The sequence below is a fragment of the Streptomyces sp. CY-1 genome (genome assembly GCF_047218265.1).
GTDB classification, from domain to species: domain Bacteria; phylum Actinomycetota; class Actinomycetes; order Streptomycetales; family Streptomycetaceae; genus Streptomyces; species Streptomyces niphimycinicus.
The window spans coordinates 2801247-2915707 of record NZ_CP178393.1 but is presented as its reverse complement, the minus strand read 5'-3'; the positions used below and the strand labels follow the sequence as shown (position 1 = coordinate 2915707).

Genomic DNA, 114461 nt, shown 5'->3' with positions numbered 1-114461 from the left:
GTGGGACCTGGTGTCGGGCGAGGTCGACGCCGTCTCCGACCTGCCCGCCGACCGGGGATGGGCCCCGGAGCTGACGGCCACCGGCAGGGCGGGCGGATTCCTCCACGACGCGGACCGTTTCGACGCGACGCTGTTCGGGATCTCGCCGCGTGAGGCGGCAGCCATGGATCCCCAGCAGCGGCTGGCGCTGGAGATGAGCTGGGAGGCGGTCGAACGGGCCGAGATCGCCCCGTCGTCCCTGCACGGCAGCCGCACCGGCGTGTTCATGGGCGCGATGGCCCAGGACTACGGTCCGCGGCTCAAGGACGGCTCCGGCGCCGCGGAGGGATATCTGCTCACCGGCACCTCGCCGAGCGTGCTGTCCGGCCGGATCGCCTACGCCCTGGGGCTGCGCGGACCCGCGCTGACCGTCGACACGGCGTGCTCGTCGTCACTGGTGGCGATGCACCTGGCGGCGCAGGCGCTGCGCACTGGCGAGTGCACCCTGGCGCTGGCCGGTGGTGTCACCGTCATGTCGGAGCCCGGCATCTTCGTGGAGTTCGCCCGGCAGGGCGGTCTGTCGCCCGACGGCCGCTGCAAGGCGTACGCGGAGGCGGCGGACGGCACCGGCTGGTCCGAGGGCGTGGGCGTCCTGGTGCTGGAACGGCTCTCCGACGCGACCCGCGCCGGCCACCGGGTGCTGGCCGTACTGCGCGGCTCCGCGGTCAACTCCGACGGTGCGTCGAACGGCCTGACCGCGCCCAGCGGAATCGCGCAGCGGCAGGTGATCGGCCAGGCCCTGGCCGGTGCCGGACTGACCCCGTCGGACGTGGACGCGGTGGAGGGGCACGGCACCGGCACCCGGCTGGGCGACCCGATCGAGGCCCAGGCGCTGCTCGCCGCCTACGGACAGGACCGGGACCCGGACCGCCCGCTGCTGCTGGGGTCGCTCAAGTCCAACATCGGGCATACGCAGGCCGCCGCCGGTGTCGCGGGCGTCATCAAGATGATCCTGGCGATACGGCACGGCGTACTGCCGCCCACCTTGCATGTGGACGCGCCGTCGTCGCAGGTGGACTGGTCGGCCGGGGCGGTGGAGCTGCTCACCGGGCCCACCCCGTGGCCACCGGCCGAGCGGCCCCGCCGCGCGGGCGTGTCATCGTTCGGGATCAGCGGCACCAACGCGCATGTGATCATCGAGCAGCCACCGCGGGACCGTACCGAGGAGACCGCCGAGCGGCCCTCGGGCGCGCCGCGGTCGCAGGCCGGGCCACGGTCGCAGGCCGGGCCGGACGTGGTGCCGTGGCCGGTGTCGGCTCGTAGCGAGGCGGCGCTGGAGGCGCAACTGGACCGGCTGGCCGCGTTCGTGGCCGACACCGGCGCGGCGGCGGCCGACATCGGCTACTCGCTGGCGACGACCCGCTCCGAGCTGGAGCATCGAGCGGTCCTCCTGGCCGCCACGGACCGTACGGCAGACGGCGACGCGCGGCCCGACGCTCGGCCCGTGAAGGTGGCCGGGGGCATGGCGGGCGACCCCGGCCCGCTGGCGCTGCTCTTCGCCGGTCAGGGCGCCCAGCGGCTGGGCATGGGACGCGAACTGCACGGCCGGTTCCCGGTGTTCGCGGCGGCGTGGGACGAGATCTGCGCGCTGCTGGACGGCGAGCTGGAACGGCCGCTGCGCGAGGCGGTGTTCGGCGACGACGCCGAGCTGCTGAACCGCACCGAGTACGCCCAGCCCGCGCTGTTCGCCCTGGAAGTGGCCCTCTACCGGCTGGTGGAGTCATGGGGGACGGCGCCGGATCTGCTGCTCGGGCATTCGGTCGGCGAGATCGCGGCGGCCCATGTGGCCGGAGTGCTGTCCCTGCCCGACGCGTGCACCCTCGTCGTCGCCCGCGGACGGCTGATGCAGGCGCTGCCCGAGGGCGGCGCCATGATCGCGCTGCGGGCCACCGAGGACGAGGTGGCGGCGCTGTTCACCGGCGCCGAGGACCGCGTGGGACTCGCCGCGGTCAACGGCCCCGAGGCGGTGGTGGTGTCCGGGGCGGCCGACGCGGTCGATGCCATCGCGGACCGGTTCGCGGCCGACGGCCGCAAGGCCACCCGGCTGCGGGTCAGCCACGCCTTCCACTCCCCGCTGATGACACCGATGCTGGACGACTTCCGCGCGGTTGTGGAGGGCCTGGCCTTCGGCGAGCCCCGCATCCCGATCGTCTCGACCGTCACCGGCGAGCGGATCGCCGCGGAGCGGATCCGTACCCCCGACTACTGGGTGCGGCACGTCAGGATGACGGTGCGGTTCGCCGACGCGGTCGGCGCCGCGGCGCGGGCCGGTGCGCACACCTTCCTCGAACTGGGCCCGGACGCCACGCTGTCGGTGCTGGCGCAGGACGCCCTGCCCGACGAGGTGGGTGTGGAGGCCGTACCGCTGCTGGGCAAGGACCGCGGCGAGGAGTCCACCGCGCTTGCGGCGGCGGCCCGGCTGTATGTGCGGGGCGTACCGGTCCGGTGGGCCGAACTGTTCACCGGGACCGGCGCGCGCCGGGTCGCGCTGCCCACCTACGCGTTCCAGCGGGAGCGGTACTGGACCGCGCCCGTCGGCAACGCCTCGGCGGGCGCGGTCCCGGCCGGGCTCGGCGGCGTGGACCATCCGCTGCTCGGTGCGGTCGTGGAGCTGCCCGAGACCGGTGGTCTGCTGTGCACCGGCCTGCTGTCGATGGCGGCGCGGCCGTGGCTGGCCGACCATGTGGTGGCCGGGCGCGTGACCTTCCCCGGCGCCGGATTCATCGAGCTGGCGGTGCGCGCGGGCGACGAGGTCGGCTGTGGTCTCGTCGAGGAACTCACCCTGGACGCGCCGCTGGTGCTGCCCGGGCAGGACGACGACGGCGTACGGATCCAGGTCGCGCTCGGCGGCCCCGGCGACGGCGGCCGACGCACCCTCGCCATCTACGCGCGGCCCGCCGACACGCCGGACGCGCCCTGGACGCGGCACGCCACCGGCACGCTCGCGCCGGGCACGCCTGGTGCCGGTGCCGGTGCCGGGTCGGCGTGGCCGCCCGCCGACGCCGTACCCGTCGACCTCGATGACTTCTACGAGCGGCGGCGCGAGGCCGGGCTCGCCCACGGGCCGTCGTTCCGGGCCGTGCGGGCGGTCTGGCGGGCCGGGGACGAGGTGCTGGCCGAGGTCGTCCTCCCCGAGCACCTCGCCGACGAGGCCGATGCCTTCCGCCTCCATCCCGCGCTGCTGGACGCCGCGCTGCACATCGCGTCGTCGGCAGGGCCGGACGGCGGGCAGTCGGTGCCCGCTCGCTCCGAGGTGTCGACCTGGTCCGGGGTGTCCCTGCACGCCGTGGGCGCGTCGGTGCTACGGGTGCGGCTGCGCGCCACGGGCGAGCACACGGTCACGCTCAGCGCGGTGGACACCGAGGGCCATCCGGTGGTGTCGGCGCGCACGCTGACGCTGCGTACGCCGGACGTCCACACCTCTGGGTCCATGGCCGCGCGGCCACTGCTGCGCCTGGACTGGCTGCCCGCCCCGGTGCCGGACACCGGTGGGCACGGCGACCCCGTGAGCGCCGGGGAGGCGCTGCTGGTCCCGGTCGCCACGCCGGACGGCGTGCCGGTGCCGGAGGCGGTCCGTATGGTCACCGCGTCCGTGCTCGACACGCTGCGGCACCACCTGAACGACGAAACAGGCGAAACAGGCGACGCAGGCGACGCGGACGACACGGACGCGACCGGCGGGAGTCGGCCCGCCCGGGTGGTGTTCGTGACCCGTGGCGCGGTGGCCACCACCCCCGACACGGCCCCTGACGTGGTGGCGGCCGCGGTGTGGGGGCTGGTGCGGTCGGCCCGGCAGGAGAGCCCCGACCGGTTCGTCCTGCTCGATCTGGACCCCGCGGAGACCGGGGATCCGGTGTCGGCCGCCGCCGGGACCCTGCGTGCCGCGCTGGACTGCGATGAGCCCGAACTGGCCGTGCGCGACGGGGAGTTGCTGATCCCTCGGCTGGCTTCCATCGGCGCCCCGGACCCGTCCGCGCCGGGCACCGTATGGGGCGATGACGGCACCGTGCTGATCACCGGCGGGCTCGGTGGTCTCGGCGCGCTGATGGCCCGGCACCTGGTCACCGCGCACGGGGTGCGCCATCTGGTGCTGGCCGGTCGTCGCGGTGCCGACACCGAGGGCGCGGACGCGCTCGTGGCCGAGCTGACCGGGCAGGGTGCGCGGGTGACCGCCGCCGCCTGCGATGTCTCCGACCGCGCCGCCGTGGCCGCCCTGCTGGCGGCGATCCCGGCCGAGCACCCGCTGACCGGTGTGGTGCACGCCGCCGGTGTGCTCGACGACGGGCTGCTCGGGGCGCTGACCCCGGACCGGCTGGACACGGTGTTCCGCCCGAAACTGGACGGCGCCTGGCATCTGCATGAGCTGACGCGTGACCACGGTCCGACCGCCTTCGTGGTGTTCTCCTCGGTGTTCGGCGTCCTCGGCAACGCGGGGCAGGCCGCCTACACCGCCGCCAACGCGTTCCTGGACGCGCTGGCGCTGCGGCGGAGCGCGGAGGGGCTCGCGGGCCTGTCCATCGGCTGGGGGCTCTGGCCGCGGAGCGGCGGTATGTCCGCCGGGCTGAGCGCCGCGCAGCTTCGCAGGATCGCCGCGGCCGGGCTGCCGACGCTCACCGTCGAAGAGGGACTGGCCTGCTTCGATGCCGCGGATGCGGCGGGCGAGGCGTCCGTCGTCGCCACCCGCGTCGACCGGGCCGCCCTGCGGGCGCGTGGCACCGTGCCCGCCGTCCTGCGCGGCCTGGTCCCGGTCGGCGCCGTCCGCCGGGCCGCCGCCACCGGTGGCGGCTCCGGTCCGACGGCCGGTCCGCTGACCGGGCTGACGGCCGACCGGGCCCGGGACACCCTGCTCCAGCTCGTCCGTGAGCAGGTGGGTGCGGTGCTCGGGCTCGCGGGTCCGGCGGCGGCCGGGGGCGGGCGGACGTTCAAGGACATGGGCTTCGACTCCCTGACCGCCGGTCAGTTGCGCAACAGCCTGCGCAAGCGGACCGGCCTGAGCCTGCCCTCGACCCTGATCTACGACCACCCGACACCGGAGGCCCTGGCCGGTCATCTGTGGGCCGAGCTGGGCGGCGGGGCCGACGAGCGGCGGGGGAGCGCCGCACCGGCCGCGATCACGGCGGGCGGTCCCGCAACTGGGGCGGGCGATCAGGAGCCGATCGCGATCATCGGAATGAGCTGCCGTTTTCCCGGCGGGGTGCGCTCGCCCGAGCAACTGTGGGAGTTGCTGACCGAGGGCACGGACGCCATCTCCCCGCTGCCCGCCGACCGTGGCTGGGACACGGGCGCGTACCACCCCGACCCGGAGCGGACGGGCACCACCTACTCGGCGGCGGGTGGCTTTGTCGACGGAGTGGGCGAGTTCGACGCGGCGTTCTTCGGCATCTCCCCGCGTGAGGCGGTCTCGATGGACCCGCAGCAGCGGATGCTGCTGGAGCTGACCTGGGAGGCGTTCGAACGCGCCGGGATCGACCCCGCGTCCCTGCGGTCCAGCATGACCGGCACCTTCGTCTCGGCGACCGCCCAGAGTTACGGCACGGGGGTGTCGGCGGACTCCGACGGCTACCAGCTCACCGGCACGCTCCCCAGCGTGCTCTCGGGCCGTCTGGCCTATCTGTTCGACCTCCACGGGCCGACCGTGACGGTGGACACCGCCTGTTCGGCGTCCCTGGTCGCGCTGCATATGGCGTGCCAGTCGCTGCGCTCGGGGGAGAGCACCCTGGCCCTGGCGGGCGGTGCCACCGTGCTGACCGGCCCGGACCTGCTGGTCTCGCTGAGCAGGCACCGGGTGATGGCGCCCGATGGGCGGAGCAAGGCGTTCGCCGAATCGGCGGACGGCATGGGCATCGCGGAAGGCGCCGGTCTCCTGGTGCTGGAGCGGCTCTCGGACGCGGTCCGCAACGGCCACCAGGTGCTGGCGGTCGTCCGCGGGTCGGCGGTGAACTCCGATGGCGCCTCCAACGGGCTCACCGCGCCGAGCGGGCCCGCGCAGCAGCGGGTCATCCGGCAGGCCCTGGCCAACAGCGGTCTCGCCCCGTCCGACGTCGACGTGGTCGAGGCACACGGCACCGGCACCGCACTGGGCGATCCGATCGAAGCACACGCCCTGCTGGCCACCTACGGCCAGGACCGGGGCGACGGCCCGCCGCTGCTGGTCGGCTCGGTCAAGTCCAACATCGGGCACACGCAGGTGGCCGCCGGTGTCGCGGGTGTCATCAAGATGGTGATGGCGCTGCGCCACGGCCGACTGCCGAAGACACTGCACGCCGCCGAGCCGTCCTCCCGTATCGCCTGGGACTCGGGCGCGGTCGAGCTGCTGACCGAGGCGGCACCGTGGCCCGAGCTCGGCCGTCCGCGGCGGGCCGCGGTCTCCGCGTTCGGCATGAGCGGGACCAACGCCCACGCCGTACTGGAGCAGGCCCCGGCGCCCACCGACCCGGTCCCGGACCCGGTGACCTCCTCGGTCCCGGATCCGGTGTGGGACGGGTCGGTGGCGTGGCCGCTGGCGGGCAAGTCGGCCGCGGCGCTGCGCGCCCAGGCCGCGAAACTGCTCGCACATCTGGACGCCCACCCGGGGGCGCGCCCGGTGGACATCGGGCATTCCCTGGCCACGACCCGTGCCGCCTTCGAGCATCGGGCGGTGCTGGTCGGCCAGGACCCCGTGGCGCTGCGCGGCAGCCTGGCGGCCCTGGCCGAGGGCACCCCGGATCCCGCGGCGGTGCGCGGCACGGCGTCCGAGCGCGGCCCGGTGGTCTTCGTCTTCCCCGGACAGGACGCGGCATGGGCCCAGATGGCGGCCGAACTGCTCGATGTCTCGCCCGTCTTCGCCGCGCGCGTCGCGGACTGCGAGGCGGCCCTGGCCCCGTATCTGGACTGGTCGCCCACCGATGTGCTCCGCGGTGAGCCCGGCGCGCCGCCGATCGAGCGGCGCCCCGATGTGCTCCAGCCCGTGCTGTGGACGGTCATGGTCTCGCTCGCCGCGCTGTGGCGCTCGTTCGGCGTCGAGCCCGCCGCCGTCGTCGGCCACTCCCAGGGCGAGGTGGCCGCCGCCTGCGTCAGCGGCGGCCTGTCGCTGGACGACGGCGCCCGCGTGGTGGCGCTGCGCAGCCGGCTCGTCCATGAGCGGTTGTCCGGACGCGGCGCGATGATGTCGGCGATGGCATCGCCGGAGCGGATACAGGAGTTGCTGGGCGAGGTGTCCGGCGCGGTGTCCATCGCGGCGGTCAACGGACCGAAGACGGTGACGCTCTCCGGCGATCCGGCCGCCCTCGACCAGGTCGAGCGCGGTCTGTCCGCCGCCAGGATCATGCGCTGGCGGCTGGCCGGGGTGGACTTCGCCGCACACTCGGCGCATATCGACGAGATCGAGGCCGAGTTGCTGGAGCTGCTGGCTCCGGTGCGGCCCCGGCCGTCGGAGGTGCCGTTCTACTCCACGGTGACCGGGGGCCGCCTCGACACCGAGAAGCTGGACGCCCGGTACTGGTGCCGGAACCTGCGGCAGACCGTGTCCTACGCCGAGACGATGACCGGTCTCCTGCGCGAGGGCTACGGCGTCATGATCGAGGTCGGCCCGCATCCGGTGCTCGCCGTCGGCACCAGCGAACTCATCGAGACCGCGGGCAGCCCGGCGGTCACCCTGGGCACCCTGCGCCGGGACGACGGCGGCTGGGACCGGGTCCTGCGCTCGCTCGGCGAGGCGCACGCCCACGGCGTGCCCGTCGACTGGACCAGGGCGCTCCCCGGCGGCCGTACGGTGGACCTGCCCACCTACGCCTTCCAGCACGAGTCGTACTGGATCGCCCCCCGCCCGCCCCCCCCCCCCCCCGCCACCTCGCCGGCCGGCACACCGCCGCGGTGGCCGACGAGCCGCTGTGGACCGCCGTGGACCAGGGGGACAGCGCCGCCGTCGCCACGCTGATCGGCCTCGAACCCGAGAGCAAGGGCGCGCTCGACTCGGTGCTCCCCGCGCTGTCGGCGTGGCGCAGGCGGCAGGACGAGCACACGCTGGCCGGCCGGCGGCGCTACCGGACGGTCTGGACACCCCTGCGCGTCCCCACCGGCCCCGCACCGACCGGAACCTGGCTGGTCCTCACCACCGGCTCCATCGACGACACGGATGTGATGGCCGCGCTGACCGCACACGGCGCCCAGGCGCGCCGTGTGGTCCTCGACGGGACCCTTACCGGCCCGGAGGCGATGGCCGCACAGCTCGCCGACGTCGGCCTCGACCGGGTGGCCGGAGTGGTGTCGCTGCTCGCGGCGGCCGAGGACACGGAGAGCGGCGAACCCGCGCTGCCCGCCGGTCTGGCCCTCAGCGTGTCGCTGGTCCAGGCGCTGATGGCGGCCGGGGCCGAGGTGCCGCTGTGGACGGTGACCCGCGGCGCGGTGTCCACCGGCCCGGCCGACCCGGTCCGTAATCCGCGGCAGGCGATGGTCCTCGGACTCGCCAGGACCGCGGCCCTGGAGGCACCGTCGCTGCGAGGCGGCCTGGCCGACCTCCCGGAGCGCCTCGACCCCGAAGCGGCAGGGCGGTTCGCCGCGCTGCTCGCGGCGGACCCGGGGGAGGACCAGGCGGCGGTGCGCCCCTCGGGCGTCCTCGTCCGGCGACTGGTGCGGGCACCGGCACGAGCCGACTCGCCCGGCACCTGGGCGCCCCGCGGCACGACCCTGGTCACCGGCGGCACCGGCGCCCTGGGCAGCCGGGTCGCCCGATGGCTGGCCCAGCAGGGCGCCGAGCATCTGGTGCTGATGAACCGGCGTGGCCTCAAGGCACCGGGCGCGGCCGAACTGGTGGCGGAGCTGACCGCCCGGGGGACGACCGCCGAGGTGGTGGGGTGCGAGCTGACCGACAGGGAGGCCGTGGCCGACGTACTCGACCGGCTCTCGGCGGACGGCCATCCGGTGCGCGCGGTGGTGCACACGGCGGGGACGAGCCCGCTGGGCCCGCTCTCCACGGCGAGCCCCGACCACTTCGCCGACGCGCTGCACACAAAGGTGGCGGGCGCCGCGCACCTCGACCAACTGCTCGACGACACCGGCCTGGACGCCTTCGTGCTGTTCTCCTCGATCTCCGGCGTCTGGGGCATCGGCCGGCACGCGGCACAGGCGGCGGCCAACGCGTATCCGGAAGCGCTGGCATCCCAGCGCCGCGCCCGGGGCGCCCCCGCGACGGCGATCGCCTTCAGCCCCTGGGAGGAGGCGCGCGGGCCGATGAGCGAGCACGACCGCGAGCAACTCCTGCGCAGCGGAATGTCCTTCCTCGACGGCGACCTGGCCCTGGCCGGGCTCGCCCAGGCGCTGCATGAACAGGAGACCGCGCTGACGGTCGCCGACATCGACTGGGACCGCCATCTCCCCGTCATCACCGAGGCCGCCCCCCGCCCGTTCTTCAGCGAGCTGCCGGAGGCGGCGGAGCTCACCGAGCCCGAACCCACCGGCGGACACGGCGACTTCACGGCACGGCTGCGGAGCCTGCCGCCCGCGGAAGCGCGGCGGCTCCTCCTCGACCTGGTGCGCAGCGAGGCCGCGGTGGCCCTCGGCCACTCATCCGGCGAGGCCATCGAGGAACACGCCGCCTTCCGCGACCACGGCATGGACTCGCTCGCCGCCATCGACCTGCGCAACCGGCTCGCCGCCGCGCTGGGCACGACACTGCCCAGCACCGTCGTCCTCACCCATCCCACCCCCGCCGACCTGGCCGGTCATCTCCTCGACCACCTCGCCACGCCGCCGGCCGAGGACCACGGCACCGGCGCCGCCCCGACGACCGACCTGGTCGCCCGCCTCCACCGCGACGCCGTGCGGACGGGCCGCAGGAACGAGGCCGAAACCCTGCTGCTCGACCTCGCCGCCCTCCGGCCCAGGAGCACCGGGCCCATGCCGTCCACCCTGGACCGGCTCACCACCGGCACCTCGGGCACGCGTCTGGTGTGCGTGGCCCCCATCGTGCCCCTGACCGGACCCGACACCTACTTCGCCCTGGCCGGGGCGCTCCCCGACACCTGGGACGTCTCCTGCCTGACGCCCCCCGGCTTCGGCACCGACGAGCCACTGCCCGCCACCCGCGAAGCCCTCGTCGAAGGGCTGGCCCAAGCGGTGACCGCGAGCACCACCGACCCGGTGATTCTCCTGGGCACCTCATCCGGCGGCATCCTCGCTCATGAGACCGCCCGCCATCTCGCGGATCAGGGGGTGCCCGTACGGGCCGTCGTCCTCCTGGACACCTACATCCTGGAATCTCCCGCCGCCCTCGCCCTCCAACCCCACCTGTGGCACGGCCTGTACGAGCGCGAGCACCACACCGACGGCTTCACCGCCACCGACCTGTCCGCCTACGCCTGGATGGAACGGCTCATCCACACCTGGACCCCCGCACCCACGCCCTTCCCGACCCTGCTGCTGCGCGCCTCGGACCCGCTCCCCGCGGCACCCGGGGCAGACCCGGTGCCGCCCGACTGGCAGACGGACCTTCCCCACATCACCACCACCCGCACCACTCCGGGCAATCACTTCACCCTCGTCAACCAGCACGCCCCCACTGCCGCGGGCCACATCACCGACTGGCTCACCGAACTGGGGTGAACAGCCCCTCCGGGCGGGGACGGGGCCGGCCCCCGTCCCCGCCCGTGGTGCGTACGCACCAGGACAGGCGCGTGGCTGGTCCGGGAGCACCAGGCGAAGACGGCGGCGGGAGACGATGCCCGGCGGGGCGCCGGAAGGAAGGGTTGGAATGCGCGCGAATCCCGCGCATTCCCCTTGCCTGACGGTGTCTGGAGTGATCTACAGGTGGCGACATTTCTTTACCGGATCGGACGGTGGGCCTTCCGGCGGCGCCGGCTCGTAGGCGGTCTGTGGCTGGGCGCCCTGGTGCTGGCGCTGGCCGCCGCCGCGATGGCACCGGAAGGGGAGGAAGAGGACCTCTCCATGCCCGGCACCGAATCACAGCAGGCGTTCGACCTGCTGGACGAGCGCTTCCCGGAGAGCAACTCCCAGGGCGCCGAGGCCCGTTTGGTCTTCCAGGCCCCGGACGGCCAGCGGGTGACGGCCAGGGAGAACAAGGCGGCCGTCCAGGACACGCTCGGCTCGCTGGACGGGGGCGACCAGGTCGCGTCGGCCACCGACCCCTTTGAGAGCGGCGAGGTCAGCGAGGACGGCACCATCGCCTACTCCACGATCACCTACACCGAGGGCGCCGTCGACCTGACCGAGTCGACGAAGACCGCCCTCGAGGACGCCGCGGACCAGGCCCGGGACGCCGGGCTGACCGTCGAGGTCGGCGGCTCGGCCCTGGACTCGGAAGAGGAACCGGGCGGTACGACGGAGCTCATCGGCGTGGCGGTGGCGGCCGTGGTGCTGGTCCTCGCCCTCGGGTCACTGGTCGCGGCCGGACTCTCGCTGCTGACCGCCCTCTTGGGCGTGGCCATCGCCTTCGGGCTGGTCTCCGCGCTGGCCGTGCCGCTGGGGCTGACGTCCACCGTCGCCATCCTGGCGCTGATGCTGGGCCTGGCGGTCGGCATCGACTACGCACTCTTCATCACCTCCCGCTTCCGCGACGAATGCGCCCAGGGCAGCGAGCCGGAGGAGGCCGCCGGCCGGGCGGTGGGCACGGCCGGATCCGCCGTCGTCTTCGCCGGGGCGACCGTCTTCATCGCCCTGGTCGGGCTGGGGGTCGTCGGAATCCCCGAACTCACCAAGATGGGCATGGGCGGCGCGGGCGCCGTGGCCCTCGCCGTACTCGTCGCACTGACCCTGGTCCCCGCGCTGTTCGGCCTCTTCGGCCGCCGGATCCTGCCCCGCGCCCTGCGCAAGGCCGAGGGAGCGCCCCGAAGGGGCGCGGGGAACTGCGCGACCGGCCACGACGAACCCGCAGACGGCCGACGACCCATCGCGGCAAAGCCGGAGAAGCGCATAGGCACTCGCTGGGCGCGATTCGTGCTGCGCCGACCGATGGCCGTGCTGATGGTCGCCGGACTCGGGCTCGGCGCCGTCGCCCTGCCGGCCCTGAGCCTCGAACTCGGGCTGCCCGGAGACGAGTCCAAGTCGGTGGAGACCACCCAGCGCCGCGCCTACGACCTGCTGTCGGAAGGCTTCGGCCCCGGCTTCAACGGCCCGTTGACCGTGGTCGTGGACACCTCGAAGTCCGCGGACACCCGGGCCGTCACCAACCAGGTCGTCAAGACCGTACGGGGACTGGACGGGGTCGCCTCGGTCGGTGATCCGGTGCTCAGCCGGACCAAGGACACCGCCGTCCTCACCGCCGTCCCCAAGACCGCGCCGAACAGCGGCGAGACCAAGGACCTGGTGCACGCGATCCGGGGCGCGGTCTCCGGCGTCGAGGCGGACACGGGCGCCACCATTCTGGTGACCGGCACCACCGCGATGAACATCGACATCTCCGAAGCCATGTCCGACGCCCTCATCCCCTATCTGACCGTGGTCATCGGGCTGGCGGTGCTTCTGCTGCTGGTGGTCTTCCGCTCGGTCCTGGTCCCGGTCAAGGCCGCGCTCGGCTTCCTGCTGTCGGTGGGTGCCGCCTTCGGTGTCCTCGTCGCCGTCTTCCAGTGGGGCTGGGCGGCGGACCTGCTCGGCATCGAGCAGACCGGACCGGTCATGTCGCTGATGCCGATCCTCATCATCGGCATCGTGTTCGGCCTCGCCATGGACTACGAGGTCTTCCTCCTCACCCGGATGCGGGAGGCCCATGTCCATGGCGCGTCCCCCGGCGAGGCGATCGTGGCCGGTTTCCGGCACAGCGGACGGGTGGTGGCCGCGGCGGCGATCATCATGATCAGCGTGTTCGCCGGATTCGTCGGGATGAGCAGCCCGACCATCCAGACGATGGGCGTCGGCCTGGCCGCCGCCGTCCTCTTCGACGCCTTCGTGGTCCGGATGGCGATCGTGCCCGCGGTCCTGGCACTGCTCGGCCACCGGGCCTGGTGGCTGCCCCGTATCCTCGACCGTGTGCTGCCGAATGTGGATATCGAGGGTGAGGCACTGACCAGGCATGTCCCGGCGTCCGCGACCGTGCCGGACACCGCGGTTCCGCCGCTCCCCGTCGGCCGGTACCGGGGCTGAGCCGGCCATGACGAACACAGGTGGCGGTGGCCCGCGATCACGCGGCACGTGGTGGCGGGAGGGAGCGATCACCGCGGCGGCGTTCGCGCTCTGTCTGCTCGGCGGCGCTCTGAAGGAAGACGGCAGCACGCTGTCACTGCCGCCCGCCGCCGCCTACCTCATCGCCGTGGTGTCCTGTGCCGTACTGCCGGTGCGGCACCGGGCGCCCCTGGCCGCCATGGCGGTCACCACCGCGGGCGGTGTGCTGGTGCCGTTCTCGGGCCTGCTGCTGAGCCCGCTCATCGTGGCCCCCGCCGTGATCACCGCCTACTCGCTCACCGCGCGCACCGAACGGCACGCGACGAGCGCGGTGTCGCTCACCTCCCTGGCGCTGCTGGTCGCCTCCGCCCCCCTGTTCGGGGCCCTCTCGTGGAAGGACGCGAGCAGGGTGGCGGCGGTGGCGGCGTTCCCGCTGGTGGCCGCCGTACTCGGGCACGCGGTGCACAACCGGCGGGCCTATCTGGCGGCCGTGGAGGAGCGGGCCCAGCGGGCCGAGAAGAGCCGGGAGAGCGAGGCGCGCCGGAGAGTGGCCGAGGAACGGGTGCGCATCGCCCGGGAACTGCACGACCTGGTGGCCCATCAGATCACCCTGGCCAACGCGCAGGCATCGGTCGCCGCCCACCTCTTCGACACCCGCCCGGAGCAGACCCGTAAGAGCCTTACGGAGCTCGTCGAGACCACCGGCCACGCACTCGACGAACTGCGGGCCACGGTCGGCCTGTTGCGCCAGTCCGGGGACGCGCCCACGCCCGGCGATCCGGCACCCGGGCTGTCCCGGCTTCCCACCCTCCTCGAGTCCTTCCGCCGCGCGGGTCTGGAGGTGTCGGTGCACCAGGAGGGCACGGCCAGGCCGCTGTCGCCGGGAGTGGACCTCACCGCGTACCGCATCGTCCAGGAGGCGTTGACCAACGTGACCAAGCACGCCGGTAGCGGCAGCGCCCGGGTGGGCCTCGCCTGGAACCGCGATCGTGTGACCATCACCGTCGCCGACGACGGAAGGGACGCCCGTACGGGGCCGAACGCGGCCACGGGACGGAGTGCGCCCGCGATGCCGGAGCGTCCGCCCGGTTACGGTCTGATCGGGATGCGGGAGCGCGCCACCGCGGTCGGGGGACACCTCTTCGCGGGCAAGCGCCCGGAGGGCGGGTTCCTCGTCTCCACCGAGCTGCCCCTCCCGCCCGCCAAGGACCCGGCGCGGACCACGGACGGAGCGACCACCATCGAGGGACGGATGGCCGACGCGGCGACAGACGACGGACGGACAGACGACGGACGGACAGACGACGGACGGACGGGCGACGTGCGGACGGGCGACGTGCGGACGGGCGACGTACGGACGGGCTACGGAGAGGCGGGGGATGCGCCGTGACGCTCCGAGTGCTGCTCGCCGACGATCAGGCCCTGCTGCGCGGGGCCTTCCGGCTGCTTCTCGACTCCGCCGACGACATCACCGTGGTCGGCGAGGCCGCCGACGGCAGGGAGGCGGTGAGACTCACCCGGCAACTGCGCCCGGACGTGGTGCTCATGGACATCCGCATGCCCGAGGTGGACGGTCTCGCCGCCACCACGGAGATCTGCGCGGACCCGGAACTGCGCGCCAGCCGCATCCTCATCCTCACCACGTACGAGACCGACGAGTACGTCGCGCAGGCGCTGCGCGCCGGGGCCGGCGGCTTCATCGGCAAGGGCATCGGGGCCGAGGACCTGCTGGCCGCCGTGCGGACGATCGCCGACGGCGACACGCTGCTGTCCCCCGCCGCGACCCGCTCCCTGGTCGCCCGCTTCCTGGCCACACCGGCCGACGCCCCGCCGCGCCACGCCGAACGGCTCGCCGTGCTCACCCCGCGCGAACGCGAGATGGTGGCGCTGGTCGCCACCGGCCTGTCCAACCAGGAGATCGCCGAGCAGATGTTCCTCAGCCCCTTCACCGTCCGCGCCCATGTGCAGCGCGCCATGACGAAGCTGGAGGCCCGTGACCGGGCCCAACTCGTCGTCATCGCCTACCGGACGGGTCTGGCCCACGCCGCCCCCGACGGCGACGGGGCCGACCCCCTGTCGTAGTCCGAGGTCACGGCATCGTGGCGAACGCGGGCAGCGTGAGGGCCGAATGGGCCGGTCGTGGCGGCGCGGAAGGCAGGGTGGCGAGGCCACGCAGCCTGGTGTTGCGCTGCTCCAGCGCCTGCGCGGTGGTGGGGAAGAGCGTGGCCCCGCCCTTGTCGACCAGTGCCTGATTCATGGCGACGAAGTCGTGAACGTCGCGTTCGTAGGCGGCGAACGCCACGGTGTGATCCCGGTGCGTGGCCAGGGCGTTTGCCAGCATATAGGCACCGACCAGCGCGAGGCTCGACCCTTGTCCGGTGAGGAACGAGGGTGCGTACGCGGCGTCGCCGACGAGCGCGATGCGGCCGCTGGACCAGTGGGGCATGCGGATCTGACCGGCCGTGTCGAAGAACAGGTCATCCGCGTCGCGCAGGGCGTCGACCATACGAGGGACCTCCCATCCGGCGCCCGCGAAGGCCGCGGCGACCAGGTCCCGCTGGGCGTCGGGGTTCCGGAGGGCATCGAGCGGCGGTTCCGGCCGGTGAAAGGTGAGGAAGGCGTGCACCTCGTCGTCGTCCCCGACGGCGTAGAGGGCCGCGGCCTTCCCCGGGGTGTTCCACATCATGACCTCGCGGGAGAGCCCGAAGGTGTTCGGCATGGTGAAGATGGCGAAGCAGTAGCCGAGGTAGCGGTGGAACTGTTCCTCGGGGCCGAACAGGGCCTCCCGGGTGGCCGAGTGCATCCCGTCGGCGCCGATCACCAGGTCGAACGTGCGCCGTTGCCCACTGCGGAACGTGACGTCGACCCCTTGTCCGGATTCGTCGAGGGTGTCGATGGAGTCGCCGAACAGGAATTCCACATCGTCGCGGACTTTTCCGTACAGGCTCGCCGCCAGATCCCCACGACGCACTTCCAGGTCCTGCCCCTCGACACCGCCGGCAACGGCGCTCGGGTTGAGCGAGGCCACTTCGCCGCCATCGGCGTCGAGGAAGGTGCAGCGGCGCGAGTCGATATGCGCGTCCCGCAGCCGCGGCAGTATCCCCATCCGCCGGACCACCTCGATCGCGGTACCGCGGATGTCGATCGGGTAGCCACCGGCGCGCAGTGCGCCTGCCTTCTCCGCGACGGTGACCGCGCATCCTGACCGGTGCAGCCAGTACGCCAGCGCGGGCCCGGCGATACTGGCCCCGGAGATCAGAACGGTGCGCTTCGCGGTGGTACGTACGTCCATCGACGGACCGGTGGATGTCATGCCTGGACTCCATTCTGCGTGTTAGGGATCTGCGCGTTACGGATCTGCGTGCTGCGGATCTTCGTGATGGGGACAATGAGCAGTGCCAACGCGGCGACGAGACCGGCGGTGACGAAACCCGTGACGAAGGCCGATTCGGTCGGCAGGCCCGTCTTCGAGTCGGCCCCGGAGTCGAGGATCGCGCCGCCGACCTGGGAGCCCAGGGCGACGCCGATCACGCGTGTCACCACGAGCAGGCTGGTGGCGATGCCGGTGTCCCCGGTGTCGACGGCGGCGGCGGCGCGGGTGAGCAACGCCGTACTGGCGACGCCCGCGGCGATCGCGGCCAGCGCCTTCGCGACGACGAGCTGCCATTCCGCGGTGTGCAGCGACGCCAGGGCGATCGCCGTGGCCGTCGTGACGACGGCACCCCCGACGAGCACGGCACGCAGACCGAAACGCCGCGCCACGACCCCGCCGACCGAATCGCTCACCGCCCCGGCGATGGCGCCGGGCAGCAGGAGCAGTCCGATGTCGGTGGTGCTGAGCCCGAAGCCGTATCCGTCGGCCGGTATCGCGAACATCTGCGGCAGCAGAAAGGCCACCATCCCGAAGCTGGTGGTGACGACCAAGGTGAGCACGGACGAATGCCACATCGCGGGCTTGGCCAGCATGCGCAGATCGACCATCGGCGAGGCCGCCCGGCGCTCGACGGCGACCCACGCGGTCGCGAGGGCGGCCACGAGAAGGATGAGGGCAACGACCGCGAGGGGCGGCAGACCATCGCCCATCACCCTGACGAGCCCGATCATGAACACGAGCAACGTGCCGCTCAGCAGCGCCACGCCCGGCCAGTCGATCCTGTCGTCCGACGCGATCGGCGGATCATGCGGCATCAGCCGCATCAGGACCAACGTCGTGGCGATGATCGCGATCGTCGGCAGCGCGAACATCCAATGCCAGGACAGCTTTTCCGAGAGCGGCCCGGCGATCAGCGTTCCCACCATGCCGCCGCCCGTGAACAGGGCCATGACCACCCCGATCGCCACCTGTGACTCGCGTGCGGGGAGGTTTTTGCGCACCAGGATGAAGGAGAGGGGCAGCGCGCCCACCATGACGCCCTGCAAAATCTGACCGAGCAACAACACCGGCAGGTCCGGGGCGAGGCTCGCCAGCAGACCACCGGCCGAGACCACGGCCATCAGCCAGACCAGCACCCGCTTTCCGCCGAAGCGGTCGCCGAGTTTGCCCGCGACGGGTGTGATGACCGCGCCGGTGATGAGCAGGGTGTTGCCGATCAACGCCCCTTCGGAAGGGCTGACCCCCAGCTCACGTTGCAACTGCGGGAGCGCGGGCTCCACCACTGACTGGAGAGTGCCGAGGGCGAGCGCCAAGATGCCGAGGGCACCGATCGACAGCCTCCCGATGCGGACCGGGGAAGCTACAGCTAGGGACATGGACGTCCTTCCAGACACCGTCGGACAGGGGGGAACGCGCGGGATTCACGCGCATTCCAACCCTTCCTTCCGGCGCCCGTCCGGGCATCGTCTCCCGCCGCCGTCTTCCCCTGGTGCGCCCGGACCAGCCACTCACCCGTCCTGGTGCCTACGCACCACGGACCGACGCGGGTTGTCGCGCTCGGCCGCGGCCCCTTAGGGGCGGGTCGCGCGGATCAACCACCCGGTGGTGAGCAGGCACACCGTGGAGATGGCACAGAGGATCAGCGGTACGGCGCGGACGCCCGCGAGTTCGATCGCCATGCCGAGCGCGGGCGGTGCGGCGACCCCGCCGACCATCGAGGCCGCCATGACCAGTGCCCCGGCCCGGTGGGCGCGCGGCGCCGTCCGGAGCAGCCAGGGCAGCCCGGTGGGGAAGATCGGCGCGATGAACAGCCCGGCACCCGCGTACGCGTACGGGGCCGCGGCCGGGATCCCGGCCAGCAGCAGACACCCGGTCATCCCCGCGCAGCTCACCACGATGATCGCCGGAGCGGACCAGCGCAGGGCGAGCGGGGCGACCAGGAAGCGGCCGACCGTCATCATCAGCCAGAAGGCGGAGGTCGCGGAGGCTGCGGCGGTCGCTCCGTAACCGATGGTCTCCAAATGGGTCGGCTCCCAGCCGCCGACGCCGGACTCGATGGCGACGTGGAGGACGTACAGGACGACGAAAGCGCCCAGCACGGTGGCCAGGCCGCGGGCGCGGACCCGCCCGCGCGCGCCCGTGTCGTCGCCCGCGGCCCCTCCCGCCTCCGCGCCCCCTCCCGCCCCGGCCTCGCCGCCGCGCGCCGGGGCCTCGTCGCGCACCCCGGCCAGACACAGCACCAGCGGCAGCGTGAGCGCGGCGAAGCCGAGGAAGACGGCGGGGTAGTGCGCGGCCCCGACCAGGCCGATGAGGGCCGGGCCGAGGACGGCGCCGATGCCGAAGTGGGCGTTGAGGATGTTGAGCATGGCGGCGCCGCGGCGCCCGAAGCCGACGGCGAACAACTGGTTCAGCCCGTAGTCGATCCCGCCGAAGCCCAGCCCCGCCAGGAGCGCCAGACCCAAGGCGAGCGGCCAGGCGGGCGCGAGCGCGAACCCGGCCGCGCCACCCGCCATCAGCAGGTAGGACCAGCCCAGCAGCCGTCGGTTGCCGATCCGGCCGAAGAGCCGGTCGAAGACGAGCACCCCCGCGACACCGCCGATGAAATGCGCGCTCAGGCCGAGCCCGGCGGCCGAGGGCGAAAGCCCGTAGGTGTCGCGCAGGGCGGGGATCGACGGCCCGTAGAGCGCCTGCAAGGCGCCGATGAGAACGAAGCCGACGCAGGAGGCGGCCACGGCGGCGCGGCTGAACAGGGGTGTGGGGGAGGGGAGTCGAGGAGGGCGGTGCGGAGGAGGAGGGGTGCTCGACGGGGTGCTCGATGGCTTTTCCACGGCGTCCACGAAGGGGAGTGTTACCGCTAACATCGTGGCCGTCAAGGGAGTTTGGCCACCGTCGACCACTGCGCTCGGCGCCTCGGCGCCTCGACGGCGAATCGCGCTTCGAACAAAATCCCGTGCGCTTCGGGCCGGACCTTGCCAGGCTGAGCGGATGGACCGTCAACGCAGATCCCAGCTCGCGCACGCCGACCACCCGATCGCCGCCCCGCTCGCCGATGAGTCGGTGGCCCGACTGCTCGACCGGGCGGTGGCGGACGAGGCCGACCGCGCCCTCGACCTCGGCTGTGGAGGCGGCGCCTGGCTGCGGCGGCTCCTGGTCCGCTATCCGTGGATGCGGGCCGAGGGGGTGGACATCCACACCGCGGCCCTGGAGCAGGCACGCGAGGGCGCGGAGGAAGCCGGGGTCGCGGACCGGCTGGTCCTCCATGACATGGACGCATCGGTCTTCGCCTCGGCACACCGCTTCGACCTGGTGCTGAGCGTCGGCGCCGCACACGCCTTCGGCGGGCTGCTGCCCACCCTCGCCGCGGCGCGTGAACTCCTCGCCCCGGACGGCCATGTCCTCATCGGCGACGGCTTCTGGGAGCGCGAACCCGACGCCGCCGCCCTCTCCGCCCTGGGCGCCACCTGGGACGACTACGCCGACCTCGGCACCACCGTGGACCGCGTCACCGCCGACGGCTGGACACCCGTCTACGGCCACGTCAGCACGGCGGGGGAGTGGGACGACTACGAGTGGTCATGGACCGGCTCACTGTCCCGCTGGGCCCTGGACCACCGCGACGAACCCGACGCCCTGGACACCCACAAGGTCGCCGCCGAACACCGCTCCCAGTGGCTGAACGGCTACCGCGGCACCTTCGGCTTCGTCACCCTCGTACTGCGGCAGAGCCCCTGAGCACCACGCTGGGCGTTGTCGGTGGTGGATGGGACCATCGCGGCATGTGCGCCGACAGCTCGACCACCGCCTACTGGGACGCCGCCGCCGCGGACTTCGATGACGAGCCGGATCATGGGCTGCGGGATCCGGCCGTGCGGGAGGCGTGGGCCGCGCGGTTGCGGGGGTGGCTGCCCGCGCGGGCCGGGGATGTGCTCGATCTCGGATGTGGCACGGGGAGCCTCGCGCTGCTCGCGGCCGAGCGGGGGCACCGGGTGACGGGGGTCGATCGCTCGCCGCGGATGGTCGAGCTGGCGCGGGCGAAGCTGGGCGGGACGGGGGCCACCGTGCTGGTCGGGGACGCGGCGGAGCCGCCCGTGGGGGAGGGGAGCTTCGATGTCGTCCTGGTCCGGCATCTGCTGTGGATGCTGCCGGACCGGCAGGCGGTGCTGCGCCGCCTGGTCCGGCTGCTGCGGCCGGGTGGGCGGCTGGTGCTGATCGAGGGGCGGTGGGGCGAGTCCGACCCCGTCGGGCTGCCCGCCGCCGAGCTGTCCGCGCTGGTCGGGCCGCTGACGGAGCGGCTGTCGGTCGAGCAGCTCGCGCCGGACGCGGCGCTGTGGGGGCGGGCCGTGCACGACGAGCGGTATGCCCTGGTGGCCGACCTGGCACCGGCCCGGCGCCATACCGAGATCGTGGACGTCCATCTGATCCTGCGCCGCGGGGATGAGGTCCTGCTGGCCCGCCGTGCCAACACCGGCTATGCGGATGGGCTGCTGCACGCCCCGTCCGGGCATGTCGAGGACGGCGAGGACGTCCGCACCGCGATGCTCCGCGAGACGGCCGAGGAGATCGGCCTCACCCTGGGCCCGGACGAGGTGCGGGCGGTCCTCGTGCTCCAGCACAAGGCGCCCACCGGGGCGGCCCGTACGGGGTGGTTCTTCGAGGCGGAGCTGGAGGAGGGCGGGCAGGAGCCCGTCAATCGGGAGCCGGAGAAGTGCTCCGGGCTCGGCTGGTTCCCGCTGGCCGCGCTGCCGGACGACATGGTGGCGTACTGCCGAGCGGGCCTCGAGGCGTATCGCGCGGGCCACCGCTTCGCCGTCCACTGGCACGAGCCGGACGACCCGATCGCGTATGCCCCGCAGGGTCCCGGCCGGCTGACCCCGCTCTGACGATCAGAGGTTACGGGACGCTGTCCCGTTTAGTTAGACTCGGCGGCGAAGGGAAGGGTGCGGTGAACGACAACGATCGAGACGCGGGGCGCGCGGCCCGGCCCAAGCGGGCCGACGCGCGGCGCAATGAGCAGGCCCTGCTCGAAGCGGCCGCCGCGGTCTTCGTCACCTCGGGCGTGGAAGCGCCGATACGCGATATCGCGGCCAAGGCCGGGGTCGGCACGGCCACGATCTACCGTCACTTCCCGACGCGGGCGGATCTGATCGTCGCCGTCTACCGCCACCAGGTCGAGGCCCTCGCCGAGGCCGGTCCGGCCCTGCGGGCGACCAGCGAGACTCCGCACGCCGCCCTGGGGCACTGGATCGATCTCTTTGTCGACTTCCTGGTCACCAAGCACGGGCTCGCGGCCGTGCTCCAGTCCGACGAGCCCTGCTTCGACCCCCTGCACTCCTACTTCCTCGACCGGCTCCTGCCCGTATGCACCCAGCTCCTGGACGCCGCGGTCGCCGCGGGCGAGATCCGCACCGGCCAGGACGCCTATGAGCTGATGCGCGGCGTCGGCAGCCTCTGCGCGGGGGCCGGCGCCGACCCCCGCTACAACACACGCCATCTGGTCGAGCTGCTCATCGCGGGACTGCGCCGACCGCACTGACCACCGGCCACCGGCCACCGGCCATCGGCCATCGGCCATCGGCCACCGGCCACCGGCCACCGGCCATCGGCCGGACAGCGCCCGCCCTGGCACACAATGGGGGCCACAAACCACCCCGCCCACGCCCCAGGAGCCCCAACGTGGCCTTGCAGATCACCGTCGACCAGGACGCGGCGACCGCCCCCTTCGCGCAGATCCGCACACAGATCGCCGAGCTGGCCCGCTCCGGCGCGCTTCCCGTGGGCTACAAACTGCCGACCGTACGCGGCTTCGCCGAGGAGCTGGGGCTGGCGGCGAACACCGTCGCCAAGGCGTACCGGGCCCTGGAGGCGGACGGTGTGATCGAGACCCGTGGCCGCCACGGCACCTTCATCGCGGCGGCGGGCGACGCGGCCCGGCGCCAGGCCGCCGAGGCCGCCCAGACCTATGTCCAGCGGGCACGCCGCCTGGGTCTGGACCGCGCCGCCGCGCTCGCCGCCGTCGAGGACGCCCTGCGAGCCGCCTACGGAGACCCCACTGGAAGCTCTGCCGCCGGCCCCGCCTGACATGCTGTCCCCCATGACCAGCCGCAAAGCCCTCGTCCGACGCCCCAGCCCCCGCCTCGCCGAGGGGCTTGTCACCCATATCGACCGCACACCGGTCGACGCCGCGCTGGCGCTGCGGCAGTGGGAGGTCTATGTCGTGGCGCTGCGTGCGCACGGCTGGGAGACGGTGGAGCTGCCGCCGCTGGACGACTGCCCGGACGGGGTGTTCGTCGAGGACACCATGGTCGTCCACCGGAACGTCGCGGTGATCGCCCGCCCCGGAGCCGAGTCCCGCAGGCCCGAGACGGTGACGACGGAGGAGGCCGTGACCGGGCTCGGCTGCTCGCTGAACCGGATCCGTGAGCCGGGCACGCTGGAGGGCGGCGATGTCCTGAAGATCGGCGACACCGTCTACGTGGGACGCGGCGGACGCACCAACGGCGAGGGCATCCGCCAGTTGCGCGCCGCGCTGGAGCCGCTGGGCGCACGGGTGGTGGCCGTACCGGTCAGCAAGGTGCTCCACCTCAAGTCGGCCGTCACCGCGCTGCCGGACGGCACCGTCATCGGCTATCCGCCACTGGTCGACGACCCCGACGCGTTCGACCGCTTCCTCCCCGTCCCCGAGGAGTCCGGCGCCCATGTGGTGCTGCTCGGCGGCGGCAAGCTGCTGATGGCGGAGAGCGCGCCGCGCAGCGCCGAGCTGTTCGCCGAGCTCGGCTATGAGCCGGTGCCGGTGGACATCGGCGAGTTCGAGAAGATGGAGGGCTGTGTGACCTGCCTTTCGGTGCGGCTGCGGGAGCTTTACGCCTGACCTGAGAACCGGGACCCGGGGGCCCGACTCTCAGGCCCCGGGCCCCGGTTCACAGATACAGCCCCGCGTCCGCGTCCCCCGGCTGCGACGGCACGGCGGGCGGCCGGGTGCCGCGCCGCAGCGCGTACAGCTCCGCGAGCGTCGCCCCGTCCCGTCCGATCACACCGTCCCGGTCGTCCACCTCCCCGCCGAGCCAGCCGACCGCCTCCGACCGGGTCAGCTTGCCGACCTCGATCCGGGCCAGACACCGGCCGGGGCGGACCACCGCCGGATGCAGCCGCTCCAGGTCCTCGTTGGTGGTCACCCCGACCAGCACATTGCGCCCCTGGCCGAGCAGACCGTCCGTCAGGTTCAGCAGCCGGGACAGCGCCTGGCCCGCGGTGTGCTTGGCCTCGCCGCGGATCAGCTCGTCGCAGTCCTCCAGGAGCAGCAGCCGCCAGCGGCCCTTGGCCGTGCCGTCGTCCTCGCCGATGGCGATGTCCATCAGATAGCCGACGTCGGTGAAGAGCCGCTCCGGGTCCAGGACGCAGTCCACCTGGCACCACTCCCGCCAGGACCGGGCCAGGGTGCGCAGCGCCGAGGTCTTGCCGGTGCCGGGCGGGCCGTGCAGCAGCAGGAGGCGGCCGGCGATGTCGTCCGGGGTGACCTTCATCAGCCCGTCCATGGCCTCCGCGACCGGCGCCGTGTAGTTGCCGCGGATCTCCTCCCAGGTCCCGGCCGAGATCTGCCGCGAGGTGCGATGCGGTCCGCGGCGCGGCGAGACGTACCAGAAGCCCATCGACACGTTCTCCGGCTGGGGTTCCGGCTCGTCCTCCGCGCCGTCGACGGCCTGGTGGAGCACCTTCTCGGCCAGGGCGTCGTCCACGGCGGTCACGGTCACATCGGCCCCCCGGTTCCACCGGGAGATCAGCAGGGTCCAGCCGTCGCCCTCGGCGAGCGTCGCGCTGCGGTCGTCGTCGCAGGCCGCGCGCAGCACGGTCGCGGACGGCGGCAGCAGCGTCACACCCGACCGCACCCGGTCGACGGAGTGACTGCGGGCGTACGGCTGCTCGCCGGTCGCGAAGCGCCCCAGGAAGAGCGCGTCGACGACATCGGACGGCGAATCGCTGTCGTCGACGTTGAGCCGGATGGGAAGGGACTCTTCGGCGGGTGTCGTAGGCAGGGTCTGCCTCCTGAGAACGGGGGGGCCGGTGCGTCGGTCAGCGCACCCGGCCCCATGATCCAGGACCGGGGGCGAGGGCGCACCAAGGTTTGTGGCCGTTTACCGAGCTGTTCCACGGAACCCCACTGGAATGGGGGCGTTCATGGATACTCTTACCCGTTGTGGGGCGTCAGGGAAGGGAACGGGGCGGGTTGGCCAGGTTATGGCAAATGAGGCGCCGGCGGACCGGCGCGCTGCTCGGCGCCGGTACGGTCACGCTGGCGCTGCTGGCGGCCACCTGCTCCGGCGGGCCCGGCACGGGCGAGGGGCGGAACGGATCGCAGTCGGCGCGCGGGAAGACCGGCGCCAGGGGCCTGGGCTGGGGATTCACCCATACCCAGTACAGCGCCGACCAGGGCACGGACAGCGGCCGTAAGGCCGCGAGCGCCCTGCTGTCCGGCCATCCGATGCCGCAGAACCAGCACATCATGGGATGGGGCGCGGGCAACCCCGAGCCGTCCCCGGGCCACTACGACTTCGCGGACCTCGACCGCCGCATCGCCCTGATGCGCCGGACCGGCACCGCGCCCGTGCTCACCCTGTGCTGCGCGCCCGACTGGATGAAGGGCGGCGAGCCGGGACGTACGGACTGGTCGCAGAAGGCCCTGGAGACCGCGCCCACCCCCGAGCACTACGAGGACTTCGCCGCGCTCTGGCCTCGCGGCCCGCGTGCACGGCGCATCCCAAAAGGATCAGGACAGCCGGACGCGGCACGCCCCCTACCGCGTTTCCCGTCCCGAGAACCATCGCGACGCTATGAAGCCCCTCCCCTGGAGCCGCCTGTGATGATGGTCCCGAAACAGGTGGATGTGCGACGGTATTGACGTCGCAAACTGTGTGGCAAGCCGCTTGCGGCTACACCCCCCTTGGTAATTTTGTTCGTCAGCCTTGTGGGTTCCTTTTCCGAAGGCTGCCCATGCCTTTGAGCACCCGGTCGGCCGGCCCGAAGAGCTCCGGCCGGGAAACCACGGTATTGCGCAGTGCGCGCACCGGGGCGCGCCGTGCCCGGTGACCGAGCGCCACCGGATGGCGGCGGGTCACCCACCCCTCCGACACGCTGAGGTCGCGTGTTTTCAGGGAATCCTTGTATTCCTTCTCGCCGCGCCCGAGATCGAGATAGTCCACACCCTGCGCGGCGGCCCCTTCCGCCATGCGCAGATGCAGCACAAGTCCGGGCGAGTATTTGGCATATGCCGGGTCGTAGGCCGGGAACCAGCAGGCGAGCACCCGCTCCGAGCACAGCCCGAAATGCGCGGCGACCGGCCGCCCGCCCGCGTACAACACCGACAGCAGCCCCCGGCAGGAGGCGCCGCGAGTGTGGAAGAGCTGCTCCGCCAGCCGGATGATCCACGGCCGGGCGAACCGGTCGCTGCGCCCGGTCCTGCGGTACTGCGCGGACTTCCAGCCGATCAGGGTGCGCAGCACGGCCGGATCGCGCTCGTCGTGCACATAGCGCACCTCGCCCACGTCCCGGCCGAGCTTGCGCCCCTTGGCCAGGGTGGTGCGGGTGAACCTCGGCGAACGGTCGCGCAGCCGGGCCAGATATGCCTCATAGCCCCGCTCCACATCGATCACGGGGGAGGGGAAGGAGCCACGGGCCCCCACCGCGAACGGCTTCTGCCCCTCCACCAGATGGTCGAACTCCCAGACGGCCAGGGAGCATGCGCGCAGCAGTTCCCGGGCGTCCCACTGGAACCCGGGCCGGTGCACCAGGCCCTGGGCGTCCGAAAGGCCGAGACCGATCGCCCGCCCCACCCCGAGCCGGGTCCGCTGAAAGGGGAAGAAGGCCACCGGCTCGCCCTCCTCGCGGACCACCGCGATCCGCACCCCGCGTCTACAGCGGCCGACGGCCAGCGTGAACTCCGGTGACAGAAAGGGGTTCGCCAGCTCCGGCGCGCCCAGCAGATGCGCCTGTGACTGCATGGCCGTCCACACCGCCCGGTCGGCCGCCGTCAGCTCCCCCGGGCGGTACACACCGATCTCCACGAATCTATTCCTGACTCTGGGTCATACGTCGTCGCCGCGTGAGGCGGGTGACCAGCGCCGGGACCAGGATCAGCAGACTCAAGCCCCCGACCGCCGCCACCCCGCCGCGCGCCGACCACAGCCGCAGCGCGAGCATCGCCTGCGCCACCAGCAGATCCAGCGCGAGCGCGCCCGCCACCGCCAGCACCGGGCGGAGCAGCGCGTCCAGCCCGCGCAGTGCGCTGCCGATGGCCAGCGCGGGCGCGGCGAGCAGGAAGAACAGCGTGAACGGCGCCCGCAGCGGTGAGTGGATGTCGGTCAGCGCGAGTGCCGCCCCGATGCCCGCGATGCCGACCGCGGCCCCCGCGATCACCGGCAGCCAGTCCCCACCCGCCGGTCTCTTGTCAGTGATGGTATGCATTGGCGTTCTTTGCCCCCCGAAGCGCCGGATGCCGGGCTTCAATGTCGCGCAGCCGACGGATGCCGTCAAGACGGAGAAAGTGTGCGAACGGTCCACCTTCGGGCGCGGGGTTGAGTGCCCATCAGCGCTGGTCGCGCCCTATGCGCCGGTCGTGCGCCGGAGGAGTGGGGGCGGGGCGTGGTGACTCATCCGGATCCCATCCGACCTATGGACGTCATTCCGTCCGACCTATGGACGTATCGGCCGGGTACCGAAAGATTTTTGCCAACTACCCGCATAGATCGGCCGTTTGCGCGGGATGACATATCCATGTCACACCGCTGAAACGATCCCTGGCGGCGTGGCTGACGGTTTCGAACGCGATTGCCCTTTACCGGGTCATCGCGCCTCATATCGGCACAGCAGTGATCCTGCTAGGGAGATCGAATGAAACTGTCCAGACTCACGGCGACGATGGGTGCGTTCGTCGTCGGTGCCGTCCTCGCCCTCACCGGGGCCGGCGCAGCCCATGCCACCGAGAACAGCGCGGGCCCCGCCTATGTGGCGCTGGGCGACTCCTACTCATCCGGCCTCGGCTCGGGCAGCTACGACAGCGCCAGCGGCAACTGTAAGCGCAGCAGCAAGGCGTACCCCGCGCTCTGGGCCGCCGCGCACGCCCCCTCGAGCTTCAACTTCACCGCCTGCTCCGGCGCCAAGACCGGCGATGTGCTGAACAATCAGCTCGGCCCGCTGGGCTCCGGCACCGGTCTCGTCTCCATCTCCATCGGCGGCAACGACGCCGGCTTCGCCGACATCATGACCACCTGCGTGCTCCAGTCCGAGTCCACCTGCGTCAACGCGGTCAACAGCGCCAAGACGTTCGTCCAGAACACCCTGCCCGGCAAGCTGGACCAGGTCTACAACGCCATCAGCGCCAAGGCCCCCTCGGCGCATGTCGTCGTTCTCGGCTACCCGCGGTTCTACAAGCTGGGCGGCTCCTGCATCGTGGGCCTCACCGAGACCGAGCGCGCCGCGATCAACAGCGGTGCCGATCTGCTCAACTCCGTCACCGCCAAGCGCGCCGCCGACCACGGCTTCAGCTTCGGCGACGTCACCACGACCTTCGCCGGACATGAGATCTGCTCCGGCAACGCCTGGCTGAACAGCGTCACCTTCCCCATCGACGAGTCCTACCACCCCACCCCCGCCGGCCAGTCCGGTGGCTACCTCCCGGTCTTCAGCTCGGCCGCCTGACCGTCCCCGCCACCACACGCAGAAGAGGAGGCCCCGGCCGTCGGGGCCTCCTCGCGGGCCGTGGTCACCGGGCGACCCGGGCCGGGTCCACCTCAACCGAGCGTGGTCGCCGCTCCCCTCAGCACCAGTCCACACCCCAGCGCGAGTACGACGGCGGCGGTTCCGACCGGCGAGGCGCGGCGCACCGCCCCCAGCAGCCGGTCGATCCGGCCCCCCGACGCCTTACGGGCCGCCAGCCGCTCCGTGGCCCGCACGCCCAGCCGCACCGCGGCGAACCCGGCCAGCGTGAGCGTCAGCGCCAGCCCGAGCCCGTACGCCACCACCAGGACGAAGCCGAACCACGCCTGGCCCAGCGCGGCCGCGCCGACGAGCACGATGACGGCGGAGGGGCTGGGCACCATGCCCCCGGCGAAGCCGAGCAGCAGCGTGCCGCGCAGAGTGGGCCGCACCTCATGGGTGTGGGTGTGACCGTCGCCGTGGTCGTGCGTGTGCGTATGCGCGTGACCGTGTTCATGGCTGTGGTCGTGTTCATGGCTGTGGTCGTGGGCGTGGTCGTGTGCATGGCCGTGCGCGTGGTCATGGCCGTGATCGTGGCCGTGGTGATGGGCGCGCGCCTGCCGGTGGCGGCGCAGTGCCTTGCGGAGCAGCCCCGCCCCGGCCACCGCCACCAGCACGCCGCTCGCGATGCCCAGCCATGAGATCACCGACGGGGCAGCAGCCGACCCCGCCGTGACCAGCAGCCCCAGCGCGAACACCCCCAAGGTGTGCGTGACCGTCACCGACGCGCCGAGCGCCAGCACATCGCGCAGCGCGCTGCGCCCGCCCGCCGCGGCCGCCGCCGCCATCATCGTCTTGCCGTGGCCGGGGGCCAGGGCGTGCATCGCGCCCAGCAGTACGGCGCTGGCGAAGGCCGTAAGGGCGAAGCCGAGGGTGATGTCATGGCGCGCCACCATGGAGGTGAGCGCCTGCGTCCAGCGGTCCACACCGCGCGGCAGCACCGACGAGCCGATCGCGTCGTCCCGGACGGACTCCGCCGTGGCGGCGAGCGCGGGCCCGCCCGCTGTGACGCGCAGCGCGGCCGACCGCTGATCGGGCGGCGAGGAGAGCTGCCCCGCCGGATAGCGGGTCAGCCGGTGGGAGGCGGAGGTCTTGGGGACGTCGGCGTCGGTGAGCGTCATACGGTCGCCCTGCGCGGTCACCTCCCGCCAGCCGGGGCCCGTACCGATGTCCTGTGGGCGGTATGCGACGGCCGCCCGTTCGCCGTGCCCCAGCGTGGCCGTCAGCCCGCACTCCACCCGCAGGGTCGGCAGCCCGGCCTGGCCGGGGCGCTGGCGGGCCCGGGCGCGCCCGTCACGTACGGGCACCCGGCGCCCGTCCACGGTCAGCCGCGCCCCCTCCGCCGCGCTCGCGCACCGCCGGGCCGCCCATGCGTCCAACTCCCGCCCGGACAGCGTGTCGTCGCCGTCACGGTCGATCTCCGGCTTCGCCTGCGCCGAGGGGATCTCGGCGAGGTCCTCGACATGGTCGATCCGCAGCGTCCCGGGGGTGACCACCAGCCCGTCGTAGCGGTTGACGGTGAAGTTGCCGAGCGGATGCGCCTCGGCGCTCCCGGTGGGGAGCACCACCAGCGCGACGGCCGCCATCAGCACACCGGCGGCCGTCAGCCGCCAACGGGTGCGCCGCTTCGGGGGCGTGCTCCGGGTTTCGCCCGCGAGGATTCGGGAGCGGTAGGCGGCTCGGGACGGGGCGGAGTGCGCAATGGTCATCGGGCACCCCCCAGGGCCTTCAGCGCGGCCTTCGCCGCCCGCGCGCCGGTCGGGGAGAAGCCCGGGTTGAGGTCGAGCGCGGCCTTCAGATGGCGGCGTGCCGACGTGTCGTCGCCGAGGGACTTCTCGATGACGCCCCGGTGGTAGAGGAACGCCGCGTTGCGGTAGCCGGGCCCGGCGGCGCGCTCGGCGTACTCCAGGGCCTTGTCGTCCTCGCCGTCGCGGTGCAGGGCCCAGGCCAGCGCGTCCGCCGTGTGCACGGTCCGCCGCCGGGCCCACTCGGCGCGGGCCGCCTTCAGCGCCTCCTTCACCTCGCCGTGGTCGGCCGCCACCAGCGCGCTGTCCAGGTCGGTCGCCACACCGTTGGCCCGTGCGAGCGTGATCCAGGTGCCGACCACCGAGTACTGCCGCCGAGCCAGGGAGCGGTCGCCCCGCGCCTCGTACGCCTCGCCCAGCGCCGCCAGCTCCGCGGGCAGCGGATAACGCCGTACGACCGCCTCCAGATCGCGGATCCCCGCCTTCTGACGGCCGTCCGCGACCGAGGTGCGGCCGCGGCCCTCCAGTGCCGGGAGATAGCCGGGCACGGCGCGCAGCGCGGTGGCGTACGCGCGCCGCGCGGTGGCGTACTCGCCCTGGTTCCAGGCGAGTTGGCCCAGCGCCGTCGAGACGTAGGCGATATCGCTTGGCGAGGTCGCGGAGTCCTGTGCGCGCAGCAGCACCCGGCGCGCCCCGGCCGGGTCGCCGCGCAGTTCGAGGACGTAGCCGAGGCGGGTGAAGACGGGGATGCCGGGGCGCAGCGAGTCGGCCTTCCTGGCGGCCTTGTACGCGTCCTGGTAGCGGCCCAGCTCGACGAGGGCGTCCACCCGGACGGCCAGCGCCCCCTGGCTGTAGGAGTTCACCTTCAGGGCCTGGTCGGCGTCGCGCAGCGCGCCCCGGAAGTCATGGCGGGCGGCGGCGAGCGAGGCGCGCCCGGCGAGCGCCACGTCGTTGTCGCGCGGCTGGAGGGACAGGGACCGGGCGAACGCCTTCTCGGCCTGCGGATAGCGGGTGGGGTCGCCGCTGGTCCTGGCCTGCTCGACATAGGCCGCGCCGAGACCGGCCCAGCTTTCCGCGTCCTTCGGCTCGCCGCGCAGATGGGTCTGCATGGCGCCGATCTGCCGGGCCAGGCCGTCGCCGCTGAGCTGCTCGTACCGCGCGGCGGCCGGGCGCACCCCGCGGGCGGCGTCCTGGCCGCCGCCGGGCCCGCCCGGCCCGGCCGAGGCGCCGATCACGACCGAGGTGGCGGTCAGCCCGGCCGCGAGCGCGAACACCACGGCCGCGGTCCTGGCCGTATGGGGAAGGAATGGCCGAAGAGCCATGGTGAAAGCTGCCTTTCGCATGAGCACCAACGCGCGATGGGACGGAAGGGGTGGGGCGCCGGGCGCGGCCGCCGCGCGGGTGTCGGCGGGGCCGCGCCCGGTGATACGGGCCCGAGGGCGCCCGTGGTTCAGTGCCGGCGCAGGCGGGGAGCCCGCCGGCGCGACCGCATCCAGAGGAATCCGAGGCCCAGCAGCAGCACGGCCCCGCCACCGGCCGCCGCGGACCCGGCCAGCACCATGTTGTCGTCGGAGGAGGAACCGATGCCCGAACCGCCGTTCAGCAGCGACTGCCCGGCGCTCTTCTGGACGGCCTTGGCGTCCGAACCGGAGCTGGGCAGCGCCAGGTACGGGAAGGAGCCGCCGAACTTCTGGTCGTTCGCGTCCACCGCGTCGCCCAGGTCGTTCTTCTTGCCGAGCAGCTCGCCCTCCATGGCCTGGAGCGCGATGTCCAGGACGTCGTCGGAGAGCCTGCGGCCGTTGGGGAAGCCCGCGTTGTCACCGTCCAGGACGCCCAGCCGCTTGGGGCTGCCCGTGGGCGGGATGGAGGTGTTGAGCCGTAGCTCCTCGGCGGGGCGGACGTTCGGCGGCTGGTTGAGCTTGGGCACCCCGGTGAGGAACGCCTGCACCAGGTCGTCGCGCGGGGTGTCCGGGGCCTTGATCTTGTAGATCTGCTCGACCAGCTTGGGGAGTTCGGGTTCCTGGACGAACTTCAGGAACTGCCCGTCGTCCCACGGCGCGGAGGCGTTGAACTTGTCCTTGTCCTTGCGCGGGATGACCACCTCGTTGACCAGCGGGCTGCCGAGCCGGGAGACCTGCGTCCAGTCGCCGTCGGCGGTCTGGCGGTGGGTGGTGGCCCATACGCCGATCACCGGCTGGTCCTTGGACTCGGTCAGCGCCGACGTCGGGACCTGGAGGGACATCGACTGGACGTTGTAGCCCTTGAGGGTGTCGTTGCCGACCTCGGACATATCGCCGCCGTACAGCAGGTCGAAGACGCGCAGATCGAGGAAGAACGGGTCGTCGGCCTGGCCCGCGAAGGCGGTCGAGCCCCCGCTGTAGCCGATCTTCCGCACCGCCTGGTCGCGGAGCTTCTGGTAGTCGGGCATGGACGCCTTGCCGACGTTCGACGGGGCGACCGGCAGGTCGCTGCCGAGCTTGGCGCGGGCGACGGCCTTCTGATGCTTCAGCTTGATGACTTCGAGGTCGTATGTCTGGGTGAAGTTGAGGGTCGCGTCCTCGAGCGAGTTGACCGGGCCGGTGTTGTAGAGGAACGTGTCGCCGTTCTTGAGGTGGTCCTTGAAGGTCCACCGGAACAGCAGATCGCCCTGGCCGTCGCCGTTGTTGTCGACATGCAGGTCGTAGCGGGCGTCATGGGCGAACTTGTAGAAGTTGGGGCCGCCCGCCGGGTCCTGGAACGGCAGCACATTGACGACCATGGTGGTCGTGTCCGGCTTGTCCGGGCTGACGAACGCGTAGACGTCCGTGGCGTCGTACTGCGGCTGACCGGAGATCAGCGGTGCCTCGCGGTGGCTCGAAGCCTGCGCCGTCCCGGGCTGAAGTACGGCCACACCGGCGGCCGTGAGCCCGCCGGCGGCCAGTGCGCAGCTAACCAGCGCGGCCAAGCTCTTGGTGATTGCGGTCATCCTGTAGGTCCTTCGCACGCTTGTCGGAGCAGTCCTTCAAGCGGCTATTCGGGCCCGGCGAACGGATGGATTGGTCGGCCCGGGAATTTGTTTGCGGGTGATAGGTATCGTCAACACCCTTGACTCGGTGGTGAATCCGGAACATGGGATGCGTGGGTGACGGCTCGGGGAGGTAGGGTTACTCTGCCCGGGGCGGGTGCCCTCGTACGGGTGGGGAGTGTCATGGAGCAGATAACGGTACGGAGCAGGCCACGAGTGCCTGCGATCAATTGCGGAAGCGGTGCGTCCAGCGCGCGGCTCGAGCGCCACCTCGCGGTGATGGGCGGCCCTGCCGTCCCCCAGCGGGAGGCGGAGGGCGCGACGGTGCTGATGCAGGAGCTGACCGCGCGCGATCACACGCGTGCGAAGAACAACCGGGGTGCGCGGGTGTCGCTGTTCGCGCCGCTGCGCCGGTTGCGCCGCACGTTGTTCGGCAACCACGGCTGACCCGGCCGGCCCGTAGGCGTCTTCGTTCGTCATCCCGGGCAGGCACGGGGTCAACCGGTTCGCTCCAGCCGGTGAGTCCGTGCTGTGATCCACCCCACGCCGATGTTGCCGTGGGATGCCGACGAGAGGCCAGGCCGGCCGTACGGCCATGGACAGTGGAAGGCGCGTCCGGAGACGGGCGCGCCTTCCGTATGTGCGGACTCAGAGGACTCAGCGGGCTCAGAGGAGGGCGAACTGGCCCTCCGGGCCCTCCTCATGGTGGTCCAGTACGGACGCCGGGCGCCGGGCCGCGCCGGGCACCGGCAGTACCCCCGCCTCCCGCAGCTCCACCGCGTCGATCAGCGCGCCGTCGGCCAGCCGGTCGGCGAGGGCCCGTAGCTCCGGGCGCAGCTCGGCGAGCAGCGCCAGCACGGTGATCAGCTCCAGCAGTTCCGAAGTCCACGCGGGCGGCCAGCCCGCCGGGCCGATCGCCTCCAGCGTGCCCGGCTCCCGCGCGGCGGTGCGCTGCTCGAACCATGTCTCCAGCACCCGCACCCCGCCCGCCTGGAACTCCCATGCCGCCCGTGGCACCGGCGAGATACGGCCCTCGCCCAGCAGCAGGGCCTCGTCGTCCGGGTCGTAGTCCAGGGAGTCCGGCAGCCCGCTCGACGGAAGCGCGGCACGAACGTAGGGGCGCTGGCCACCTGGCATGCGCGGGCGTTCACCACTGTGCGCCCCGCGCGTATGGAGCCACAGCGCACGGCGGCCCAGCTCCACGCCCGACTCCCACGCCTCGGGGTCGGCGGTCAGAGGTACGGCGCATGGGGCGCCGCGCGCCGTGGCCGCCGTCCACGCCAGGAAGTCCTCGGCGGTCACCGGGCGGCCGAGCCGCGTGGTGAGGTGGTCCAGCAGCCCCGGAGCGAGATTGGGCTCCTGGCCGCCGGGGCGGCGGTAGAGCGGACGGATACGGCCGGGGCGGCCCGCGGGGGAGTGGCCGTCCGGCAGCAGCGCGGAGAAGCCGAGCACCGGGTCCGGGTCCGGTCCGGCGGCCTCGATGACATGGATCTGGCGGTCGTCCGCCACTCGCCACAGCTCGGGGCGGGCGGCGTCGAGCAGGCGGTGATCCGGTATCAGCCAGAGCTGGTCGAAGGGGCCGTGTGCGATCCGCACCGGTTCGGGGCACGGGCCGTCCTCGCGGGCCAGGCGGGCGGTGGAGGTGGGCTGGCCGGGCAACTGGGGTACGGAGCTGTGCAGCGTGCGGGCGCGGGTCGGCCGGAACAGGGCGGCCCGTCCGGCCTCGTCCGCTGCCCCCGTCAGCCGTTCCCACCGGGCTTGGAGCGAGGTGGCGTCCGGTGCCATGGCCCATGCCCGCCCGAGCCGTAGCGGTCCTACGGCCCAGGGCATCAGATCCCGTAGCAGCGGTGCGTCACGTTCTCCCACGGTCGGCATGCTATCGATCCGGCCGAGTGGGGGGTGTCCGGCGGTTTTTTCCCCTCCCCGCCCCTTCCCGCAACCGGGCCCGGCCCCGGACCCCGCAGGGGCTCCGCCCCCGGACCCCGCTCCTCAATCGCCGGAGGGGCTGGTTTGCGCGGCAGGGGCTCTGCCCCCGGACCCCGCTCCTCAATCGCCGGGGGGGCTGGTTTGCGCGGCAGGGGCTCTGCCCCCGGACCCCGCCTGCGGCTCCGCCCCTGGACCCCGCTCCTCAAACGCCGGAGGGGCTGGTCTGCGTTCGCCGGAGGGGCTGGAGGGCCGGACGAGGTGGGGCGGCGCCGGGGGCGAGAGCTGAGCAGGTCAGAGGAAGTCCGCTACGGTTCGGGCAGCGTCCCGAAGTGGCGCGGGGCTGTGTCGATGTGCGGCTCGGCCGCGTGGGACCCGCCACGACGGTGCCGCAGTCGGCCGACGACGCATCGCGACACTTCCTCCAGCGGAGCGCTTAGTCGGCCTCGACCGTGACCGAGAAGGAGAAGCGGTCGCCCCGGTAGTGGATGCGGGCCACGTCGACCACGCGGCCGCTCTCGTCGTAGGTCACGCCCGTGTAGTGCAGGATCGGGCTGAGCAGTGGGACATGCAGCAGGCGGGAGGTTTCGGGGTCGGCCAGGCGGGCCTCCACCGTGTCCGTGATGCGGCTGATCCGTACCCCCACCGCGTCCCGCAGCACCTTCGTCATCGGCCACCGGGCGAGGTCCGCGAGGTCGATGCGGTCGGCCAGCTCGGGGTGGACCAGGTTCTCCGCCCAGTTGGTAGGCTCGCCGCTGTGGCCGTCGCGGCGCAGCCGCCGGTAGGCGGTCGTCTCGTCCAGGCCGGGGAAGTACTCCGCCAGCTCCGCCGGCACCGGCGCCGGGCCGTGCTCCAGGACCGTCGTCCGCTCACCCGACTGCTGGGCCACGATCGCGTCCACCGACCCCAGCAGCCGCACCGGCGCGGCGCGCCGCGCGCTCGGCTCGATGAAGGTGCCGCGGCGGCGGTGGCGACTGATGAGCCCCTCGGTCTCCAGCTCCTTGAGCGCCTGCCGCATGGTGAGCACGCTGACCCCGTAGTGCTCGGCGAGCCGGTCCTCGGTCGGCAGCCGGAGCGGATCGTGCGGGGCCCGCCCGAGTATCGAGGCCCGCAGCGACTGCGAGACCTGGTACCAGAGCGGCAGCTTGCGGTTGAGGGCGAGGGAGTCGGGGGCGAAGGTGGTCACGCGGTCTCCGGTCACGAGTCACGGCAGCGGCCGCACGGGCACCGTCCAACGGCGTCGACGGCGTTGGACGGCGTCAACGGCGTCAACGGCGGCGGTCAGGGGCGGAAATGGCGTTCCAGACCCTGCCATACGTCGTCATAGCGCCCCTGGAGATGGTCCGCCTCCAGCGCCTGCCGGGTGGCCGTGACCGGCCAGCGGGTCTCGAACATGAAGGCCAGCCCGTCGTCCAGCCGGTGCGGCGTCAGCTCGGCCGCGCTCGCCCGTTCGAAGGTCTCATGGTCCGGGCCGTGCGCGGACATCATGTTGTGCAGCGAGCCACCGCCCGGTACGAAGCCCCCCGAGCCGCCGGTCTTCGCGTCGTATGCGCCCTCGATCAGCCCCATGTACTCGCTCATCACATTGCGGTGGAAGTAGGGCGGCCGGAAGGTGTCCTCCCCGACCAGCCAGCGCGGGGCGAAGACCACGAAGTCCACGCCCGCGAGCCCGGGGGTGTCGGAGGGTGAGGTGAGCACCGTGAAGATGGACGGGTCCGGGTGGTCGTAGCTGATGGTGCCGAGCACATTGAACCGGCGCAGGTCGTACACGTACGGCACATGGTTGCCGTGCCAGGCGACCACATCCAGCGGCGAGTGGTCGTAACGGGCGGCCCACAGATTGCCGCAGAACTTGTTGACCACCTCCACCGGGCGCTCCACGTCCTCGTACGCCGCGACCGGGGCGAGGAAGTCGCGGGGGTTCGCCAGCCCGTTGGCGCCGATCGGGCCGAGGTCGGGCAGGGTGAAGGGGCGGCCGTAGTTCTCGCACACATAGCCGCGCACGGACGGCTCCAGCGGCTCCACCCGGAACCGCACCCCGCGCGGGATCAGCGCGACATGCCCCGGCTCGGCGCGCAGCAGGCCGAACTCGGTGCGCAGCAGCAGCCCGCCCCGCTCGGGGAGGATCAGCAGCTCGCCGTCCGCGTCGCTGAACACCCGGTCGGTCATGGGCGCGTTGGCGGCGTAGAGGTGGATGGCCATTCCCGCGCGCTGGGTGGCGTCGCCGTTGCCGCCCAGCGTCCACAGCCCGCTGAGGAAGTCGGTGCCCTCCGGCGGCTCCGGCAGCGGATCCCAGCGCAGCCGGTTGGGGTCGGGCACGGCCTCGGTGAACGGCGCGCCGCGCAGCGCGCCGCCCGCGATCCGGGTGAACGGCGGATGCGCGGCGGACGGCCGGATGCGGTACAGCCAGGAGCGCCGGTTGGTGGCGCGCGGCTCGGTGAACGCGGTGCCGCTGAGCTGCTCCGCGTAGAGCCCGAGTGGTGCTCGCTGGGGGGAGTTGTGGCCGATGGGCAGTGCGCCGGGCACGGCCTCGCTGCTGTGTTCGTTGCCGAAGCCGGAGGCGTACTCCAGCCCTTCGGCGGCCTTCCGCGCCTGCTCGATCCGCTGCTCGATGCCCGTGCCATCACCCATCGCGCGCTCCCGCCGCTCCGCCGCACCGCCGGATTCCTCTGTCATACGATAGGAATCGAAACCCGGGTGAGTCAATGATCGGGCAGGATGGGGGCGTGCCCATACCGCCCCTCCGCCGCCAGCCGGTCCAACGGCGCAGCGCCGAGCGCCTCGGCCGAATCCTCGACGCCTGTGCCGAGCTGCTCGACGAGATCAGCTACGAAGAGCTGAGCACCCGGGCCGTCGCCGAGCGCGCCAATGTCCCCATCGGCTCGGTCTACCGCTTCTTCTCCAACAAGCGGGCGATGGCCGAGGCGCTGGCCCACCGCAATCTGGACGAGTACGCGGCGCGGATCACCCGGCGGCTGTCCGCCTCGGATTCCGGGCCGGACGGGGGGCCGGGCTCCGGTCCGGACGCGGGCGGCGGCTGGCGGGAGGCGATGGACGTCGTCGTCGACGAGTATCTGGCGATGAAGCGAGGGGCCCCCGGGTTCGCGCTCATCGAGTTCGGGAATCCGGTCCCGGCCACCGCGCGGCCGCAGCAGCCCAACCATCTGGTCGCCGACCGGCTGCGGATGCTGCTCGCCGACCGGCTGGCGAGCGGTGGCCCCGGCGGCCCCGGCGGGACCGGTGACAACGGCGGGGACGAGGCGGCCGAGGAGCGGCTGCGGGTGGCCTTCCTGATCGCGGTCGAGACGGCGGACGCGCTGCTGCGGCTGGCGTTCCGGGTGGATCCGGAGGGCGATCCGGCGATCGTGGCGGAGACGAAGGAGCTGCTGCGCGCCTATCTGGCCCGGGTCCTGGACTGACCCGGCGCTTCACAGGGACCTCCCGCCCATCGGCACTTCTCGCCATCGGTACTTCCCGCCCACAGGGACCCGTCTATCGGCACTTCCCGTCAACACCTCCCCGACATGCCTACCAGTCGGTATGGTGACCGGGTCCGGCGCGTCATCGCGGCCTCGCCGCCGTCCCTGGGAGAGACCGATGAGCACTGCCTTGCGTATCTGCCCGCTCTGCGAGGCCACCTGCGGGCTGACCCTCACCATCGACGAGGGGAGGGTGACCGGGGCGCGCGGCGATCGCGAGGACGTCTTCAGCCGCGGCTTCATCTGCCCCAAGGGAGCCGCGATCGGCGAGCTCGACGCCGACCCCGACCGGCTGCGGCGCCCCCTCGTACGCCGCGCCGGGCGCCTCGAGGAGGCCAGTTGGGACGAGGCGTTCGCCGCCGTGCGGGAGGGGCTGGCCCCGCTGCTGGGCGAGCACGGACCGCAGTCCGTGGGGGTGGTGCTGGGCAACCCCAATGTGCACACCGTGGCCGGAGGGCTCTATCCGCAACTGCTGCTCGGCGCGCTGCGCACCCGTAACGTCTTCAGCGCCAGCACCCTCGACCAGATGCCCAAGCATGTCTCCAGCGGGCTGCTGTACGGCGACGCCAACGCCATTCCGGTGCCCGATCTGGACCGTACGGACCATCTGCTGATGCTCGGCGCCAACCCGCTGGACTCGAACGGCAGTCTGTGCACCGCCCCCGACTTCCCCGGGCGGCTGCGGGCGCTGCGGCGGCGCGGCGGACGGCTGGTGGTGGTCGACCCCCGGCGCACCCGGACCGCCAAGCTGGCCGACCGCCATGTGGCGATCCGGCCCGGCACCGACGCCCTGCTGCTCTTCGCCATGGTGCAGGTGCTGTTCGCCGAGGATCTGGTGGCCCCGGGCCCGCTCGCCGAGCACCTCAGCGGGCTGGCGGAGGTGCGGCGGCTGGCCCAGGACTTCCCGCCGGAGGCGGTGGCCGAGGCGTGCGAGGTGCCCGCCGAGGAGATCCGCACCCTCGCCCGTGAGCTGGCCGCCGCGCCCAAGGGCGTGGTGTACGGGCGGATCGGCTCCACCACCGTCGAGTTCGGCACCCTCACGAGCTGGCTGGTCGATGTGGTCAACGCGCTCATCGGGCAGCTCGACCGGCCCGGCGGCATGATGTTCCCGCTCGCCGCCACGGGCCGGCGGGAGCGCCCGGCGCGGCCCGGGAAGGGTTTCGCGCTCGGCCGCTGGCACAGCAGGGTCAGCGGATATCCCGAGGCCAAGGGTGAACTGCCGACCGTCGCGCTCGCCGAGGAGATCGAGACTCCGGGCGAGGGGCGGATACGGGCGGTGCTGGCGCTCGCGGCCAACCCCGTGCTCTCCGCACCGGACGGCGACCGCCTCGACCGGGCGCTGGCCGGGCTCGACTTCATGGTCAGCGTCGATCCGTATCTCAACGAGACCTCGCGCCACGCCCATGTGGTGCTGCCCCCGCCCCCGCCCAGCCGCAGCCCCCACTTCGACTACGCCTTCAACAGCCTGGCCGTGCGCAACCAGGTCCGCTACACCCGCCCGGTGATCCCGCTGGAGGCGGACCGGCTGAGCGAGAGCACCATCCTGGCGCGGCTGGTGCTGTGTGCGAGCGGGCATGCCGGTGCCGATCCGGCGGCGGTGGACGCGATGGCGATCGAGGGCACCCTCGGCAAGGAGGTCGCCGACCCGGCGTCCCCGGTGTACGGACGCGAGCCCGCCGAGCTGGCCGCGCGGCTGACCGGGGTGGACGGCCCCGAGCGGCGGCTGGACATGATGCTGCGGCTGGGCCCGTACGGCGACGGGTTCGGCGCCGACCCCGACGGGCTGAGCCTTGAGAAGCTGCTCGCCCGTCCGCACGGCATCGACCTCGGCCCGCTGCGCCCGCGCGTCCCCGGGCTGCTCAAGACCCGCAGCGGCACGGTCGAGCTGTGCCCGGAGCCGCTGGCCGCCGATGTGGAGCGGCTGCGCCGGTCGCTGGCCGACCGGCCCTCGGGGCTGCTGCTGGTCGGCCGCCGCCATCTGCGTTCCAACAACAGTTGGATGCACAACGTCCCGGCCCTGATGGGCGGCACCAACCGCTGCACGCTCCAGATGCACCCCGAGGACGCCGTCCGGCTGGGCCTGGCCGACGGCGGCCTGGCCCGGGTCAAGGGCGACGGCGGGGAGCTGGAGGTGCCGGTCGAGGTGACGGACACGGTACGGGCCGGAGTGGTGAGCCTGCCGCACGGCTGGGGCCACGGCCGTACCGGCGTCCGGCTGTCGGTGGCCGGGGCCAGCCCGGGGGTCAATGTCAACCAGCTCTTCGACGGCTCACGGCTGGATCCGCTCTCGGGTACGGCGGTGCTCAATGGCCACCCGGTGCACGTTTCGCCATCGCTACAGCACTGACCTGGGGTTTTGCGCTTATTGCTCACGCGTCAAGACCTTGTTAACGGAAAGTTGCCGCACCTAACGTCGCCTCGACCGCCAATTCTGGGGGAGTTCAAAGGCGAACGTGAGGTAGCCAAACCATGCTGACCATCCTCGGCTTCGTCATGATCGCGACATTCCTTGTCCTGATCATGATGAAGAAGATGTCCCCGATGGGCGCCCTGGTGCTCATCCCCGCGCTGTTCTGTGTGCTTGTCGGGAAGGGGGCGCACCTCGGGGACTATGTCCTCAAGGGCGTCGGCGATCTGGCACCCACGGCCGCCATGCTGATGTTCGCCATCATCTACTTCGGGGTGATGATCGACGTCGGCCTCTTCGACCCGATCGTCCGGATCATCCTGCGGTTCTGCAAGGCCGACCCGATGCGGGTGGTGGTCGGCACCGCGGTCCTCGCGGCGATCGTCTCGCTCGACGGCGACGGCTCCACCACCTTCATGATCACCGTGTCGGCGATGGTGCCGCTCTACCGGCGGCTGAAGATGAGCCTGGTGGTGATGACCGGTGTCGCGGCCATGGCCAACGGCGTGATGAACACGCTGCCCTGGGGCGGCCCCACCGCCCGCGCCGCCGCCGCGCTCAAGGTCGACGCCAGCGACATCTTCGTGCCGATGATCCCGGCCCTCGCGGCCGGTCTGCTCTTCGTGATAGCCCTCTCCTACGGCCTCGGTCTGCGGGAGCGCAAGCGGCTCGGCGTGCTGACGCTGGACGAGGTCACCGCGGGCGACCCCGAGCAGGTGCTGGTCGGCGCGGGCTCCGGCGGCAAGGGGGCCAAGGGCGGCAAGGGCGGCAGGGCCGCGCTGACCGGCGGCGGCGCGGGCTCCGGCACCGACGCGAAGGCCCCGTCCCCGAGCGGCTCCGGCAGCTCGGGCGCCTCCGGCGCGGACGACGACGAGTTCAAGGGCCTCGACCCCAACCGCGCCACCCTGCGCCCCAAGCTCTACTGGTTCAACGCGGCCCTGACCATCGCTCTCCTCGCCCTGATGGTGACGGAGACCATGCCGATCCCGGTCCTCTTCCTGCTCGCCGCGGCCATCGCGCTCACCGTCAACTTCCCGCATATGAACGACCAGAAGGCCCGCGTCGCCGCACACGCCGAGAACGTCGTCAACGTCTCCGGAATGGTCTTCGCCGCGGCCGTCTTCACCGGCGTCCTCACCGGCACCGGCATGGTCGAGCACATGGCCCGCTGGCTGGTCGACGGAGTCCCCGAGGCCATGGGCCCGCAGATGGGCATCGTCACCGGTGTGCTGTCCATCCCGCTCACCTACTTCATGTCCAACGACGGCTTCTACTTCGGCATCGTGCCGATCCTCGCCGAGGCCGGGGCCGCGCACGGGGTCTCCACGCTGGAGATCGCCCGCGCCTCGCTGGTCGGACAGGCCCTGCACATGTCCAGCCCGCTGGTCCCCGCGGTCTATGTGCTCGTCGGCATGGCCAAGGTCGAATTCGGCGACCACACCCGGTTCACCGTGAAATGGGCGGTGCTCACCTCCCTGGTGGTGCTGGCCGCCGGTGTTCTCTTCGGCATCATCTGATCCGTGAAGAGTTCAGAGCCCGGTAGGGGCTGGTTGCTGCGCCTGGTCATCGCCTTCTCGTTCACCCAGGGGGCGGTGAGCATGGCGCGGCCCGCCGTCTCCTACCGGGCCCTCGCGCTCGGTGCCGACGCCCGCGCGGTCGGTGTGATCGCCGGTATCTACGCCCTGCTGCCGCTGTTCGCCGCCGTACCGCTGGGGCGGCGCACCGACCACGGCCGGTGCGCCCCGCTGCTGCCCATCGGGGTCGCCCTCATCGCCACCGGCTGCGCGTTCAGCGGCACGGCCGGATCGCTGCCCGCGATGGCCGCGTGGAGCGGGGTGATGGGGCTCGGCCATCTGTCGTTCGTCATCGGCGCCCAGTCCATCGTGGCCCGCCAGAGCGCCCCCGACGAACAGGACCGCAACTTCGGCCACTTCACCATCGGCGCCTCGCTCGGCCAGCTCATCGGGCCCATCGCGGCCGGTCTGGTGGTCTCCGAACAGGACGGGGCGATGGCCCGCACCAGCGCCGTCGCGCTGTTCGTCTCGGCCGCCCTCGCGGCGTTCTCCTGCACCTCGCTGTGGCGCATCGAGCGCCGCCCGGACCGTACGGCGGCCGCACCCGCCAAGGAGGCCCCGGTCCGGAAGGTCTCCGTACGGTCCATCCTGACCACCCGCGGGGTCGCCTCGGGCATGTTCATCAGCCTCGCCGTGCTCTCCGCCACCGACATCCTCACCGCCTATCTGCCGGTCGTCGGCGAACAGCGCGGTATCTCGCCCGCGGTCGTCGGGGTGCTGCTCAGCCTGCGCGCCGCCGCCACCGTGGCCTGCCGGCTCGCCATGACCCCGATGATCCGGCTGATGGGCCGCACCGTGCTGATGGCCGTGAGCTGTCTGGGCGCCGCGCTGCTGTGCGCGGGCATCGCCCTGCCGGTGCCCGCCTGGGCGCTCGGGCTGCTGCTGGCCGGGCTCGGCTTCTGCCTCGGCGTCGGACAGCCGCTGTCGATGACCACCGTCGTCCAGGCCGCCCCGGAGGGCGCGCGCAGCACGGCCCTCGCGCTGCGGCTGACCGGCAACCGGCTCGGCCAGGTCGCCGCGCCCGCCTCCGCCGGTGTGCTCGCGGGGCTCGCGGGCACGGCCGCCCCCTTCGTCATGCTGGGCGGGCTGCTCCTGATATCGGCGGGCATAGCCGTCCGGCCGCTGCGCGGGCGCCCGGCCGCGGATCCCGGCGAGACCCGGCCCGCGCCCAGGAAGCGGCGCACGGAAGGGACTTCGGCCTCGCGGGGAGCGGGGCACCCACCCCGGTGAGACGGCGGTGAGCCGCCTCAGGGGCGCTCGCCGTCGACCATGCCCAGCCACCGCTCACAGGCGTCCCCGAACGGCTCGGCGCGCCCGCCGACCGCGTCCATCAGCCACCGGCTCGCCGCCTCGGCCTCCGCTATGACGTCCGCCGGATAGCCGTACCGCACCTGGTGCTCGGCGAACTCGTCCTCGTCGTCCAGCAGGGTCCTGCCGTCCCGCTTGCGGATGACATCGAGGTCCAGGTCCACCATCGTGACCTCGTGGGAGGAGACCCACCGCGGCGGCGTGGCGATATCGCAGTAGATCTCGGTGTCCCGGGGCGGGGCGTTGAAGGTCGCGGTCCACCACGCCTCGCGCGGGAAGAGGATCACATGCGCGCATTCGAGCGGCACCATCGGGCCGTATCCCTTGCGCGTGACCGTCCCGCCGGGCAGCCCCAGCCAGATGCCGTGGTCGTCCTCGCCCAGCCTGCGCATCCGCAGGTTCCAGTGCAAAGTGCCGTCGTACTTGGTGTAGTTCACGGATACGAGATCGGCCATGACCCGATCCTAAGGGGTGTCGGGAGGGGTGTGTCCCAAGCGGTGGCGGGAGGGGTGTGTCCCAAGCGGTGGCGGGAGGGGTGTGTCCCAAGCGGTGGCGGGAGGGGCGTGGCGGCCTGGCTGACAGACTGGCCCCATGACAGAGCTGGACGGGGAACCGGCGGGAATCCGCGAGCTGACCGCGCTGGCCATGATCAACTACGGCCACTTCACCACCATGCGGGTGGCGGACGGCCGGGTGCGGGGGCTGTCCCTCCATCTGGACCGGCTGGTACGGGACAGCGGGGTGCTCTTCGGCACCGCACCGGACCGGGACCGGATCCGCGAACTGGCCCGGCGCGCCGTCGCGGAGGCCACCGGGCCGCTCACCGTCCGGGTCACGGTGTACGACCCCGACCTCGGGCTGGAGCGGCCCGGGGCCGAGGCCCGGCCGCGGATCCTGGTCACCACCCGCCCGGCCGCCGCCCCCTCCCCGCGACCGCTGAGCGTGCGCACCGCGCCGCACCGCCGCGATCTGCCGGAGGTCAAACACGTCGGGCTGTTCGGGTTGTTGCGGCTGCGCCGTCTCGCCCAGCTCGACGGCTATGACGATGTGCTGCTGACGGACGAGCGGGGCGCGGTCTCCGAGGGCGCGACCTGGAACGTGGGGTTCTTCGACGGCCATCGCCTGCTGTGGCCGGAGGCCGGGTGCCTGCCCGGCGTCACCCGGGAGCTGCTCCGCCGCGGCCACGCCGGACCGCAGCACACCGAGCCGGTCCATCGTGACCGGTTCGGCGGGCTGGAGGCGGCCTTCGCCCTCAACGCGGGGGTGGGGGTGCGGGCGATCCGGTCGATCGACGGGGTGGAGTTCGACCCCGGCCATCCGGTCCTGGAGGTGCTGCGCGAGGAGTACGCGGCGACGGACGCCGAACCGCTGTGAGGCCCACGGCATGAGCGGATCCGCCGCCGTGGTCGGCGCCCGGTCGGTGCCGGCAGCCGCCGATGCCACCGGCGCGAAGATCCGCCGGACGGGCCTAAGCGCTTGCTCACTCTCCGTGTAGGGTGTCCGCCATGGACGCGGAGCCGAAGAACAGCGGGGGCGGGATCGAGCCCTGGGGCGACATCACCCCCGACGCCGCCCGGCGGCTGGTGAGCGCCGCCGTGCACGCCTTCGCGGAGCGCGGCTACCACGCCACCACCACCCGGGACATCGCCGGCCGCGCCGGAATGAGCCCGGCCGCTCTCTACATCCACTACAAGACCAAGGAAGAGCTGCTCTACCAGATCAGCAAGGTCGGCCATGAGCGGGCCCTGGAGATCGTGGAGCGGGCCCGGGACAGCGTGGGCACCCCCGCCGAGCGGCTGGCTCGCGCCGTCCGCGCCTTCGTCCGCTGGCACGCCGAGCACCATATGACCGCGCGGGTGGTGCAGTACGAGCTGGGCGCGCTCGCCGAGGAGCACCACGCCGAGGTCATCGCCGTCCGCAAGGCCACGGACGGGGCGGTGCGCTCGATCATCGAGGACGGGGTGAAGGCGGGCGCCTTCGACGTCCCGGATGTCCGCGGCGCCACGGTCGCGGTGCTGTCCCTGTGCATCGACGTCGCCCGCTGGTTCAACGCCGCCGGGCGCAGCACCCCCGACGAGGTCGGCGACCTCTACGCGGGGCTGGTGCTGCGCATGGTGGGGGCCGACGGCCCTCGTCAGGCGTCGTAGCCGTCAGGCGTAGTAGCGCACGACGCACTCCGCCACGCACACCGGCTTGGTCCCGCCCTCCCGCTCGAGGGTGACCGCCAGCGTCATCTGGAGCCCGTCCTTGACCTCGGCCACCTCCACGATCCGGCCGGTGGCGCGCAGCCGGGAGCCGACCGGGACGGGGGAGGGGAAGCGGACCTTGTTCACGCCGTAGTTGATGCCCATCCGCACGCCCTCGACCCGCAGCAGTTGCGGGGTGAACGACGGCAGCAGGGACAGCGTCAGATAGCCGTGCGCGATCGTGGTGCCGAACGGACCGGCCGCGGCCTTCTCCGGGTCCACATGGATCCACTGGTGGTCGCCGGTCGCGTCGGCGAACAGATCGATGCGCTTCTGGTCGATCTCCAGCCAGTCACTGGGGCCGAGTTCCTCGCCGACCGCGGACCGCAGTTCATCGGGCGAGGTGAAGATCCTGGGCTCTGCCATGCGTGCCTCCCGGGCAACCACTCACTAAGCGACTGCTCAGCATGGTCGGCTGACCGGGATCCTGTCAACGCGCGCCGCGCCCCCGTACGCGGGCTCCGCGCCGACGCGGCCACCGGCGGACGTGAGCGTTCGCCGGTTGCTCGTCAGGGGGTTTTCGCGCGCTCGCCGGCCACCCGGTGCGGTGACCGCGGCGAGCGCGCTCCCGGCCAGGGGCGGCCGGGCGTCATACGGTGGCGCGTCATACGGTGGCGTAGCGGCCCAGCCGGACCGTGCCCCGGGACGCCGCCAGGGCCTCGGTGGTCAGCAGCGGCAGCGGCACCACGATGCCGCAGTCCGCGCAGACCGGCCCGGCCGATGGATAGCGGTCCAGGTCCTCGCGCCAGACCAGGCCCCGTTGTGCGCATACGGGGCAGGCCGACCCCGGTCCCGACTCCATCGCCGCGATCAGCCGTCGCAGTACGTCCGCGAGGCGGTCGCCGGGATGGGTCGAGGGGCTCTCGCAGGGAATGATGTCGCATCCGCCCCAGGTGTTCAGATGCCAGTCGTCGACGGTGCTCGGCTGCCGGATGCCGAGGAGTTTCTCCTGCCTGCGCCGGGCGGCGAAGTCCGCCTCGTACGCGAGCCACAGCGTGCGGGCCTCCTCGAGCTCTTCCAGTGCGGTGAGCAGTCGTAGGGGATCCGGCCTGCGGTCCTCCGGGGGGATCCCGGAGCTGGTGCACAGATGGTGCCAGGTCGCTCGGTGCCCGTACGGCGCGAACCGTTCAAGACATTTGCGCAGCGATGTGCGCCGAGCAGTGATGTGTCTGCGTGGATTGCGAACTTCTCGTGCCAGTGCTCTGAAACCGGCCACTTCATACCACCTCCGCGAGTGCGGACCCGACTCGTTGTCGAATGGACGTAACGCAGTGCGATCCGGATCCATCGAATTCCCCGGACTTTCTCCGGCAGTCCTCATTGGGCCTCTCGCGTCACGAAGTTGACGTCCGCTCATCTTCCGGGCTGGTAATACCGCCGGTAACCTCCCTCGCGACGGCAATCGGGAGGAGCGCACATGCGACGACGAACCCCCAGGCCCACCAGGACCCGCAAGTTCACCAGTACCGTGCTCGCCGCGGCCGCCGCGCTGGGTCTCGGCATCGCCCTCGCGGCTCCGGCGCCACAGCCGGCCAGAGCCGAGCCGGCCGCGGCGGCCACCGACTACTGCCGGGGCCAGTGCTCCGACATCCTCCCGCCGGGCGCGACCGGCAACGCCACCCTCGCCGACATCCTCGCCAACCGGGTGCTGGGCACCCACCCGGAGCACAGCGCCGACCAGCTCGGCCCGTACGGCGACCTGGCGAGCGGCTACCCCACCCTCACCGACGACAAGCTGACGAACTTCTTCAACGACTCCTCCTTCGGAGTCCCCGCCGACCAGGTCGCCTCCGTGACCAAGCCGCGCGACGACGTCACGATCACCCGGGACAAGAAGACCGGCGTCCCGCACATCCAGGGCACCACCCGCGAGGGCACCGAGTTCGGCGCCGGATACGCCGCCGCCCAGGACCGGCTGTGGCTGATGGACCTCTTCCGCCACGTGGGCCGCGGCGAGCTGACCTCCTTCGCCGGCGGCGCACCCGCCAACCAGGGCCTGGAACAGGACTTCTTCCGCCAGGCGCCGTACACCGAGGACGACTACCAGGCGCAGGTCGACTACATCCTCGCCCACGGCGGAGAGCGCGGCCGCCAGGCGCTGGCCGACGCCCAGGCGTATATCGACGGCATCAACGCCTACGCCAAGAAGGCCAAGGACGGCCGCTACTTCCCCGGTGAGTACGTGCTCACCGGCCATATCGACGCGATCACCAACGCCGGTGAGATCCAGCCCTTCAAGCTCACCGACCTGATCGCCCTCGCCTCCGTGGTCGGCGCGCTCTTCGGCAACGGCGGGGGCGGTGAGGTCGAGGGCGCGCTCTCGCTGCTCGCCGCCCAGCAGAAGTACGGCCTGACCGAGGGCGCGAAGGTGTGGGAGTCCTTCCGCGAGCGCAACGACCCGGAGGCGGCGCTGACCGTACGCGACGGCAGCTTCCCGTACGCCGGAAAGCCCGCCACGCCCAAGGGCGGCGCACTGCCCGACGCCGGGTCGGTCACCCCCGAACAGCTCGTCTACGACCGCGAGGGCGGCGCCACCAAGTCGGGCGCCACGGCCCACACCAAGGTCAAGGCCCCGAAGGCGTCGCTGGAGCCCCTGCGCGGCATCTACGACGACGGGGTGCTGCCCCGCGATCTGTTCAGCCGCAAGAAGGGCATGTCCAACGCGCTCGTGGTCTCCGGCAAGTACACCGCGAGCGGCCACCCGGTGGCCGTCTTCGGCCCGCAGACCGGCTACTTCGCCCCGCAACTGCTGATGCTCCAGGAGATCCAGGGTCCGGGGATCAGCGCCCGCGGCGCCTCCTTCGCGGGGGTCGGGATGTACATCCAGCTCGGCCGGGGCCAGGACTACGCCTGGAGCGCCACCACCTCCGGCCAGGACATCACCGACACCTACGCGGTCGAGCTGTGCTCCCCGGACGGCTCCACCCCGCCCAAGGACTCCACGTACTACCGCTACCACGGCGACTGCGTGCCGATGGACAAACTGGAGCGGCGCAACGCCTGGAAACCCACCCTCGCCGACTCCACCGCCGCCGGCTCGTACCGGATGCAGGTCTACCGCACCAAGTACGGATTGGTGACCCATCGCGCGACCGTGGACGGCAAACCGGTGGCCTACACCATGCTGCGCTCCACCTACCGCCATGAGGCCGACTCCATCATCGGCTTCCAGATGCTCAACGACCCGGGCTATGTGAAGGACGCCAAGTCCTTCCAGAGCGCGGCGCAGAACGTCAACTACACCTTCAACTGGTTCTACGCCGACTCCCGGCAGACCGGCTACTACAACAGCGGGCTCAACCCGGTGCGCGCCGCGGACGTCGACCCCTCGCTGCCGGTCAAGGGCGAAGCCGCCTACGAGTGGCGGGACTTCGACCCCAAGGACAACACCGCCGCCGCCACTCCGCCCGCCGAACACCCCCAGTCCATCGATCAGGACTACTACATAAGCTGGAACAACAAGCTGGCCAAGGACTACAGCGTGGCGGGCTTCGGCAATGGCTCGGTGCACCGCGGCAACCTCCTCGACGACCGGGTGCGCGCCCTGGTCCGCAAGGGCGGTGTCACCCGCTCCGCGCTCACCCGGGCGATGGCCGAGGCGGCCGTCACCGATCTGCGCGGCGAGGACGTACTGCCGAAGCTGCTGAAGGTGCTGCGCTCGGCGCCCATCGACGACCCCCAGTTGGCCACGGCCGCACAGCAGTTGGACTCCTGGCAGTCGGCGGGCTCACAGCGCCATGAGACCAGCGCGGGCTCGCACACCTACGGGCACGCCGACGCGGTACGGATCATGGACGCCTGGTGGCCGCTGCTGGTCGAGGCCGAGTTCAAATCCGGACTGGGCGACGGCCTCTACGACGCGCTGCGCGCCAATCTGGCGGTCGACGAGGCGCCCTCGGCCGGACACGGCCCCACCGGCTCGCACGCCGGGTCCTCGTTCCAGTACGGCTGGTGGTCCTATGTCGACAAGGATCTGCGCACGGTCCTCGGCGAGGACGTCAAGGGGCCGCTGGCCCGGCCGTACTGCGGCGGCGGACAGCTCAGCGCCTGCCGTGACGCGCTGCTGACCAGCCTGAAGACGGCCGTGGGCAAGACCGCCGCCCAGGTCTACCCGGGAGACGACAACTGCTCCGCGGGCGACCAGTGGTGCGCCGACGCCATCATCCACCGGGTGGTCGGCGGACTGACCCACGACAAGATCAGTTGGCAGAACCGGCCCACCTTCCAGCAGGTCGTGGAGTTCCCGGCCCACCGCTGAGACCACCGGGGCGGGGCCTCGTACCCGGCGAGGCCCCGCCCCCCCCGCTACACGTCCCCGATGCGGCCCGCGCGCAGCACCACCCGGGCCAGCTCCGGATGGCAGATGTCGCTGTGCGCCCCGACCGGCGGCACACCGTGCCGTACGACCTCCGAGACATCGACGCTCACCCAGCCCTCCGCCGGGAACGGGCCCTCCAGCGCCTCGGCCAGGCCCAGGCGCGGGCACCCCTCCACCGCCTGGAAGCCGTCGTACCCGATGGCTCCCCAGCGGGTGTCGCCCGGCAGCGGCGAGGCATCGTCCCCCAAGGCCCGCGACGCCTCCGGGTACAGCAGCCCGAGCGCGGTGTCATGGTGCGAATGGCAGGACACCACGGGCCCGCGGACCCGGTGGGCGGCGGAGCGCAGGGCGCCGCCGCGGTGGGCGGCGTGCGGCAGTTGCCCGGCGAACGCGTAGTGCGAGAACGCCCCCTGGAGCAGGGTCACCGACGCCACCGTGACGCCCTCCGGCAGCCCGGTCAGCGCGTACGACACCAGCCGGCCGCCGAAGCTGTGGCCCACCGGATGGAGCCGCGGGGCGGGCCGGACGGCCGCGAGGGCGCCCAGCACCGGGCCGAGGCCCTCTCGCCCGACCGCCGCGGCCCGCCGCTTCATCACGTAGTACGTCCCCTGGCGGAGCAGTTCGTGCGCCCCGTCCCAGAGGCCGCCGGGCCCGCTGTCGGGAAAGGCGCGGTCCTGTGCGTCGGCCTTCGCGCGCGCCTCGGTGAGCGCGGCCGCGAACCGCTCGCAGACCTCCGTCACGTCCTGCCCGAACATCGCCGGTGCGCCGTCTTCGTCCCCGTCGGCGTCCGCCGCGTCCCCGGCCGCGCCGGACTCCCCGTGGATCCGGACCAGCCCGCGCACCAGCACCCCGAACTCGTCGAGCGCCGCGAGCCGTTCGGGCCGCTCGGTCAGCAGCTCGGCCAGGCGCGCCACGATCTGCCGCCGCCCGGGGAAGACCACATCCAGCGCCCGGTGGGTCTCCGCGTCGAGCCCCGGGCGCGGTGCGTGCGCGTCGGGGCCCGGTGGCGCGCCGGGCGCCGGCTCCGTGGGTAAGCCCGCGAGCGACTCGTCCCCGAACCGCATCGACGGCCACACCACCCCCACATAACCGAGCCGCGCCGGGCCCGCCTCGCCGAGCAGCTCGGGAAAGGGCGCGAAGAAGCGGTCATTGAGCCGTGTGGCCATCGTCCGGGTGTTGTTCCAGCCGTGCGCGAACACCACCAGATCCGTGAGGTCGCACTGGGCGGCCTGTTCCAGCAGCCGGTCCCGCTGCCGGAGGTCGACGTCCCCGTAGGCGTCGAATCTCAGCTCCCAGTACGGTCGTACGCTCATCCCCGTCATCGCCGCTCCCCCTTGGATGGCCCGATGTGCGTGCATCGTCCCAACTGCCCCGTCCGCTGGCCATACGTCACGCATACGGTAGCCGTCGGACAATCGGCCAGCCGTTCGACTTACCCGGAATGACGCGGGCGGAACCTGGAATGACGGACTCCGCGGCCATCGGGAGATAGGGAATTCCCGAATATCCATCGGGAGAATATCCCCGCTGTTCTCGGGATCAGTTGACCCGGAAGGCGCTGCACTATGCTGCGAACGGAAACGTCATTGGGGTGCCGAATACTCTTCGAGCGGAAGGCCGGAATGCCCTTAAAGGATCGATGGCAGTACCCGACGGCGCTGCTGGACACCACGATGGACCAGCTCAGAACGTTGCTCGCGGTCCATGAGGCGGGCACCGCACTGGGCGCCGCCCGGCTGCTCGGGCGGGAGCAGTCCAGTGTGCAGAAACAACTGGACACCTTGAACCGGAACTTCGGCGCACTGTGCGGAGAGCCGCTGGTGGTCAAACGGGGACGCAGCCGGAATGTGCTCTTCACCGCCACCGGGGAGTCCCTCGCCGGACTCGCGCGCGGCACCCTGGAGGACTGGCTGGAGGGGCTGCACGACAGCCGCCGCCGGCTCGGCAGCCGGCTCTGTGTCGGCTCCACCCGTTACACCCTCGGCTTTCTGCTGAATGCCGTGGAGTTGGTCACCGGGGAATTCGACCGCCGGGGTGTCGAGCTCAAGGTCGAGCATGTGCGCACCCGGGATCTGCTGGAGCGGCTCGACGCCAAACAGCTCGACCTGGTATGCGGCAGCGTCCTCACCACGGCGGGCCACGACAGCCGGCTCGACGGCTTCGAGGTGATGGAGTGGCGGCGCAGCGGGCTGTCCCTGGTCACCAATCTCGACGCCGAGGAGCTGCCCGGGCCCTCGGTCCCGGTGAGCGAGCTGCCCCGGCTGCCGCTCGCCGTCTCGGCCGACGGCCTCATACCCGGCTTTCTGCGCGGCTGGTTCGGCGCCCGCTACCGCCAGGAGCTGCATATCGCGGCCGAGATCGACACCGTGCAGTACGGACTGGAGCTGCTCTCCTCGGGAGTGCTGAGCGGCTGTGTGCTGGTCACCGAGGGCATCGGCGACGCGGTGGCCGACGGGCGGATCCGCGCCGGTGCCGGGCTGCGCACCCTGGAGCTGACCGACGGTGTGGGGCCGGAGCTGGAAGTGCTGATCGGGGTGTTCGTACGGGCCGGGGAGCGCACCGCGCAGGACGCCGGTCATCCGCTCAATGTGCTGTGGGACGCGCTCGCCGGGGAGAACGCCCGCTGGCGCGGGGTGATGCGCAAGAAGCGCCCCGGCCGGTAACCCGCCGGCCGTGCGCCGGGAGGCTGGTGTGCCTCTTCCGTTTACACATACCGACTGGTTAGTCTGCGCTGCGGGCAGGAGCCGATCCGAGTCGATCCGAGGAGCTGCGAATCGTGGGTACCGTGCGTGGGGCGCGTGTTGTGGTCACCGGAGCGGGGGGTGGCATCGGCGCCGCGCTCGCCCGGCGCTTCGCCGCCGAGGGCGCCCAGGTCGTGGTCAACGACCTCGACGCGGCCAAGGCCGCCGCCGTCGCCGAGGAGATCGGCGCGACCGCGGTGCCCGGCGACGCCTCCGGCATCGTGCCCGCGGCCCGTGAAGCGCTCGGCGGCGCCATCGACATCTTCTGCGCCAACGCGGGCGTCGGCCACGACGGCGGCCCCGAGGCCGACGATGAGCTGTGGCAGCAGTCCTTCGACGTCAATGTGATGGCCCATGTGCGGGCCGCCCGGGAGCTGCTGCCCGAGTGGCTGGAGCGCGGCAGCGGCCGCTTCGTCGCCACCGTCTCCGCCGCCGGGATACTCACCATGATCGGCTCGGCGCCGTACGCCGTCTCCAAGCACGCCGCGCTCGCCTTCGCCGAATGGCTCTCGGGCACCTACCGCCACCGCGGCATCGCCGTCCACGCGGTGTGCCCGCAGGGGGTGCGCACCGACATGCTGACCGCCACCGGGGCCGCCGGAGACCTGGTGCTGGCGCCCACCGCGATCGAGCCCGAGCAGGTCGCCGACGCCGTCCTCGCGGGCATCGAGGAGGAGCGCTTCCTGATCCTTCCGCACCCCGAGGTGGCCCGCCACTACGCGGCCCGCGCCGGCGACACCGACCGCTGGCTGGGCGGCATCAACAAGCTTCAGCGCAAGCTCGAGGCTCTCGAGGCGGCATCCGGGACCTCGGGCTGACCCGAGGGCCCGCCGCTCCCGTACTCTCCGCACCACCACCCTCACCCCCGTCCAGACAGGGCCGCATCCATGACCACGTACCAGGACCAGCCATGGCTCGCCCAGCTCACCGAGGCGCAGCGCCGGACGATCACCCCACGGCCGAGCCCGCTGCACGCGTTCCGGGACGCCGTGCGCACCGCCCCCGGCCATCCGGCGCTCGTCTACTTCGACGGACGGCTGACCTACCGCGAGGTCGACGAGCTCTCCGACGGCATAGCCGGCCATCTCGCCGAGCGTGGCTTCGGGCCCGGCGACCGGATGGCGATCATGCTCCAGAACACCCCGCACTTCGTGGTCGCGCTGCTGGGGGCGTGGAAGGCGGGCGGTACGGTCGTCCCGGTCAACCCCATGTACAAGGGCGCCGAACTCGCGCACATCCTGGGCGACGCCGAGGTGAGCGCCCTGGTCTGCTCCCGCCACGCCTGGGAGGACTACATACGCGAGACGGCCACCGCGTCCCCGGTGCGCATCGCGTTCACCGCCGACGCCCGTGAGCTCCAGACCCGCGACGACGCGCGGGTGCTGCGCGAGGAGCCGCTCCCGGTCCCCGAGGACACCGAGGACCTCCTCACGGCCGCCCGCGCCGGAGCCCGCCCGCCGTCCGTCCCCGCACCGCGCGCCGAGGACATCGCGCTGATCAGCTACACCTCCGGGACCAGCGGCACCCCCAAGGGGGCCACCAACACCCACGGCAACATCTCCTACAACGCCGACCGGCAGCACCTCCTCCATGAGCTGCCCGAAGGCTCGACGCTCTTCGCGCTGGCCCCGCTGTTCCACATCACCGGCATGGTCTGCCAGCTCTGCGCGTGCATGTCCGGAGCGGGCACCCTGGCCCTGGCCTACCGCTTCGAGACCGGTGTCGTCCTCGACGCCTTCGCCGAGCACCGCCCCGCCTACACCGTGGGCCCCTCCACCGCCTTCATGGCGCTGATGGCCCACCCCCAGGCCACCCGCGACCACTTCTCGTCCTTCCGGATCATCTCCTCCGGCGGCGCCCCGCTGCCGCCCGCGCTGGTCGAGCGGTTCCAGTCGGCCCTCGGCCCGTATCTGCACAACGGCTACGGGCTCACCGAATGCACCGCGCCCTGCGCCAGCGTCCCGCCCGGCGTCCGCGCACCCGTCGACCCGGTCTCCGGCACCCTCGCCGTCGGCGTCCCCGGCGCCGACACGCTCGTGCGCATCGTGGACGACGCGGGACGGGACGTGCCGTTCGGCGAGCAGGGCGAGATCGTCGTCCGCGGCCCGATGGTGGTGCCCGGCTACTGGCGGCGCCCGGAGGCCACCGCGGCCGCCCTCCCCGACGGGGAACTGCGCACCGGCGACATCGGCTTCATGGACGAGGGCGGCTGGCTGTACGTGGTCGACCGCAAGAAGGACATGATCAACGCCTCGGGGTTCAAGGTGTGGCCGCGCGAGGTCGAGGACGTGCTCTACACTCACCCCGCCGTGCGGGAGGCGGCGGTCGTCGGCAAACCCGACGCGTACCGCGGCGAGACGGTCAAGGCGTATGTGAGCCTCCGACCGGAGGCCGAGGCCACACCGGACGAGCTGTCCGCGTACTGTGCGGAGCGGCTCGCCGCGTACAAGTACCCGCGCGAGGTGGAGATCCTGCCCGAGTTGCCCAAGACGACGAGTGGCAAGATCCTCCGGCGGGAACTGCGAGGATGAAAGAGAAGAGGAAGAGAACGGGTGGCGACGATGGCCAAAACGACGGACGGTGACGGACAGCCGGTGCCACAGCGGCTGCTGGCGGCTGCCACCCGCCTGTTCGCGGAGCGGGGATACGACCGGACGTCCGTACAGGAGATCGTCGAAGCGGCGGGCGTCACCAAGGGCGCTCTCTACCACTACTTCGGCTCCAAGGACGATCTGCTCCATGAGATCTACGGACGGGTGCTCCGGCTCCAGCAGGAGCGCCTGGACGCCTTCGCGGACGCCGACGCACCGGTGGAGCAGCGGCTGCGGGACGCGGCGGCCGATGTCGTGGTGACCACCATCGAGAACCTCGACGACGCCACGATCTTCTTCCGGTCGATGCACCAACTCAGCCCGGAGAAGCACAAGCAGGTGCGCGCCGAGCGGCGCCGCTACCACGAGCGGTTCCGCGCGCTGATCGAGGAGGGGCAGCGGACCGGGGTGTTCAGCTCCCGGACCCCGGCCGATCTGGTGGTGGACTACCACTTCGGCTCCGTCCACCACCTGGGCACCTGGTACCGGCCCGGCGGCCCACTGGGCCCCCAGGAGGTCGCCGACCACCTGGCCGACCTGCTGCTGCGCGCGCTGCGGCCATAGATGTCCTCAATCGCCGGACGGGCTGGATTTTCCAGCCCGTCCGGCGATTGAGGACCGGGGTCCGGGGCGGAGCCCCGGTTGAGGGAAGGGGCGGGGTGGGGAACAAACCCCGCCCCGCCCCCACCCGCACCGCCTCAGCTACCCGCACCGCCTCAGCTACACGTACCGCTTCAGCTACACGTACCGCTTCAACTCACGCCGCGCCAACGACCGTTGATGCACCTCATCCGGCCCGTCGGCCAACCGCAGCGTGCGGGCCGCCGCCCACAGCTCGGCCAGCGGGAAGTCCTGGCTCACCCCGCCCGCGCCATGCAACTGCACCGCCCGGTCCAAGATCTCCACCACCGTGCGCGGTGTCGCGATCTTGATGGCCTGGATCTCGGTGTGCGCCTCGCGGTTGCCCACCGTGTCCATCAGCCAGGCCGTCTTCAGCACCAGCAGCCGCAACTGCTCGACCGCCACCCGCGCGTCCGCGATCCACTCATGGACCTGACCCTGCTGGGCGAGCGCCTTGCCGAAGGCCGTACGGTCCACCGCCCGTCGGCACATCAGCTCGATACCGCGCTCGGCCATGCCGATCAGCCGCATGCAGTGGTGGATCCGGCCGGGGCCGAGCCGGGCCTGGGCGATGGCGAAACCGCCGCCCTCCTCGCCGATGAGGTTGCTCACCGGCACCCGCGCCCGGTCGAAGACCACCTCGGCGTGGCCGCCGTGGTAGTGGTCCTCGTAGCCGTACACCCGCATCGCCCGCCGCACCTCGACGCCCGGGGTGTCGCGCGGCACCAGCACCATCGACTGCTGACGGCGCACATCGGCGCCCTCCGGGTCGGTCTTGCCCATCACGATGAAGATCTTGCAGTCGGGGTTCATCGCCCCGGAGATGTACCACTTGCGCCCGGTGATGACGTAGTCGTCGCCATCGCGCTCGATCCGGGTCTCGATATTGGTCGCGTCGGACGAGGCGACCTCCGGCTCGGTCATCGCGAAGGCCGACCGGATCTCCCCCGCGAGCAGCGGCTCCAGCCACTGCTTGCGCTGCCGCTCGTCGCCGAACTGGGCGAGCACCTCCATGTTGCCGGTGTCGGGGGCGGCGCAGTTCAGGGCCGTGGGGGCAAGCTGGGGGCTGTGGCCGGTGATCTCCGCGAGCGGGGCGTACTGGAGATTGGTCAGCCCCGCGCCGTACTCCTCGTCGGGCAGGAAGAGGTTCCACAGCCCCTGCCGGCGGGCCTCGGCCTTGAGCTCCCCGACGACCGCCGGGGTCAGCCACGGCGAGTCCAGCGCCGCGCGCTGCTCCTCCGCGACCGCCTCCGCCGGATGGACATGCTCGTCCATGAAGGCGAGCAGCTTGGCGCGCAGCTCTTCGGTCCGGGCGTCGAATGCGAAGTCCATGACGGGATCAGCTCTCCTGGAGGGTGGTGAGACCGTGGTCGATGAAGGCGGGGACGATGTCGCCGATGCGGTCGAAGCCCGCGCCGACGGTCTGGCCGAGGGTGTACCGGTAGTGGATGCCCTCGAGGATCACCGCGAGCTTGAAGTAGGCGAAGGCGGTGTACCAGGACACGCTGCTCACATCGCGCCCCGAACCCTCGGCATAGCGCTGGATCAGCTCGTCCGTGGTGGGGTGGCCGGGGGCGCCCTGGGTGGAGGAGATGGGGGAGTCGGCGAGATTCGGATGACCGCTGTACATCACGATCAGCCCGAGGTCGGTCAGCGGATCGCCGAGCGTGGACATCTCCCAGTCGAGGATCGCCGTGATCCGGTCGTCGGCGTCCACCAGGACGTTGTCGAGGCGGTAGTCGCCGTGGACGACGGAGGGCGTGGCAGAGGCCGGCAGCGCCTTGGCGAGCCGGGTGTGCAGCTCGTCGATCCCGGACAGCTCACGGCTGCGCGAGGCCGCGAGCTGCTTGCCCCAGCGGCGCAACTGCCGCTCCAGGAACCCCTCCGGGCGCCCGAAGTCGCCGAGCCCGACCTCGGCCGGGTCCACGGAGTGCAGTGCCACGAGCGTGTCGACGAGGGAGAGGACGACCTCCCGGGTGCGCTCCGGGCCGATACCGGCGAGCTGCTCGGCGGTGCGGTACGGGGTGCCCTCGACGAACTCCATGACGTAGAAGGGCGATCCGACCACCGACTCGTCCTCGCACAGCAGCACCGGCTCCGGCACCGGCACGGCCGTCGGGTGCAGGGCGCTGATCACCCGGTGTTCCCGCGCCATGTCATGGGCGGTGGCGAGCACATGGCCCAGCGGCGGCCGGCGGACCACGAAGCGGGAGGTGCCGTCGGTGACGGTGTAGGTGAGATTCGAACGGCCGCCTTCGATCAGCTCGGCGCTCAGCGGCCCGCGCACCAGCCCCGCGCGCTCGCGGTCGAGGTGGGCGCGGAGCCGATCGAGGTCGAGCCCTGGGGGATTGCCTGCGTTCATCGAACCTCTTCCTCGGTTTCCTCGGTCCTTCTTGGTACTGCTCACACAGCGCGCTCGGTCGGGGGAGCGGGCGAACCGTTCCGCATCATGATGCCGACCAGTCGGTATGTAGTCCAGTGGGTGTCCGTTGCCGGGTGCACGGGTTCCGGCCCCGGGGCGGGCCGGGGACTACCGCCCCCGCCCCCGCCCGGCCCGTTCCCCAGCCCGCTCCTGGGCCCGCTCCTGGGCCTCGACCACCGCGTCCCCGTACGCCACCGACCAGGCACCGAGCGCCTCGACCGGCCCCAGCAGGGTCTCGCCGAGCGGGGTCAGCGCGTACTCGACCCGGGGCGGCGCCTCCGCGTACCGGCGCCGCTCCACCAGCCCGTCGTCCTCCAGACGGCGCAGGGTGTCGTTGAGCACCTTCGGGCTGATGCCGCCGATCGCCTCGCGCAGTTCGCCGGGGCGGCGCGGCCCCTCCCGCAGCCCGAAGATCACCACGGCGGTCCAGGTGCGGGCCAGCAGCTCGAAGCCCAGCCGCGCCCGGCAGTCGGCGATGAATTCCTCCGGTGCGAGGGGCCGCGTTGTCGTCGCCGGTTCACTCACTGATGCCCTCCTGACCTGCTGACCTGCCGTCCGCTGTCCTAGCGCATCCGTCGCACACCGCGCGGTGTGCGACGGACTTCCTAGTGTCCTTCCCCATCGGCGGGCGAGAACGAGGAGGAGGCCGCGATGCGGATCGGAGTCCTGGGCACGGGCACGATGGCGGACGCGCTGGGGACCCAGTGGGCGCGGGCGGGGCACGAGCTGTTGATCGGCGGCCGCTCGCGGCCGAAGGCGGCGGCGCTGGCCGCGCGGATCGGCCACGGCGCGCGGGCGGGGAGTCCGCGCGAGGCCGCCGGATTCGGGGATGTGACGCTGCTGGCGGTGGCCTACGAGGGTGTCGAGGCGGCCCTGGAGGCGGCGGGCGCGGCCGAGGGCACGCTGAGCGGCCGGGCGCTGATCGACTGCACCAACGCGATCGTCCCCGGGCGCTTCACCCTCGCCACCGACGGCGGGCCGGGCATGGCCGAGCGGATCGCCGCGCGGGCCGTCGGGGCGCGGGTCGTGAAGGCGTTCTGCCACTGCTCGGACGCGGTGTGGCGGATGACCCCGCCGGTCTTCGCCGACGGGCCGCTGGCGGTCCCGCTGTGCGGGGACGACGAGGAGGCCCTGGCGGCCGTACGCACGCTGGTCCGCGATATGGGCTGCCTACCGCTGGACGCCGGGGGCCTGGAGCGGGCCCGCCTCCTGGAGGCCACCGTCGCGTTTCTGCTCGGCTTCTGGTTCGGCGGGGTGGAGCCACGGGCCGCGCTGCCGCCGCTGGCGGCACAGACCCCGGCGCAGAGCCCGGCGTAGCGGCCGGGGGCCGGGGGCCGCGGTGGTGCGGATTTGCGCCGGCGGTGGGGGAGCAGGAGCGTCGAAGGGGAGGAACGGGGAAAAGGAGGAAGCGAGAGTCGCGAGAAGCCGCGAGGAGCCGCAAGGAGCTGCGGGAACCGCCGGAACGCGAGAGCCGCGAGGAGCGCCACCATGAAGGCCATCACCTACCGCCGCTACGGCGGCCCCGAGATCCTGGAGTACGGGGAGCGGCCGGAGCCGAAGGTCGGCCCCGACTCCGTCCTGATCAGGGTCAGGGCCGCCAGCGTGAACCCCGTCGACTGGAAGGCGCAGGCCGGCAACCTCGAACCGTTCCTGGACGCGGTCTTCCCGGTGATCCCCGGCTGGGACGTCTCCGGGGTCGTGGAGCGGCCCGGCCCCGCGGTGACGGAGTTCCGGCCCGGCGACGAGGTGATCGGATACGTACGGGAGGACTTCCTCTCCCGGGGCACCTGCGCCGAGTACGTGGCGGCGCCCATCCGTACCCTCGCCCGCAAACCGCGGAACCTCTCCTTCACCCAGGCCGCGGGCATCCCGCTGGCGGGCCTGACGGCCTACCAGTCGCTGGTGCGGGCGCTGAGGGTCGGTGAGGGCGACACGGTCCTGGTCCACGCGGCGGCGGGCGGGGTCGGCTCGATGGCGGTCCAGTTGGCCCGGCATATGGGCGCCCGGGTGATCGGCACCGCGGGCGAGCGCAACCACGAGTATCTGCGCGCGCTCGGCGCGGAGCCGACCACATATGGGGAGGGCCTCGCCGAGCGGGTCCGCGCCCTCGCCCCGAACGGGGTGGACGCCGTGCTCGACCCGGTCGGCGGCGACGCGCTCGCCGTCTCCGCCGAACTCCTCGCCCCCGAAGGCCGCCTGGCCTCCATCGCCGACCCCGCCGTCCTCGGCCTCGGTGGCCGCTACGTCTTCGTCCGCCCCGACCCCGACGACCTCCAGGACCTCACCGACCTCGCCGAGCGCGGCGCCCTCGGCGTCGAGGTCGCCGCGGTCTTCCCCCTCCAGAAGACGGCGGACGCCCAGCGTCTGAGCATGGAGGGCCACGCCAGGGGCAAGATCGCCATCGCGGTGGACTGACCGAGCCGGGGACACAGGGCCCGTCGGCCGGGCGCGGGGCGGGCGCCTGCGGCGGGCGGAGCCACCACCCCGCCCCTTCCCGAAACAAGAGGCCGTGCTTCTCGTACCCCGCGGGGGTCGCGCCGGCCCGGGGCGGAGCCCGGCGGGGGCAAGGGGCGCGTGCCCTGGGGCCCGAGTGGCGTGCGGGGCGCGGCTCTACGGGGTCCGGGGCGGAGCCTCGGAGGGGGCCAAGGGCCGGAGCCCCTTGTTTCGGGAAGGGGCGGGGCGGGGAACTTCGCCGCCGGAGTCGCCCCAAACCCCGCACCCGGCCTCTTGCCCTGGCCACCTGCGACCCATCCCCGCGGCCGAGGGGCGAGGGCGAGGGCCGGCCCTCAGGTGGCCTCAGCGCAGCATGGCCGCTCCCAGGACGGCCAGGGCGAGGGTGCAGGCCACCGCGGCCACGGCCGCCCGCGGGGACAGGGCGGGCGGACGTGGCATGCGCATGGCCCGGATACGGCGGTGGGCCAGCGCCAGGAAGGCCAGCCAGGCCACCACCACCAGGGCCAGGACCACGAGCGAGGCCGGGTCGGTCCCGCTGTGCAGGGTCTGCCGGCCCGCGAGCGAGGCGGCCACCGCGCACGCCAGCGTCGTACGCCGCCAGGCCAGCCGCGTCCGCTCCGGCTGGAGCCCGGGGTCCCGGTCCAGCGTTCGTGGTCCGTGCGTCCCTTTCCCCTCCGGCATCGCCTCACACCTCCCGGGTCAACCGCCCCACCCGAAGGCGGCCACGATCACCATCAGCAGTGCGACCACGCCGACCGCGAGCCCCAGCACCACCGGGAAGCGGGACATCGGCAGGTCCTCGCCCCGCCGCATGGCCCGTTCGCAGCGCACCCAGTGGCTGATGGCCCGCAGGGCGCACAGCGCGCCGCCCGCCAGCAGGATGAGCGCCAGTGCGAGCCGCAGTGGCCGGGCCGTCTCCGGGAGGAACTGGTCGACCGCGAATCCGCCGCCCACCAGCGCCATCGCGGTGCGCAGCCAGGCGAGAAAGGTTCGTTCGTTGGCGAGTGAGAAGCGGTAGTCGGGGGTGCCGCCCTCGTCCCGCAGCCGCTCGGGCGCGAACCACAGCCGTACGTCCGCCACCGCCGAGGCGAGACCGCCGCCACGCGGCTCGGCAGGCCGCGCGGGTTCCGAAGGCCGCGGCGGCTCCGAAGGCCCGGGCCCGGAGGATTCGGTCACGCTTCGACCCTCTCACGGCGCCACTCCATCAGCCGCCGGTACGCCTCCCGCCCGTCCGGCACCCACTCCCACTCGGGCAGCCGCCGGGTCAGCTCCTCCTCGGTGAGAAAGGCGTGCCAGGCGACCTCCTCGGTCTGCGGATCGACCGGCAGTTCGCAGCGCACCTCGTAGACCCGGCTCCACCAGGTGTGCTCGGGCGTCTCGTAGAGGAACGAGAACAGCGGTACGGGCGCGGGCAGCCCCCGCACCCCCAGCTCCTCCTCCGCCTCGCGCAGCGCCGCCTCGTCGTAGCCCTCGCCGGCGCCGACGACCCCGCCGACGAACATGTCGTAGAGCGAGGGGAAGACCAGCTTCTCGGCGGTGCGGCGATGGACGAAGACGCGGTCCTGGGCGTCCCGGGCCAGGATGAAGACGCAGCGGTGCCGGAGCCGGTGGGCCATGGCGTCACCGCGTCGGGCCTGGCCCATCACGCGGTCCCGCTCGTCCACGATGTCGAGTAGTTCGTTGGCGGAAAGCGGTTCCTGATCAGGCATACCGCCATACAAGCAGATCGCGGGCGCGGTCAGCGCCGGTGGCCACCGCCGTACCCGCCGCCGTAGCCGCCCCCATGGCCGCCGCCATAGCCGTTTCCGCCGCCATAGCCGCCGCCGTACCCGCCCCCGTAGCCGTTCTCGTAACCGCCGCCGCCCTGCCCCTGGCCCGGCGTGTACGGCCCGGAGCCGCCGTTCCCGTCGCGCTGCCGCTCCTGCTGCCGCTCGGCCCAGCGGTCGAACGCCTCCACCGCGTCCTGCCAGTCGTCGTACTCTCCCGGCCCCCGGTCCGACCAGCCCGGCCAGGACGGCGTGGAGCGGTCCTTGCCGGACGACGGGGTCCGGGGCTTGTCCGGTATGGAGTCGGCCGCCGGGGCCTGGGCCACGGGCTGGGCGGCCGGCGGCTGCGGCTTGGGCTTCTCGGCGCGCGCACCGCGCAGCGGGGTGTCGCCCACCGCCGCCTCGGCGTACGGGACGGTGTGGCTCTCCGGCTCGTCCGGAACGGCCGTCGAGGTGTCGTGTCCGGGGGCGGCCGTCGCCTCACGGGAGTCCTTGCCCATGAGCATGAAGAGGGCGGTGGCGGCGCCGGTGGCCGACAGCAGAATCGCCCCGGCGGCGGCCTTACGGCGGTTGTCCACGGGGCGGCGGCGGGCGTGCCGGGCCCCGATCACCTCGCCGCGGAGCACCTGTGCCTCGTCCGCGGGTGGTCCGGATTGGAGGGGCTGCGGGCCGGGGGTGACGAGCGTCGGGTTCACCACGCGACGTTCCACCTCGGGCGTCGGCCCTGAATGCTCAACGGAGCGGTCAGCCATGGTCGATGATGATGCACGGTTGGCCTAACCGTGTCCAATCTCGGTGAACGATTGTGACCTTTTGTTCTACGTCCAGGTTTCGCGGGGGGAGTTGGCGGTCGGGAAGCGGCCGGAAACCGCTCCCACACCCCGGGTTGACGGCGTACTGGGCGGTAGGCAGGATCGCGGTCATGACGCCGTCGGCGGGCGTCGGCGGGCTCACGAGAACGGACACCACACCATGGCGTACGACGCGGACGTGATCGTGGTCGGCGCGGGGCTCGCGGGCCTCGCCGCCACCGCCGAACTGGCCGACGCCGGCCGTAAGGTGATCCTGCTCGACCAGGAGCCCGAGCAGTCGCTCGGCGGCCAGGCCCACTGGTCCTTCGGCGGTCTCTTCCTCGTCGACTCGCCCGAGCAGCGCCGCCTGCGCATCCGCGACAGCCATGAACTCGCCTGGCAGGACTGGCTGGGCACGGCCGGGTTCGACCGCGAGGAGGACCACTGGCCGCGCCGCTGGGCCGAGGCGTACGTGGACTTCGCGGCGGGCGAGAAGCGGTCCTGGCTGCACGCCCAGGGGCTGCGGCTGTTCCCGCTCGTCGGCTGGGCCGAGCGCGGCGGCTACGACGCCACCGGGCACGGCAACTCCGTGCCCCGCTTCCACATCACCTGGGGCACCGGCCCCGGCATCGTCGCCCCCTTCGAGCGGCGGGTGCGGGCGGCGGCCGCCCGCGGCCTGGTCGAGCTGCGCTTCCGGCACCGGGTGACGGGGCTGTCCCGCAGCACGGGCACGGTCGACACCGTCACCGGCGACATCCTGGAGCCCAGCGACGCCGAGCGCGGCGCTCCCAGCGGCCGCGAGGTCGCCGGGGCCTTCGAACTGCGCGCCCAAGCCGTGATCATCACCTCCGGCGGGATCGGCGGCAACCACGAGCTGGTGCGCGCCAACTGGCCCGAGCGGCTGGGCTCCCCGCCCGAGCGGATGATCTCCGGGGTCCCGGCCCATGTGGACGGCCAGATGCTCGGCATCGCCGAGGCGACCGGCGGCCGCATCATCAACCGCGACCGGATGTGGCACTACACCGAGGGCATCGAGAACTGGAACCCGATCTGGCCCCGGCACGGCATCCGCATCCTGCCCGGCCCGTCCTCCCTGTGGTTCGACGCGCGCGGCAAGCGGTTGCCGGTGCCGCTGTTCCCCGGCTTCGACACCCTCGGCACGCTCGAGCACATCATGCGGACCGGCTACGACTACACCTGGTTCGTGCTCACCCGGAAGATCATCGAGAAGGAGTTCGCGCTCTCCGGCTCCGAGCAGAACCCGGACCTCACCGGCAAGAGCGTCCGCGGTGTGATCGGCCGCGGCCGGGCCGGCGCCCCGGGCCCGGTCCAGGCGTTCATGGACCACGGCGCGGACTTCATCGTGGAGCGGTCGCTGACGGCGCTGGTCCGGCGGATGAACGAGCTCACCAAGGAGCCGCTCATCGACGAGGAGGAGCTGCGGCGGGAGATCGTCGCCCGCGACCGCGAGATCGCCAACCCCTACACCAAGGACCTCCAGGTCACCGCCCTGCGCGGCACCCGCAAGTATGTGGCCGACCGGCTGATCCGCACCGCCGCCCCGCACCGCATCCTCGACCCCAAGGCGGGTCCGCTGATCGCCGTGCGCCTGAACATCCTGACCCGTAAGACGCTCGGCGGCCTGGAGACGGACCTCTCCTCCCGCGTCCTGACCGAGGGCGGCGAACCGCTGCCCGGCGTCTACGCGGCCGGGGAGGCGGCGGGCTTCGGCGGCGGGGGAGTGCACGGCTACCGCTCCCTGGAGGGCACCTTCCTGGGCGGCTGCCTCTTCTCGGGCCGTACGGCGGGGCGGGCGGCGGCCAAGGCGGTGGGGTAGCCCCGGGGCGCGGCTGACGGGCTCGGCTCCCGGAGTCTTACCGAAGTCTGACGAATCCCGGGCGGATCTGGCGCACCACCCCCGCCCGGTGCTCTTATCGACCCATGGACCCCAACACCGGTGCCGGATCGGACGGCCACGGCGCCCCCGTCGGCCGGCGCCTCGTCCTCGGCATGCTCGGCCTCGGCGCGGGCGCGATGGCCGCGGCCCCCTGGCTCCAGGGCCGCCTGGAGGCCGCCCTGGGCGCGGTGGCCGACAAGGACCCGACGGGGTTCACCGGACTCCTCCCCAACGGCGGGGGATTCCGCTACTACTCCGTCACCTCCTCCGTGCCCCACAAGGACGCGGGCAACTACCGCCTCACGGTCGACGGGCTCGTCGACAAGCCCGCCGAGTACCGCCTCGCCGATCTGCGCGCCCTCCCGCAGACCCGCCTCGTCCGCGATGTCCAGTGCGTCACCGGCTGGCGGGTGCCCGAGACCCCGTTCGAGGGGGTGCGGCTGTCGACGCTGCTCGACGCCGCCGGGGTGGGGCCGCGGGCCAAGGCCGTCCGCTTCACCTGCTTCGACGGCGCGTACAGCGAGAGCCTGACCCTCGATCAGGCGCGGCGCGCGGACGTCCTGGTGGCGCTGAAGCTGCGGGACAAGCCGCTGGGACACTCCCACGGCGGGCCGGTGCGGCTGTATGTGGCGCCCATGTACTTCTACAAGTCGGCGAAATGGCTCTCCGGTATCACCGTCACCGATGAGGTGCGGCCCGGCTATTGGGAGGACCGGGGCTATGACGTCGACGCCTGGGTCGGCAGATCGAACGGACGCGACGATGACCCCACCGCCTGAGCCGACTCCGCCCGCCGAGCGGACGATGACCGCGTCTTCGCGAGCCGGGAACCGGGACCGGGACGGGGGCGGGTCGCGGGTGCGCCGGTTCAGCCTCGCCGAGCGCTGGATCCACCGCACCACCGCCCTCCTGCTGGGCGTGTGCGTGGTCAGCGCGGGCTGTCTCTATCTGCCCGAGCTGGCCGAACTCGTCGGCCGCCGCGCCCTCGTCGTCACCGTCCATGAGTGGAGCGGCATCCTGACACCGGTCCCGGCCCTGCTCGGGCTCGCCTCCCGGGCCTTCCGCGCCGATCTCACCCGGCTCAACCGCTTCGGCCCGCACGACCGCCGCTGGCTGCGCGCGGCGCTGCGCCGCGACCACCGGCGACAGGAGCGCCCGGCGGGGAAGTTCAACGCCGGGCAGAAGCTGTACGCGGGGTATATCGCGGGCGCGGTGCTGGTGATGGCGGGCACCGGGCTGCTGATGTGGTTCACCGGTCTGGCCCCGCTGGTGTGGCGCACCAGCGCCACCTTCGTCCACGACTGGCTGGCGCTGGCCATCGGCATCGTCCTGATCGGCCATATCGGCAAGGCGTTCGCCGATCCGGAGGCCCGGCGCGGGATGCGCACGGGCCGGGTCGAGCGGGCGTGGGCGGCCCGTGAGCATCCGCTGTGGCGTACGGACGAGGACGCGGGGCACGACATCGGGGAGCACGAGCGCCAGGTACCGCTGGACCAATAGCCACACGTCGCATCCGCTGAACCAGTGGCCACGAGCGCCACGTCCGCTGAACCCATGACACCCGGTGCCATGATGCGTCGCATGCGCGAGAAAGGTGCAACAAAGACCGTTATGCGGCTTGCGGTGCATGCCGCCCTGTGCGCCGTGGCGATGCTTCCGCTGAGCGGCTGCCGCATGTTCGACGCCCCGCTGCGGCGGGGCGGGCTCTGGGTGAACCCGGACAGCCCGGCCGCCCGGCAGGTCCGGGAGCGGCAGGACGAGGGGAAGAACCGCGACGCCGCGCTCATCCGGCAGATCGCTCAGCAGCCGGTCGCGGAGTGGCTCGGCCCCGCGCCGCCCCGTGAACGGGTCCGCTTCATCACCGAATCCGCGGCGCGGACCGGGTCCACCCCGGTCCTGGTCGCCTATCACATCCCGTACCGCGACTGCGGACGGTACTCGGCGGGCGGAGCGCGGAGCGCCCATGCGTACCGGCGCTGGATCGAGCAGATCACCGTGGGCATCGGCGACCGCAAGGCGATCGTCGTGCTGGAACCCGACGCGGTGGCCCAGCTCGTCGACGGCTGCGTACCGGCCAGGCTGCGCACCGCCCGGCTGGCGATGCTCCGCGACGCGGTCGCCATGTTCGCCGCGCTGCCCCATGTGCGGGTGTACGTGGACGCGGGGAACCCGGGCTGGATCAAGAACCCCCACCGGCTGGTGCGGTCACTGCGCGAGGGCGGTATCGAGCAGGCGGACGGCTTCGCGCTGAACGTCTCCAACTTCCAGCCGACCCGGCGCGCCAAGGCGTACGGCCACCGGCTCTCCGCCGCCCTGGACGGCACCCACTTCGTCATCGACACCAGCCGCAACGGCAAGGGCCCGCTGCGGCAGCGCGGCGCGGCCCGGCACGGTATCCGGGCCCGGGACTCCTGGTGCAACCCGCCGGGGCGGGCGCTGGGCGAGCGGCCCAGCACCACCACCGGAGACCGCCTCGTGGACGCCTATCTGTGGATCAAACGGCCCGGAGAGTCGGACGGAACCTGCAACGGCGGGCCTCCGGCGGGCCACTGGTGGACCAAGTACGCGCTCGACCTCGCCCGCAACGCCCCCCGCCGCCACTGAGCGCTCCGCTGGAGCTGCCCCGACCTGCCGCCGTCAATCGACTGCGGCGCCGTTGTGGCCGGTCGCGCCCACGCGGCGGAGTCGCATATCGACACAGCCCCGTGCCCCTTCGGGGCGCTTGTCCTTCGGGACCGCACAGGGGCTGGCCGCGTCGCGCGCCGTCGGCACCGTTCCGCGCGCCGGGCGCTTCCGGCCGCGGCGCAACAGCCCCGCCGACCAGATCGCCACCGGCGCCAGACACAGCGCGAGGGCGAGCACCGCCCAGGTCCGCATCACCGGATGGGCGTGGCCCAGGAAGAACGAGGCGACCAGAGAGGAGCCGAACACCCCGGCCCACAGCAGATGGATACGGAACGTGGAGAGCCGGTCCGGGCTGGACGAGTCGCCCTTGGGCGTGACCACGAACCGGCTGGTGCGGCGCAGCGCCGCGTCGCACAGGGACTTGGCGTAGATCGGGGCGGACAGCGCCGAGAGCAGCATCCCGGCCAGCCCGCCGGAGCCCTCCGGCTCATGCGGGGAGACGTTGTGCCGCCGGTTCCAGATGTACAGCCCGATCTGAAGCATCGCCGCGTCGCTGTAGAGCATCATCCACATCTCGGCGGGGATGTGGATCCCGGCCGCGCCCAGCACCAGGAACAGCGCACACGACAGCGCGGAGAGGATCCAGTTGAGCGCGGTCATCGGGTAGTACGCGATCATCAGCGAGTAGTTGAGCAGCTTGCCGGGCGACAGGGTGAACGGGCCCTTCCAGAACTGCTTGAGCACGGTCTCGTAGGTGCCGCGGCTCCATCGCATCTGCTGGGTGAAGAAGTCCGTCCAGGTGCTCGGCCCCTCGCCGACCGCGAGCACATCGGGGGTGTAGACCGAGCGCCACTTCTTGCGCGTGGCCGGGTTGCGGTGGCGGTGCAGCTCGAAGCCGGTGGCCATGTCCTCGGTGATCGAGTCGTACAGCCCGCCGATCGAGCGCAGCGCGCTGATCCGCACCGCGTTGTTGGTGCCCACGAACATCGGGCCGCCATAGGCGTTTCCCGCCCGCTGGATCAGCGCATGGAAAAGGAACTGCTGGCTTTCGGCGGCCTTGGTGACCGGGGTGTCGTAATTCCCGTAGACCTGCGGGCCGACAACAAAGGCGATATCCGGATCCCGGAAGTAACCCAGCATGCGCTCCAGGAAGTTGGGCAGCGGCACATGGTCGGTATCCACACACGCCATGAATTCGTATGCGTCGCCATGCGCGTCCAGCCAGGCGTTGTAATTCCCGTGCTTGGTCCTCGCCCGGAAAGCGCCCTTCGGCTGATTCCACTTCTCGATGCCCTTACGGGAGAAGTGCCGTACGCCCAGCCGTGCGCACAGCGCCTTGACCTCCTCGTCGTCCCCCTCGTCCAGCAGCCATACGTCCAGCGGCCCGGTGTGCCGGATCCGCACCGCCCCCTCCAGCGTGGCCCGGACCATCGCGATCGGCTCCTTGCCGGGCACGAAGCTGGTCAGGAACGCCACCCGGGTCCCCGGCTGGGCCACCACCGGCACCGGATCCCGCGCCACCAGCGTCGCATGGGCGTTGGAGACGACCGTGAACAGGCGAAAGCCCTCGATCAGCGCGATCGACACCAGCATCGCGAGGTCCGCCGCCCGCTGCCACCACGGCGCATAGTCGCGCTGCACCCAGTGATCGGGATGCAGCAGCCACAGCAGCAGCAGCGCCGAGCACACCGGCGCCGCGCACAGCAGCAGCGCGGCACGGATCCGGTGCGGCTCCTGTGCCAGCAGACTCCGGCAGCGCACCCGGTAGGGGCGGTCCGTGGGGGCGTTGGTCAGCGGGCCCGCCAGCTCGCTGTACCGCTTGTACTCGTACACCGAGGCGGAACGGTGGTGCGGGACGCGGGAATCCGACGCGGTACGCGCGAGCGGCATCCCGGCGGATACGGCGTGTGCGGTGGCTTTCCGGGGGGAAAATCTGACGGGGGTCGGTGCAGACATCTGGGCACTCCCGCGGGGCTGGCTCGAACCGAATGGCGCGCCGCGATGACCCATTCGGGCCATATTCTTCAGGTCATCGCGCGAGATGAGAAGGTAACAATCCCATGAGGGCTGGCGGTGCACTTCGGATATTCGGCGCGCCCTTGTTGACGGTCCATAAGACATCCACTCCGACGGCCCAGCGGTGCGCGTCTTACGTGATTTACATCCCGCCGTCTGGCAGGGTCGGCACCGATCGAAGCCCATCGGAATACGGAGGATGGGGCGCAGTCGCCCGATGAGAGTCCTGCACATCATCTCCCGCCTCGGGGCCGGAGGAGCCGAACAGCAACTGAGGCTGCTGCTGCGCCATTTGCCGGTGCGCTGTGACGTCATCGCCCTCTCGGGTCCGGGCGCCACCGCGCACGGCATTCGCGCGGACGGCATCCCGGTCACCCATGTGCCCTTGGGCGCCGGACGCGAGCGGCAGCTCACCACCGTGCCCGGACTGGTGCGGATCATCCGGTCCGGCGGCTACGACCTGGTGCACACCCATCTGTACCGGGCGTGTGTGCTCGGCCGGATCGCCGCCCGGCTGGCCGGGGTGCGGGCGGTCATCGCCACCGAACACAGCCTGGGCGAGCGGCGGATCGACGGCCGACCGCTCACGGCCGCCCTCCGCGCCCGCTATCTCGCCGCCGAGCGGCTGGGCTCGGCCACCGTCGCCGTCTCGGCCGCCGTCGCCGACCGGCTGCGCGACTGGGGCGTGCCCAACCCCCGGATCCATCTGGTGCCGAACGGGATCGACGCCCGCCACTTCCGCTTCGAACCGGCCGCCCGGGCGGCGGCCCGCGCCCGTCTCGGCCTCCCCGACCGGGCCTTCGTGGTCGGCGGGGTCGGCCGCCTGGTGGCGGACAAGCGGTTCGACGCGGCGGTGCGGGCCGTCGCCGAGGTGCCGGACACCCGGCTGCTGCTGGTCGGCGAGGGCCCCGAGCGCCCCGCCCTGGAGGACCTGGCCGCCCGGCTCGGCGTGGCCGACCGGGTGCGGCTGCTGGGGGAGCGCGACGGCGCGGTGGCCCCGCCGGACGACCGGCCCGCCGGGCTGCCCGGGCTGCTGGCCGCCATGGACGTCCTGGTCTCGCCGTCCACCGAGGAGGCGTTCGGCCTCGCGGCGCTGGAGGGGCTGGCGGCCGGGCTGCCGGTGCTGCACACCGTCTGCCCCGCCCTCGACGAACTCCCCGCCGGGGCCGTCCCCGGCGCCCGCCGGATCGCCCCCGGCCCGGCCGCCCTCGCCGACGCCCTGCGCCGACAGGCCGCCGCGGGCCCGCTGCGCTTCCCGGTCCCGGACGCCATCGACCGCTACGACATCGCCCGCGGCGCCCGCCGCCTGATGGACCTCTACGACCGTGCCACGACCTGTGGGCCGGACGGCTGCCTGCGGGTGTCACCCATCAGCCGCCGCATGCCACGGCGTGGGGCGCCCGCGGGCTGAGGCGGCTCGCGCGCCATCAATCGCGTCCCGCCGCCTCGCCGGGGATGCGACAGCCGCGACAGATCCGCGGGCTGCCCGGCCGCACGGCCCAGCGCCTCGGCCCGATCGCCGCGCCCGTTGGTTGCATGCCGAGCCACGCTGCGGTCGGCGTTCCGGAGACGGTGAGGCGGGCGGCGAGCCGCTGCGCTTGGGGGCCCTGGGCCGCGCCTACGGCGACGCAGATCAAGGTCTGACGATGAGGTGCAGAACCTCGTCGAGTTGTGCCCGCTGGGCATCGGTGAGATTTCGGTGCAGGGGACTCCGGTCGGCTGCTGCCTCCGCGAGCTGATCTCGCACGGCGATTCCCTCCTTCGCTCAGCCGCTCAGGTTGCTGCCTGGCGGCAGGTGACCGAGGCAGTCCACGCGGAAGGCGGCAGGATCTTCGCGCAGTTGATGCATGCCGGGCGGTTGGGCGATCCGGATCTGCTTCCGGCCGGCACATGGCCGGTCGGCCCGTCGGCAGTGTCGGCGAGTGGGGAGATGTACACGGTCGCCGGTCCCAAGCCGCATGTCGTACCGCGAGAGATGAACAGGAGCGAGATCGCGGAGACGATCAGCGACTTCGCGCGGGCCGCTCGAAACGCGATGGAAGCCGGCTTCGATGGCGTCGAGGTGCACAGCGCGTTCGGATACCTCCTCGGCCAGCTCCTGTCTTCCAACGCCAACCGGCGCACCGACGAGTGGGGGAGCGGCACCGAGGGGCGGACGCGCCTCGTCGTGGACGTTGTCTCCGTGGTGGCGCGGGAGATCGACGCCGATCGGGTCGGGCTGAGGATCTCTCCCGCTACCACCTTGAACGACATCGTCGAAGACGACACGGAAGCCCTGTATGGGAACCTCGTCAACGGGATCAACGATCTGGGCTTGGCCTACCTCCATGTCGCGGAGGCTCCCGGACAGCGTGCCTTGACGAACACGCTGCGCGAACAGTGGTCCGGAGCCCTTCTTCTGAACCCGGGAACGCACCCCGAGCCGACGGGATCCGCCGCGCTTGCGCTCATCGAGGATGGCACCGCCGACATGGTCTCCTACGGTGCGCTGTTCCTTGCCAACCCGGATCTGCCCCAGCGTCTTGAGGCGGGGGCGCCGCTCAACACACCGGACCCGACCCGCTTCTACGGAGGCGACCACAGCGGCTACACCGACTACCCGCGCCTGGACGCCGTCGGCTCGAAGGGCGACTGAGTTCCACGCCGTGGGCCAACCGTCTCCTTCACTGCCCTCTGCCCGCGCATCGTCCGGCCCGAGACAGAGACCTTCGACAAGCCTCATCGTCCCAGCTCAGAAGGCACGCGCAGGTTAATGCCGTCACGGTACGCCCGCGGGCTGAGGCCGCGCTCGCGGGTGAAGGCGGTGCTGAGGGCGAACGCGCTGCCGTAGCCGACCCGCCGGGCCACCGCCGCCAGAGTGCTCTCCGGGTCCCGGAGCAGATCCGCCGCGAGGGCAAGACGCCAGCCGGTCAGATACGCCATGGGCGGCTCGCCCACCAGCGCGGTGAAGCGGCGGGCCAGTGCCGCCCGCGAGACCCCCGTCTCGGCGGCGAGCCCGGCCACCGTCCATGGATGGGCCGGGTTGTTCTGGAGCAGCCGCAGGGCACGGCCCACCACCGGGTCGCCCAGCGCCCGGTACCAGTCCGGCGCCCGGGCCTCCGGCCGGGCGAACCAGGCCCGCAGCACGGAGATCAGCAGCAGATCCAGCAGCCGGTCCAGGACCGCCTCCTGCCCGGCCTCGTCCCTGACGATCTCCTCGCCGAGCCAGGGCATCAGAGGGCAGTCCCACACCCCGCCGTCCAGTGCCAGCAGCGGGGGCAGTGCGTCCAGCAGCCGCCCGCTGATCTCCCCGTCCAACTGATAGGTGCCGATGAGCATCGTGGCCGAGCCGTCCGGGCTGTTGCCCCAGGTGCGCACCCCCAGCGCCATCGCCTGGGCCAGATCCACGCCGTCCGCCGTGCGGCACACCTCACCGGGGAGGATCCACGCCTGCGGTTCGGTGGCGGGGTCGTCGGCGACCGTGTACGGGGCGGGGCCGCGCGCGATGGCCACGTCCCCCGGGCGCAGCCGCACCGCCTCGCCCTCGTCCGGCACCACCCATGCCTCGCCGCGCGCCATGGTCATCACGCACAGCGGGGCCCGGTCCTCGATCCGCACCGCCCAGGGCGGCTCCATCACGACCCGCAGCAGAAAGGCCCCCCGGGCTCGCGGGCCGTCCAGCAGACTCGCCAGTGCGTCCATGGCGCACAGCGTAGACGCTCGCTTATGCGGCCGAGCCTCTCGGCCATGGCCCGTCTCACCGCCCGCGAGTTGACTGGCCGTATGACGACACAGCACACGGAAACACCGCACATGCGGGTACAGGCCACCGACTCCACGACCGTCCTGGTGCTCGGCGGTACCGGCAAGACCGGCCGCCGGGTCGCGGACCGGCTGATCCGGGCCGGACACCCGGTGCGGATCGGCTCCCGGTCCGGTGAGACGCCGTTCGACTGGGAGGATCCGCGCACCTGGGAGCCCGCGCTGGACGGCGCCGCCGCGGCGTACCTCGCCTACTACCCCGACGTCTGCGACCCGGGCGCCGCCGCCACCCTCCGCGCCTTCGCCGAACGAGCCGCCGGGAGCGGCACCCGGCGGCTGGTGCTGCTCTCCGCCCGGGGCGCGGAGGCCGCGCTGCCCGCCGAGGAGGCGGTGCGGGTGCCGGGGGTGGAGTGGACCGTGCTGCGGGCGAGTTGGTTCTGCCAGAACTTCGACGAGGGCATTCTGCGCAGCGGGGTGCTCGACGGCGAGATCGTCTTCCCGGCCGGAGACGTCAAGGAGCCCTTCGTGGACGCCGACGACATCGCCGAGGTCGCCCTCGCGGCGCTGACCGGGGACGGACACGCGGGCCGGAGCTACGAGATCACCGGGCCGAGGCTGCTGACCTTCGCCGAGGCGGCCGCGGAGATCGCCCGGGCGACGGGCCGCGCGGTGCGCTATACCCCGGTCTCCGCCGAGGAGTACGGGGCCGCGCTGGTGCGCGACCAGGGGCTGCCGGAGGAGCTGGGGGCGTTTCTGACCGATCTGTTCGCCACCTTGCTGGACGGGCGCAACGCGCGGCTGGGGGACGGCGTCCACCGCGTTCTGGGCCGGGCGCCCCGGGACTTCGCCGACTACGTCCGCGAGACCGCCGGGAGCGGCGCCTGGGCCGACTGAGGGGCGACGGGCGTTCGCTGCCTTCCGCCGGAGGTCAGGGGAGTGTCTGTGCGGTCCAGATGCACTTGCCGGTGGAGGTGTAGCGGGTGCCCCAGCGCTGGGAGAGGGCCGAGACCAGTTGCAGCCCGCGACCGCCCTCGTCGGTCTCCGAGGCATGGCGGATCCGGGGTGTGGTCAACGAGCCGTCGGTCACCTCGCAGATCAGCTCCTCGCTGCGCAGCAGCCGCAGTCCGATCGGGCCCCTGCCGTGCCGGATCGCGTTCGCGACCAGCTCGCTGACCAGCAGCTCCGCGATGGGGGTGAGCGCGGCCAGTTGCCACCGGGTGAGCTGGTCCCGGACGTGGTCGCGGGCCTCGCCCGCGGCGATCGGCCCTTCGGACAGCGGCCATGCGGCGATGTGGTCGGAGGCCAGCGCATGGGTGCGGGCGATCAGCAGCGCCGCGTCATCGGCGGTGAGCTGCTTCTCCGGCAGCAACTCGGCCAGCACCTCGTCGCACAGCCGCTCCAGCGACGCGTGCTCGCCGCGGTCCCCGTCGCACGGGTCTCCGTCGCGCCAGGCGTCCCCCGGGCCGGGTGCGCGGGCCGCGGTGGACAGCGCGCTCGCCAGGTGGCGCATTCCGCGGTCGATGTCCCGGGCGGCGGATTCCACCAGACCGTCGGTGTACAGCACCAGCAGACTGCCCTCCTCCAGGGTCATCTCGGTGGTCTCGAACGGCGGCCGGGCCGCGCCCAGCGGGGGATCCGGGGCGCCGCCGGCGAAGTGCACCGGATGGCCGGGGCGTACGACGGCCGGTGGGGGATGTCCGGCGCTGGCGAAGACGCAGGTGGCGTTGGCCGGGTCGTACACGGCGTACAGACAGGTGGCGTAGAGGTTGTCCCCCAGGTCGCTCACCAGGTCGTTGAGGCGGGTGAGCAGTTCGGCGGGCGGGAACTCCAGCTCGGCCAGGGTGTTCACGGCGGTGCGCAGCCGGCCCATGGTGGCCGCCTCGGACAGCCCGTGGCCCATCACATCGCCGATGACCAGGGCCACCCGGGCGCCGGACAGCGGAATGACGTCGTACCAGTCACCGCCCACGTCGATGCCCTCGCTGGCGGGCAGATAGCGGGCGGCGGTGGTGACCGAGGGCAGCGACGGCAGCGCGCGGGGCAGCAGCCCGCGCTGGAGCTCCTTGGCCCGGGTGTGCTCCACGTCGTACAGCCGGGCGCGCTCGATGGCCTGCCCCATCAGTCCGCTGAGCGCGGTGAGCAGGGCCCGCTCCTCCGCGTCGAGCCGGCGCGGCTCGGCGAAGGCGACCACGGTGCAACCGATGTTCCGGCCGGAGACGATCAGTGGCAGAAAGGCCCATGCCTGCTTCTGCGCCGCGGCGGGCCGCCCGCCCATGCCGGGATAGCGCGCGGCGTATGCCTCGACCGACTCGACGAAGGCCGGCGCCCCGGTCCGGTACACCTCCGAGACCGGCGACACATCATGGATCGAGGCCCCGTCGATCGACTCCAGGAAGGGCTGCGGATAGCCGACGGCCCCGGCGATCCGGATCACGCTGCCCTCGATGAGCTGCACCACCATCCCCGAGGCGCCGAACGGCGGCAGCACCCGGTCGGCGATGGCGTTCACCACATCGCGCATCGTCAGGGCCTGCGCGAGGGCGTCGGTCAGCTCGCCGATCCGCGCGTTGCGCTCGGCCGCCGCGCGCTCGGCCGCGGCCCGCTCCGCCTCCCGCGCCCGGCGGGCGGTGATGTCGGCGGCGTAGACCGTGAGCCCGTTCGGCATCGGGACCAGCCGCATGTAGTACCAGCGCTGATTGGTGGGCCAGCGCACATCGAACCCGACCGGGGTGCCGCTCTCGGCGGCCCGCCGGTAGCGGCTCCGCAGGTCCGGCTCGGCGTCGTCGACGCTCAGCCGCGCGAAGGCGTCCCACAGTGTCCGGCCGAGCGTCGTCCGAGCGGCGCCGAGCAGCCGCTCCGCCTCGCCGTTGACGAAGGTGATGCGCCAGTCGCCGTCGACCGCGAAGAACGCGTCGCTCATATGCCGGAGCGCCTGGCTCACCTGGTCGTCCGCCAGCGATGTGCCGATGCCGCCCCGGTCCTGGCCTCCGTCCCGGTCCTGGTCCTGGCCTCCGTCCCGGTCCTGGTCCTGGCCTCCGTCCCGGTCCTGGTCCTGGCCTCCGTCCTGGTCCCGGCCGGGAGGGTTCTCCCGCAGCCGTGGGGCGGCCCACGCGGCCAGCGCCTCGACGGCCGCTTGCCGCTGCGGTGCGGGCCGCTCGGCCGGGGCCATCAGCACCGTCAGTACGCCGGTGACCTGCTCCGGAGTGATCAGCGGAACCGACAGCAGCCCGCTTCCGGTGGGCAGCGCCGGGCCCGTGCCGCCTCCGGCGCCGGGGGCCGGCACCCACACCGGCGCGCCCTGGGCCACCGCGCGGGCCGGGGCGCCGTCGCCGGCCGTCTCGACCTCCGCCCAGTCCCGGGCGACCGTACGGATCAGTCCGTGCACCGCCGCGAGCCGCAACGACCGGGTGCCGGGGCCGCGCAGATGCACCATGCCGCCGAGACCGCCGGTCTCCGTCACGGCGTGGTCGAGCACGAATCCGAGCAGCTCGGGGCCGCTCAGCCGGTCACCCGCCTCGGTGATCATGCGAATCCGTGCGGCGATGGCCTCGTCCATGCCCATGCAGAAAATTTACTACCTCAAGGGGACATTCAAGGCAATGTGCTAACCCGTCGGGTGCCGGTCGACCGAGGTCAGTGGGGGCCAGACGGGCAGGGTGGTGCGGCGCGGGCCCGACCAGGGGGCCGGGACCGCGTCGATGTCCTGGGCCAGGTGGTAGGCGAGCGTCTCGTAGTTCACCCGCCGGCCGCGGAAGTGCGGCCATGCCTCCTCGGCGGTGCGCTCCATCGGATGGCCGTAGGCCCGCATCCGATCCACCCCGCGCAGAAAGTCCTGGTAGCCGAGCCGGACCGGATCCTCCGGGCGCGGGTCGGCGTCGTACGGGATGCCGCGGATATCGGCGATGTCGCGCAGGCAGACGAAGCCAGTTGCGGTCGGCCTCGCGAATCCGTTCCGCCCACGTCATTTCGTGAACAGCTCGGGGTGCTCGTGGACGAAGTCCCGCACCCCGGTCGCGGGCCTCCCGGTGATCGTCTCGATGTCGTCGGTCCGGCGGTCGTAGCGGTTCTCCGCGTGCAGCCGGGCCATCGTGGCGAGGTGGTCGAAGAGGTGGCCGGGCAGGCCCAGCGCCTTCAGGTCGTGCTCGACCCAGGCTTCGTAGGAGACGTCCACATAGCTGACCGGCCGGCCGAGCGCGTCGGCGAACTCCTGGGCCATGGTGGTCATGTCGACGGAGGCCGGGCCGGTCAGATGGTAGGTCCTGCCGATGTGCGAAGTGGGGTCCACCAGGATCTCCGTCACGACGGCGGCGACGTCCCGCGCCGCGACCGGGGAGGTGCGCCCGGTGCCGAACGGCAGCCGGATCGTGCCCTCCTCCGCGATGGAGCGGTAGGCGAAGGTCGTGAAGAGCGGATTCTCCATGAAGATGGTGGGCCGGAGATGGGTGACGGGCAGCCCGGACCAGTCGAGTGCCTGCTCGGCCAGCCAGTGCTCCCGCTGCTGCGTCGACTCCGAGGTGCTGGTGAGATCCATCTGGGAGACCGTCATCTGCGACATGTTGACCAGCGCGTCCAGCCTCGCGTAGTCGCGGGCGACCGCCGCCGTGGTCATCGTGGCCTCCAGGTACTTCGGCGAGACGCTCATGCCGAAGTACATCCGCCCGCAGCCGTCCAGCACGCGGGCCACGTCCGGGGCCCGGGTCAGATCGCCCGCCACCACCTCCGCGCCCGTCGCGCGCAGCGCCTCGGCCCGCTCGTCCTCCCGGTGGACCATGGCCCGCACCGGCAGATCGCGCCGGCGCAGCTCCTCCACCACGGTGCGGCCGATGCCTCCGACGCTCCCCGCCGCGCCGGTCACCAGGATCGGTGCCGCGGCCATGGCTAGGACACCAGCTTGTCGAGAGTGATGGGCAGTTCGCGGACCCGGACCCCGGTGGCGTGGTGCACGGCGTTGCCGATGGCCGCGGCGGTGCCCACGATGCCCACCTCGCCGAGGCCCTTGGCCCCCATCGGGTTGGTGTGCGGATCGGGCTCGTCCAGCCAGTGGGCCTCGATCGCGTGGACATCGGCGTGGGAGGCGATGTGGTACTGGGCGAAGTCGTGGTTGACCACATGGCCGAACCGCGGGTCGAGCACACTGTGTTCGTACAGCGCCATCGACATCCCCTGGGTCATCCCGCCGATGAGCTGGGAGCGGGCCGTCTTGGGGTTGATCACCCGGCCCACGTCGAACATCCCCAGCAGCCGGGTCACCCGCAGCTCACCGGTGTCCTCGTCGACCCGCACCTCGGCGAACTGGGCGCCGAAGCTGTGCATCGCATAGCGCTCGGCCTCCGGGTTGCCGCCGGCCAGCTCCGCGCTGACCTCCAGCCCCTCCGGCGGCGCGATACCGCCGTGTTCGGCCCGCAGCCGGGCCCGCAGCCGGTCCGCCGCCTCCCAGATCGCGGTGCCCCAACTGTTGATGCCGGCCGAGAACCCGGCGACCGACGCGGCCGGCAGCGCCGTGTCCCCGATCCGCATCTCCACCTGCCCGACCGGGACACTCAGCGCGTCCGCGGCGATCTGGGTGAGCGCCGTCCAGGTGCCGGTGCCCAGGTCGGCGGCGGCGATCCGCACCGTGTAGCGGCCGTCCGCGCCGACCCGGATGGTGGCCGTGTTGCCGGCGAAGCGGGGGGAGGGATACGTCGAGACGGCCATGCCGGTGCCCACCAGCCAGCGCCCCTCGCGGTGCGCCCGGGGGGCCGGGTCACGGTGCTCCCATCCGGCCCGGCGGGCGCCCTCGCGCAGACAGTCGGTCAGCTGGCGGCTGGAGAACGGCAGCCCGGACTCCGGATGCACCTCCGGCTCATTGCGGAGCCGGAACTCCACCGGGTCGAGACCGCAGGCGATCGCCATCTCGTCCATGGCCGACTCCAGCGCGTACATCCCCTGCGCCTCGCCCGGCGCCCGCATGATCGTCGGCACCGGGATGTCCAGCGGGGCCAGCCGGTGGGTGGTGCGCCGGTGCGGTGCCGCGTACATCATCCGGGAGCAGACGGCCACCTGCTCCGCGTACCCCTTGGCCTTGGCGGTCTGCTCGATCACATCGTGGGCCAGCGCGGTGAGCCTGCCGTCCCGGCCGGCGCCCAGCCGGATCCGCTGGATCGACGCCGGACGGTAGCCGACCAGGGCGAACATCTGCTGCCGGGTGAGGGTGAACTTGACCGGCCGCCGCACGATCCGGGCGGCCATCGCGGCGAGGACGGCATACGCGTGGGGGTAGACCTTCGAGCCGAACGCGCCCCCGACATGTGGGGAGACCACCCGCACCCGCCCCGGCTCCAGCCCCAGCACCCCGGAGATCAGGGCCTGGCTCATGGAGACGCCCTGGGTGGAACAGCGCACCAGCAGCTCGCCGTTGAGCCAGGTGACCACGGCGGTGTGCGGCTCCATCGGGTTGTTGTGGTACATCGGCGTGGAGTACGTGGTGTCCACCATGGTCGGCGACGCCGCCAGCGCCGTATCGGCGTCCCCCAGCAGACTGTCGGCGGGCGAGCCGTCCTGGAGCTCTCCACCGCCCGTGCCGAAGGCGGCGGCGTGCACCGGGGAGCGGAGGTCGTCGCGGTCGGCGCGCAGCACCACATCGGGGGGCCGGCTCTCGTAGTCGACGCGGACCAGCCCGGCCGCGCGGCGCGCGGTCTCCAACGACTCGGCGACCACCGCCCCGATGAACTGGCCGCGCCAGGCGACCTCGTCGGACTGGAGGACCGCGAGCTCCGGATCGTCGGGCCGGGTCAGCGTGGGGGCGTTGAGGTGGCTGAGCACGGCCAGCACCCCCGGCTCCGCCTCCGCGAGCGCGCTGTCCACCCCGGTGACCCGCCCGGAGGCGATCGTGGACTGGAGCGGATACAGATAGACGGGCTGGTCGAGGGGCCATTCATAGGCGTAGGTGGCGGTGCCGGTGACCTTCTGCGCGCCGTCGACGCGGTCCATCGGGAGGCCGATGGCGTGGGGGCGGGCTGTGACGTGGCTCATCGCGCCTCCTCCAGCAGCTCCAGCAGGGTGGCGACCATCGTGTTGCGGGCGAGCGGGACCTTGAAGGCATTGCCCGGCAGCGGCCGCGCCGCGGCCAGCTCGGCCGCCGCCGCGTCCACGAAGCTCTCCCGGGTCGCGGGCGCGCCGCGCAGTATCGCCTCGGCCGTGGTGGCCCGCCAGGGCTTGTGCGCCACCCCGCCCAGCGCGATGCGCGCGTCCCGTACCGCCCCGTCGGTGACCTCCAGCGCGGCGGCGACCGAGACCAGCGCGAAGGCGTACGAGGCGCGGTCGCGCACCTTGCGGTAGCGCGAGCGGAGCGCGGAGTGCGGGGGCGGCAGCTCCACCCCGGTGATCAGCTCACCGCGCGCCAGGACGGTGTCGCGCTCGGGGTCGGCCTCCGGCAGCCGGTGCAGCTCGGTCAGCCGGATCCGCCGCTCGGATGCCGGACCGGCCACCGTCACCACCGCGTCCAGCGCGGCCAGCGCGACGGCCATGTCGGAGGGGTGGGTGGCCACACAGGTGGGGGAGGCGCCCAGGACCGCCATGTCCCGCTGATAGCCCTCCATGGCCGAACAGCCCGCGCCCGGTGTGCGCTTGTTGCAGGCGGTGGTGATGTCCTGGAAGTACGGGCAGCGGGTGCGCTGGAGCAGATTCCCGCCGGTGGTGGCGAGGTTGCGCAACTGGCCCGAGGCGCCCGAGAGCAGCGCCTGGGAGAGCACCGGATAGCGCCGCCGGACCCGGGGGTCGGCGGCCAGATCGCTGTTGGGCACGGCCGCGCCGATCCGCAGCCCCCCGTCGGGCAGCTCCTCGATCCGGTCGGAGGTGAGCCGCCGGACGTCGATCAGCAACTCCGGGGTGGCCACCTCCAGCCGCATCAGATCGACCAGATTGGTCCCCCCGGCCAGATAGGCCGCCTCGGGGTCCCGGACCAGGGTGGTGACGGCCGCCGACACCTCATCGGCGCGCTCGTAGCGAAAGGGCCTCATCGGTGCGCCACCTCCGCGATCGCCGGGACGATGTTCGCGTACGCGGCGCAGCGGCACAGGTTGCCGCTCATCCGCTCGGCGATCTCGTCGTCGTCGAGCACTACGTCGGTGGCGCCCAGGTCCTTGCTCGCGGCGCTGGGCCAGCCCGCCCCGGCCTCCTGGAGCATGCCCGCCGCCGAGACGATCTGACCGGGTGTGCAGTAGCCGCACTGGAAGGCGTCATGGGCGATGAACGACTGCTGGAGCGGATGCAGCTCACCGTTGGTGAGACCGGCTGCCGTGACGATGTCCGCGCCCTGGTGGGCGACGGCCAGCGCGAGGCAGCCGAGGACCCGGCGGCCGTCGAGCAGCAGGGTGCAGGCGCCGCACTGTCCGTGGTCGCAGCCCTTCTTGGGGCTGGTGTTCCCGAGCTGCTCGCGCAGGGCGTCCAGCAGCGTCGTACGGGTGTCGACGGTGAGGCGGTGCTCGGTCCCGTCCACCCGGAGCTCGATCTCCAGGTCCATGGTCCCTACCCTTGATCGTCGTCCGTCGGAACGTCACGCGGCCACCCCCATTCTCGGACATATGGGCACTGATCGCCCGTTCGGCGGTATGGCCACACCGATGGCGGGCCGCGGCTCGCGCCCGGACAGGGCCTGGGCCGCGGCCCCTGGCCAGGGTCTTCTTCAGGTGCGCTGGATCACGGCTTCCAGATGGGGCAGATAGTGGTCCATGCGATCCCGCTTGGTGAGCAGATACGGGAGGTTCTCCTTGTGCGGAGTCATCAGCAGCGGCACCTGCTCGCTGACCCTGACGCCATGCCGCAGCAGCGCGTCCCGCTTCTGGGGGTTGTTGGACAGCAGCCGCACCGAGCGCACCTCGAGGTCGTGCAGCACATCCGCCGCCACCTTGTAGTCCCGGGCGTCCGCCGGGAGGCCGAGGGCGAGATTGGCCTCGACCGTGTCCAGTCCCTCGGCCTGGAGCTTCATCGCCTGGAGCTTGGCGAGCAGCCCGATCCCGCGTCCCTCATGGCCCCTCAGATAGACGAGAATGCCCCGGCCTTCGGCCACGATCGCCTTCAGCGCCGCGGAGAGCTGGTCGCCGCACTCGCAGTGACGGGAGCCGAACGCGTCTCCGGTGAGGCACTCCGAATGCAGGCGGGTAAGTGCTTCCTCACCGGTGACGTCGCCGTATACCAGCGCCATTTGTTCATCACCGCGAACGAGGTCCCGATAGCCGATCGCGAGAAAGTCGCCATGCTTCGTGGACAGCCGGACATTCACCACTCGTTCGACACCCGAGGGGCGGGCGTCGACATCGAACACGCCATCACTTTCTGTCATGTCCCGATCTTATCTGGAAAACCACCGCCCTTGTACAGGAGAATGGCAAAGCCGCGGCAACAAGCTGTCCGGCCGATACATGAAAGGTCCACGAGATATGAGCGGTTCGGGAACGCGCCCGCAGGTCGGCATGGTCTTGCCGACACAGACGACGGAGGAAGTGCGGGCCGGTCGGGCCGATGTCGCCGTGCTTCCCGTAGGCAGCTTCGAACAACACGGCGCTTTTCTCCCGCTGGCGACCGACACGGTCATCGCCGGCACGATCGCGGGCGAGATCGCGGCCGCGTATCCGGTGCTTCACCTGCCCCCGGTGACGATCTCCTGCTCCCATGAACATGCGGCCTGGCCAGGCACGGTCTCCCTGTCCGCGGCCACCCTCTACGCCGTGGTCCGCGATATCGCGGACTCGCTGCGGCGCTCGGGTATACGCGGTCTGATTCTGGTGAACGGACACGGCGGAAATTACGTACTGCGCAACATCGTTCAGGAATCCGCCGGGGGTGACTTCGGTATGGCGCTATTCCCGGGATCGGCGGACTGGGATGCCGCCAGGGCCCGCGCCGGAGTGCACACGCCGTCGAACAGCGATATGCATGCGGGCGAACTGGAGACATCCATACTCCTGCATGCCCATCCCGAACTCGTCCGGCCCGGTCATGAAACCTCCGACTGGATATCCGACGAGCGGAAGCATCTGCTCACTCTCGGTATGTCCGCCTATACGGAGTCCGGCGTCATCGGCCGGCCGTCCAGGGCATCCGCGCATAAGGGAAAGGAACTGCTGGCCGGGCTCGTCGATTCGTTCGCCGAGTATCTTTCCCTGGTCGGTGGCGAGAAGGAGGCGTGATGACCTTTCTCGAAACGGAAGAGGCATGGGAGCGGCTGCGCTCCGTCCGGAGCGAGGCGGACACCGGGCCCGCCGGTCTGGTCCGGGGCCCGGACGGCAGGCGGCGGTGGAGTGAGCCCGCCTCGCCGGAGGCCCGGCTCCTGGTCGACCGCTATCTCCCGCTGTGCCTGGCCGGGTCGCGGCTGACGATCGCTCAGCTCGGCCAGAGCCTGGACGGATTCATCGCCACCCGCACCGGCGACGCCGACTATGTCACCGGCGAGGAGGACCGCCGCCATCTCCACCGGCTGCGCGCCCTGGCCGACGCGGTGGTCGTCGGGGCCGGTACCGCCGTCGCGGACGACCCCCAGCTCACCGTCCGCGCCTGCGCGGGCACCCACCCGGTGCGGGTCGTCCTCGATCCCCGCGGACGGGTGCCGCTCGACCGGCGCGTGTTCACCGATGGCTCAGCTCCGACCCTGTGGGTGGTGGGCGCCACCGGCGAGCGCCGGCCGGCGCCGCCGGACGGGGTGGAGCTGCTGACGCTCACGGAGCCCGACGCCTTTGCCCCCCACCAGTTGGTACGGACGCTCGCGCGGCGCGGCCTTGGCCGGGTGCTCATCGAGGGCGGCGGCGTCACCGTGTCCCGCTTTCTGCACGCGGGGGCGCTGCACCGGCTCTACGTCACCGTGGCCCCGGTCCTGCTCGGCGACGGCATCCCCGGCCTGCGCTTCGACGGGACGCCGGTCATGCGGGACGCGCTGCGCCCGCCCGTCCGCCGCTCCACCCTCGGCGAGGACACCCTCTTCGAACTCGACCTGTCGGCCCCGCAGCCGGACGCACCACTGGACGGCCAGCACCGCGACACCGGGGAGGCTCGCGGCGAAGGTGAGCACCCCGTAGACCACGGCCACGGTCAGCCCCTGGCCCGCGCCCAGGCCCGCGGCGCCGAAGGCCCAGGCGGTGACGCCCTCGCGGGGGCCCCAGCCGCCGACGTTCAGCGGCAGCGCCATGGCTATCAGGGCGAGCACCATCAGGGGCAGCAGCTCGGACAGCGGAGCGTGTGACCCCGCGGCCCGGGCGGCGAGGACGAACGTCGTCAGATGCCCGGCCAGCACCACGACCGAGGAGACCACCACCCCCGGCCAACTGCCCCGGGCCAGCAGTCCGCGGCGCGCCTCGGCCAGCGCGCCGCGGACCGCGCCCCGCCGCCCCGCGGCCACCGGGGCCGCGCGGCGGCGGCGCCGGACGGCCACGGCGACCAGCAGCGCCACGCACCCCGCGAGCACCGCCGCCCAGGCCATCGGGGAGCCGAGCCCGCCCACCAGCCGGCCCGACTGCTCCAGGGCCGACGAGGGGTGGGCCAGCAGGATCGCCACCCCCACCGCGATCAGCACCACCTGGCCCGCGACCCGCTCCAGCACCACCGCGCGTACGCCCCGGCCGACATCCCCCGCGTCCCGCCCGTGCCGTACCGCGCGATGCACATCGCCGAGTACCCCACCGGGCAGCGCGGCGTTGAGGAACAGCGCACGGTAGTAGTCGGCGACGGCCGGACCCAGCGGCAGCCGGATCCGCAGCCCGCGCGCCACCAGACACCAGCGCCAGGCGCTGAAGACCGTGGTGAGCAGGCCGAGGCCGAGCGCCGCCAGCAGGGTGAGGCCGTCGATGGTGCGCAGACCGTCCACAAAGGCCCCGGTGCCCAGCCGCCACAGCACCACCCCGAGGATGGCGACACCCGCGGCCGCCCCGAGCCGGGCCCGCAGCGCGCCGCTCACGCGGCCGCCCCCAGCGTGCGGGACGCGGGCAGCGCCAGCAGATCCCGGTGGTGCACCACCACCCGCAGCGCGCCCGTCGCGGCGATCGCCAGCCGGCGGCGCAGATACGCCTCGGCGCGCCCGGCCAGCTCCGGCCGGTGCTCCACGGCCGCGCCCACCCAGCCTCGCAGCCACTCGGCGGTCAGCGCGGCGTGGTCGGCGCCGAGCCTCCAGGGGCTGGCGTGGGTCCGTACCGTCGCGCCGTACCGGGCGAACGTCTCGGAGGCCACCGCCATCGCGTCGGGGCCCACCAGAGAGCCGCGCCGCTGATGGGCGTTGAACGCCTCGGCGATCTCCGCGTCCAGCGGATCGGCCGGGGTGATCTCGACCCGCCCCACCACGGACAGCGCCAGCAGCGCCGGACACTGGGCTGCGGCACAGGCCGCGGCGATCTTGTCCACCTCCTCGGCGGTGAGCACGTCCAGCAGCGCGGACGCCGTCACCAGTGAGGCGCCGTCCAGCGTGCTCGCGGTCAGCCGGGCGAGGTCGCCACGGGACGTCGCGATGGTGATGCGGCTGCCGTCGGTGGCCGCCCGGGGCATCCGCAGGGCCGCCCGGTCCAGCAGATCGGGGTCGCGGTCGTGCAGGATCCACAGTTGCGGGCCGCTCAGCCGGGGCGCCAGCCAGCGCCCCATGGAGCCGGTGCCACAGCCCAGATCGTGGATCACCAGCGGCGGGCCGGCCAGCCGGGGGCGGAGCTCCTCGATGAGTTCGGGGGAGCGGGCCGCCGCGTCGGCGCTCTCCCGCAGCTCCAGCCAGTCGGGGGTGTAACGCGGTACGTCGGTCGTCTTCACGCGGCCCTCCGTGGTTCGTCTCGGAGCTCTTCCAGCGCACCGGCCAGGTTCCGGGTGGTGTTCTCCCACCCGGCCAGCGCGGTGCGCCGCTCATGCGCGGCGGCGGTCAGCCGGCGGCGTATACCGGGGTCGCCCAGCCAGCGGCGCAGCGCCGCCGTGAGCGCCCCGGGGTCGTCCGGGTCGATGAGCATGCCCGGCACCCTGCCGTCGGGCGCCTGCCCGAGGGCCTCCGGAACCCCGCCGACGGCCGTGGCCAGCACCGGGATCCCCCGGGCGAGCGCCTCGGTCACCGCCATGCCGTAGGTCTCGGCGTACGAGGCGAGCACCACCGCGTCGGCGCCCGCGTAATCGGCGGCCAGCTCGGCGCCGGTCTTCGGGCCGAGCAGCCGCACCCGGTCGCCCACCCCCAGCTTCTCGATCAGCTCCCGGAGCCGGGCGGTGTACTCCGGGTCCTGGTCCAGGGCTCCCGCGCAGTCGCAGGTCCAGGGCAGCTCCGGGATCTCCGCGAGCGCCTCCACCAGCCGCAGTTGCCCCTTGCGCGGGGTCACCGAGGCCACGCACAGCAGCCGTGAGCCCGCGCCTCCCGAGGATGCGAGAGGGGCGATATCGGCGCCGGGCGCGGCCACATGGACCCGGTCGGGCACCAGCCCGTGCAGATCCACCAGCCGACGGGCCGCCCATGCGCTGGTGGCCACCACCGCCCGCGCCGAGCGCAGCGTCCGGCCCTCCAGCGCCGTCAGCTCCGCGGCCCGGCCGGGGGTCAGCCCCGTCTCGTCGCCCAGCGGCAGATGCACCAGCACCGCCAGCCGCAGCCGCTGGGCCTGCGGGACGACGATGGCCGGGAGCGCGCAGGCGACCAGACCGTCGAGCAGAACGGCCGTGCCGTCCGCCAGCCCGGCCAGGATCCGGGTCAGCTCGGCGCGGGCGGCGGGGCCCGGCCGGGGCCAGTCGCCCTCGACCGCGTGCTCCTCGACCCGCCAGCCGGCGGCGGGCAGATCCCGGCAGATCCGCCGGTCGTAGACGTTGCCGCCGCTCGGCGCGGCCGGGTCGGCCACGGCGCCGGGCATCACGATACGCACCGTGCGCGGTGCGGCCGGGCTCATAGGCCGCGCTCGTAACTCGCCCAGGCGACATGCGACTCATGCAGGGTGACGGTGATCCCGGACAGCCCGCGGGCGCCCTCGCCCAGCGCCCCGGAGCCCACCCGTTCGGCGAGGCGGTCGGCGATCACCTTGGCGAGGAATTCGGTGGAGGTGTTGATCCCCGCGAAATCGGGTTCGTCGTCGAGATTGCGATAGCTCAGCGCGCCGCACACCTCCCCCAGCTCACGGGTGGCCAGGCCGATGTCGACGACGATGTTGTCATCGTCCAACTCGGCACGGCGGAAGGTGGCGTCCACGAGGAACGTCGCCCCGTGCAACCGCTGCGCGGGTCCGAAGACGTCCCCGCGAAAACTGTGAGCGATCATGATGTGATCGCGGACGGTGATGCTGAACAACGGATGACCCTCCAGATACGGCGCGTCGGGCCCTCAGCCGGGGCACGCCTTCTAGTACGGCCGTCACGTTCCCCGTGTTCAGACGGATGACACGGCAGATTCCGCGGCGTAGCGAACCCGGTGGCACAGCCCCGGAATCTCCCCGGAGGCGAGCCCCGGCAGCACCTGGGGAAGCTCCTCGAAACCGCATTCGCCGGTGACCAGGGCGTCGAAGGCCGGATCGGCGAGCAGTTCGAGCGCCAGCGCCATCCGGTCGCCGTAGCCGCGGCGGGTGCCCCGGGCCGGTGAGACCGTCCCCACCTGGCTGGCGCGCACCGTCAGCCGGCGGGAGTGGAAGGCTTCCCCGAGCGGCAGGCTGATCCGCCGGTCCCCGTACCAGCTCAGCTCCAGCACGGTGCCCTCCGGGGCGAGGAGTTCCAGCGAGCGCGCGAGCCCCTGTTCGGTGGCGCTGGCGTGGACGACCAGATCGAGGTCGCCCGCCGCCTCCTCGGGGAGCGCGAAGTCCACCCCGAGCGCCCGCGCGACCTCGGCGCGCGCCGGCTCGGCGTCCACCAGTTGCACCCGTACGGCGGGGAACCGCGCCAGTACCGCCGCCACCGAGGCGCCCACCATCCCCGCCCCCACCACGGCGATCCGGTCGCCCAGCAGGGGCGCGGCGTCCCATACCGCGTTCACCGCGGTCTCCACCGTGCCCGCCAGCACGGCGCGCGGGGCGGGCACGCCCTCCGGCACCAAGGTCACCGCGCTCGCCGGGACCACATAGCGGGTCTGATGCGGATACAGACAGAAGACGGTGCGCCCCAGCAGGGACGGCGGCCCCTCCTCGACCAGACCCACATTGAGATAGCCGTACTTGACCGGCCCGGGGAACTCACCGTCCTGGAACGGCGCGCGCATCGCCGTGTGCTGACTGACCGGTACGCCACCGCGGAAGACCAGGGTCTCCGTGCCGCGGCTCACCCCCGAGCACAGCGTGCGCACCACCACGTCCCCGGGCCCGGGGTCGGGCAGGGCCACCTCCCGTATCTCGCCACGGCCGGGGGAGCGGAGCCAGAAGGCGCGGGCGGTGCGCGTCATACGACGTTCTCCAATGGGGCTGAACAATCGGGTGGTGGCTCACGTACCGATGACCATGAAGCCGCGAACACGGTACGCGGCGCCCATCCGCTCCGCCACACAGCCCGGAGAGTGCACGGTGGCCCTGAACAATCCCTACAACACCACGCCGTTGCGGAACGAGACGGCCGCGGGCGCGGCCGCGCAGTTGCTGCTGCTCGTGCTGCTCGGCACGGCGCTCGACCTGGGACCCGCGGGCTGGCTGACCGGCCTGGCCTTCGCGGTCGCCACCTGGGCGGTGCTCACCCGCGCCCTGTCGCGGTCCTGGCTCGCCTCCTTCGGCGCGGCCAACCGCGTCACCCTCGCGCGGGCCACGCTCGTCGGCGGGGTGACCGCGCTGGTCGCGGACTCCTTCGAGAGCCCGCCGCCGGTCACCGTGCTGGTGGCCCTCACCGCGGTCGCGCTGCTCCTGGACGCGGTCGACGGCCAGGTGGCCCGGCGCACCGGCACCTCGTCCTCCCTGGGCGCGCGGTTCGACATGGAGGTCGACGCCGTCCTCATCCTGGTGCTCAGCGTCTATGTGGCCACCTCGCTCGGCCCCTGGGTGCTGCTGATCGGCGCCATGCGCTACGTCTTCGTCGCCGCGGCCCGGGTGCTGCCCTGGCTGAACGGCCAGCTCCCGCCGAGCACGGCCCGCAAGACGGTGGCCGCGCTCCAGGGTGTGCTGCTGCTGGTCGTCGGCGCCGACGTGCTGCCCCACGCGCTGGCCTTCGGCGCCGCCCTGCTCGCCCTGACCCTGCTGAGCTGGTCCTTCGCCCGCGACATCAGGTGGCTGTGGCGCACCCGGGACGGCCGGGCCGAGGTGGGCGCGGAGGCCCGGTGAGGGCGGCGTCGAAGGCCGCGGGGCCGCCGCTCTACCAGGGGAGAGTGCCCTCGATGTCGAAGTACCCTCCCGTCGGGCCGTCGGCGCCCACCTGGGCCATCCGGACGATGATCTCGGCACCCTCCTCGACGGTCTGGTGGCCGGTGTGCGCGTTGAGGTCCGTCGCGGTGTAGCCGGGCTCGACGGCGTTGATCCGCATCTGCGGGAACGCCTTCGCGTACTGCACGGTGACCATGTTGACCGTGGCCTTCGACGCCGGATAGGCGACCCCCGGATAGGCGTGCGCCGGGTCGTCAGGGGTGGAGACCCGCTCCAGCGAGGCCAGCCCGCTGCTGACATTGACCACGACCGGGGCGGCGGACCGCAGCAGCAGCGGCAGGAAGGCGTGGGTGACCCGCACCACGCCGAAGACGTTCGTCTCGAACACCTTCCGCATCATGTCGGCGGTGACCTCGGCGGCGCCGATCACCCCGCCGTCCGGCGTCCGCGCCTCGATACCGGCGTTGTTGACCAGCACATCCAGCCCGCCGTCGGCCTCGATGGCCTTGGCGGCGGCGGCCACGGACGCGTCATCGGTGACATCGAGGACGACCAGCCGCGCCCCCAGCCGCTCGGCGGCCCGGCGGCCGCGCTCGGCGTCCCGGCTGCCGAGGTAGACGGTGTGGCCCGCGGCGATCAGACGGCGGGCGGTCTCGAAGCCGAGACCCTTGTTGGCTCCGGTGATAAGTGTTGTCGTCATGTCTCCAGGCTGCGCCCGGGGCGTGGGGGCAGCCAGCTTCCCCGTCTTCCTGGGACCGCGAGTACCAGGAAGGATCCCGGCCCCGCGGTGCACACTGGGGGCCATGGCGACCACGGAGTTCGGGCAGGCGGTACGGCGCTGGCGGGACCGGGTCCCGCCGGAGGCCGCCGGGCTGCCGACCGGCGGGCAGCGCCGCGCGGCCGGGCTGCGCCGCGAGGAGCTGGCGATGCTGGCCGGGATCTCCGTCGACTACGTCACCCGCCTCGAACAGGGCCGGGCCGCCCATCCCTCGTCCCAGGTCGTCGAGGCGCTGGCCAGGGCGCTGCGGCTGTCGGGGGACGAACGCGCCCATCTCTTCCGGCTGGCCGGGCTGGCGCCACCGGGCCCGGAGACGGTACCGGCGTACCTCACCCCGAGCGTCCAGCGGCTGCTGGACCGGCTGACCGGAACACCGGTCGCGGTGAGCGACGCGTCCTGGACGCTGCTCATGGCCAATCCGCCGTATGTGGCCCTGCGGGGCGATCCGTCCCGGTGGCGCGGCAATGAGCGCAACGGAGTCTGGCGCCACTTCGTCTGCGAGGACAGCGGCTCCCGGCAGACGCATGAGGCCCGCGGCGAGTTCCAGGCCGCGCTGGTCGCCGATCTCCGCACGGCCGCCGCCCGCTACCCGGCCGACCAGAAGCTGCGGCAGTTGGTCGCGGAGCTGCGCGCGAACAGCGAGCGGTTCGCCGAGCTGTGGGACTCCGGCACCGTCGGCCGCCATGAGGCATCGCGCAAGACCATCGACCATCCGCGGGTGGGCACGCTGACGCTGGACTGCGATGTGCTCACGGTGGCGGGCAGCGATCTGCGCATCGTGGTCTACACCGCCGAGCCCGGCACCGAGGACGCCGAGCGCCTCGCCCTGCTCACCGTGGTCGGCACCCAGTCGCTCACCGGCTAGGGCCTGTCGTTTGGATCAGGCCCCGCGAGCCCGGCCTGATCCAAACGACAGGCCCTAGGGGGGCCCGGCGGGTCCGGGGTCCAGGGGGGAGCCCTTGGCAGCGGGAATCTGGCGATGAGTTTTTCATATTTGCGTAATTGGATCGATGCGTTCCGTAAGATTTTAGGCTCATCCGATGCACGAACCGGCGTCCGTGAGCGCTATCTGAACAGAGAGCGCAACACCGCGCACTCGCGGGGCGTGTGGGGGTGGGGGCCACCCCTCGTACAACGAACAGAAGGACAACGAAGTCCGTGAATCTTCAAACCGTGGTGAACGTCGTCACCGCCGTACTCGTCGCGCGGGTATTCGGCAGTGACGCCATCGCCCTCCTGCGCCGCGCGGCCGCCATGGGAGTGCGCGTCGGCGTATCGGAACTGCATCGCAGCGACCGGGAGGGAGGGGAGCGGTGACCAACGAATTCCTGCGCTCGCGCGAGATCACCTCGATGACCACCGGACTCCCCGCGGACTTCCGTGCCTTCCACCAGCTCCACCGGAAGGCGTACATCGACCGGGCCGTGGTCTACCTCGGCAACCACGCGGACGCCGAAGAGGCCGTCGACGCCGCCTTCGAACAACTCCTGCGCTGCTGGCCCAAGGTGCTGACCATGGAGAACCCGGCCGCCTACGCCTGGAAGGTCATGAAGAACCGGGCCGTCGACCTCGCCCGCGCCCGCAAGCGGGGCCCCGCCCTGCTGGACAACGCGACCTTCGAGACCGCGCTGCTCAGGGACGCGGTCGACCCCATCGCCGTACTCGAGGAGAGCCTGAACCTCTACCAGGCCATCAAGACACTCCCCGAGCGCCAGCAGGACGTGGTCATCCTCCTCCACTGCCGCGGCTACAGCGTCGCCGAGACCGCCACCCACCTCGGCATCACCGAGGCCGGTGTCCGCTCCACCGTCCGCTACGCCCGCCGCCGACTGCAACAACTCCTGGCCAAGGAGGAGCGATGACCTCAGCCATTGACCGCATCCTCGCGCGGGCCCTGCTCAACCCCACCCCTCCCATCGACTTCGAGGCCGCCGAGGCCCGGCTCGCCGCCCGCCACGCCGACCCCGACGGCGCCCCACCCCGGGAGCGCCCTCCGCGGCACGCCCAGCGGACATCCGCGGCGGCCGGAGCCGCGGCGCCGGGCGTGGACGAACGGATGGCGCAGGACCTGCACACCCTGTGCGAGGCGATCATCGCCCGCCCCGATGCCCTGACCCAGTTGCGGGACTTCCTCACCCGCCGCATCCTCGAACCGCCCGGCTCCCGCGTCCTCGGGTGTGTGCTGCAACTGGCCGGCCATGAGGACCACGCCCAGTTCTGGTGGCAGTTCGCCGCCGGCGCCGGTGACCCCGCCGCCGCGTACTGCCTCTACCTCCACCACATGGCCCTGGGTGAGGACGGTCAGGCGCACGCCTGGCTGGAGTGGTGGCATGAGCAGGCGGGCAACGACATCCCGCCGGTCACCGACACCGTGGAGGACTGGGCCGCCACCGACCATGAGATGGCCGCCGCCCTCCGCATCCTGCACGGCCTGAAACGGGAGCAGGAGGTGCCGCCCGCCACCACGGCCGTCATCCACTACGTCGCCCGGGCCGTCGACTTCACCGACGACCCCGACATCGATCTCCCGCTGCCCGAACCGGGGTTCGCCGACCGCATCGAAGACCTCACCGCCACCGAGACCACCACGGCCGCCGCGCCTTCGCCCGACCGGGCCGTACTGCCCGAGCGGCCGCGCAGTGGTTCCCCCGCGTGACGACGGGAGCCGGCGGCGGAGAAGGTCTCCGGCCACCGGCTCCCGCTTGTCGGGGCGCGTAGCGCCGTCAGTGCCCGGCCACCAGGTCCTTGAGCGCGATGTTGAGTTCGAGGACGTTCACCCGCGGCTCGCCGATGAAGCCGAGCACGCGGCCCTCGGTCTTCTCCTCGACCAGCTTCTCCACCTGGGCGACGGACAGCCCGTTCCGCTCCGCGACCCGGTGGACCTGGATCTCGGCGTAGCGCGGGGAGATGTCCGGGTCCAGGCCGGAGCCTGAGGAGGTCACCGCGTCGGCGGGGACCTGGGACGGCCTGACGGTGTAGCCGGGCACCGAGTTGTTCCTGACGACCGCGGCCTTGGCGTCCTTGACCTGCTGGAGCAGGTCCTTGCTGTCGGCGGAGAGGTTGGTGGCTCCGGACAGCAGCAGCGTGTACCGGGTGTTGAGGCTGTTGGCGCCGAGGCCGTTCGCCGGGCGCCCCTGGAACCACTTCGGATCGGGATCGGGGGTCTCCTGGCCCTTCTTCAGCGGCAGGTTGTACGGCTGCCCGATCAGCGAGGAGCCGACGACCCTGCCGTCCGCCTTGATCTCGGAGCCGTTCGCCTTGTCGTGGAACAGCCCCTGGGCGATGCCGGTGACCACCAGCGGGTAGATGACGCCCGTGACCAGGGTCAGCACGAGGAGGGCCCGCAGGCCGGCCCCGAACAGCCGGGCGGTGTTCATGACGGAATGGTTCATGGCGGTCAGCCGATCCCGGGAATGAGGGAGATGAGCAGGTCGATGATCTTGATGCCGATGAAGGGCGCTATCAGGCCGCCGAGGCCGTAGATCCCGAGGTTGCGCCGCAGCATCTTGTCCGCGCTCATCGGCCGGTAGCGCACACCCCGCAGGGCCAGCGGCACCAGCGCGATGATGATCAGCGCGTTGAAGATCACCGCGGACAGGATCGCCGAGTCCGGCGAGGACAACTGCATGATGTTCAGCTTGTCCAGGCCCGGGTAGACCGCCGCGAACAGCGCCGGGATGATCGCGAAGTACTTCGCGACATCGTTGGCGATGGAGAAGGTGGTCAGCGCGCCACGGGTGATCAGCAACTGCTTGCCGATCTCCACGATCTCGATGAGCTTGGTCGGGTTGGAGTCGAGGTCGACCATGTTGCCGGCCTCCTTGGCGGCCGACGTACCGGTGTTCATCGCCACCCCGACGTCCGCCTGGGCCAGCGCCGGGGCGTCGTTGGTGCCGTCGCCGGTCATCGCGACCAGCTTGCCGCCCGCCTGCTCCCGCTTGATCAGGGCCATCTTGTCCTCGGGAGTGGCCTCGGCGAGGAAGTCGTCGACGCCCGCCTCCTCGGCGATGGCCTTGGCCGTCAGCGGGTTGTCACCCGTGATCATGACGGTCTTGATGCCCATGCGGCGCAGCTCGTCGAACCGCTCCCGCATGCCCTCCTTGACCACGTCCTTGAGGTGGATGACGCCCAGCACCCGCGCCCCGTCGGCGTCCTGGACCGCCACCAGCAGCGGGGTGCCGCCGGCCTCGGAGATCCGGTGGGCGATCCGGTCCGCGTCCTCGGCGACCGTGCCGCCCCGCTCCCGGACCCAGGCGATGACCGAACCGGCCGCGCCCTTGCGGATCTTCCGCTCGCCGACGTCCACACCCGACATCCGGGTCTGCGCGGTGAACTCGATCCACTCGGCGCCCACCAGTTCGCCCTGGTGGCGCTCGCGCAGCCCGTACTTCTCCTTCGCCAGGACGACGATGGACCGGCCCTCGGGGGTCTCGTCGGCCAGCGAGGAGAGCTGGGCGGCGTCGGCGACCTCGGCCTCGGTGGTGCCGCGCACCGGCGCGAACTCCGCCGCCTGCCGGTTGCCCAGGGTGATCGTGCCGGTCTTGTCCAGCAGCAGCGTGGAGACATCACCGGCGGCCTCGACCGCCCGGCCCGACATCGCCAGCACGTTCCGCTGGACGAGGCGGTCCATGCCCGCGATGCCGATCGCGGAGAGCAGCGCGCCGATCGTCGTCGGGATCAGACAGACCAGCAGCGCCACCAGCACCACCATCGTCAGATGCGTGCCCGCGTAATCGGCGAACGGCGGCAGTGTGACGCAGGCGAGCAGGAACACGATCGTCAGCGAGGCGAGCAGGATGTTCAGCGCGATCTCGTTCGGCGTCTTCTGCCGGGCGGCGCCCTCCACCAGGTTGATCATCCGGTCGATGAAGGTCTCGCCCGGCTTGGTGGTGATCCTGATGGCGATGCGGTCGGACAGCACCTTGGTGCCACCGGTCACGGCCGAACGGTCGCCGCCGGACTCGCGGATGACCGGCGCCGACTCGCCGGTGATCGCCGACTCGTCGACCGAGGCGACGCCCTCGACCACATCGCCGTCGCCGGGGATGACATCGCCGGCCTCGCAGACCACCAGGTCACCGATCTTCAGCTCGGTGCCGGGAATCCGCTCCTCGGCCGTGCCGTCCGCCGCCAGCCGCCGGGCCACCGTGTCGGTCTTGGCCTTGCGCAGGGTGTCGGCCTGCGCCTTGCCACGGCCCTCGGCGACCGCCTCCGCCAGATTGGCGAAGATCACGGTCAGCCACAGCCACGCGCTGATCGCCCAGCCGAACCAGTCGCCCGGGTCCTGACACGAGAACACCGTGGTCAGCACGGACCCGACCAGCACGACGAACATCACGGGCGACTTCACCATCACCCGCGGGTCCAGCTTGCGGAAGGCGTCCGGCAGCGACTTCAGCAACTGTCCGGGATCGAAGAGGCCCGCGCCGACACGGTCCTCGGCCGGGCTGTGCCCGGTGGGAACGCCGCCTCGCGGCGCCCTGGTCGGAGTGGCAGTGGACATGGAGTCCTCGTGGTTTTCTGTGCGGGTGGTCATCACGCCAGCCCCTCGGCCAGCGGCCCCAGCGCCAGCGCCGGGAAGTACGTCAGACCGGTGATGATCAGGATCGCGCCCACCAGCAACCCTGTGAACAGCGGCTTCTCGGTGCGCAGCGTGCCCGCGGTGGCCGGCACCGGCTTCTGCTCGGCGAGCGAGCCCGCCAGCGCCAGGACGAAGACCATGGGCACGAAGCGGCCGAGCAGCATCGCGAGACCGGTCATGGTGTTGAACCAGTCGGTGTTCGCGTTCAGACCCGCGAAGGCGGAGCCGTTGTTGTTCGAGGCGGACGTGAACGCGTACAGCACCTCGGAGAAGCCGTGCGCACCGGAGTTGAGCATCGAGTTCGGCGGCGTCCGCAGGGCCATGGAGGCGGAGGTGAAGATCAGGACCAGCGCCGGGGTGACCAGGATGTAGCAGGCCGCCAGCTTCATCTCGCGGGCACCGATCTTCTTGCCCAGATACTCGGGCGTACGGCCGACCATCAGCCCGGCGATGAACACCGCGATGATCGCCATGATCAGCATGCCGTAGAGGCCGGATCCGGTACCACCGGGTGCGATCTCGCCCAGCATCATGCCGAGCATGGTGATGCCGCCGCCCAGGCCCGTGAAGGAGGAGTGGAAGGAGTCCACCGCCCCGGTCGAGGTGAGCGTGGTCGACACCGCGAAGAGCGCCGAGCCGCCGACCCCGAAACGGGCCTCCTTGCCCTCCATCGCACCACCGGCGGCCTGAAGAGCCGGGCCGTGGTGGGCGAACTCGGTCCACATCATCAGGGTGACGAAGCCGACCCAGATGGTGACCATGGTCGCCAGGATCGCGTAACCCTGCTTGACCGAGCCGACCATGATGCCGAAGGTGCGGGTCAGCGCCAGCGGGATGACCAGGATCAGGAAGATCTCGAAGAGGTTGGTGAACGGAGTCGGGTTCTCGAACGGGTGGGCGCTGTTGGCGTTGAAGTAACCGCCACCGTTGGTGCCCAGCTCCTTGATGGCCTCCTGCGAGGCCACGGCCCCGCCGTTCCACTGCTGCGAGCCGCCCATGAACTGGCCCACCTCATGGATGCCCGAGAAGTTCTGGAGGGCACCGCAGGCGACCAGCACGAGGGCGGCGATCGCCGCGACCGGCACCAGGACGCGGACCGTGCCGCGCACCAGATCGGCCCAGAAGTTTCCGAGTTCACCGGTGCGCGAGCGCGCGAAGCCGCGTACCAGCGCGACGGCCACCGCGATACCGACAGCCGCGGAGACGAAGTTCTGTACGGCGAGACCGGCGGTCTGTACGACGTGGCCCATGGCCTGCTCGCCGGAGTACGACTGCCAGTTGGTGTTGGACACGAAGGACGCGGCGGTGTTGAACGCCTGGGCCGGCTCGATCGAGGAGAACCCGAGCGAACCGGGCAGGCTGCCCTGGAGCCGCTGGAGCAGATACAGGAAGAGCACACCGGCCGCCGAGAAGGCCAGCACCCCGCGCAGATACGAGACCCAGCGCATCTGGGTGTCGGGGTCGGCCCCGATGCCCTTGTAGATCCACTTCTCCACACGCCAGTGCTTCTCGGAGGAGAAGACCTTGGCCATGTAGTTGCCGAGGGGGACGTAGGCGAGCGCCAGCGCCCCGATGAGGGCGAGCAACTGGAGGACGCCCGCGAGTACGGGACCTATGCCTCCCGCCGCGGTAGTAGCCGATGTCACCGTCAGAACCTCTCCGGGAAGATCAGGGCGAGGACGAGGTAGCCCAGCAGGGCGACGGCGACGCCGAGGCCGACGACGTTTTCGACGGTCACAGCTTCGTCACCCCTTTGGCGACAAAGGCCACCAGCGCGAACACCGCGAGCGTGGTGACGACGAAGGCCAGATCGGCCATCGCGAACTCCTGGAAAGAGGTCGGGGGAATCCGCGAGTGGCGGATCGGACGGGTATCGATAGAAGAAAACCCCGCCCGTGGCCGGATCCAAGCGTCGTTGACGGGTCCCATACGCCGATCCGCACCCCCTTGACGCGACCCTTACGGGCGCTGGGGCGAAAGATGCGGGTGTTCACCGGGCCCGTGCCCAGGTCTCCGGGCGTGCGTCGAGGACCCGGCCATGATCACTTCATGACACGACGCCAGATCTCGACGGTGGTCGCGGTCGCCCCGGCGAGATCATTCCCGGACGAACAGGCCGCGCGGTAGAAGGTCCGCTCCGTCATCCAGCACAGTGCGCGGGCCAGCGCGGCGGCCCCGCCGGGGCCGTCCTCATCGGGGATCCCCGCCCGCCTCAGCACCTGCGTCATGGCCTGGGCGAAGGCGTCGACCGTGTCGTTCCAGGCGGATCCGACCACCGGATGCAGCGCGGAGTAGTCCACGGCCGCCCGCATGACGGTGCCGTGCTCACGCCAGACCCGCTCCACCCCGTGGACGGCCCGTTCCATGACCTCGACGGGCGGCGACGCCGCGTCCTGCGCCGTGCTGTCGGCCTCGGCCCGGATGGTGCGCATGGTGCGCTCGACCAGAGCGGCGAGGACCTCGTGCTTGTTGCCGAAGTAGAAGTAGAGGGAGCCGCGGGAGATCCCGGCGCCCTTGGCGATCGCCTCGACCGTCAGCTCCTCGAGGCTCGTGTGCTCGAGCAGTGCTTCGGCGGCGTCCAGAAGGGCCTGCTCGCGCAGGTCTCCCTTCCTCGGCGTGGCACTGCGCCTTCCCACTGCGGTCTCCCCTGATCGACTCTCCCGAGCACTGTACTTCCGCCGGACGCGGGCCCACGGCATGGCCGTTGTCCGGCCGGGGAGCCACGCGCTCGCCACGGCCCTCAGCGGCCGCGGCGTGGCACGGTGATCAGCCGGTGAGCTGTGCTCCGTCGGGGAAGTCGGTGGTCCGCGACAACGTCTCCCAGGTGCGGATGTCGTCGTCCACCGCCTGCCGGGCCGCCGTGACCAGGCGCAGCGCGCCCGAGCCGCCACAACGCAGAAAAGACGAGCGCGGGCCGGGCCGAGAACCGGGCCGTGTTCGCTACCGCAGGGATTCACCGGCCCCGGCTCCCAGCACACTCAGCAGGGCCAGCGCCTCGGCGCCAGGGGATCCCGGCGGCGCGCTGTAGAGCACCAGGTGCTGGTCGCTGTCGGTGAGCGCGAGCGAGTCGCAGTCGACGGTGATCTCCCCGACGACCGGGTGGCGGAAGGTCTTCGTGAGCATCGGCGCGGCCTGTACGTCGTGCCGCTCCCAGAGCCGGGCGAAGTCGGGACTGGCGTCGCGCAGCTCGTCGACAAGGCCGGTCACCGCGGGATCCGCAGGGTAGCGGGCGAGAGTGGCGCGGAGCCGCATGACGACGTGGTGCCGGAACTCGGCGGCGTCGGAGATCCCGTACAGCGGCGCGTCAGGTGGCACCGGCCCGACGAATGCCCGGCGCGCGAGATTGCGGTCCCTTGGATCGAGCCCGCCGAAGTCCTCCATGAGCGCGGCCGCGAGGTCGTTCCACGCGAGCACCTCGAACGTGGCGGAGATCACGAAAGCGGCCGTCTGCGGCAGCCGCCCGAGGAGCGCGAGGATGCTCGGGCGGACGTCGCGCCGGTGCGTCCGGGTACGAATCGGCGCGGTGCCCGCGAGGACGTGGAGGTGGTCGGACTCGGCGTCGGTGAGCCGCAGCGCCCCCGCGATCCCGGCGAGGACCTCGCCCGACGGCCGTGGCGCCCTGCCCTGCTCGAGCCGGACGTAGTACTCCGTGGAGATATGCGCGAGGACCGCCGCCTCCTCCCGGCGCAGACCCGGTGTCCGGCGTCGCGGTCCGGAGGGAAGGCCGACATCCTGCGGCCGCAGCCGCTCGCGCCGGCTACGGAGGAACGCCCCGAGCTCCTGCCTGTTCATACGCCAAGTCTGCCCGCCGCGCGGCCACGGATCCTGGTACAGCCTGTGCCTGCCTCCGGCCCGGAGACCGGCCCGACACTGCCGTCATGACGAACAACACCGACATCGCACCCATCGGCCTGCTGACCGGCAAGGTCGTCTTCATCACCGGCGCCAGCCGCGGCATCGGGGCGGCCGCGGCCCGGCTCTTCGCCGCCGAGGGCGCCGCCGTCGTGCTCGCCGCCCGCAGCACGGACGCGCTGGATCGCATCGTCACCGAGGTCCGCGCCGACGGAGGCGTCGCCGACGCCGTCACCCTGGACCTCGCCGACCGTACGAGCGTCCGCGCGGCGGTCGACCGCGTCGAGGAACTGCACGGACGGCTCGACGGCGCGTTCAACAACGGCGCGGCGATCCAGCAGCCCGGCCCGCTCGAGACCACGAGTGACGAGGACATCGACGAGCAGTTCGCCGTGAACTTCCGCTCGCACTGGACCGCCATGACCGCCGAGGCCGCACTCATGCGACGAAACGGTGGCGGGACGATCGTCAACACCTCGAGCATCGGCAGCCGCCGTGCGAACCCCGCCCTCCCCGCGTACGGCGCCATGAAGCGCGCGCTCAACAGCATCACCGAGACGGCGGCCGTGACCTGGGGCCCGCAGGGGATCCGGGTGAACGGCATCACCCCCGGCGGCACCGCCACGGAGATGATCGACGCGTGGGAGGCGGCATCCCCGGGCATCAGCGAGCGCATCAACGCGGCGACCCCGCTCGGCCGCATGGCCGAGCCCCGCGAGGTGGCCGAGGTGGCCGCGTGGCTGCTCAGCGACCGTGCCTCGATGGTGACCGGCGCGATCGTGCCGGTCGACGGGGGCGCGGGCGCCTGAGAGCGGGCGCCTGAGAAGGGGGCACGCCAGGCGGTTGGTCACGTGGTGGGGCACGCCACCGTGCCGGAAAGTCGCGCCACCGTCCTGGAAAGCAGAAAACCCCACGTGAAGTGGGGTCTGAGCTGGTGTCCGAGGGGGGACTTGAACCCCCACGCCCGATAAAGGGCACTAGCACCTCAAGCTAGCGCGTCTGCCATTCCGCCACCCGGACCAGGTGTCTGCCGGTCGGCCCGCGGCCGTTCCGACGTGGAAAACCATAGCAAACATCGGGACGTGCTCGATCACAGCCGGTCGCGCCCCCGCGGCCGCGCTGTGTGACGGGGGCATGACGGCGGTATTGCAGCCTTGGGCTGGGCGGGCGAGCGGAGGAGGATGGGCGGGTGACCCCTGCCGCGGAGGTCCGTACCTGGGCTTCCCGCGGCAGCGCAACGACGAGGAGGCATCGTGAGTGAGTCGCTTTCGGGCGCGACGACGACCGGAACGGTCAGGGGCGAGGACGAGGTGGTCGACCTCTGCCGTGACCTGATCCGGATCGACACCAGTAACTATGGCGACCACTCCGGCCCCGGTGAGCGCGCGGCCGCCGAGTACGTCGCCGAGAAGCTCGCCGAGGTGGGGCTCGAACCGAAGATCTTCGAGTCGCACAAGGGCAGGGCGTCGACCGTGGCGCGGATCGAGGGGGAGGATCCGTCCCGTCCGGCGCTGCTCATCCACGGCCACACCGACGTCGTACCGGCCAACGCCGAGGACTGGACCCACCACCCCTTCTCCGGCGAGATCGCGGACGACTGCGTCTGGGGCCGGGGCGCGGTGGACATGAAGGACATGGACGCGATGACGCTCGCGGTGGTCCGGGACCGGCTGCGCAGCGGCCGCAAGCCCCCGCGCGACATCGTGCTGGCCTTTCTCGCCGATGAGGAGGCGGGCGGGGTCTACGGGGCCAAGCACCTGGTCAACAACCACCCCGACCTCTTCGAGGGCGTGACGGAGGCGATCGGCGAGGTCGGCGGCTTCTCCTTCACCGTCAACGAGGATCTGCGGCTCTATCTGATCGAGACCGCGCAGAAGGGCATGCACTGGATGCGGCTCACGGTGGACGGCACCGCGGGGCACGGCTCGATGACCAACAACGACAACGCCATCACGGAGCTGACGGAGGCGGTCGGGCGGCTCGGGCGGCACAAGTTCCCGGTGCGGGTCACCAAGACCGTGCGGTCCTTCCTGGACGAGCTGTCCGATGCGCTCGGCACCCCGCTCGACCCGGAGAACATGGACGAGACGCTGGCCAAGCTGGGCGGCATCGCGAAGATCATCGGGGCCACGCTCCAGAACACCGCCGCCCCGACCATGCTCAGCGCCGGCTACAAGGTCAACGTCATTCCGGGGCAGGCCACGGCGCATGTGGACGGGCGCTTCCTGCCGGGGTTCGAGGAGGAGTTCCTGACCGACCTCGACCGCATCCTCGGCCCGCGGGTCAAGCGGGAGGACGTGCACGCGGACAAGGCGCTGGAGACCAACTTCGACGGGGCGCTGGTCGAGGCCATGCAGTCGGCGCTGAAGGCGGAGGACCCGATCGCCCGCGCCGTGCCGTACTGCCTCTCGGGCGGTACGGACGCGAAGTCCTTCGACGACCTCGGCATCCGCTGCTTCGGATTCGCGCCGCTGCGGCTGCCCCCCGAGCTGGACTTCGCCGGGATGTTCCACGGGGTCGACGAGCGGGTGCCGGTGGACGGGCTGAAGTTCGGCGTGCGGGTGCTGGACCGGTTCCTGGACGCCTGCTGAGGGCTGCACGAACGGCCTAATCGATCACACATACCGAAGGAACCAAAAAGGGTGAATGGTGTCGTAGCTTGATAGCTTGATTGCTCCTTCCTCGTTACATGGTGTGTGCGGCCCGTAACCGGGCCGCGGTGCCGACAAGGGGTGGTGCTGTACCCCGCCTTCGGCAACTACCGCATCGATCACGTGACATCGGGTCACGGTCCACCGGAGTGTGAGCCCCGGGCGGTCTCGGAGTGTGCGTGCTCCGGGACGTCCGGGGATGGGGGTGCGGGCGAGATCGCCCGCGCGCACTCCGGCCGGGACGGAAGGCTAGGGGAGCAGAAAGTTATGCGACAGGTTGCGAAAAAGGGCCTGATCACCGTAGCCGCGGCGAGCGGCGTTCTCGCCGTGACCGGCGGCTACGCCCAGGCGGCGGGTCCGGGGGCCGATGGTGGCGCCGCGTACTCGCCGGGCATCGTCTCGGGCAACAACATCCAGGCCCCGGTGCATGTGCCGGTGAATCTGTGCGGCAACACGGTGAGCGTCATCGGCGTCTTCAACGGTGCCGGTGGGGGGCGGTGCGGCGGCGGTTCGGGCGACTCGTCCGGCGGTGGCGGTACCCAGGCCGGCGGTCCGCAGGCGCAGGGCAGCGCCAGTGACTCGTCGGGGATCGGTTCCGGCAACAACATCCAGGCCCCGATCGGCGTTCCGGTCAATGTGTGCGGGAACAACATCAGCGCGGTCGGGTTCGGGAACACCGGCGACGACGCCGGCTGCACCGAGACGGTCCCGGCGGTGCCGGAGAACCCGGGCAACCCTGGGAATCCGGGGAACCCCGGGAACCCGGGCAATCCTGGGAACCCCGGCAACCCGGGTAACCCGGGTAACCCGGGTAACCCCGGCAACCCTGGGAATCCGGGCAACCCCGGGAACCCTGGCAACCCTGGCAACCCGGGTAACCCCGGGAACCCGGGTCAGCCCGGCAACCCTGGCAACCCCGGGCAGCCCGGTGAGCCGGGGAACCCCGGCAATCCTGGCAACCCCGCCAACCCCGGGGGCTCCAACCCCGGTGGCGGTGACTCGGATGACCCCGCTGAGCAGGCCGGAAACCACGGCCCCGACCCGTCCGCGAACCTCGGCGGCAAGGAGCAGCTCGCGCACACCGGCGCCGGCCCCGTCGAGCTGGCCATTCCGGCTGCCGCGGGCCTGCTGCTGGCGGGCACGGTGCTCTACCGCCGGGCCCGCGCCGCGCAGCGCTGATCACGCATCGCGCTGCTGGGTGCGTTGGGTACGACAGGTGCTGACCGTGCCGCGCGGTGGTCGTAACGCATCACCCGCCGTGCACCGCACACCTCGCACCGCACCTCGCACGCCACGCATCACACACCGGATCTCCTACGCCGGGTGACCGTGGCGTCACTCACGGCGGGCCCCGCGCCAAGCGGGGCCCGCTCCGTCTTGTCCCGGCCCGCTACCAGGTGGCCCGGAGCTGGCGGATGATCCGGCGCCGCAATCGCACTCTGCGGCTGCCGTCGGGGTTGAGTCTCAGGCGATCCAACTCCCAGTGTCCGTACTCAGCATGGTCGGTGAGCAGGCGGGTAGTGGCCTTGCGGGAAACCCCGCGCGGCACATACACATCACAGAATTCGTATTCCGGCATCGCATCTATTGTGCGGGAACTGCCCTGCTACGGATAGCGTCTGCACTATGTCTGATGCTGCGCAGCCATCCGCTGCCGAGGTACGCGCCGCTGCCGAAGCGGTGAAAGCCGCACTGGATCGTCACCTCGACGCTGTCGAACGCCGGTCGGGGGAAGGCGATCCGGCCGTCTACGCCGCGTTCAACGAACTGGCCGCGGCAGCCGAGGTCTACGACGAGCTGCTCTATGACGCCTACGACGAGGTGACGCCCTTCGAGATCCCTGGTGACGACCGCCTCCCCGCCTACGCCGGGCCGGAGGAGCCGAGCGCGCTGAGCGTGCTGATCCGCAGGGACTACGTCGTCGTCGAACCGCAGCGGCTGCTCTCGCAGGCGCAGCGGATCGCCGACCTGGATCCGGACATCGACACAGGGAACGACCGGCAGGGCGGCGGCGCGGCCGCCGGGGAGAGTGTGCACACCGCCTTGGGCGTGGTCTTCGGCGAGTTCGAGGCCGATGAGATCGCCTCTCGCCACAAGGAGTTCGGCCTCGAGGAGGGCGACTCCACGCTCTGGGTGGTGGCGGCGGAGGAGCCCCCGGAGCCGGGGGAGTGGCTCTCGGCCCCGTTCGACCAGGCGGATCCGCATATGGTCGTGTGCCGCTTCGACATGAGCTCGGTCTTCGACGAGGAGCTCGAGGACGAGCTCGAGGACGAGGACGAGGACGAGCTGGAGGTGCTGGAGCCGGGTAGCTGAGCATCCCGGCTCCGGACCGATCGCCCGGCCCCGGATCGCCCCGCCGTAAGGCGGGACGATCCGGGGCCCTGGTGTTTCCGGTGGCCCGTCGCGGCCGGAACCGGGACCGGGCCGCCGGTCAGCCCGTGGACCCGGCCGGGACCTGGGCCTGGAGCAGGGCGCGCAGCCGTGTGGTGCGCTCCTTGAAGGGGATCTCCGCCACCGCCCGCGGCAGCGCCGCCTCCGCGCCGTGGACCACCGACAGATGGCGCTCACCGCGGCTGAAGGCCGTGTAGATCCAGGCGCGGGTCAGCCCCGCCGTGGCGTCGCCCGGCAGCACCACCACGGCCGCGGGCCAGCGCGCTCCGGCCGCCTGGTGCGCGGTGAGGGCCCAGCCGTGCCGCACCAGCTCGCCGACCTCCGTACGTGGCACCACGACGGGGGCGCCCGCGCAGTCCAGACGCAGCCCCTCGGCGTCCGCCGAGACCACGGTGCCCGGCACCGTACGGCCCGGGGCCGGGGTGTACGCCACGCGGTCGCCCGGGTCGAAGCCGCCGAACCGGCCGGGGCCGGGGTTGAGCCGGGCCTTCAGCGCGGCGTTGAGCGCGCGGGTGCCGGCCGTGCCACCGTGGCCCGGGGTGATCACCTGGGTCTGCTCCGCCGGGATGCCGATCGCACGGGGCACCGAGTCGGCCACGAGCTGCACCGTGCGGTGCACCGCCTCGCCCGCGTCCCGCACGGGCACGATCACGACCTCCTTGCCGGGCGCCTCCACCTGGTTGAGCTCGCCGATCCCGATCCCCGAGACCAGCTCGCCGATCGGGCCCGGGTCGGGGGTGCGGGAGACGACCTGCGGACAGCGGCGGGCCGTCACCAGATCCGCGAAGACCCGGCCGGGACCGGCCGACCACAGCACCCCGGGATCCCCGCTCAGCACCAGACGGGCGCCGTCCGGCAGCGACTCGACGAGCATCGCGGCCGTCTCCACATCGAGCTGCGGGGCGTCCAGTACGGCGAGCAGATCGAGCGCGAGCGCGCCCTCCTCGTCGCGTCCGGGGCCCTCGGCGTCGGCCAGCAGCCCGGCGACGGTGACGGCCGCGGAGGCCGCATCCGGGGCCACAGAGGCCGCTTCCGGGTCCGCAGGGGCCGCCTCCGGGCCGGCGCCCGGGGCCTCGCTCAGCGCGGCGGCCAGCCGCCGCCTGCCGTCCTCGCTGTGCGCGGCCGCGTAGGCCCGCAGGCCCAGGGCGCGGGCGGCGGCGACCAGCGCCGCCGGTTCGGCGCGCGCCGCCTCGCCACCGCTGTGGGCGACCAGTCCGTGGGCCGCGACCGTACGGATCAGCTCCACGGCGGAGGCGGTCGGCGCGGCGGCGGCCGCGCCCTCCCACTCGGGCGCACCGGGGCCGCCCGTGGGCGCCTCGCCGTCCGCAGCGCCGCTCTGTGGTGGGACGAAGGTGCTCGCCAGCCGGGCGAGCGCGTCGGCCAGGCTCTCCTCCGCCAGGGCATAGCGGTCCAGCCCCAGCAGCACCCGCACCGGCTGCTCGGCGTCCTCGTCGTCGGCCGCCTGGGGACGGGCCCCCGGCGGGGCGTCGAGCGCGTCCTGGAAGACCAGCACCGCGCCTTCCGCGATCGCGGTGCGCAGCGCCTCGTCCGGGTCCGGCACGGACACCTTGGCGAGCGCGTCGCGCAGCGTGGACGACTCCAGCGCGGTGTGTCCTTCGAGGGCGGCGCGCTCCAGCAGCCAGCCGGTGAGCGCCAGCGCACGGCGCTCGTCGCCGGGCTCGCAGTCCGGGCCGAGGAGGGAGCGGGCGAAGCCGTCCGCCTGCTCGGGGCGCACACCGGGCACGGCCAGCAACTGCCAGGGGTCCTCGCGCAGCGCCTCGGCGGCACGCTCCCCGAGGGTTTCGGCGACCGGCCCGGCCAGGGTCTCGGGGGCGCCACCCGCCGCGAGCACCTCCCGGACGTCCCCGCTGCCGGGGACCTCGCCCCCTGGCCGGGACGCCGGCCGGGCCGACGGCGGGCGCACGGGCGCGGGCGCGACGGCGGGAGCCGCCGCACGGGGCCGCTCCCGCACGGGTGCCGCGGGCGCGGCGGGCGCCGCCGGGCGGCGCGCGGGGGCGTCGTTGAAGAACGACGCCGCCGACCGCTCACCACTCTCCACGGCCCGCACAGCGGCAGCCAACGCCTCAGCCGCCGCCGACCGCCGCCCCTTCCCACCCGCCCCGTCATTGGGGACAGCCGGGACCTGCCCGCGGTCGGAGCCCTCGCCGTGGCGACCCGCTCCGGCGGCGGAAGCCTCGGCGTCGTCGGCCTCGCCCCGTGCGGCGGCCGCGGCCCCCGCGTCGTTCCGGTCCGCGGGCGCGCCCGTGCCTCCGGGCCCGCCCTGTCCGGCGGCTGCGGAAGTTCCTGCGCCCGCGCCCGGGGCCGCGTCAGCGGTCGCCCCGGCTGGGCCCGGCGCCTGTGTGCCCCCGGCGTCCTGGCCCGACTCTGGTCCGCCGGATGCGCCCTGCCCGGCGGGCGGGGTCGGCTCCCGGTCGGCGCTCCCGCCATGGGCGCCCGCTCCCGTAGCGGAACCGTTGGCCCCGCTTGCCGGGGGCTGTTCGCCGTCGGCGCTTCGGGAGACGTGGGTGCCCGTTCCGGCGGCGGAAGCCTCGGCGTCGTCGGCCTCGCCCCGTGCGGCGGCCGCGGCCCCCGCGTCGTTCCGGTCCGCCCCCGAGGGGGCGTCCGCGTCGCCGTGCTCGCTGTGGTCGTCCGGGGTGGGGTCCGGGTCCGGTCCGGCGGGGGCGGGGCCTTCGGGCCCGCCCGGGCCCGGGGTGCCGGTGCCGTCCGGCTGCGCCGGCTCGGCGGCCTCCTCGGGCGCGGGTGCGGCCTCGCCGGCGAGGCGGTCGGTACTCACAGCGTGCTCCAGTCCTGATCGGGATAGCGGTGCACGGGCGCCGACACATCGTCGAGCGCCTGGCAGATCTCGTCCGGAAGACTAAGGCTCTCCGCCGACAACGCCGCTCTGAGCTGCTGGGCGTTGCGCGCGCCGACGATCGGCGCGGTGACTCCCGGGCGGTCGCGGACCCAGGCGAGTGCCACATTGAGCGCGGTGGTCGCCAGGCCGTCGGCGGCTATGGCGACCGCCTCGACGATCCGGCTCGCCTCCTCGTCCAGATACGGGGCGACGAAGGCCGCGAGCTCGGAGGCGCCGCGCGAGTCGGCGGGTGTCGTATGGCGGTACTTGCCGGTGAGCACACCGCGGCCGAGCGGCGAGGACGGCAGCAGCCCGACGCCGAGGTCGAGCGCGGCGGGCAGCACCTCGCGCTCCACCCCGCGCTGGAGCAGCGAATACTCCATCTGCGTGCTGGCCAGCCGGGTGTGCGCACCCGTGGAGGCCAACTGCCAGGTGGCGGCCTTCGCGAGCTGCCAGCCGCTGAAGTTGGACACCCCCACATAGCGGGCGCGGCCGCTGCTGACCGCGATATCGAGCGCCTGCAAGGTCTCCTCGAGCGGGGTGAACGGATCGAAGGCGTGCACCTGCCACAGGTCGACATAGTCCGTGCCCAGCCGCTCCAGGGAGGCGTCCAGCGCGCCCAGCAGATGGCCGCGCGAACCGTCGAAGCGGCGGTCGGGATCGGGCACGCTGCCGGCCTTGGTGGCGATCTGTAGATCGCGCCGCGGCAACAACCCCTCCAGTAACTGCCCCAGGAGGTATTCGGCGCCACCGTCCGCGTAGACATCCGCGGTGTCGACCAGTGTCCCGCCCGCCTCCCAGAACGCCTTGAGCTGATCCGCTGCGTCGTGTTCGTCCGTATCCCGGCCCCAAGTGAGCGTGCCGAGCCCGAGCCGGGAGACGCGCAGGCCCGTGCGGCCGAGGTGCCTTAGCTCCATGAACATCGAGATTACTGTCCGGAAAGCGCCCCGTGGCAGCCTGTGGATAACCCACCCCTGACGTATCCAGGCCATGCGCGCTAGAGTCCCCGGAACAGCGACGTTACTGATCAGTAAGGGGTGCGGTATGAGGCTCGGCATCAACCTCGGCTACTGGGGCGCCGGAATGGACGCGGACAACCTCGAGGTCGCCCGCGAGGCCGACCGGCTCGGCTATGCCGTGTGCTGGGCCGCCGAGGCCTACGGTTCGGACGCGGCCACGGTCCTCGCGTGGGTCGCCGCGCAGACCGAGCACATCGACGTCGGCTCCGCCATCTTCCAGATTCCGGCCCGTACCCCCGCCATGACGGCCATGACCGCCGCCACCCTCGACACCCTCTCCGGCGGTCGCTTCCGCCTCGGGCTCGGCGTCTCGGGCCCGCAGGTGTCCGAGGGCTGGTACGGGACGCGGTTCGACAAGCCGCTCGCCCGCACCCGCGAGTATGTGGAGATCATCCGCAAGGCGATGTCACGCGAGCGGCTGACGCACCAGGGCCAGAACTGGACGCTGCCGCTGCCCGACGGCCCCGGCAAGCCCCTCAAGCTCACCGTGCACCCGGTGCGGGAGTACATCCCGCTGTACATCGCGGCCATCGGCCCGAAGAACCTGGAGCAGACCGGCGAGATCGCCGACGGCGCCCTGGTGCTCTTCTACGCGCCCGAGCACGCCGAGGCGACCACCCTCGGCTCGCTGCGCGCGGGCCGGGAGAAGGCGGGCAAGGACCTCGAGGGCTTCGACGTGGTGCCCACCGTCCCCATGGCCCTCGGCGACGACGTCCGCGCCCTCGCCGACCAGTTCCGCCCGTACACGGCGCTCTACGTGGGCGGTATGGGCAGCGCCAAGCAGAACTTCTACAACAAGCTCGCGCAGCGCATGGGGTACGAGAAGGAGGCCGCCGAGATCCAGGAGAAGTACCTCTCCGGGGACAAGGAGGGCGCCGCCGCGGCCGTCCCCCACGAGCTGATCGACTCCACCTCGCTGCTCGGCCCCGTCGAGCGCATCGCGGACCGCATGCAGGCGTACGCGGAGGCCGGGGTCACCACCCTGTCGCTCACGCCTTCGGGCTTCACGCTGGAGGAGCGGCTCGCCGGGCTGCGGGCGGGCGTGGAGGCCCTGGAGCGGGCCGGAGTCGCGTAAAGCGCGGCGACGAGCGCCAAGGGCCGCCATCGGGCCCTGAAGGGGCCGTCATCGGGCGCTCAGGGAACGACGAGCGCCAGGGGCGGCCCTGCTCGAACGTCAGGCGCGGCCCTGCTCGGGAGTCGGCTCGGCGCCGCGCCGGAAAGATTCCGCGGCCGTGGTGGGGGCTCGGGGGTCTTCCCCGCCACGGCCGTCATCCAGCACAACGCCTCCGCCGCCCAGGAGTTACGGGGGCGCGGCACTCACGCCGTCCTCCGTTCGGCCGAGCCGTGCGCCTTAGCTGTTGCCGCCGCGCCCACCGCGCCGTTGACTTTTTCTGCGCAGCCCCCACGTGGATGTCGGCACGGAAGCGCACGGCGGCGCAGGACAAGCGCACGGAGGTGGCGGCGATGCTCTCGGCGAGAAGCGTGTTCCAGGAGATCCTCGACAACGACGAGTCGTTCCGGCTCTTCTGCTCCGTCGCGGCCAGCGGGGAGGCCCAGGGAGGCTGGGAGAACGGCCGGATCGCCGCCCTGGTGCCCGAGAGCCTGCGCGACCTCGCCCCCAAGATCGCCCGCCATGGCGCCGACGAGGACAAACACGGCCGGATCTTCAACGCCCTGCTGGGCAAGCGCGATCTGGAGCCCATGGAGGTGCCGCGCGAGGCCGACTACACGATGCTCCTGGAGGCGCGCGGCATCGGCCTCGCCCATGACAAGCTGCGCCGCGACGAGCCGCTCACCGAGCACGACATCGTGATCTACCTCGCCCACAGCCGGGTCACCGAACAGCGCGCCGCCGCCCAGATGGTGATGTTGCGCAGGTACTTCGGAGACCACCCCGACCTCGGCCGCGCCGTGCGCATGATCGCCGAGGACGAGGACAACCACCTCGCCTACTGCCATGAGGAGCTGCTGCGCCTGGCCGCCGCCGGATACGGCCGGACCATCCAGCGGGCCCTGCGGGAGACCGCGCTCGTGGAGATGGAGGTCTACCGGGACGTCAGCCTGGCCGTGATGGCCCATATGGGGCGCGTTCTCGGCTGGCCCAAGCCGAAGTCCGCGCTGTTCGCGGCCGGGATCCACGTCCTGCACAGGTACGAGCGGCTGGGCGGCTGGCGGCGCATGGTGTCCCTGCGGATGCCCGAGCGCCGCAACGCGCTCGGCGGGCCCGCGCAGAGCGCTTCCGGGGCACCCGGGGCGCCCGAGTTCGTCTGAGCCCGACTACGGCTTCGGCGGCGCCACCGGCTCAGAGCCAGCCGCGGCGCTTGAACCAGCGGTACAGCACGGCGATCACACCCACCATGAGCGCGATCACCCCCGGGTATCCCCAGGGCTGCTTCAGCTCGGGCATGTGCTCGAAATTCATGCCGTAGATCCCGGCGATCATCGTCGGGACCGCGGCCATCGCCGCCCACGCCGAGATCTTCCGCATGTCGTCGTTCTGCCGCACGCCCATCTGCGCGAGATGGGCGGAGAGGATGTCCGACAGCAGCCGGTCCAGCCCCTCCACATGCTCGTTCACCCGGGTCAGATGGTCGCTGACATCGCGGAAGAACGGCCGGGAGCCCTCGTGTACGAACGGCACCCCGGCGCCGGTGAGCCGCTCCATCGGCTCCCCCAACGGCCCGGCCGACCGGCGGAATTCCATCACCTCGCGCTTGAAGGCGTAGATCCGCCCGGCGGTGTTCTGCCCGGCGCCCGAGTTGGGGGCGAACACCTCGGTCTCCAGCCCCTCCAGGTCCCCGTGCAGCGCGTCGGCCACGTCCAGGTAGTGGTCCACGACCGCGTCGGAGACCGCGTACATCACCGCCGTCGGACCGTGCTGAAGCACCTCCGGCATCTTCTCCAGCCGGTCCCGCACCGCGCCGAGCGGATTCGCCTCGCCGTGCCTTACGGTCACCACGAACGAGTCACCGACGAAGACCATCAGCTCACCCGCTGTGACGGTGCCGGCCTTGTCGTCGTACTGGACCGGCTTGAGCACCAGGAACAGCGAGTCGTCATAGACCTCGAGTTTCGGCCTCTGGTGGGCGCACAGGGCGTCCTCCACGGCCAGCGGATGAAGCCCGAACTCGCTGGTGACCAGCTCGAACTCCTTCTCGGTCGGCTCATGCAGGCCGATCCACAAGAAGGCGTCCCCGCTCGCGCGCGCCTCGTCGAGGGCGTCGGAGAAGTCGGCGGGTCCCTCGGTGCGGCACCCGTCCCGGTAGATGGCACAATCCACGATCACGCAGCGCATTCTGCCTCGCGTGATGCCGGTAGGCACAGGGGGGCCTGGTGCGGGATCGGTGCGCACCCCCGCTGAGCGGCGCCGAAGGGGTCGTAGGGTGGCAGGCATGCCCATGCTGATCCTCGTACGGCACGGCCGGTCCACCGCCAACACCGCGGGCGTCCTCGCGGGCTGGACTCCCGGTGTCGCCCTCGACGAGCGCGGTGCGGCCCAGGCCGCGGCGCTGCCCGGCAGGCTGGCCGGACTGCCCCTGGCCGCCGCCGTCACCAGCCCCCTCCAGCGCTGCCGGGAGACGCTGGCCCCGCTGCTCGCCGCCCGCCCCGAACTGCCGCTGCACCCCGACGACCGGATCGGGGAGTGCCACTACGGCGACTGGTCGGGCCGTAAGCTCGCCGAGCTCGCCGATGAACCACTGATGAACATCGTCCAGCAGCATCCGTCCGCCGCCGCCTTCCCCGGTGGCGAGTCCCTGCGCGCCATGCACACGCGCGCGGTCGAGGCGGTGCGCGACTGGAACGACCGGATCGAGCGGGAGCACGGCGCCGACGCGGTCTATCTGATGTGCTCCCACGGGGACGTCATCAAGGCGCTGGTGGCGGACGCCCTCGGACTGCATCTCGATCTCTTTCAGCGGATCTCGGTCGAGCCCTGCTCGGTCACCGCGATCCGGTACACCCCGACCCGGCCGTTCGTCGTCCGGCTCGGCGACACCGGCGACTTCGCGGGACTGGCGCCGCGCGAGGAGACCGCCGGGGACCGGGGCGGGGACGCGGCGGTGGGCGGCGACGCGGGAGCACCATGATCTCCGTGCGCAGTAGGGTGGTGCCGCGGTGCGAGGGCGCCGTGACAGCCCTGACCGGGCGGTCGTGGCACCCAGCGGTCAGCAGTCAGTCAGCCGAGCAGTCGAATCAAAATGGAGCAGGACGTTGTCCCGTCAGGTGTTCCTCTATGACCCGCCGGACCGATTCGTCGCCGGTACGGTCGGGCTGCCTGGTCGCCGTACCTTTTTCCTCCAGGCGTCCGCCAGTGGCCGGACCACCAGTGTCGCCTTGGAGAAGACGCAGGTCGCCGCGTTGGCCGAGCGGATAGACGAGCTGCTGGACGAGGTGGTCCGGCGCACCGGCGGAAACGCCCCGGTGCCCGCCGTCGCACCGACCGAACTCACCGACACCGCACCGCTGGAAGCCCCCGTGGAGGAGGAGTTCCGGGTCGGCACCATGGCACTCGCCTGGGACGGCGAGGAACAGCGGATGATCGTCGAGGCGCAGGCCCTGGTCGAGCTGGAGGCCGAGTCCGAGGAGGACCTGGCCGAGGCCGAGGAGCGGCTGCTCCAGGACGATGTGAACGGCCCACCCATGCTGCGGGTGCGGCTCACCGGGACGCAGGCGCGGGCGTTCGCCAAGCGCGCCCTGGAGGTCGTCAACGCCGGCCGGCCGCCCTGCCCGCTGTGCAGTCTGCCGCTCGACCCGGAGGGACACGTATGTCCGCGCCAGAACGGATACCGCCGCGGAGCCTGACGCCGCCCACCCGTCTCCCATCACCACCCGGGGCGGAGGCTTCGCGTCTGTTGCCCCCGTCCGAGCTGCTGGCTCTCGGTGAGCTGACGGTGCGCGGACAGGTCCGGGAGGCGTCCAACGCGGTGCTGTACTGCACGGTCGAGTACGACGGCCACAGCGCGGCCTGCGTCTACAAGCCGGTGGCCGGGGAGCGGCCGCTGTGGGACTTCCCGGACGGCACCCTCGCCCAGCGCGAGGTCGCCGCGTACGAGGTCTCCGAGGCAACCGGCTGGGGCCTGGTGCCGCCCACTGTGCTGCGCGACGGGCCGTACGGGCAGGGGATGTGCCAGCTCTGGATAGAGGTCGAGGTGGCCCCCGACGGGGCGGACGGCGACGGGTCCGCGGA

The 114461-nt window shown here is 72.4% G+C and carries 96 protein-coding genes, 1 tRNA gene and 3 pseudogenes (2 of these 100 cut by a window edge); 49 read left to right on the top strand and 51 right to left on the bottom strand.

Annotated features, from left to right (window positions below; genetic code table 11):
- From ACK1X7_RS12490 to ACK1X7_RS12470, 5 genes are all read left to right on the top strand, one after another.
- Positions 1-7954, top strand: partial view of a type I polyketide synthase gene (locus tag ACK1X7_RS12490; protein WP_413115097.1) — the 3' portion only. The gene continues 3134 nt to the left of window position 1, outside the view; only the last 7954 of its 11088 coding nucleotides appear in the window; its start codon lies off the left edge, out of view; it ends in the stop codon at positions 7952-7954.
- Positions 7891-10617, top strand: a complete 2727-nt coding sequence (locus ACK1X7_RS12485) for an SDR family NAD(P)-dependent oxidoreductase (protein WP_413115096.1) — start codon at positions 7891-7893, stop codon at positions 10615-10617. The genes ACK1X7_RS12490 and ACK1X7_RS12485 overlap by 64 nt, the downstream gene beginning before the upstream one ends.
- A gap of 204 nt (positions 10618-10821) precedes the next feature.
- Positions 10822-13110 (top strand): MMPL family transporter, encoded by a 2289-nt coding sequence (locus tag ACK1X7_RS12480; RefSeq protein WP_413115095.1) that lies wholly within the window; start codon positions 10822-10824, stop codon positions 13108-13110.
- A gap of 7 nt (positions 13111-13117) precedes the next feature.
- Positions 13118-14518, top strand: coding sequence for a sensor histidine kinase (locus tag ACK1X7_RS12475; protein ID WP_390793850.1), 1401 nt, complete (start codon positions 13118-13120; stop codon positions 14516-14518).
- Positions 14515-15210, top strand: a complete 696-nt coding sequence (locus tag ACK1X7_RS12470) for a response regulator (RefSeq protein WP_382958414.1) — start codon at positions 14515-14517, stop codon at positions 15208-15210. Before ACK1X7_RS12475 ends, ACK1X7_RS12470 begins: the two co-directional genes overlap by 4 nt.
- A gap of 7 nt (positions 15211-15217) precedes the next feature.
- Here ACK1X7_RS12470 and ACK1X7_RS12465 read toward each other — a convergent pair whose 3' ends face one another.
- The 3 genes from ACK1X7_RS12465 to ACK1X7_RS12455 all read right to left on the bottom strand — a co-directional run bounded on the left by ACK1X7_RS12465 (position 15218) and on the right by ACK1X7_RS12455 (position 19251).
- Entirely contained in the window at positions 15218-16441 is a 1224-nt protein-coding gene (locus ACK1X7_RS12465) for an FAD-dependent monooxygenase (RefSeq protein ID WP_413115094.1), read from the bottom strand.
- Complete coding sequence (locus ACK1X7_RS12460) at positions 16438-17877, bottom strand: MFS transporter (protein ID WP_390793852.1); 1440 nt, start codon at positions 17875-17877, stop codon at positions 16438-16440. The genes ACK1X7_RS12465 and ACK1X7_RS12460 overlap by 4 nt, the downstream gene beginning before the upstream one ends.
- Positions 17878-18072: 195 nt before the next feature.
- Positions 18073-19251 carry an MFS transporter gene (locus ACK1X7_RS12455; protein ID WP_390793913.1) on the bottom strand — a complete coding sequence of 393 codons (1179 nt, stop codon included), beginning with the start codon at positions 19249-19251 and terminating at the stop codon, positions 18073-18075.
- 235 nt (positions 19252-19486) lie between these two features.
- On the opposite strand from ACK1X7_RS12455, the gene ACK1X7_RS12450 reads away from it, so the two are divergent.
- The 5 genes from ACK1X7_RS12450 to ddaH all read left to right on the top strand — a co-directional run bounded on the left by ACK1X7_RS12450 (position 19487) and on the right by ddaH (position 23369).
- Complete coding sequence (locus ACK1X7_RS12450; protein WP_385153021.1) at positions 19487-20233, top strand: SAM-dependent methyltransferase; 747 nt, start codon at positions 19487-19489, stop codon at positions 20231-20233.
- Between the two features lie 44 nt (positions 20234-20277).
- Positions 20278-21381 carry a methyltransferase domain-containing protein gene (locus ACK1X7_RS12445; protein WP_385153018.1) on the top strand — a complete coding sequence of 368 codons (1104 nt, stop codon included), beginning with the start codon at positions 20278-20280 and terminating at the stop codon, positions 21379-21381.
- Between the two features lie 62 nt (positions 21382-21443).
- Entirely contained in the window at positions 21444-22034 is a 591-nt protein-coding gene (locus tag ACK1X7_RS12440; protein ID WP_385153015.1) for a TetR/AcrR family transcriptional regulator, read from the top strand.
- Between the two features lie 140 nt (positions 22035-22174).
- On the top strand, positions 22175-22579 hold the full coding sequence (locus tag ACK1X7_RS12435; protein ID WP_390793855.1) for a GntR family transcriptional regulator: 405 nt from the start codon (positions 22175-22177) through the stop codon (positions 22577-22579).
- Positions 22580-22592: 13 nt separating this feature from the next.
- Positions 22593-23369: a dimethylargininase gene (ddaH, locus tag ACK1X7_RS12430; protein ID WP_385153009.1), complete on the top strand. Its 777-nt coding sequence runs from the start codon at positions 22593-22595 to the stop codon at positions 23367-23369.
- A gap of 49 nt (positions 23370-23418) precedes the next feature.
- Here the strand turns inward: ddaH and ACK1X7_RS12425 are convergent, their stop codons facing one another.
- Positions 23419-24531, bottom strand: coding sequence for a DUF5925 domain-containing protein (locus ACK1X7_RS12425; RefSeq protein WP_390793914.1), 1113 nt, complete (start codon positions 24529-24531; stop codon positions 23419-23421).
- A gap of 209 nt (positions 24532-24740) precedes the next feature.
- Here ACK1X7_RS12425 and ACK1X7_RS12420 point away from each other — a divergent pair, with 209 nt between their 5' ends.
- Positions 24741-25394, top strand: a complete 654-nt coding sequence (locus ACK1X7_RS12420; protein ID WP_413115093.1) for a hypothetical protein — start codon at positions 24741-24743, stop codon at positions 25392-25394.
- Positions 25395-25452: 58 nt separating this feature from the next.
- Here ACK1X7_RS12420 and ACK1X7_RS12415 read toward each other — a convergent pair whose 3' ends face one another.
- On the bottom strand, positions 25453-26556 hold the full coding sequence (locus ACK1X7_RS12415; protein WP_385153003.1) for a GNAT family N-acetyltransferase: 1104 nt from the start codon (positions 26554-26556) through the stop codon (positions 25453-25455).
- A 4-nt stretch (positions 26557-26560) separates the two neighbouring features.
- On the bottom strand, positions 26561-26956 hold the full coding sequence (locus tag ACK1X7_RS12410) for a hypothetical protein (RefSeq protein ID WP_385153000.1): 396 nt from the start codon (positions 26954-26956) through the stop codon (positions 26561-26563).
- Between the two features lie 426 nt (positions 26957-27382).
- Between ACK1X7_RS12410 and ACK1X7_RS12405 the strand changes: the two genes are divergently transcribed.
- On the top strand, positions 27383-28189 hold the full coding sequence (locus tag ACK1X7_RS12405; protein WP_385152997.1) for an SGNH/GDSL hydrolase family protein: 807 nt from the start codon (positions 27383-27385) through the stop codon (positions 28187-28189).
- Between the two features lie 92 nt (positions 28190-28281).
- Here ACK1X7_RS12405 and ACK1X7_RS12400 read toward each other — a convergent pair whose 3' ends face one another.
- The 3 genes from ACK1X7_RS12400 to ACK1X7_RS12390 all read right to left on the bottom strand — a co-directional run bounded on the left by ACK1X7_RS12400 (position 28282) and on the right by ACK1X7_RS12390 (position 32956).
- Positions 28282-29955, bottom strand: coding sequence for a sulfite exporter TauE/SafE family protein (locus tag ACK1X7_RS12400; protein ID WP_413115092.1), 1674 nt, complete (start codon positions 29953-29955; stop codon positions 28282-28284).
- Positions 29952-31313 carry a tetratricopeptide repeat protein gene (locus tag ACK1X7_RS12395; RefSeq protein ID WP_385152991.1) on the bottom strand — a complete coding sequence of 454 codons (1362 nt, stop codon included), beginning with the start codon at positions 31311-31313 and terminating at the stop codon, positions 29952-29954. Before ACK1X7_RS12395 ends, ACK1X7_RS12400 begins: the two co-directional genes overlap by 4 nt.
- Before the next feature lie 128 nt (positions 31314-31441).
- Positions 31442-32956 (bottom strand): DUF4331 domain-containing protein, encoded by a 1515-nt coding sequence (locus ACK1X7_RS12390; protein ID WP_413115091.1) that lies wholly within the window; start codon positions 32954-32956, stop codon positions 31442-31444.
- A 222-nt stretch (positions 32957-33178) separates the two neighbouring features.
- Between ACK1X7_RS12390 and ACK1X7_RS12385 the strand changes: the two genes are divergently transcribed.
- Positions 33179-33442, top strand: coding sequence for a hypothetical protein (locus tag ACK1X7_RS12385; RefSeq protein ID WP_361502623.1), 264 nt, complete (start codon positions 33179-33181; stop codon positions 33440-33442).
- A gap of 219 nt (positions 33443-33661) precedes the next feature.
- Here ACK1X7_RS12385 and ACK1X7_RS12380 read toward each other — a convergent pair whose 3' ends face one another.
- From ACK1X7_RS12380 to hmgA, 3 genes are all read right to left on the bottom strand, one after another.
- Positions 33662-34870, bottom strand: coding sequence for a type ISP restriction/modification enzyme (locus ACK1X7_RS12380; RefSeq protein WP_413115090.1), 1209 nt, complete (start codon positions 34868-34870; stop codon positions 33662-33664).
- A 484-nt stretch (positions 34871-35354) separates the two neighbouring features.
- Positions 35355-36104, bottom strand: a complete 750-nt coding sequence (locus ACK1X7_RS12375) for a GntR family transcriptional regulator (RefSeq protein WP_216340222.1) — start codon at positions 36102-36104, stop codon at positions 35355-35357.
- A gap of 95 nt (positions 36105-36199) precedes the next feature.
- Positions 36200-37549 (bottom strand): homogentisate 1,2-dioxygenase, encoded by a 1350-nt coding sequence (gene hmgA / locus ACK1X7_RS12370; protein ID WP_385153466.1) that lies wholly within the window; start codon positions 37547-37549, stop codon positions 36200-36202.
- 74 nt (positions 37550-37623) lie between these two features.
- On the opposite strand from hmgA, the gene ACK1X7_RS12365 reads away from it, so the two are divergent.
- The 4 genes from ACK1X7_RS12365 to ACK1X7_RS12350 all read left to right on the top strand — a co-directional run bounded on the left by ACK1X7_RS12365 (position 37624) and on the right by ACK1X7_RS12350 (position 43608).
- Positions 37624-38337: a TetR family transcriptional regulator gene (locus ACK1X7_RS12365; RefSeq protein WP_385153442.1), complete on the top strand. Its 714-nt coding sequence runs from the start codon at positions 37624-37626 to the stop codon at positions 38335-38337.
- A gap of 178 nt (positions 38338-38515) precedes the next feature.
- Positions 38516-40744 carry a molybdopterin oxidoreductase family protein gene (locus tag ACK1X7_RS12360; RefSeq protein ID WP_385153445.1) on the top strand — a complete coding sequence of 743 codons (2229 nt, stop codon included), beginning with the start codon at positions 38516-38518 and terminating at the stop codon, positions 40742-40744.
- A 122-nt stretch (positions 40745-40866) separates the two neighbouring features.
- Positions 40867-42321 carry a CitMHS family transporter gene (locus ACK1X7_RS12355; protein ID WP_390793859.1) on the top strand — a complete coding sequence of 485 codons (1455 nt, stop codon included), beginning with the start codon at positions 40867-40869 and terminating at the stop codon, positions 42319-42321.
- 3 nt (positions 42322-42324) lie between these two features.
- Positions 42325-43608 (top strand): MFS transporter, encoded by a 1284-nt coding sequence (locus tag ACK1X7_RS12350; protein WP_390793860.1) that lies wholly within the window; start codon positions 42325-42327, stop codon positions 43606-43608.
- Between the two features lie 17 nt (positions 43609-43625).
- Here the strand turns inward: ACK1X7_RS12350 and ACK1X7_RS12345 are convergent, their stop codons facing one another.
- Positions 43626-44141 carry a DUF402 domain-containing protein gene (locus ACK1X7_RS12345; protein WP_385153454.1) on the bottom strand — a complete coding sequence of 172 codons (516 nt, stop codon included), beginning with the start codon at positions 44139-44141 and terminating at the stop codon, positions 43626-43628.
- Between the two features lie 136 nt (positions 44142-44277).
- On the opposite strand from ACK1X7_RS12345, the gene ACK1X7_RS12340 reads away from it, so the two are divergent.
- Together ACK1X7_RS12340 and ACK1X7_RS12335 are read left to right on the top strand one after the other, a co-directional pair.
- Positions 44278-45060: an aminotransferase class IV gene (locus tag ACK1X7_RS12340; RefSeq protein ID WP_385153457.1), complete on the top strand. Its 783-nt coding sequence runs from the start codon at positions 44278-44280 to the stop codon at positions 45058-45060.
- A gap of 131 nt (positions 45061-45191) precedes the next feature.
- On the top strand, positions 45192-45833 hold the full coding sequence (locus ACK1X7_RS12335; protein ID WP_385153460.1) for a TetR family transcriptional regulator: 642 nt from the start codon (positions 45192-45194) through the stop codon (positions 45831-45833).
- Positions 45834-45836: 3 nt separating this feature from the next.
- Here the strand turns inward: ACK1X7_RS12335 and ACK1X7_RS12330 are convergent, their stop codons facing one another.
- The gene (locus ACK1X7_RS12330; RefSeq protein ID WP_216340238.1) at positions 45837-46298 is read right to left on the bottom strand and encodes a MaoC family dehydratase; all 462 of its coding nucleotides are present in this window, start codon (positions 46296-46298) and stop codon (positions 45837-45839) included.
- 238 nt (positions 46299-46536) lie between these two features.
- A complete protein-coding gene (locus tag ACK1X7_RS12325) occupies positions 46537-47148 on the bottom strand; it encodes a hypothetical protein (protein WP_078640583.1) in 612 nt (203 codons plus the stop codon).
- 201 nt (positions 47149-47349) lie between these two features.
- Between ACK1X7_RS12325 and ACK1X7_RS12320 the strand changes: the two genes are divergently transcribed.
- Positions 47350-50190, top strand: a complete 2841-nt coding sequence (locus ACK1X7_RS12320; protein ID WP_413115089.1) for a penicillin acylase family protein — start codon at positions 47350-47352, stop codon at positions 50188-50190.
- Between the two features lie 47 nt (positions 50191-50237).
- On the opposite strand, the gene ACK1X7_RS12315 is transcribed toward ACK1X7_RS12320, so the two are convergent.
- Positions 50238-51572, bottom strand: coding sequence for a serine-threonine protein kinase (locus ACK1X7_RS12315; protein WP_413115088.1), 1335 nt, complete (start codon positions 51570-51572; stop codon positions 50238-50240).
- A 300-nt stretch (positions 51573-51872) separates the two neighbouring features.
- On the opposite strand from ACK1X7_RS12315, the gene ACK1X7_RS12310 reads away from it, so the two are divergent.
- The 4 genes from ACK1X7_RS12310 (at position 51873) to ACK1X7_RS12295 (ending at position 56146) form a co-directional block, all read left to right on the top strand.
- On the top strand, positions 51873-52913 hold the full coding sequence (locus ACK1X7_RS12310; protein ID WP_361512970.1) for a LysR family transcriptional regulator: 1041 nt from the start codon (positions 51873-51875) through the stop codon (positions 52911-52913).
- Positions 52914-53026: 113 nt separating this feature from the next.
- Positions 53027-53809, top strand: a complete 783-nt coding sequence (locus tag ACK1X7_RS12305) for an SDR family oxidoreductase (RefSeq protein WP_385157325.1) — start codon at positions 53027-53029, stop codon at positions 53807-53809.
- A gap of 69 nt (positions 53810-53878) precedes the next feature.
- Positions 53879-55522, top strand: coding sequence for a class I adenylate-forming enzyme family protein (locus tag ACK1X7_RS12300; RefSeq protein ID WP_385157321.1), 1644 nt, complete (start codon positions 53879-53881; stop codon positions 55520-55522).
- A gap of 30 nt (positions 55523-55552) precedes the next feature.
- The gene (locus tag ACK1X7_RS12295; protein WP_385157318.1) at positions 55553-56146 is read left to right on the top strand and encodes a TetR/AcrR family transcriptional regulator; all 594 of its coding nucleotides are present in this window, start codon (positions 55553-55555) and stop codon (positions 56144-56146) included.
- A 174-nt stretch (positions 56147-56320) separates the two neighbouring features.
- On the opposite strand, the gene ACK1X7_RS12290 is transcribed toward ACK1X7_RS12295, so the two are convergent.
- From ACK1X7_RS12290 to ACK1X7_RS12280, 3 genes are all read right to left on the bottom strand, one after another.
- Positions 56321-57535: an acyl-CoA dehydrogenase family protein gene (locus tag ACK1X7_RS12290; RefSeq protein ID WP_382958469.1), complete on the bottom strand. Its 1215-nt coding sequence runs from the start codon at positions 57533-57535 to the stop codon at positions 56321-56323.
- Positions 57536-57542: 7 nt separating this feature from the next.
- Positions 57543-58565, bottom strand: a complete 1023-nt coding sequence (locus ACK1X7_RS12285; protein WP_413115087.1) for a phosphotransferase family protein — start codon at positions 58563-58565, stop codon at positions 57543-57545.
- 168 nt (positions 58566-58733) lie between these two features.
- Positions 58734-59150 (bottom strand): winged helix-turn-helix transcriptional regulator, encoded by a 417-nt coding sequence (locus ACK1X7_RS12280; RefSeq protein ID WP_390793864.1) that lies wholly within the window; start codon positions 59148-59150, stop codon positions 58734-58736.
- Positions 59151-59276: 126 nt separating this feature from the next.
- Between ACK1X7_RS12280 and ACK1X7_RS12275 the strand changes: the two genes are divergently transcribed.
- Positions 59277-59942, top strand: coding sequence for an NADPH-dependent F420 reductase (locus ACK1X7_RS12275; protein ID WP_385145707.1), 666 nt, complete (start codon positions 59277-59279; stop codon positions 59940-59942).
- A 171-nt stretch (positions 59943-60113) separates the two neighbouring features.
- Complete coding sequence (locus tag ACK1X7_RS12270) at positions 60114-61040, top strand: NADP-dependent oxidoreductase (protein ID WP_385145705.1); 927 nt, start codon at positions 60114-60116, stop codon at positions 61038-61040.
- A gap of 381 nt (positions 61041-61421) precedes the next feature.
- Here ACK1X7_RS12270 and ACK1X7_RS12265 read toward each other — a convergent pair whose 3' ends face one another.
- From ACK1X7_RS12265 to ACK1X7_RS12250, 4 genes are all read right to left on the bottom strand, one after another.
- Complete coding sequence (locus tag ACK1X7_RS12265) at positions 61422-61760, bottom strand: DUF202 domain-containing protein (protein WP_390793866.1); 339 nt, start codon at positions 61758-61760, stop codon at positions 61422-61424.
- Between the two features lie 18 nt (positions 61761-61778).
- Positions 61779-62159, bottom strand: a complete 381-nt coding sequence (locus ACK1X7_RS12260) for a YidH family protein (RefSeq protein ID WP_385145713.1) — start codon at positions 62157-62159, stop codon at positions 61779-61781.
- Positions 62160-62251: 92 nt separating this feature from the next.
- Positions 62252-62788: an NUDIX domain-containing protein gene (locus tag ACK1X7_RS12255; protein WP_383141113.1), complete on the bottom strand. Its 537-nt coding sequence runs from the start codon at positions 62786-62788 to the stop codon at positions 62252-62254.
- Positions 62789-62817: 29 nt separating this feature from the next.
- Positions 62818-63543 (bottom strand): hypothetical protein, encoded by a 726-nt coding sequence (locus tag ACK1X7_RS12250; protein WP_413115086.1) that lies wholly within the window; start codon positions 63541-63543, stop codon positions 62818-62820.
- 274 nt (positions 63544-63817) lie between these two features.
- Here ACK1X7_RS12250 and ACK1X7_RS12245 point away from each other — a divergent pair, with 274 nt between their 5' ends.
- From ACK1X7_RS12245 to ACK1X7_RS12230, 4 genes are all read left to right on the top strand, one after another.
- A complete protein-coding gene (locus ACK1X7_RS12245) occupies positions 63818-65473 on the top strand; it encodes an FAD-binding dehydrogenase (protein ID WP_385145699.1) in 1656 nt (551 codons plus the stop codon).
- Between the two features lie 104 nt (positions 65474-65577).
- The gene (locus tag ACK1X7_RS12240; RefSeq protein ID WP_382956821.1) at positions 65578-66312 is read left to right on the top strand and encodes a molybdopterin-dependent oxidoreductase; all 735 of its coding nucleotides are present in this window, start codon (positions 65578-65580) and stop codon (positions 66310-66312) included.
- Positions 66254-67033 (top strand): cytochrome b/b6 domain-containing protein, encoded by a 780-nt coding sequence (locus tag ACK1X7_RS12235; RefSeq protein ID WP_390793869.1) that lies wholly within the window; start codon positions 66254-66256, stop codon positions 67031-67033. The genes ACK1X7_RS12240 and ACK1X7_RS12235 overlap by 59 nt, the downstream gene beginning before the upstream one ends.
- An 81-nt stretch (positions 67034-67114) precedes the next feature.
- The gene (locus ACK1X7_RS12230) at positions 67115-68137 is read left to right on the top strand and encodes a glycoside hydrolase family 6 protein (RefSeq protein ID WP_413115085.1); all 1023 of its coding nucleotides are present in this window, start codon (positions 67115-67117) and stop codon (positions 68135-68137) included.
- 33 nt (positions 68138-68170) lie between these two features.
- Here the strand turns inward: ACK1X7_RS12230 and ACK1X7_RS12225 are convergent, their stop codons facing one another.
- A complete protein-coding gene (locus ACK1X7_RS12225) occupies positions 68171-70114 on the bottom strand; it encodes a glycosyltransferase family 2 protein (RefSeq protein ID WP_385145693.1) in 1944 nt (647 codons plus the stop codon).
- Between the two features lie 277 nt (positions 70115-70391).
- Here ACK1X7_RS12225 and ACK1X7_RS12220 point away from each other — a divergent pair, with 277 nt between their 5' ends.
- The gene (locus ACK1X7_RS12220) at positions 70392-71585 is read left to right on the top strand and encodes a glycosyltransferase (protein ID WP_398160107.1); all 1194 of its coding nucleotides are present in this window, start codon (positions 70392-70394) and stop codon (positions 71583-71585) included.
- Between the two features lie 240 nt (positions 71586-71825).
- Positions 71826-72809 carry an alkene reductase gene (locus ACK1X7_RS12215; protein ID WP_413115084.1) on the top strand — a complete coding sequence of 328 codons (984 nt, stop codon included), beginning with the start codon at positions 71826-71828 and terminating at the stop codon, positions 72807-72809.
- Positions 72810-72892: 83 nt separating this feature from the next.
- On the opposite strand, the gene ACK1X7_RS12210 is transcribed toward ACK1X7_RS12215, so the two are convergent.
- Positions 72893-73855 (bottom strand): AraC family transcriptional regulator, encoded by a 963-nt coding sequence (locus ACK1X7_RS12210; RefSeq protein ID WP_385145689.1) that lies wholly within the window; start codon positions 73853-73855, stop codon positions 72893-72895.
- Positions 73856-73936: 81 nt separating this feature from the next.
- Here ACK1X7_RS12210 and ACK1X7_RS12205 point away from each other — a divergent pair, with 81 nt between their 5' ends.
- Positions 73937-74809, top strand: a complete 873-nt coding sequence (locus ACK1X7_RS12205; protein ID WP_413115083.1) for an NmrA family transcriptional regulator — start codon at positions 73937-73939, stop codon at positions 74807-74809.
- Between the two features lie 34 nt (positions 74810-74843).
- Here ACK1X7_RS12205 and ACK1X7_RS12200 read toward each other — a convergent pair whose 3' ends face one another.
- The 7 genes from ACK1X7_RS12200 to ribA all read right to left on the bottom strand — a co-directional run bounded on the left by ACK1X7_RS12200 (position 74844) and on the right by ribA (position 83234).
- Positions 74844-77477: a SpoIIE family protein phosphatase gene (locus tag ACK1X7_RS12200; RefSeq protein WP_413115082.1), complete on the bottom strand. Its 2634-nt coding sequence runs from the start codon at positions 77475-77477 to the stop codon at positions 74844-74846.
- Between the two features lie 42 nt (positions 77478-77519).
- Complete coding sequence (locus ACK1X7_RS12195) at positions 77520-77702, bottom strand: hypothetical protein (protein WP_413115081.1); 183 nt, start codon at positions 77700-77702, stop codon at positions 77520-77522.
- Positions 77703-77876: 174 nt separating this feature from the next.
- Complete coding sequence (locus tag ACK1X7_RS12190) at positions 77877-78791, bottom strand: NAD(P)H-binding protein (RefSeq protein WP_413115080.1); 915 nt, start codon at positions 78789-78791, stop codon at positions 77877-77879.
- A gap of 2 nt (positions 78792-78793) precedes the next feature.
- Positions 78794-80926, bottom strand: a complete 2133-nt coding sequence (locus ACK1X7_RS12185; protein ID WP_390793875.1) for a xanthine dehydrogenase family protein molybdopterin-binding subunit — start codon at positions 80924-80926, stop codon at positions 78794-78796.
- Complete coding sequence (locus ACK1X7_RS12180) at positions 80923-81912, bottom strand: FAD binding domain-containing protein (protein ID WP_413115079.1); 990 nt, start codon at positions 81910-81912, stop codon at positions 80923-80925. Before ACK1X7_RS12180 ends, ACK1X7_RS12185 begins: the two co-directional genes overlap by 4 nt.
- Positions 81909-82415: a (2Fe-2S)-binding protein gene (locus tag ACK1X7_RS12175; RefSeq protein WP_385145675.1), complete on the bottom strand. Its 507-nt coding sequence runs from the start codon at positions 82413-82415 to the stop codon at positions 81909-81911. Before ACK1X7_RS12175 ends, ACK1X7_RS12180 begins: the two co-directional genes overlap by 4 nt.
- A 162-nt stretch (positions 82416-82577) precedes the next feature.
- Positions 82578-83234, bottom strand: coding sequence for a GTP cyclohydrolase II (gene ribA, locus ACK1X7_RS12170; protein ID WP_014059570.1), 657 nt, complete (start codon positions 83232-83234; stop codon positions 82578-82580).
- Positions 83235-83331: 97 nt separating this feature from the next.
- Between ribA and ACK1X7_RS12165 the strand changes: the two genes are divergently transcribed.
- A complete protein-coding gene (locus ACK1X7_RS12165) occupies positions 83332-84081 on the top strand; it encodes a creatininase family protein (RefSeq protein WP_385145673.1) in 750 nt (249 codons plus the stop codon).
- A pseudogene (locus ACK1X7_RS12160) lies at positions 84081-84719 on the top strand (RibD family protein); the annotation flags it as partial. The gene ACK1X7_RS12165 and the pseudogene ACK1X7_RS12160, both read left to right, overlap by 1 nt.
- Positions 84720-84992: 273 nt before the next feature.
- Here the strand turns inward: ACK1X7_RS12160 and ACK1X7_RS12155 are convergent.
- The 5 genes and pseudogenes from ACK1X7_RS12155 to ACK1X7_RS12135 all read right to left on the bottom strand — a co-directional run.
- Positions 84993-85748: pseudogene (locus ACK1X7_RS12155) on the bottom strand (lysylphosphatidylglycerol synthase transmembrane domain-containing protein); the annotation flags it as partial.
- Between the two features lie 86 nt (positions 85749-85834).
- The gene (locus ACK1X7_RS12150) at positions 85835-86671 is read right to left on the bottom strand and encodes an SAM-dependent methyltransferase (protein ID WP_413115078.1); all 837 of its coding nucleotides are present in this window, start codon (positions 86669-86671) and stop codon (positions 85835-85837) included.
- On the bottom strand, positions 86668-87774 hold the full coding sequence (locus tag ACK1X7_RS12145) for a glycosyltransferase family 4 protein (RefSeq protein ID WP_413115077.1): 1107 nt from the start codon (positions 87772-87774) through the stop codon (positions 86668-86670). Before ACK1X7_RS12145 ends, ACK1X7_RS12150 begins: the two co-directional genes overlap by 4 nt.
- Positions 87771-88169, bottom strand: coding sequence for a 6-pyruvoyl trahydropterin synthase family protein (locus ACK1X7_RS12140; protein WP_385145667.1), 399 nt, complete (start codon positions 88167-88169; stop codon positions 87771-87773). Before ACK1X7_RS12140 ends, ACK1X7_RS12145 begins: the two co-directional genes overlap by 4 nt.
- A gap of 78 nt (positions 88170-88247) precedes the next feature.
- Positions 88248-89246, bottom strand: a complete 999-nt coding sequence (locus ACK1X7_RS12135) for a zinc-dependent alcohol dehydrogenase (protein ID WP_385145665.1) — start codon at positions 89244-89246, stop codon at positions 88248-88250.
- A 118-nt stretch (positions 89247-89364) separates the two neighbouring features.
- Between ACK1X7_RS12135 and ACK1X7_RS12130 the strand changes: the two genes are divergently transcribed.
- Positions 89365-90108: a CDP-alcohol phosphatidyltransferase family protein gene (locus ACK1X7_RS12130; protein ID WP_385145663.1), complete on the top strand. Its 744-nt coding sequence runs from the start codon at positions 89365-89367 to the stop codon at positions 90106-90108.
- A 31-nt stretch (positions 90109-90139) separates the two neighbouring features.
- Here the strand turns inward: ACK1X7_RS12130 and ACK1X7_RS12125 are convergent, their stop codons facing one another.
- A complete protein-coding gene (locus ACK1X7_RS12125; RefSeq protein WP_385145661.1) occupies positions 90140-90847 on the bottom strand; it encodes an SDR family NAD(P)-dependent oxidoreductase in 708 nt (235 codons plus the stop codon).
- Positions 90848-90950: 103 nt separating this feature from the next.
- Here ACK1X7_RS12125 and ACK1X7_RS12120 point away from each other — a divergent pair, with 103 nt between their 5' ends.
- The 4 genes from ACK1X7_RS12120 to ACK1X7_RS12105 all read left to right on the top strand — a co-directional run bounded on the left by ACK1X7_RS12120 (position 90951) and on the right by ACK1X7_RS12105 (position 93581).
- Positions 90951-91790 (top strand): helix-turn-helix transcriptional regulator, encoded by an 840-nt coding sequence (locus ACK1X7_RS12120; protein WP_385145659.1) that lies wholly within the window; start codon positions 90951-90953, stop codon positions 91788-91790.
- Positions 91791-92083: 293 nt separating this feature from the next.
- Positions 92084-92242: a hypothetical protein gene (locus ACK1X7_RS12115; RefSeq protein WP_014059559.1), complete on the top strand. Its 159-nt coding sequence runs from the start codon at positions 92084-92086 to the stop codon at positions 92240-92242.
- Positions 92239-92787, top strand: coding sequence for an RNA polymerase sigma factor (locus ACK1X7_RS12110; protein WP_385158336.1), 549 nt, complete (start codon positions 92239-92241; stop codon positions 92785-92787). The genes ACK1X7_RS12115 and ACK1X7_RS12110 overlap by 4 nt, the downstream gene beginning before the upstream one ends.
- Entirely contained in the window at positions 92784-93581 is a 798-nt protein-coding gene (locus tag ACK1X7_RS12105) for a hypothetical protein (protein WP_385158334.1), read from the top strand. Before ACK1X7_RS12110 ends, ACK1X7_RS12105 begins: the two co-directional genes overlap by 4 nt.
- Before the next feature lie 67 nt (positions 93582-93648).
- On the opposite strand, the gene ACK1X7_RS12100 is transcribed toward ACK1X7_RS12105, so the two are convergent.
- The 8 genes and pseudogenes from ACK1X7_RS12100 to ACK1X7_RS12065 all read right to left on the bottom strand — a co-directional run bounded on the left by ACK1X7_RS12100 (position 93649) and on the right by ACK1X7_RS12065 (position 100298).
- Entirely contained in the window at positions 93649-94317 is a 669-nt protein-coding gene (locus tag ACK1X7_RS12100; protein ID WP_385158332.1) for a potassium-transporting ATPase subunit C, read from the bottom strand.
- Between the two features lie 5 nt (positions 94318-94322).
- On the bottom strand, positions 94323-96461 hold the full coding sequence (gene kdpB, locus ACK1X7_RS12095) for a potassium-transporting ATPase subunit KdpB (RefSeq protein ID WP_390793879.1): 2139 nt from the start codon (positions 96459-96461) through the stop codon (positions 94323-94325).
- The gene (gene kdpA, locus ACK1X7_RS12090; RefSeq protein ID WP_385155947.1) at positions 96461-98122 is read right to left on the bottom strand and encodes a potassium-transporting ATPase subunit KdpA; all 1662 of its coding nucleotides are present in this window, start codon (positions 98120-98122) and stop codon (positions 96461-96463) included. The genes kdpB and kdpA overlap by 1 nt, the downstream gene beginning before the upstream one ends.
- 32 nt (positions 98123-98154) lie before the next feature.
- A complete protein-coding gene (gene kdpF, locus ACK1X7_RS12085; protein WP_413115076.1) occupies positions 98155-98244 on the bottom strand; it encodes a K(+)-transporting ATPase subunit F in 90 nt (29 codons plus the stop codon).
- Positions 98241-98435 carry a hypothetical protein gene (locus ACK1X7_RS12080; protein ID WP_385155944.1) on the bottom strand — a complete coding sequence of 65 codons (195 nt, stop codon included), beginning with the start codon at positions 98433-98435 and terminating at the stop codon, positions 98241-98243. The genes kdpF and ACK1X7_RS12080 overlap by 4 nt, the downstream gene beginning before the upstream one ends.
- Positions 98436-98548: 113 nt before the next feature.
- Positions 98549-99142 (bottom strand): TetR/AcrR family transcriptional regulator, encoded by a 594-nt coding sequence (locus tag ACK1X7_RS12075; protein ID WP_385155941.1) that lies wholly within the window; start codon positions 99140-99142, stop codon positions 98549-98551.
- Between the two features lie 130 nt (positions 99143-99272).
- Positions 99273-99392 (bottom strand): annotated as a pseudogene (locus tag ACK1X7_RS12070) (short-chain dehydrogenase/reductase); the annotation flags it as partial.
- A gap of 54 nt (positions 99393-99446) precedes the next feature.
- A complete protein-coding gene (locus ACK1X7_RS12065; protein ID WP_385155938.1) occupies positions 99447-100298 on the bottom strand; it encodes a helix-turn-helix transcriptional regulator in 852 nt (283 codons plus the stop codon).
- Between the two features lie 86 nt (positions 100299-100384).
- On the opposite strand from ACK1X7_RS12065, the gene ACK1X7_RS12060 reads away from it, so the two are divergent.
- Positions 100385-101167 carry an SDR family NAD(P)-dependent oxidoreductase gene (locus ACK1X7_RS12060; RefSeq protein ID WP_385155935.1) on the top strand — a complete coding sequence of 261 codons (783 nt, stop codon included), beginning with the start codon at positions 100385-100387 and terminating at the stop codon, positions 101165-101167.
- 123 nt (positions 101168-101290) lie between these two features.
- On the opposite strand, the gene ACK1X7_RS12055 is transcribed toward ACK1X7_RS12060, so the two are convergent.
- Positions 101291-101378 (bottom strand) — tRNA-Leu (locus ACK1X7_RS12055).
- Between the two features lie 233 nt (positions 101379-101611).
- Here ACK1X7_RS12055 and ACK1X7_RS12050 point away from each other — a divergent pair.
- Both ACK1X7_RS12050 and ACK1X7_RS12045 read left to right on the top strand, forming a co-directional pair.
- Positions 101612-102949, top strand: a complete 1338-nt coding sequence (locus tag ACK1X7_RS12050) for a M20/M25/M40 family metallo-hydrolase (RefSeq protein ID WP_385155932.1) — start codon at positions 101612-101614, stop codon at positions 102947-102949.
- A 327-nt stretch (positions 102950-103276) separates the two neighbouring features.
- Positions 103277-104188 (top strand): chaplin, encoded by a 912-nt coding sequence (locus ACK1X7_RS12045; RefSeq protein WP_413115075.1) that lies wholly within the window; start codon positions 103277-103279, stop codon positions 104186-104188.
- Positions 104189-104399: 211 nt separating this feature from the next.
- On the opposite strand, the gene ACK1X7_RS12040 is transcribed toward ACK1X7_RS12045, so the two are convergent.
- Positions 104400-104588, bottom strand: coding sequence for a DUF5703 family protein (locus ACK1X7_RS12040; RefSeq protein ID WP_014059547.1), 189 nt, complete (start codon positions 104586-104588; stop codon positions 104400-104402).
- Between the two features lie 47 nt (positions 104589-104635).
- Here ACK1X7_RS12040 and ACK1X7_RS12035 point away from each other — a divergent pair, with 47 nt between their 5' ends.
- Positions 104636-105322: a hypothetical protein gene (locus tag ACK1X7_RS12035; RefSeq protein WP_413115074.1), complete on the top strand. Its 687-nt coding sequence runs from the start codon at positions 104636-104638 to the stop codon at positions 105320-105322.
- Between the two features lie 118 nt (positions 105323-105440).
- On the opposite strand, the gene ACK1X7_RS12030 is transcribed toward ACK1X7_RS12035, so the two are convergent.
- Together ACK1X7_RS12030 and ACK1X7_RS12025 are read right to left on the bottom strand one after the other, a co-directional pair.
- Positions 105441-108194, bottom strand: coding sequence for a helix-hairpin-helix domain-containing protein (locus ACK1X7_RS12030; protein WP_413115073.1), 2754 nt, complete (start codon positions 108192-108194; stop codon positions 105441-105443).
- Positions 108191-109171 (bottom strand): aldo/keto reductase, encoded by a 981-nt coding sequence (locus tag ACK1X7_RS12025; RefSeq protein ID WP_216342386.1) that lies wholly within the window; start codon positions 109169-109171, stop codon positions 108191-108193. Before ACK1X7_RS12025 ends, ACK1X7_RS12030 begins: the two co-directional genes overlap by 4 nt.
- Positions 109172-109298: 127 nt before the next feature.
- Between ACK1X7_RS12025 and ACK1X7_RS12020 the strand changes: the two genes are divergently transcribed.
- Together ACK1X7_RS12020 and ACK1X7_RS12015 are read left to right on the top strand one after the other, a co-directional pair.
- Positions 109299-110348 carry an LLM class F420-dependent oxidoreductase gene (locus ACK1X7_RS12020; RefSeq protein ID WP_385151248.1) on the top strand — a complete coding sequence of 350 codons (1050 nt, stop codon included), beginning with the start codon at positions 109299-109301 and terminating at the stop codon, positions 110346-110348.
- A 389-nt stretch (positions 110349-110737) separates the two neighbouring features.
- Entirely contained in the window at positions 110738-111544 is an 807-nt protein-coding gene (locus ACK1X7_RS12015) for a ferritin-like domain-containing protein (RefSeq protein ID WP_390793918.1), read from the top strand.
- A gap of 31 nt (positions 111545-111575) precedes the next feature.
- On the opposite strand, the gene corA is transcribed toward ACK1X7_RS12015, so the two are convergent.
- Positions 111576-112568, bottom strand: coding sequence for a magnesium/cobalt transporter CorA (corA, locus tag ACK1X7_RS12010; RefSeq protein WP_385151246.1), 993 nt, complete (start codon positions 112566-112568; stop codon positions 111576-111578).
- Positions 112569-112665: 97 nt separating this feature from the next.
- On the opposite strand from corA, the gene ACK1X7_RS12005 reads away from it, so the two are divergent.
- From ACK1X7_RS12005 to ACK1X7_RS11995, 3 genes are all read left to right on the top strand, one after another.
- The gene (locus tag ACK1X7_RS12005) at positions 112666-113361 is read left to right on the top strand and encodes a histidine phosphatase family protein (protein ID WP_385151243.1); all 696 of its coding nucleotides are present in this window, start codon (positions 112666-112668) and stop codon (positions 113359-113361) included.
- 124 nt (positions 113362-113485) lie between these two features.
- Positions 113486-114076 carry a DUF3090 domain-containing protein gene (locus tag ACK1X7_RS12000; protein ID WP_078640529.1) on the top strand — a complete coding sequence of 197 codons (591 nt, stop codon included), beginning with the start codon at positions 113486-113488 and terminating at the stop codon, positions 114074-114076.
- Positions 114040-114461, top strand: the 5' end (the start) of a protein-coding gene (locus ACK1X7_RS11995; protein ID WP_385151240.1) for an SCO1664 family protein. 517 nt of this gene lie beyond the right edge of the window; the window shows 422 of its 939 coding nt (coding positions 1-422); the start codon lies at positions 114040-114042; its stop codon lies off the right edge, out of view. The genes ACK1X7_RS12000 and ACK1X7_RS11995 overlap by 37 nt, the downstream gene beginning before the upstream one ends.

What these genes read in the sequence shown, in the direction of transcription:
- ACK1X7_RS12410 (WP_385153000.1), bottom strand. Translation starts at nt 26,956, where the DNA reads ATGCATACCATCACTGACAAGAGACCGGCGGGTGGGGACTGGCTGCCG.
- ACK1X7_RS12100 (WP_385158332.1), bottom strand. Translation starts at nt 94,317, where the DNA reads ATGAACCATTCCGTCATGAACACCGCCCGGCTGTTCGGGGCCGGCCTG.
- ACK1X7_RS12335 (WP_385153460.1), top strand. Translation starts at nt 45,192, where the DNA reads ATGGACGCGGAGCCGAAGAACAGCGGGGGCGGGATCGAGCCCTGGGGC.
- ACK1X7_RS12385 (WP_361502623.1), top strand. Translation starts at nt 33,179, where the DNA reads ATGGAGCAGATAACGGTACGGAGCAGGCCACGAGTGCCTGCGATCAAT.
- ACK1X7_RS12195 (WP_413115081.1), bottom strand. Translation starts at nt 77,702, where the DNA reads ATGGAGCGCACCGCCGAGGAGGCATGGCCGCACTTCCGCGGCCGGCGG.
- ACK1X7_RS12265 (WP_390793866.1), bottom strand. Translation starts at nt 61,760, where the DNA reads ATGCCGGAGGGGAAAGGGACGCACGGACCACGAACGCTGGACCGGGAC.
- ACK1X7_RS12315 (WP_413115088.1), bottom strand. Translation starts at nt 51,572, where the DNA reads ATGACGGGGATGAGCGTACGACCGTACTGGGAGCTGAGATTCGACGCC.
- ACK1X7_RS12145 (WP_413115077.1), bottom strand. Translation starts at nt 87,774, where the DNA reads ATGAGCCCGGCCGCACCGCGCACGGTGCGTATCGTGATGCCCGGCGCC.
- corA (WP_385151246.1), bottom strand. Translation starts at nt 112,568, where the DNA reads ATGCGCTGCGTGATCGTGGATTGTGCCATCTACCGGGACGGGTGCCGC.
- ACK1X7_RS12180 (WP_413115079.1), bottom strand. Translation starts at nt 81,912, where the DNA reads ATGAGGCCCTTTCGCTACGAGCGCGCCGATGAGGTGTCGGCGGCCGTC.
- ACK1X7_RS12295 (WP_385157318.1), top strand. Translation starts at nt 55,553, where the DNA reads ATGGCCAAAACGACGGACGGTGACGGACAGCCGGTGCCACAGCGGCTG.
- ACK1X7_RS12120 (WP_385145659.1), top strand. Translation starts at nt 90,951, where the DNA reads ATGGCGACCACGGAGTTCGGGCAGGCGGTACGGCGCTGGCGGGACCGG.
- ACK1X7_RS12225 (WP_385145693.1), bottom strand. Translation starts at nt 70,114, where the DNA reads ATGTCTGCACCGACCCCCGTCAGATTTTCCCCCCGGAAAGCCACCGCA.
- ACK1X7_RS12125 (WP_385145661.1), bottom strand. Translation starts at nt 90,847, where the DNA reads ATGACGACAACACTTATCACCGGAGCCAACAAGGGTCTCGGCTTCGAG.
- ACK1X7_RS12300 (WP_385157321.1), top strand. Translation starts at nt 53,879, where the DNA reads ATGACCACGTACCAGGACCAGCCATGGCTCGCCCAGCTCACCGAGGCG.
- ACK1X7_RS12020 (WP_385151248.1), top strand. Translation starts at nt 109,299, where the DNA reads ATGAGGCTCGGCATCAACCTCGGCTACTGGGGCGCCGGAATGGACGCG.
- ACK1X7_RS12185 (WP_390793875.1), bottom strand. Translation starts at nt 80,926, where the DNA reads ATGAGCCACGTCACAGCCCGCCCCCACGCCATCGGCCTCCCGATGGAC.
- ACK1X7_RS12025 (WP_216342386.1), bottom strand. Translation starts at nt 109,171, where the DNA reads ATGGAGCTAAGGCACCTCGGCCGCACGGGCCTGCGCGTCTCCCGGCTC.
- ACK1X7_RS12465 (WP_413115094.1), bottom strand. Translation starts at nt 16,441, where the DNA reads ATGACATCCACCGGTCCGTCGATGGACGTACGTACCACCGCGAAGCGC.
- ACK1X7_RS12190 (WP_413115080.1), bottom strand. Translation starts at nt 78,791, where the DNA reads ATGGCCGCGGCACCGATCCTGGTGACCGGCGCGGCGGGGAGCGTCGGA.
- ddaH (WP_385153009.1), top strand. Translation starts at nt 22,593, where the DNA reads ATGACCAGCCGCAAAGCCCTCGTCCGACGCCCCAGCCCCCGCCTCGCC.
- ACK1X7_RS12355 (WP_390793859.1), top strand. Translation starts at nt 40,867, where the DNA reads ATGCTGACCATCCTCGGCTTCGTCATGATCGCGACATTCCTTGTCCTG.
- ACK1X7_RS12360 (WP_385153445.1), top strand. Translation starts at nt 38,516, where the DNA reads ATGAGCACTGCCTTGCGTATCTGCCCGCTCTGCGAGGCCACCTGCGGG.
- ACK1X7_RS12135 (WP_385145665.1), bottom strand. Translation starts at nt 89,246, where the DNA reads ATGACGCGCACCGCCCGCGCCTTCTGGCTCCGCTCCCCCGGCCGTGGC.
- ACK1X7_RS12175 (WP_385145675.1), bottom strand. Translation starts at nt 82,415, where the DNA reads ATGGACCTGGAGATCGAGCTCCGGGTGGACGGGACCGAGCACCGCCTC.
- ACK1X7_RS12475 (WP_390793850.1), top strand. Translation starts at nt 13,118, where the DNA reads ATGACGAACACAGGTGGCGGTGGCCCGCGATCACGCGGCACGTGGTGG.
- ACK1X7_RS12230 (WP_413115085.1), top strand. Translation starts at nt 67,115, where the DNA reads ATGCGCGAGAAAGGTGCAACAAAGACCGTTATGCGGCTTGCGGTGCAT.
- ACK1X7_RS12345 (WP_385153454.1), bottom strand. Translation starts at nt 44,141, where the DNA reads ATGGCCGATCTCGTATCCGTGAACTACACCAAGTACGACGGCACTTTG.
- ACK1X7_RS12235 (WP_390793869.1), top strand. Translation starts at nt 66,254, where the DNA reads ATGACGTCGACGCCTGGGTCGGCAGATCGAACGGACGCGACGATGACC.
- ACK1X7_RS12105 (WP_385158334.1), top strand. Translation starts at nt 92,784, where the DNA reads ATGACCTCAGCCATTGACCGCATCCTCGCGCGGGCCCTGCTCAACCCC.
- ACK1X7_RS12240 (WP_382956821.1), top strand. Translation starts at nt 65,578, where the DNA reads ATGGACCCCAACACCGGTGCCGGATCGGACGGCCACGGCGCCCCCGTC.
- ACK1X7_RS12205 (WP_413115083.1), top strand. Translation starts at nt 73,937, where the DNA reads ATGACGACACAGCACACGGAAACACCGCACATGCGGGTACAGGCCACC.
- ACK1X7_RS12380 (WP_413115090.1), bottom strand. Translation starts at nt 34,870, where the DNA reads ATGCCGACCGTGGGAGAACGTGACGCACCGCTGCTACGGGATCTGATG.
- kdpB (WP_390793879.1), bottom strand. Translation starts at nt 96,461, where the DNA reads ATGACCACCCGCACAGAAAACCACGAGGACTCCATGTCCACTGCCACT.
- ACK1X7_RS12060 (WP_385155935.1), top strand. Translation starts at nt 100,385, where the DNA reads ATGACGAACAACACCGACATCGCACCCATCGGCCTGCTGACCGGCAAG.
- ACK1X7_RS12275 (WP_385145707.1), top strand. Translation starts at nt 59,277, where the DNA reads ATGCGGATCGGAGTCCTGGGCACGGGCACGATGGCGGACGCGCTGGGG.
- ACK1X7_RS12245 (WP_385145699.1), top strand. Translation starts at nt 63,818, where the DNA reads ATGGCGTACGACGCGGACGTGATCGTGGTCGGCGCGGGGCTCGCGGGC.
- ACK1X7_RS12270 (WP_385145705.1), top strand. Translation starts at nt 60,114, where the DNA reads ATGAAGGCCATCACCTACCGCCGCTACGGCGGCCCCGAGATCCTGGAG.
- ACK1X7_RS12165 (WP_385145673.1), top strand. Translation starts at nt 83,332, where the DNA reads ATGAGCGGTTCGGGAACGCGCCCGCAGGTCGGCATGGTCTTGCCGACA.
- ACK1X7_RS12400 (WP_413115092.1), bottom strand. Translation starts at nt 29,955, where the DNA reads ATGACCATTGCGCACTCCGCCCCGTCCCGAGCCGCCTACCGCTCCCGA.
- ACK1X7_RS12445 (WP_385153018.1), top strand. Translation starts at nt 20,278, where the DNA reads ATGTGCGCCGACAGCTCGACCACCGCCTACTGGGACGCCGCCGCCGCG.
- ACK1X7_RS12040 (WP_014059547.1), bottom strand. Translation starts at nt 104,588, where the DNA reads ATGCCGGAATACGAATTCTGTGATGTGTATGTGCCGCGCGGGGTTTCC.
- ACK1X7_RS12365 (WP_385153442.1), top strand. Translation starts at nt 37,624, where the DNA reads ATGATCGGGCAGGATGGGGGCGTGCCCATACCGCCCCTCCGCCGCCAG.
- ACK1X7_RS12460 (WP_390793852.1), bottom strand. Translation starts at nt 17,877, where the DNA reads ATGTCCCTAGCTGTAGCTTCCCCGGTCCGCATCGGGAGGCTGTCGATC.
- ACK1X7_RS12065 (WP_385155938.1), bottom strand. Translation starts at nt 100,298, where the DNA reads ATGAACAGGCAGGAGCTCGGGGCGTTCCTCCGTAGCCGGCGCGAGCGG.
- ACK1X7_RS12210 (WP_385145689.1), bottom strand. Translation starts at nt 73,855, where the DNA reads ATGGACGCACTGGCGAGTCTGCTGGACGGCCCGCGAGCCCGGGGGGCC.
- ACK1X7_RS12310 (WP_361512970.1), top strand. Translation starts at nt 51,873, where the DNA reads ATGCCCTTAAAGGATCGATGGCAGTACCCGACGGCGCTGCTGGACACC.
- ACK1X7_RS12045 (WP_413115075.1), top strand. Translation starts at nt 103,277, where the DNA reads ATGCGACAGGTTGCGAAAAAGGGCCTGATCACCGTAGCCGCGGCGAGC.
- ACK1X7_RS12220 (WP_398160107.1), top strand. Translation starts at nt 70,392, where the DNA reads ATGAGAGTCCTGCACATCATCTCCCGCCTCGGGGCCGGAGGAGCCGAA.
- ACK1X7_RS12390 (WP_413115091.1), bottom strand. Translation starts at nt 32,956, where the DNA reads ATGACCGCAATCACCAAGAGCTTGGCCGCGCTGGTTAGCTGCGCACTG.
- ribA (WP_014059570.1), bottom strand. Translation starts at nt 83,234, where the DNA reads ATGACAGAAAGTGATGGCGTGTTCGATGTCGACGCCCGCCCCTCGGGT.
- ACK1X7_RS12330 (WP_216340238.1), bottom strand. Translation starts at nt 46,298, where the DNA reads ATGGCAGAGCCCAGGATCTTCACCTCGCCCGATGAACTGCGGTCCGCG.
- ACK1X7_RS12200 (WP_413115082.1), bottom strand. Translation starts at nt 77,477, where the DNA reads ATGGGCATGGACGAGGCCATCGCCGCACGGATTCGCATGATCACCGAG.
- ACK1X7_RS12080 (WP_385155944.1), bottom strand. Translation starts at nt 98,435, where the DNA reads ATGGGACCCGTCAACGACGCTTGGATCCGGCCACGGGCGGGGTTTTCT.
- hmgA (WP_385153466.1), bottom strand. Translation starts at nt 37,549, where the DNA reads ATGGGTGATGGCACGGGCATCGAGCAGCGGATCGAGCAGGCGCGGAAG.
- ACK1X7_RS12420 (WP_413115093.1), top strand. Translation starts at nt 24,741, where the DNA reads ATGAGGCGCCGGCGGACCGGCGCGCTGCTCGGCGCCGGTACGGTCACG.
- ACK1X7_RS12320 (WP_413115089.1), top strand. Translation starts at nt 47,350, where the DNA reads ATGCGACGACGAACCCCCAGGCCCACCAGGACCCGCAAGTTCACCAGT.
- ACK1X7_RS12450 (WP_385153021.1), top strand. Translation starts at nt 19,487, where the DNA reads ATGGACCGTCAACGCAGATCCCAGCTCGCGCACGCCGACCACCCGATC.
- ACK1X7_RS12405 (WP_385152997.1), top strand. Translation starts at nt 27,383, where the DNA reads ATGAAACTGTCCAGACTCACGGCGACGATGGGTGCGTTCGTCGTCGGT.
- ACK1X7_RS12035 (WP_413115074.1), top strand. Translation starts at nt 104,636, where the DNA reads ATGTCTGATGCTGCGCAGCCATCCGCTGCCGAGGTACGCGCCGCTGCC.
- ACK1X7_RS12015 (WP_390793918.1), top strand. Translation starts at nt 110,738, where the DNA reads ATGCTCTCGGCGAGAAGCGTGTTCCAGGAGATCCTCGACAACGACGAG.
- ACK1X7_RS12340 (WP_385153457.1), top strand. Translation starts at nt 44,278, where the DNA reads ATGACAGAGCTGGACGGGGAACCGGCGGGAATCCGCGAGCTGACCGCG.
- ACK1X7_RS12395 (WP_385152991.1), bottom strand. Translation starts at nt 31,313, where the DNA reads ATGGCTCTTCGGCCATTCCTTCCCCATACGGCCAGGACCGCGGCCGTG.
- ACK1X7_RS12285 (WP_413115087.1), bottom strand. Translation starts at nt 58,565, where the DNA reads ATGAACGCAGGCAATCCCCCAGGGCTCGACCTCGATCGGCTCCGCGCC.
- ACK1X7_RS12290 (WP_382958469.1), bottom strand. Translation starts at nt 57,535, where the DNA reads ATGGACTTCGCATTCGACGCCCGGACCGAAGAGCTGCGCGCCAAGCTG.
- ACK1X7_RS12005 (WP_385151243.1), top strand. Translation starts at nt 112,666, where the DNA reads ATGCCCATGCTGATCCTCGTACGGCACGGCCGGTCCACCGCCAACACC.
- ACK1X7_RS12255 (WP_383141113.1), bottom strand. Translation starts at nt 62,788, where the DNA reads ATGCCTGATCAGGAACCGCTTTCCGCCAACGAACTACTCGACATCGTG.